Source organism: Rhodococcus sp. IEGM 1318, assembly GCF_033142465.1.
Taxonomy (GTDB): Bacteria; Actinomycetota; Actinomycetes; order Mycobacteriales; family Mycobacteriaceae; genus Rhodococcus_F; species Rhodococcus_F qingshengii_B.
Genome location: NZ_JAWLSC010000009.1, coordinates 1 through 115,343 on the forward strand (window position 1 = coordinate 1; position 115,343 = coordinate 115,343).

Genomic DNA, 115,343 nt, shown 5'->3' on the forward strand with positions numbered 1-115,343 from the left:
GCTTGACCGTGAACGACAAATCGTCCACCGCTTTCGTCGGTCCGTAAACCTTGGTCAATCCCCTCAGTTCAATCATGTGCAGAACTGTGCCCTACCGACACTGACCAGCGCATCGGTCCGGAGGATGACATGAACCCTGAGATGTGGAGACGGCAGTTCAGGGAAAACCCTGTCCTCGACCGGATCTCGGAACAGCCGCTATATGAGGGTAGTGCGCGTCGAAGTCGCCGTCGAACAATCGCCAGTAGAAGTCGTTCATCTCCGCAGCGGCAGGTGCGTGCCGGGTCAAGATCGCAGCCACCCCCGGTGCCACATCACCTGGGATATGACCTGTGGCGCACCAGCGTACGTACTCGTTGCGGGCGACTGGTCCGCCGCTTGTCGGCCTCGGTACCCCGCAGACCTCGGTCACCAACCAGTTGACCAGAAGCATGGCGGCGTAGTCGGCGTCATGAGTGGCATGACGCCGGGCGAAGTCGTGCTCGGCAGTTGACAGGTCGAAGTGTGGCGATGTGGCCAGTCCGAAGTCGCTGAGATAGATCCGCTCCATATCGGTGCGCATATTGCCGAAATGTCCGTCCATGTGGAGCAACTGTCGATCGCGCAAGAACGCCACGATCTCCGAAAACTGTCGTTCGACTTCGGCAGCCTTGCCGGCCGGGTTGTCCTGCAGCCAATCCGATATCGGGTGTGCGATGTACTCGCAGAACAGTACGAGGCTGCTTGGTGCAGCGGCGAGCGCCTCGAGGCGCGTCCGCACAGCCGGGCTGCCGCTCTGAGCGGCAAGCACCGCGTCGATGTCCGCGTGTTCGGATGCAACAGGTGAGCGGCCGGGCAGCACCCGCCAGTGGTAAAGCATTGGGAAGGACTGTGTTTCGCCGGCCAGAACGGCATCGGTGACGACGACGTTCGCGGCCAGCTCTCGCCATGCGTTGAAGCTTGGCCCTCCAATGCCGTACTGGCAGAACATGGGTAGGTCGAAGAGATTGGACGTGGAGCCCACGTCGGCGAGTTCCCGTTCGCTCAGTGGAATTCGTTTGGTGAATACCGGAACGCCGTTGAGCCTGTTTTCGCCGACACTGACGAGTCCTGCGGCGCCGCCCACTCCGACACTCGTGACGCGAGCGGTGTCTACCAGTTGGGTTAGTTCGGCATCGTTCCGGGAAGCGAGGAATGCCGATAGTTTTCGGTACCGGTCAGCCCTGACATCTGTCATTCCACGACTGTGCCACAGGTTCGTCCGGCTTCGATTTCGCGAAGCCGCTTCTCGAAGTCGCCGATTCTGCCTGTGTCCTCGTAATAGTCTTCCTGCTCGATTATCTTCCCCCACTTGGTTCGAACGAGAAGCACTGTCCGATTTTGGTAGATGACGGCGCCGTCCGGGCCAAGGGCTCGGTCGTCGAATCGGGCGAGCAGTGTCATGCGCCAGAGCGGACCACCGAAATACGCCTCGGTGACCGCGCCTTGAAGCCCCGCGTCGACAAATTCCTGGAGAAACGTCTCGATTTGGCCCTGTCCGGCATGCACTCCTGCCCACCGATGATCACCCTCTGCGAATCTGAGCACCGCGTGGTGTTGATAGGAATTCAACAGCGGCCGGTAGTTGCCGGAATTGAGTGCACGGACGTCGCGTCGGAACTTGCTGATGAGTGCTTTGCGCAGAAGTGATCGCGAGACGATCGCTGTTCCAAGGCCGGCCGCGAACCATCGCTTCATCTTCGAAGCTTGTCGTGAAATCGAATGCCCTGTCAACGAAATGCCGGGGTCTGCTGATATCTGACAGAGAATTGGATATTGACAGTGACTGTCACAATAGGCGAGACTCCCATTATCGAGAATGGCCGGATCTCGGCCGAGGTGGGAGGACGTTGCTGATGTCACTACGGGAGAGACAACGGTTGCAGGTGCGAGCAGACATTCAACGTGCGGCATTCGAACTGTTCGCGCGTGACGGTTTCGAAGATGTGACCACCGAGCAGATTGCGTCGGCGGCGGGGGTGTCGGCGAGCACGTACTTCCGGCACGTTCGTAACAAGGAGGATCTGTTGTTGGATCCGGTCAGGCAGGGAGGTGCCGGAATCGTGACACTGCTCGAGGATCGCCCGGCATCCGAGTCGGCTGATCTTGCGATCTCACGGGCAATCCTCGAGCGTTCCAATGCTTTCGAGTCCTCGGAGATCGATCAGTGGCGATCGGCGTTCCGTACCGCGCCGCACCTGATGGATCGAGTCGCGCTGATCGCGCCCGAACATCGTGATCGGCTGGTCGAGTTGGTGGCACAGCGAATGCAACTCGATCCGGAAAATGACAGCCGCCCAGGACTTCTCGTTCATTTGATGTTGGCTGCGGCGGAGTTCGGCTATCGGCAATGGATACGTCACCCCCAAAAACGCGGGGCATCGCTTCCCGTGTGCGTCGAGGGGGCGCTCGACGCCGTTCGGGGATCCCGGTGGCATACGCAGGACGAAGATGACACGAAAGGTCGTGACCAGTGATGTACGAGGACTCTCAGGGCGCCGTGCCGCCCGTAGCGGATGTGCCCGTAGTGGATGTGGTTGTTGTCGGGTCGGGGGCGGCCGGCATGTCCGCAGCCATCACGGCAGCCCACAACGGACTCTCGACGATCCTCGTGGAGAAGTCCGAATACTGGGGCGGTTCGTCGTCCCGGTCCGGGGGCGGCGTGTGGATTCCGGGAAATTCGATACTTCGCCGCGAGGCGCCGGCAGACGATATCGACTCTGCGCGAACCTATCTGAAGAGCATTGTCGGGGAGGACGCGGACACCGACCGCATTGATACGTATATCGATCGAGGCCCCGAAGCCCTCGATTTCCTGATCCGACATTCGGCTCTGGAGCTCGAATGGGTGAAGGGTTACTCCGACTACTTTCCCGAGGCGCCCGGCGGACTTGCAAGCGGGCGATCGTGCGAACCGCGCCCGTTCGACGCCCGAGCACTGGGCGACGATCTCGCGACACTTCATCCGCCGTACATGAAGGTTCCGCTCAACATGGTTGTCCAACAATCTGACTACCGGTGGCTGAGCACGGGGATTCGGCATTGGCGCGGGCCGGTGCGAATGCTTCGGGTGGCAATGAGATCCCTGGCCGCGAAGGCCAGGAAGAAGAAGTTGATCGGGCTCGGACCAGCGCTCATGGCGGAACTGATGCTCGGAGTTCGGAAAGCCGGCGTGCCGGTGAAACTCGGAACGAAACTTGTGGATTTGGTTACCGACAGCGGACGGGTGGTGGGCGTGCGACTCGAGTCCGGGGGAGTACAGACAACGCTGCGCGCGCGATGCGGCGTCATCCTCGCGTGCGGCGGTTTCGACAACAACGACGACATGCGCAGCGAGTATCAGCGTCGACCGAGTAGTGCGCAGTGGACTCTCGGAGCGCCGACCAATACCGGGGACGGTATCCGAGCAGCTCTGGGCGTCGGCGCAGCAATTTCGTACATGGACGACGCGTGGTGGGCGCCGTCGATTCCACTGCCCAAGGGCCCGTGGTTCGCCTTGGCGGAACGTTCGTTGCCGCGCAGTCTGATGGTCAACGCGGGCGGGAATCGGTTCATGAACGAGTCACTTCCCTACGTCGAAGCGGCGCATGCAATGTTCGGCGGAAAACATGGCCGAGGTGACGGCCCTGCCGAGAATATTCCGGCCTGGCTGATTTTCGATCAGACTTACCGTGACCGTTACCTGTTCGCGGGAGTTCCGGCGCGCGGGCCGATACCTCGGTCGTGGATCGAATCGGGTGCGATTGTTCGAGCCGGGTCGATTGCCGAACTCGCTGCCGAGATCGGAGTACCAGGCGATGCGTTGTCTGCGACGATCACGCGATTCAACAGTTATGCGCGCGACGGAGTTGATCGCGACTTCGGCCGGGGGACAAGTAAATACGACCATTACTACGGTGACTGCACCAACAAGCCCAATCCCAGCCTCGGAGAACTCACCAAGGGTCCGTTCTACGCGGCGAAGATGGTTCCCGGCGATCTGGGAACCAAGGGCGGTATCAACACGGACGCTCGCGCGCGGGCGCTGCGCGCGGACGGTTCGGTCATCGACGGGCTCTACGCCGCCGGAAACACCAGTTCGCCGGTGATGGGTCATACCTATGCGGGGCCAGGCGCAACTATCGGTCCCGCAATGGTTTTCGGCTATCTGGCGGCGCTCGACGCGTTCGCACGCGTTTCTGACAACAGTGGGCGCGAGGCCGGCGAGCGAACAAATGGTTTGGCAGATCGACGCCGATAGGGTTCGCTTGAGCCCGTGACCCACCTCAACATCGCCGACGTCAACTACTTCCTCCCTGATGGTCGACAACTGCTCAGCGGTGTCAGCTTTCGAGTCGGAAACGGTGCAAAAACTGCACTGATCGGGCCCAACGGGACTGGTAAGACGACGTTGCTCCGCATTGTCGCCGGAGACGCCGTCGCTGACGAGGGCGCGGTCACTCGATCCGGAACACTCGGCGTGATGCGGCAATTCGTCGGCCAAGTTCGCGACGAGTCCACCGTGCGCGATCTTCTGTTGTCCGTCTCTCCGGCGCCGATCCGCGACGCGGCGCTGGCGCTCGACACAGCGGAGAACGCGATGATCGATCGCGACGAGGAATCAACTCAAATGAAGTATTCGCATGCGTTGGCCGATTGGGCCGACGTGGGCGGCTACGAGACCGAAGACTTCTGGGACAAGGTCACTACCTCGGCGCTCGGTGTTCCCTATGACCGTGCGAAGTGGCGCGCAGCCAACTCCCTCAGCGGTGGCGAGCAGAAACGGTTGGTACTCGAAGCACTGTTCGCTGGGCCCGACGACGCACTCCTGCTGGACGAGCCGGATAACTACCTCGATGTTCCGGGCAAGCGATGGCTGGAAAAGACGATCTCGGAATCGCCGAAAGTGGTCCTGTTCGTAAGCCACGATCGCGAACTGATCGCCAACGCGGCCACCCACATCGTGACTCTCGAACCGGGAATCGGCGGTGCGACGTCGTGGACTCACGGCGCTGGGCTGGCCAGTTACCACCAGGCCCGCGAGGATCGCAACGCTCGATTCGAAGAACTGCGTCGACGCTGGGACGAGGAGCACGTGAAACTACGTGCCCTGGTTCTGCGATTGCGTGAAAAGGCCAAGTTCAACGACGGCGTCGCTGCGCGTTATCACGCCTCGCAAACCAGGTTGGCGAAGTTCGAGGAGGCAGGACCGCCTGAAGCGATTCCACTTCAGCAGAAGGTGACAGTTCGCCTGGCGGGCGGGCGAACCGCCAAGCGCGCCTTGGTATGTCAGGATCTCGAGCTGACGGGATTGATGAAGCCGTTCGACACCGAGATATGGTACGGAGACCGCGTCGCCGTGCTGGGCTCCAACGGATCCGGGAAGTCGCATTTCCTCCGTCTCCTGGCAGGAGGTGGGACCGATCCGGGGACCGAGCATCTGCCCGTCGAGGCGCTCGACATCGCGCCGGTCGAGCACGGGGGTACCGCGACGCTGGGTGCCCGGGTGCGTCCCGGATTGTTTGCGCAGACACACTCCAGGCCCGATCTGACCGGAAATACGCTGCTCGAGATCCTGCACATGGGCGACGAGCACCGCAACGGAATGGGGCGTGAAGCGGCGAGCCGCGCGCTGGACCGTTACGGATTGTCCCAAGCTGCGGAACAGAAGTACGACGACCTGTCCGGTGGTCAGCAGGCACGATTGCAGATCCTGCTCCTCGAGCTCTCCGGCGCCACGATGTTGTTGCTCGACGAACCGACCGACAACCTCGACCTTCACTCGGCTGACGCGCTCGAGCAGGGCATTGCTCAGTTTGCCGGCACGGTCATCTCGGTCACGCACGATCGCTGGTTCGCGCGCGGGTTCGACAGGTTCCTCGTCTTCGGATCGGATGGGAACGTGTACGAGAGCGAGTCGCCGGTGTGGGACGAGGCCAGGGTCGAACGAGCGCGCTGAGATCGAGCAGCCACTCCCTACCTGGGGAGAGGCGGCAGCTCGTTGATCACCGCGCGAAGGAGGCCCGGATCGCTGCGATCCGATCGAGGCGGGGGACAGCGCGAAAGATCGAGTTGTGTCGGGAAGCGCCACACAACGCGACCTGGATCTACCCTGTTCACCGCCGAGTACCAGTGGGTGAGGGGCGCGGCGAGCGCCGCGTGAAGCTCGAAATGCCGTCGTCGGCGGCTGGGGTCTCCTTCGCGCTGAAGGAGAAGCTGCCCCGGTGACGGTATCGAGATGACGGTCAGATCCGCGAAACCCAGTTCGAGGTGCGCGAAAGCTGTCTCGACTGCCGCGAGCTCGTACTCGAATCGCTCCCGAAGTGCTGCGCCCACCGCAGCGAGACACCAGCTGTAGTGCAGTTTCAGCGGGTCGCTGTCGCAGAGCGCGATACCGGTTCTCGATTCGAGATCTTCCGCTTGCGACCATCGCTTCGAATTGACCGTTGTCCAGTAACTTGCCTGCACTTCGAGGTTGGTTCCATCCGGTTCGAACCCGGTGGGCTGATATTCGGCCACGAATTCCTCGACGACCGATTCATTCGTCATCTGGGCTCGGCACCAAGTGGTCTTGCCGGCGGCGCTGGGTCCTTCTACTGCGATGATCACCAGTTGATTCTCCATAACGATTGGGGCGGTTGGTTTTTGCCCGTTGCCAGGAATCTCTTAACATCCGAAGGGGGCTCCTTCGTGGTCCGACACGGCCTTTTTTCGGTGCGGTGGGTCACAAAATCGCAGTGACGGTTGCCACATAACGGACGGATAACGATCGGTATGATTGAACCTCGAATCAACTAGTTGACCTGTGGTTATTTCTTGAATCTCGACTGAATCTGGTACGGCAGTGCCGGAAAACTGCCCCGTGACCAATCCGTGACCATCGCCTACGGTCGTTGACAGCCCGAAACTACCGGGCAAACACCGACCCGCAACTGCGTGCTTCTGCCCCGCGGGTCCGGTACTCCCGAAACCTTCGCGGGGCAGGAGTGAAACAGACGAGTCGATCGACGAGACGTGAAAGCGTCCGGGCCGACCTCGTCCGCGGTAGCGGAGAGGATTTACCCAATGACCAGCATCACCTTCAAGCGCGCCCTCGGCGCAGTTGCAACCGCAGGCGCAGTCGTCGCGATCCCGCTCGCCATGAGCACCGGCACCGCTTCGGCAGCCGGCCATGACTGGTCCGGAGTCGCAAACTGCGAGTCCTCCGGTAACTGGGCCGCCAACACCGGAAACGGCTTCTACGGTGGTCTGCAGTTCACGCAGAGCACCTGGAACGCATTCGGTGGATCGGGCAACGCTGCCAACGCCAGCCAGGCCGAGCAGATCCGTGTCGCCGAGAACGTTCTCGCAGGCCAGGGCGTCGGCGCATGGCCCGTCTGCGGTCAGTACCTGACCACCGGCACCACCGCAGGCAACTACGAGGCCGCAGCCGCCCCCGTCACCGCTGAGGCTTCCGTCGAGTCGGCTCCGGCAGCAAGCACCGGAAGCGGCAACTACGTGGTCAAGGCAGGCGACACCCTGTCGAAGATCGCTGCTGCACACGGCATCTCGCTCGAGAACCTCGCCAGCCAGGTTCCGAACATCAACCTGATCTTCCCGGGACAGTCCCTCTCGGTCTAGTCTCGTGGCCGTTTAGGTCCTCAATGCGTCGAAATTGTCCGGAGCTGATGCAGCCCCGGACAATTTCGGCGTTTCTGCGTTCGCAATGAGCGTTGCCGCTTCCGTATGGATGGGGTCAAGATCCTGGCGCCACCCAAGAATGTGCAGCGCCGACCCGGCGATGACAGTGGCGTCGGGAATCGGGGTGCCTTCGAGCGCGTCGGCTCGCGCGCTGATCACGCTTTCTACCAGGCGAAACGGAAGCTCGGCCAGGTGCGTTGATGATGGATCGTCAATCGCGTCGAGCACATCCTGGGCGAGTGCCCGGTATTGCTCGCGAAGCCGATCGCGATCGGCTCGGAACGACATGAACCTGTCACTTCTCAGTTCCGGTAAGAGATAAAGGACGCCGAGGTTCCACCGTCCGGTGATCAGTTGTGCCGCGTCGATGTACGAAAGTGCGTACAGCTTGACCTCGGGTGCGGTGTCGAGTGGCCTGAGATTCTCCGCGAAGTCGAGCGCCGGCGTCACGGTGTCGGCGAGCAGTGCAACCAGGATGTCGTCCTTGGTGGCGAAATGGTTGTACAGCGACGCCTGACGCATTCCGACTGCTTCGGCGATGTGGCGTGTGGACGTCGCGGCGAAGCCTCGGGTGGTGAACAGTTCAGCGGCTGCATCCAAGATCTCCGCCCGGGCAGTGCCACCCGGGCGTCGGCGAGCGGTCAGGCGGGGTCGTCCGGGGCCGGCGTTGGTCACGCCTTCCATAGTGGCAGGCTGCGGCCTTACCTGCGGGATGGCCGCCGCTGTGAGCATTCGGTCACGTGCTCGAAACGTACTCAACGAGCCTGTTACAGAATCAGGCGAATCGTATACGCGGGCGTCACCTGCGGCGAGTGGATTTCGCGAAAACTATCAATCGACAGTTATTCGCCTCTGAATCGCTTCGCCGAAGGAGTACGCCGTTGAGTGCAACCACCCCGGCTGCGCAGCCCACCACCGCATCCGCACTCGCCTCTTCGCCTCACGACGACGGTGACCTCGCGGAGTTCGGCTACGAGCAGCAGCTGCATCGATCGCTGGGAAAGTTCGCGTCTTTCGCCGCGGGCTTCTCCTTCGTCTCCATCCTGACCACGATCTTCCAATTGTTCGGCCTCGGTTTCGGTTTCGCGGGTCCGGCATTCTTCTGGACGTGGCCGGTCGTCTTCATCGGTCAGTTCATGGTCGCTCTCAACTTCGCGGAACTTGCTGCCAGATATCCGATTTCGGGTGCCATCTACCAGTGGTCGCGGCGGATGGGTGGTGAGATCGTCGGCTGGTTCGCCGGTTGGTTCATGATTCTCGCTCAGATCGTCACTGCATCGGCCGCCGCGATCGCCTTGCAGGTCGTGCTCCCCAATGTGTGGAGCGGGTTCCAGATCATCGGCGAGGACAGCGCACTCACCTCATCGAGTGGTGCCGCCAACGCCGTGCTGCTCGGATCGGTACTTCTGGTTCTGACCACCTTCATCAACTGCATCGGCGTCAATTGGATGTCGCGTATCAACAACATCGGCGTGACCTGCGAAATCGTCGGTGTCATCGCGGTGATCGGGATGTTCTTCACCCACGCTCAGCGCGGACCGGACGTCGTCTTCGACACCGGCAGTGCCGGCGGTCAGCCCGGATATGCCTGGGCGTGGATCATGTCCGGACTGATGGCTGCCTACGTCATGGTCGGCTTCGGTTCGGCAGGCGAACTGGCCGAGGAGACCCGCAACCCCCGACGCGTCGCACCTCGTACGATCCGCCTTGCACTCTCCGCTTCCGCGCTCGGCGGCGGCTTGATGATCCTCGGCGCGTTGATGGCAGCGCCCTCACTGACCGACGGACGCCTGGCCACCGAAGGTTTGCCGTACGTACTGACGTCTATCCTGAGTTCGCCGTGGGGCACTGTGCTGCTGATCGACGTCTCGATCGCAGTGTTCGTATGCACCTTGGCAATTCAGACTGCTGCATCACGGCTTATGTTCTCCATGGCCCGCGACGGGCGTCTGCCCGCCTCGCCGATCTTGGCAAAGGTGAACCCCCGCACCGGAACACCTATCGCACCGTCCATCCTCATCGGCCTGATCTGCATTGCCGTTCTGGCCGTCAACGTGGGCAACTCGGCAATTTTCGCGACCCTGTCCAGCGTGTGCATCATCTTGATCTACTTGGCATATCTCATGGTGACCGTGCCGCTGTTGGCTCAGCGGCTCAAGGGATGGCCGCGCACCGCTGCCGGCCCCAAGTTCGATGCCGAAGGTGAAAAGCTGTTCTCCCTGGGTATCTGGGGAGTCCCGGTCAACATCGCCGCGGTGGTGTACGGCGCACTGATGGTGATCAACCTGTCCTGGCCGCGGGCCGAGATTTTCAATCCCACCGGCGAATATCCCATCCTGCAGTGGGCCGCGCCCATCACGATAGCGCTGGTCGTGGGGCTGGGAGTCGCCTGCTTCCCGCGCGGCCGCGCCACCCCGAATCCCGTCACGATCGGAGCCTGACCATGACTACCCAGACCACCGCCGGAGCCCGCGAGCATGCCCGGTCCCAAGCGGGAACGATCACCGATTCCATGCCCGTCTTGCCTGCAACTCGTTGGCCGAACCCACCCCAGGACGTCGCCTCGAAGCGTCTGACCTGGGCTGAGACCGTACCGGGTGGGCGATACACGACGAAGGTTCTCTCCCGTGGAACGCGATTGCGACTTCGCGACGTCGTTGGCAGCGCCTGCGCAAACGTCTTGCTCTACCGCGCCGACGCTCCCTGGGAGCGACTCAACGTCGCCGATACGGTCAAGGTTCCGTGGCAGGCCTATCTCGGCGTCGGGCACCCATTGCTCTCCGATCAGGGGCGAGTACTCGCGACCGTCGTCGCAGACACCTCGGGTCACCACGACGCGTTCTGTGGAACGACATCGCGCGCCACCAACGAGGCGAAATACGGTCAGGGTTCGTTGCACAGTGCCTCACCCGCCGGACGCGAACTTTTCACCGTGGCTGCCGCGAAGAACGGACTCGGGCCGCAGGACATAGCGCCTCCGTTGTCGTTCTTCCACGGTGTGCGCGTCGAGGCCGACGGCGCTCTCACCAGCACCGGATCCGCCGGAGCAGGTGCAACGGTTGACCTTCTGATCCACCTGCCCGTCATCGTGATGATCGCCAACACCGCACACCCACTCGACCCGGCGTCGGAGTTTCCCACCACGTCCCTCGAAGTCCTCGCGTGGAATGCGGCCGACGAACTCGACAGCCTTGTCGATCGCGGGCCGGAATATCAACGCGCAGTGCTCAATACCGAAGACGCCTGGACAGCTTCGAACCTGGAGGAGATCGCATGACCACCACTTTGGATGTCCCCGCCCTCGTTCCCGGAACGGTGATCCTCGACGAGATCGCTGACGCGTTCGGGCCGTGGTCAGCGCTCGTTCGTGCCGGCGACGTCCTGACCATCGTCGATCTGCACGGAAATCAAGCCGTCGACACACTCGTCTACGCCGGTGACGATCACAGCGTTCGGTATTCGGCAGCAGCGACTGTCGCCGCCCAGCGGAATCTGTTCCTGACCACAGGCTCCGTGCTCCGCAGTGACGACGGAACTCCGCTCATGACACTTGTTGCGGACGAGGTCGGAAACCACGACACAGTCGGCGGCGCGTGCTCTCAGGAATCGAACACGCTGCGATACGGCCACCACACCAAGCATGAGCACGCGTGCGTCGAGAACTTCCTCGTAGAGGGCGCCAAATGGGGGCTCGGTAAACGGGACCTGGTGTCCAACATCAACTTCTTCATGAATGTCCCGGTCGACCCCGACGGCACGCTCGGCATCGTCGACGGACTGTCGGCGCCGGGAAAGCGGCTCGCGTTGCGTGCCGAACGCGACGCGCTTGTCCTCGTGTCCAACTGCCCGCAGATCAACAACCCGTGCAACGGCTTCGATCCGACGGCCGTCCGCATGATCGTCACACGGCCGGGAGCGGACGAATGAACGCAAAGCTGACCATCGTGCGTCCCGGAATGTTGACGACGGTTCAGGACTATCCCGGACGCGTCCGATATTGGCAGATCGGAGTTCCACCATCGGGCCCGATGGACGACTTGTCGTTTCGGTTGGGAAACACCGCACTCGGAAATCCCGAAGGCGCCCCGGGCATCGAATGCGCGATGGCTGGACCTGCGATGACCTTTGACGAAGACACCACGGTGTGCGTCACAGGCGCCCCGGTGTCGGTAACCGTCGACGGCGTCACACGCGGTCAGTGGCGACCGGTTTTCGTCCCCGCTGGAGCGGTGCTCGACGTCGGAACGGTCAGCGGTCCGGGACTGCGCATCTACGTACTGGTACAGGGCGGAATCGAGACCGACGACTATCTCGGCAGCGCCTCGACCTTCACCCTGGGTAGGTTCGGCGGACACGAAGGCCGGACCCTGCGTGCAGGAGACGTTCTCAAACTCGGACAGGCGACCGGCGCAGCGGGAGCTGTTCCCGCCGAGCATGTTCCGGCGATACACACGTGCTGGGAACTCGCGGTGACCGAGGGCCCGCACGGGGCACCGGAGTTCTTCACCCGCTCCGACATCGACACGCTGTACGCGACCGAGTACGAGGTCCACTTCAACTCCGACCGCACCGGAGTCCGGTTGGTCGGGCCGAAACCTGACTGGGCTCGAACCACCGGGGGCGAAGCGGGCCTTCACCCGTCGAACATTCACGACAACGCGTACTCGATCGGTGCCCTCGACTTCACCGGCGACACACCCATCCTCCTCGGACCCGACGGACCGAGCCTCGGCGGCTTCGTCTGCCCGATCACGGTCGTTTCCGCCGATCGATGGAAGCTCGGACAGTTGGCTCCCGGCAACAAGATTCGCTTCGTACCGGTTCGTGCCGAACGGGCGGCCTCGCGCCGTGACCTGGGAGTATCGCGTCGAGCCTCCAGTTCGGTTGTGCATTCCACCGGCGGTGACGGCGACGACGGCGTCATCGCCCGCCGCGACGGCGACACCCCGGTGACATATCGCCGCTCGGGTGACGACAACGTGTTGGTCGAATACGGCGACATGAATCTCGATCTGGCCCTGCGTGCGCGTGCACACGCGCTGCATCAGCGCCTCGAACTCGAGAAACCGGCCGGACTACTCGATCTCACACCGGGAATCCGCAGCCTGCAGGTCCGCGTCGACCCCGACGTCCTGCCCGTCGGCAAACTGATGGGAATGCTCGCCGAGGCGGAGGACACCTTGCCGGCGGCCAACGAACTTGTTGTGCCCAGTCGCACTGTGCGGATGCCACTTTCGTGGGACGACCCGGCAACGCGTGAGGCGATCCAGCGGTACATGCACGGTGTTCGCGCCGACGCGCCGTGGTGCCCGTGGAATATCGAGTTCATCCGCCGGATGAACGGTCTCGAATCCGTGAACGACGTGTTCGACACCGTCTTCGGCGCCGAGTACATGGTGCTCGGCCTCGGCGACGTCTACCTCGGAGCGCCGGTCGCGACACCGCTCGATCCGCGCCATCGCTTGGTCACGACCAAGTACAACCCTGCCCGCACCTGGACCCCGGAAAACGCCGTCGGGATCGGTGGGGCTTACCTCTGCATCTACGGCATGGAAGGCCCAGGTGGGTACCAGTTCGTCGGACGTACGACGCAGGTGTGGAATCACCGCCACCCCGCGAAGTCGGGCCCGTTCGAGGAAGGCACTCCCTGGCTACTGCGATTCTTCGACCGGATCTCCTGGTATCCCGTCGAGCCGGAAGAGTTGATGGATCTGCGTGCGGACACCGCCGCCGGCCGCGGCGGGGGAGTCGAGATCGAGGACGGAAGCTTCTCGCTGGCCGAGCATCAGGAGTTCCTCGCGTCGAACTCGCGTTCGATCGAGGAGTTCCGCGCGACGCAGTCCGTCGCGTTCGGGGCGGAGCGTCAGCGCTGGTCGGATGCGGGGGAGTTCGCGCTGCCCGGTTGATGGTCGAGTGCGCACCCTTTTCTCAGCAGTAAAGGTGTTCAGTCCGCGGTGGTTGTCATCGTTGGTCATTGTGAAGGTCGACGAGGTGAGCGACACTCAGACATGCGACTCGTGACACTGCCCCAAGGAAGCCTGGACGCCGACGAGTACGGCAGCCGGAACATCACCATGATGCAGCTCGCCCGTTCGGTGGACGGTGGAGAATTCAGGAGCCACTTCGCGTGGTGTCGGCCGAACAGCCTGTTGGGGAAGCATTCTGCGAACCTCTGGCAGCTGTTCGTCGTCGTGGACGGCTCGGGCTGGGTAGCCGAAGACGACGGTCGACGGGTCTCGATGGCGTCAGGCGAGGCAGTGGTGTGGAGCCCCGGCGAGATCCACGAGTCCGGTTCGGATGACGGGATGCTTGCGGTGATAGTGCAAAGCGGCACTCCGTTCACCGGGCTCATCAGCGAGTCAGAGCGCGATTGAACAGATCGATGAACGGGCGAGGCGACGGGGTCCCGGTGGGCCGGAAAGGCGCAGAATCCCTCGACGCGGATACCCACTCGGTTCTGCTCACCCGCGACAAGTCGAGCTGATACCGGGTGTCGGCGGCGAGTCGATGCAGGAAGAGGGTTCCGGTTCGCCCGTTTCCTTCCCGAAACGGGTGGGCATGATTGAGCGTCGAGTACACCGACGCGAGCGCGAACGACGCAGCGCCCTGATCGAGCGTGGCCCAGTCGACGGCGGCGATGATCTCTTCCACCTCGGACAGGTAGTTCCGGATCGCGGAAACCGGAGCAAAGGTGGCCGCGCCCTTCCTGATGTCGACGGTTCTGATGTAGCCGGCCCACTGGTACAGGTCTTGGAAAACATGCTGGTGAAGGAGTAGAAGTTCGACAGTGTCGCCCGTGTGCGGTACCAGTTCGCCTCCGAGATGTGCCTCGCCCAGGCGCAGTGCAGTCGCCGCAAATTCCAGCGACTGCAATGCCGCGGGATCTCGTACGTCGAAGTTGTTCTTGAGTACCGACGTACCGCGATAGACGTACGGCGCTGATCGCCGCCAGCGGATCCGCGGGGGAATCGCTGACGAGAGGCCGACGGCCCGCGCCAACTCCTGCTCGAAATACTCACGCCGAGAAAGCATCCCGATCAGGAAGGCTTCGAGTTCCGCGATCTGCTCATCGCTCGGATCCCAGCCTTCGAGCCGTTCCGCGGCCAGAACCTGTTCGAGCGCAGTGCGATTCACGGGTCGATGTCGGGTAGCGCCGACGCGGACGCGGCGTACTCGAGGCGTCGCTGCACACCTGCTACCTCGCGCACCGCGTTGCTCAGCAAGCTGCGTGAGAGCGGTGTGAGCTCGGAAATCACGACCTCATCGGTTGGTGGCCTACCCGCGGAGAACTGATCGGTCTGGTGGCGGACGCGAATCTGCTGCAGCACCTCGAAAGACTCGATCAGCACCTGGGCGTCGTCGTCGAGTAGAAAACCGCTCCCCGCTGCAGCCTTGAGTCGTTCGAGCGTCGAACTCGTGCGGGCGCCCACGGAAATCCCCGCCCATCGAGCGATGTTCACGATGGGTTGGACTGCGCTGGCCTTGAGGTCGACAGTTCCGGTCCGACGCGTCATCACGTCCTTGAATGAATGAAGTTTTGCCTTGTCGCCGACCGCTTCGCGAAGTAGTACACGCATCACGGCCGGATGCAGTCTCAGTTGATCCAACGCTGCAGGGCGAGGATCCAGCGCCGGGTCGCCCGCGACGACGCGGGCATCCGCCAGCATCGACAACATGACGAGCGCTTGGTCCTGGTACGGATTGGAGACCCATTTTCGCAGCGCAGTGCGCCATTGTGGCAGCGTTCGAGCAAACCTGGCCTGGGTGGCGACGGCGTTCTTGGTGTCTCGCGGGAACCCACAGAGATCGAGGATGTCGTGGATGCGCTTCGCCGCGTCGGCACCCTCATGATGGGATTCACCGCCCCACACCAGCGCGCTGTCGATATCCGAAGACGGGAGCGCTTCACGCCGCGCGACGCTGCCGAGCGAAAGCCACGCGAAATCCGGTCGTTCGTCACCGCCAACCACCAACTCTATGGCTCGCCTGACTGTGACGTCGATCAGTACGGCGAGCGTCGCGCCGATGTCGAGCGGTGAGACCCGCGACGCCACCAACTCCGTCACCAGAACCGGTACGGCACGGGCCGTTTCGATGAGGTGCGCGTCGTCTTCCGCCGTGGCGAGTGCTGCTCGCAGTTCGAAACCCTGATTGGTGGCCGAAGTCAGGAGGTCACTGAGTTCGAGCACACCCATCAATGTGCCTGCATCGGTCACCACCGGGAGGTGGCGTAATCCGTACTCGAGCATGTCGGTAACCGCGTCGGCGCCCAGTCGATCAGGGTCGACTGTCACCGCAGACGGCGTCATCACCGTCGAAACCGGCTGATTGCTGTCGACGCCACCGACTGCCACGCGAGCTCGCAAGTCACCTTCAGTGAAGATTCCGAAACCGGTTGTCTCCGTCGGGATCACAACAGCGCGGCGTCCCGCGTCGGTCATCAACTTCGCGGCCTCACGGATGGTGGCCTGTTCGCTGCAGACAATTGCGGGTCCGCGCAACAGGTCTCGTACCCGGCGCATGGCGGGACTCTGCATGCCTTGCCCCGCCGAGTGCCCCGTCATGGGGTCATTGTCTCAGGTGTATCCGTTTCAGGTCGGCAGAGGGTGAGAAGTCACAGACCGCCGAGTCGTGCGAGTACGTCGAGCGCCGAATCCGTGGTGCGCCAGAGTGCGTCGATCTCCTGCTCGGCGCCAGGACGGGTCTGCGGATTCTGGAGGGCGAACCCGTTGGCAAGTGTGATTGTGTTGTATCCGCTGTCGGCTGCGCGGAGCAGCAGTTCCGAGGGCTGCGAGTTTCCGGCCAAGCGGTCGAGTCCTTCGCCGACGAAGTAGAACCGCCAGAGCGGTCCGAGGTCTGCGTCGTATTCGGCCTTGGTGAGGGTCACGATCGAACCACCCTTGACGGCAATGGAATCGACGATCTTGTAGAAATCGGGAACATCCTCCGCAGTGGTTCCGGATGTGGCGACGGCATGAGCGAGGTCGACGGTGAGGTGCGCGTTGTAGCCGGCCATGGCGACCCGCGCGGGACTGGCGCCGCACTGACGCGTCAGAGTGAAATAGTTGCTCCACGCCGGATCGGTGGGGGTACCCGTGAACTCAGCGTGGACGTTCACCAGGTACCTGCGTAGCAATTCATAGCTGACCGAATGGGCCCATTCGTCATTGTCGAAAGCTGCGGGATCTCGCTGCAGCGGCATTACCGCCTCATGCTCGACAGCATCGAGGCCGATAGAGAACAGGCCTCGCCAATCGTGGTGTGAGACGAGGATCGACGTGATTTCCCGATGACGTTCGACAGCGGTCTCGAGGCGAGGTAGTCCGGCACCGTTCAGCGTCGTCACATCGCTGAGTTCGGCAATCCGATCCACCTCGGCATTGCTCAGCGGGCTGCCGCAAGCCGTCGAAAGACTCTCGCCCGGATCTGCGAGTGCAGAACCGGGCGAGAGGAAAGCGGCGGTGATGCCGAGCGCGAGCGTCAACGGATACAGCCGCATCGGTTTCATCGGCTCAGACTAGGCGCCCACTGTCACAAACGTTCGGATTGGTGATCAGCTGATGACCGCGTCGGCCTCGATCTCGATGAGCAGAGCGGGGTCGATCAGCGAGCTGACCTCGAGGATGGTCGTGGCGGGACGAATCTCGCCGAACACTTCACCGTGGGCGAGAGCAGCCTGCTCCCACTGCGTCATGTCACGAAGGTACATGCGAGTGCGGATGACGTCGTCGAGCGAGGCGCCGGCCTCGGCAAGTGCTGCCTTGATCGTTTCGAGCGCTGCGCGTGTCTGATCGGTGAGGGTCTCACCAGGAGCGGTGGTGCCGGATACTGCGATCTGGTTGCCGATGCGCACGGCGCGGGAGTAACCGATCTTGGGTTCCCATTCGGAACCGGACGAAATATTGATTCTGTTCGACATGCACCGAATTCTGCCAACAACTTCCCGGCCGTGGTGAGGCACGGTCGGGTATTTGCTCCATCTTGACATACCTTAGAACAAGTGTTCGACTTGGGGCTATGAGGTGGTCGGGTCAGGCATTGGATGCAGATGACGGAGCGCTACCCGGACTCGAACGGGCCGGGTTGGTTCGCTCCGTGCAGACTCCGGAGTTCGAGGGAATCACGTTTCACGAGGTGCTCTGCAAGAGCGCGCTCAACAAGATGCCCGAAGATTCGACGTTGCCGTTCAGCTTCACCGTCAACGCTTTTCGAGGTTGCTCACATGCCTGCCGATATTGCTTCGCGAGACCGAGTCACGAGTACCTAGACCTCGACGCGGGCGCGGATTTCGACTCCCAGGTGGTCGTGAAGACGAACATCGCCGCGGTGCTCCGCAAGGAGTTGGCGCGAAAGTCCTGGAAACGGGAGGCGGTGGCACTGGGCACCAACACCGATCCCTATCAGCGAGCCGAGGGGCGATACCGCTTGATGCCCGGCATCATTCGCGCGTTGACCGAATCGGGAACTCCCTTCTCGATCCTGACGAAGGGAACTCTGCTGCGACGGGATCTGCCACTGTTGAAGATGGCGGCGGCGCAGGTCGACGTCGGCATCGGAGTGTCGTTGGCGATCAACGACGCCGCACTTCAGAAGCAGATCGAGCCTGGTACCCCGTCGCCGCGGGCGCGCCTCGAGATGATCCGCGCCATCACCGACGCGGGATTCGCGTGCAATGTGATGGTGGCGCCGGTCATTCCGTTCCTCACCGATTCCACCAGTCACCTCAACGGTCTGTTCGAGGCACTGTCCGAAGCCGGTGCGACCAGTGTGACAGTCTTCCCGATGCACCTGCGCGGCAGTACTCGGGGCTGGTTCATGAATTGGCTTGCTCAGGAACATCCGGCACTCATCCGTCGCTACCGCGAGCTCTACGGGCGAGGCGCGTATGTCACTCCCGAATACAAGCGTTGGCTCGCAACCCGCGTCGAGCCACTGGTCGAGCGTCATGGGTTGGGTGGTCGTTCGGAGCATCGAGACGTCAATGCATCTGGCAAGCAATCGCGCGAGGCGCCGCGTGAACTGGTGGGTGCGGGAGCAGCTCTTACCTTGTTCTGACTGCTGCGGGGCGCGTAAATCGGAGGCGCTCCGGACGTCTGCCGGGCTACATTCGCCTGGTGCTACTCACACTGACGTCCACCCCGACCTCGCAGACTCCTGATGCGACTGCGTTGAGTTACCTGCTGCACAAACATCCCGACCGAGTGCAAAGCTTCGACTTGGCGATCGGTACCGCCACGGTTCTGTACTCGGAGGCCTCGGACGAAAAGACCACTGTGGCAGTGATTGTGGACGTCGACCCCATCGAACTTGTGCAGAGTAGGTATCGACGCGGCAAGAGTGGCGACAACTTTTCGCTGGGGGAGTACGTCAACGATCGACCGTATGCGGCGTCGTCCATACTCTCGGTTGCTCTGTCGAAGCTGTTTCGCACCGCGTTGACGGGAACGTGCAAGTCGCACCCGGAACTCGTCGGAGCCGAACTAGCGTTGACCGTCTCGATTCCGGTGGTTCCGTGTGGCGGCGATGCGGAATTGCCTCGTCGGCTGTTCGAGCCGCTGGGCTGGGACGTGACCGCGATACCGGTGCAGCTTGATCCGCACCTACCGACGTGGGGAAACTCCGACTTCGTGTCGCTGACACTGACCGGGGAACACACGGTGCAGAGTGCCCTACGGCACCTCTACGTGCTGTTGCCCGTCCTCGACGATGTGAAGCACTACTGGGTGGGACCTGACGAGGCAGACAAATTGATCCGCGTCGCTGGAGAGTGGTTGGCTTCGCATCCGGATTCCGCGCTGATCATGTCCCGCTACCTGGCTCGTCGACGCGACCTGGTCGAATCGGTGGTCGATCGACTGATTCCCGAACAAGCCGAGGCGCAGATCGAAGCACCGAGACCGGATCCGCCGCTGGCACGCCTTCGCGTCGACGCAGTTTTGACGACGCTTCAGCGACTGCACGTGAGAACAATTGTCGATATCGGTTGCGGCGAAGGTAAATTGCTCGAGGCGCTGATGCCGCACGCTCGATTCGACAAGCTTGTCGGCGTCGATGTGAGCGCGCGCGAATTGACACGGGCGCAACGCAGATTGAAGTTCACCGAAATGTCCGACGTCCAGCGTGAACGTGTGTCTTTGATGCAGTCGTCCGCGACGTACCGCGACGCACGCTTGAAAGGCTTCGACGCAGCCGTGCTGATGGAGGTGGTCGAGCACGTCGACACGGCGCGCCTGCCGGCGCTGGTCAGATCGGTCTTCGTGGACGCAGCACCGCAGTATGTGCTGCTGACTACTCCGAATGCCGACTACAACGTGCTGTATCCGGCATTGGCGGGAGAGTTCAGGCACCCCGATCACAGGTTCGAGTTCTCCCGAACCCAATTCCGCGACTGGGCAACCGAAACGGCCCGAGCCCACGGCTATTCCGTGGAGTTCGAATTTATCGGAGCAATTGATCCGGTCCTCGGCGGGCCGACACAGATGGCAATCTTCACGAAGGAGGCACGAACGTCATGACGGTGTACGAGATTCCAGATCTCGCCCTAGTAGTACTCATCGGCGTCAGTGGCTCGGGAAAGTCGACCTTTGCCGCGCGCCACTTCGGTGAGTACGAAACCCTCTCGAGTGACACATTCAGAGGGTGGGTCAGTGACGATCCGAACTCACAGGAGTCGACGTCCGATGCTTTCGAAGTGCTGGAGTTCGTCGCGGCCAAGCGTTTGCGACGCGGACGCCTCACGGTGGTCGACGCGACCAACGTCCAGCCCGCTGCGCGCAAGCGACTCGTTGCGTTGGCTCGCGAGCACGACATACTGCCGGTGGCAGTCGTGCTCGATGTTCCGGAATCGGTCTGCTCTGCACGAAACGACGCACGCTCTGATCGGACGTTCGGACGCGACGTGATTCGCCGCCAGCACCAACAGTTGACTCGCTCGCTCCGCGGGTTGGGTAAGGAAGGTTTCCGTTCGGTTCACATCCTCAGAGGTGAGGACGCGGTTTCCGAAGCCGAATTCTCGCGTCGCCCGCTGCGCAGCGATCTGCGTGTCGAGCGTGGCCCGTTCGATGTCATCGGCGACATCCACGGATGTCGAAGTGAGCTCGAGAGCCTGCTCGCGAAACTCGGCTACACCGTCGACTACGGGGCCGATGGCGGCGCTGTCGATGCCGTGCCGCCGGAAGGGCGAACTGCCGTCTTCCTCGGCGACTACGTGGATCGAGGTCCGGATTCGGTCGGTGTGCTGCGTCTGGTCATGGGGATGGTCGCGGCGGGACATGCGATAGCGGTTCCGGGTAACCACGAGAACAAACTCGTCAAGGCGCTGCGCGGTAAGAAGGTCACGCCGAGTCACGGACTCGCCGAGACCCTCGAGCAGATGGCCACCGAGTCGGCGGAGTTCCGCGAAAGCGTCGTCGACTTCTGTGACGGTCTCGTCGCACACCTCGTCCTGGACGACGGCAAACTCGTTGTCGCGCACGCCGGTCTCAAGGAGGACTACCACAACAGGGCGTCCGGCCGAGTCCGAAGCTTTGCGCTCTACGGTGAAACCACCGGTGAGACGGACGAATTCGGCTTGCCAGTTCGATATCCGTGGGCGCAGGACTACCGAGGATCAGCCATGGTCCTCTACGGTCACACGCCGGTGCGCGAGGTGGAATGGATCAACAACACCGCGTGCCTCGACACCGGGTGCGTCTTCGGTGGATCCCTCACCGCTCTTCGATACCCGGAACGAGAGATCGTGTCGGTTCCGGCGGAGCAGGTTTGGTACGAGCCGGTGGTGCCGCTGGCTCCGCCGACTCGCGATCCGGACGTGCTCGATCTCGCCGACGTCCTCGAAACGACCGGCGTTGACACCGAACTGCGCGGGCGAGTGTCCGTTCGCACCGACAACGCTGCCGGCGCCTTGGAAGTGATGAGCCGATTCGCGGTCGCGCCGCAATGGCTGCGGTACCTACCGCCGACCATGGCGCCCTGCGCGACGGCCCAATCCGATGATTATCTGGAACACCCGTCGACCGCGTTCGACGCATACCGGGCCGGCGGAATCGGAACAGTGATCTGCGAAGAGAAGCACATGGGTTCGCGGGCAGTGGTGCTCGTGTGCCGTGATCGATCGGTTGCTCAGTCCCGCTTCGACGCACCGGATGCGCTCACCGGGATGGTGCACACCCGCACCGGCCGCCAGTTCTTCGACGACGAGCTGACTCAGAAGTTGGTCGACGACATCGCCGCCGCAGTCACCTCCGCTGGGTTGTGGGAAGAGTTGGGCACCGACTGGCTGCTCCTCGACTGCGAACTGTTGCCGTGGAACGTCAAAGCAGAACGTCTGCTGCGCTCGCAGTACGCGTCGGTCGCGGCGGCGGGACGAACTGACCTCGCCGCCCGCGAGGCAGTGTTGGCGCAGGCCGGTTCGCGGGGTCTGGACGTGGCGGAAATGTTCGAGCAGACATCGGTCCGGGCCGCGAGTATCGAGCGCTTCGGTGAGGCGTACCGGCGGTACGTGTGGCCGACGAACGGACTGGACGGCGTCACCATCGCGCCGTTCCAGATTCTGGCGACCGAGGGCCAGTCGTACGGGGAACGGGATCACGAATGGCACCTCGGTATTTCGGACCGCCTGGCCGCGGCCGACCCGAGTCGATTTACCACCACACGTCGCCTGGTCGTCGATCTCGGTTCCGAAGACTCGGTGTCCGAAGCGACGAAGTGGTGGGAGTCGCTCACCGGTGACGGTGGTGAGGGGATGGTCGTCAAACCGCTGGCGAATCAGATTCACGGACCGCGGGGGTACAACGCGAAGGTTCAGCCGGGGATCAAGGTCCGCGGCCGGGAGTACCTGCGATTGATCTACGGTGCCGACTACCTCGAACCGTCGACGCTTGCGAGATTGCGTAACCGCAACCTCGGACACAAGCAGTCGATGGCGCTGCGCGAGTACGCGCTCGGCATGGAGGCGGTATCCAGGCTCGTCGACCGCGAACCGCTGTGGCGAGCGCACCAGGCCGTGTTCGCGGTGTTGGCTCTCGAATCGGAGCCGGTCGACCCGCGGTTGTGACGGCCGGTGCCCGGGCTCGGATTGATACCGTCGGGTATGGGTGTGATTGCGCGCTTGGACGGTTTCAACCGGCGCCATCCGTGGAGTCACAACGATCACTACGGCCGGTGGGTTCTACGTAATCTGCGCGGGGTCAGGTCCGGTCGCGCTCTCGACGTGGGGAGCGGGACCGGCAATCTGATCGACCTCTTGCGTCGGCGGTTCGACGTGGTGGTCGGTGTGGAACCCGACCTGACAACGTCGGCCGCCGTGCGCGCAAGGTTTGTCGACGACGAGAACGTGATCATCGAAGCACGGCGGATCGAGGACTTTGCATCCGAGGCGAAGTACGACGCGATCACGGTCGTCGCAGCGTTGCACCATCTTCCACTCGAAGAATCGATGAAGCGGCTGAGTGGCCTGCTCGAACCAGGCGGTCGGCTCGTCGTAGTCGGGTGTTATCGATCGACGACAGTGACCGACGGACTCCTGTCGGTGTTGGCGGCCGTCTGTAATCCCGTCGTCGGCGTCGTCAAGCATCGACAGGTTGCGGTGGAGCAACTGAAGCCGATGACGGCTCCCACCGCGGAAGCAGGTGAGTCGATGGCTGACATCCGGCGCGCGGCCACCCGGTATCTGCCAGATAGCCGGATCAAGAGGCGACTGTTCTGGCGCTACACCCTGATCTACGACGCGAGGCTGGCTGCCGCGTCGGTGGGGGAGTGAGTGGACCGCTGCGGTTCGCGGGGAAATGCGCGTCGGCCGAACCCGACAATCACCAACGAACCGATCATCAAAGCGACCCCGATTCCCGCGAGATGCGAGATTCCACCACCGTCGACGACAGCGGCGCCGAGCAACGCCCCCGTCGCAATCGCGATCTGGAACACGACCACGTAGACGGCCGAGGCGCGGTCGGTCCCGATCGGGACGGCACGCAGAACCGAGGACTGTAGGCAGATCGGAACGGTGGTGAACGCCGCGCCCCACAAGATCGTGGCGACAACTGCGAACGCTCCCATCGAGGGCGCCAAGAGCCAGAAAATGGCCAGCGCGCCTGCCACCGTCGCTATCGAGATGAGCGTGAAGAGGCGCGGTCGGCGGTCGTAGTACTTGCCGGCGACCCACACCCCGACGGCGCCGGCGGCGCCGTACACCAGAAGCATCGCGGTACGGACGCCACCGGACGAGCCGAGGCTTTCCTCCACCAGAAGAGTGAAGAACGTGTACGACGCGAACTGCCCCAGGGCGGCAAACAGCGTTGCCGCGCAGATGACGGCGAGTGCCCGTTTCATCGCCGGTGTCGTCTTCGGTTTGTCTCGCTTGTTCCGATGCCGCTGATCGACCGGCATTTCGGGCAACGCACGATGCAGTGAAAAAGCGATGATCACTGCCACCACACCGATTGCCGCCGACGCGGTCCGCCAACCCCAGGACTGGCCGATTGCCGAAGACAGGGGACCTCCGAGAACAAAAGCGAGAGACGTGCCGGCATACACCATCGCGATGGCCTTGCCCTGCTGTCCGCGCGGAACCAGAGTCGCTGCGACCGGCGCAACCACTGCCCAGAACACGCCGTGCGTCGCAGCGCAGAGCAACCGACCGATCACCAGCATCGGATAGTTGACGGCCAACGCCGCGACCAGTTGCGACACCGCGAGGGTGGCCACGGTCAAAACGACGACGCGTCGGCGCGGCCAGGTTTTGACCGCTCCGATCAGCGGAAGCGTCAAGGCCGCGACACCGTATGCGTAGAAGGTCAGCAGTAGGCCGACACGCCCTTCGGTGACGTCGAGGTCTGACGATATTTCGCTGAGCAGTCCGACGGGGAGCATTTCGGCCGTTACGTAGGCGAAGGCTGCTCCGGCCAGTGTCATCAGCCGTAGCGTGGTTGCCTTCGGCAGTCGAGCAGTCATGTTGTGTAACGATACATGTATCGATACACACCTGCGCAATGGGTATTTTGCACTCGCTATGCTGATGCTCATGGCCATACGTGCGCAGCGTTCGAGTCGACCGACGATGGCCGACGTCGCCAAGGCCGCAGGCGTGTCGGTGATGTCGGTGTCGTACTCCTTCGCGCAGCCCGAGCGCGTGTCGGAATCAACGCGGGCCAAGGTGTTCGCCGCTGCCGAAGAGCTCGAGTACGCGGGCCCCAACCGGGCGGCGCAGTCCTTGCGGAGCGGCAAATTCAACAACATCGCGGTCGTCTTCAGCGAGAAGCTGACGTACGCCTTCGAAGACGCAGTAGCCCGGCGATTCCTCTCGGGAGTCGCCGACGCCTGCCTGGACGCGAATGCTGGATTGATGATGCTGCCGAACTCGGGGAAACCCGGAGACGTCGACAGAGTTCGCGACGCGGCAGTAGACGGTTTTGTCGTCTGGACCACCGTCTTCGACGATCCCATCCTCGACGCGATTGTCGGCACCGGCAAACCCGCATGCATCCAGGGTGGGCCGTTACACGAGGGTGTGGATCTCGTCGGGATGGACGATGTTGCCGGCGCCGTTGCGATCGCGGTAGTCGGGTTGTCGGGGGCGCAGCGGCCCGCGGTGATCAGCCTTCCGTGGGATCGTGAGCTTCGGTCCGAGATTCGGATGGACGTGGTTTCAAGTGAAGCGTTCTTTCCGGTATCCCGGCATCGGCTCGAGGGTTACGAGCGCGCCGTCCGCGACGCGGGCCTCGATTGGCCCTCGGTGCGGGTGGGGGTCGTCACCGTCAACGAGCGGAGCGAGGGTGCGCGGATGGCTCGGTCCCTGCTCGACGTTCCCGAGAGCCGAAGGCCCGATGTCATCTTGGCGATGAGTGACGAACTGGCTCTGGGGGTTCTGGACGCGATCCGTGAACTCGGCCTCGCCCTGCCCGACGACGTCGCGGTCGTCGGGTGGGACGACACCGCAGCCGCATCCGAGGCCGGGCTGACCACGGTTCGCCAGTCATTGTTCGATCAGGGACGCAATGCAGCTCGCGTGGTTCTCGGGCTCGACGATGAGGTGGACCCGGTCGAGTGGTCGGTGCGTCGGCGAACCTCGACGCGATGATCAGCCCGGTAGTCGTCGACGGTCTGCGTCTTCGGTGGTTTGTCTCTCCTGAATTGGGGGAGACGGTCCGTTGGGGGCTCGCGTGGAATGCCGACCGCGCGCGGCGGTGGGCGGTTGCCGAGCCGGCGTGGGCGTTGACCGCGGAAGTGCGCGTGAGTTCGAAACCGTTGATGTGGAGACTGCCTCGCGACGGCACCGATGTCCGGGAGCCGGAACAACCGGCGATCGGTCGCGCCGGTGCTCTGCAACTCAAGTTCAATGCCGACCCGCCGGTGCCTTCTCGGATCGACGTCACAGGTGCGTTGCAACTAGTTGCCGGAACGGCTCGTGACGACCCGAACGCGCGTCAGGCGTGGATCGATTTCGGCGAGGATGCCGCCACGACCGGAATAGTTCGGCGCCTGCGGCTCATGTCGTTGGAGTCCGCCATGCTTCCGGACCCGAAGATTCCGCACGGCACAGATTGGGGTTGGGCTACGAGGCAGTTCGTGCCTGGCTCCGAGCGCTTCTACGAGTTGGCCCGTGCACCTCGTGCGTTGCGCTCGTATCAGCTGACCGATCGTGAATGGGGGCGGCGGCGCGAGGACTTCTTGCTGGTCGACCTCGAGACGGCTGCTTGATCGCTGCGACCTGACACCGTTTTCTTTCAGTGCACACAGGCTCCAGCTGACTGGAAACAGTGTCTGCTCGATGAAACCGGTGCCAAGTGCTGCGACTAGCGCGCTCCGCCGGCCACGTTCAGTGCGTACCTGCCGGGTGGCGCCCCGACATGCTTGACGAAGTGCCGCGACAGGTGGGATTGATCGTGGAATCCGACGTCGACGGCCACGTCCGCAAATTCGCGCCCGGCCAGGATTGCGCGTCGTGCCAGATCGATTCGGCGTCCCGTTACGTACTTGTGAGGCGGAAGCCCGAAATGCTTCGCGAAGTTCTTGATCAGATACGTGGGGTTCCGCTGCAGAATGCTCGACGCTTCTCGCATCGTGATTCCCGTTGTGAGTCGCGCATCGAGTAGCTCTCGAAGTTGATCGGCAACGCGGTCGTCGACGGTGGGAGTGTGACGGACTCGATCTGCGTGCGGTGAGAGGATCTCGTTCAATTTTTCACCGAGCAACCCTAGGTGACTTTCGGCCTCGAGTGAGTCGCCGTGCGGACCGAGTGCAGAGTGCAGTTGATCGATACGGTGGCGCAGCAGGGGGTCGCGAATCTCAGGGCTGTCCACCGCCGGGCCTATCAAGTCCTCGCCGAGAACTGACGTTTCGAGGTACAGGATTCGTTGCCGAAATCCGGCCTCGGTGACCGGGACTCCGTCGTGCGCGATGCCGGGCGGCAACAGAGTCACGATCTCAGGGGCCGCTCCGTGTGCTCGGTGGTCGAGGTCGTATGCAATCGTTCCGCGGTCGACGAGCATGAGAGACCACTGATCGTGCGTGTGTTTGGGATAGGCGTGTCCGACGAAATCGGCATGGAAGACCTCGGTGATTCCCTCGAGTTCCGGTGCCCACGCGGTGATGTGTGCGCCGTGTGGATCCATGTCAGAAACGTACAAGACGCACCGTCCTGGGGTGACGAAGAGTGGTGCGGGTTCGTCGTCGCAGTGATGGCGAGCCGGAGGAAGGAACACCATGGACAGTTCGGCAACAGCGATATCGCTCCGCGAGAAGTTCGGTCAGTTCACCGAGCACTGGTCACCCAAGAAGATCGCGTCACTCAATGACTACGAGATCAAGATCGTCAAGATCAAAGGAGAATTCGTCTGGCACACCCACAGCGACACCGACGAAATGTTCCTGGTGACAAAGGGGCAGATTCGAATCCAACTGCGCGACGGAGATGTTCCGCTGGGGCCCGGCGAACTGTTTGTCGTACCTCGCGGAGTCGAACATTGTCCCATCGCCGAAGAGGAAGCGGAGGTGATGTTGATCGAACCCGTGGGCGTGGTGAATACCGGGAATGTCGGAGGATCACGAACCGCGGTGCTCGAGGACTGGACGTAGCTACCGGCTCTTCCAATCCAGGGGATTGGTTCGCAACGGCAGTGCCATGCCCGATCTCCAGAGCGTCGCCGCGCGAGAGAGCGGGCGGAGCTTGACCTCGCGCCGCATCGACTGTGCGAACTCGTCGGTGAACCCTGTTCGTGGGTACTCCGCGATTGCTGCATCAACAGCTGCTCGGGATACTTCGGGCGCACGTCGACCGGCAACGTCGAAATGTGCTGCGGCGTGCAGCAGATAGGCGTCGGCGTCCGCATCGCGATCGACAGTCAGATCCATGTGCAGACGGATCGCGTCGCCGATTCGCTGTACCGACCTCTCCGAAGTTCCCACTCGGGTCGCGAGTTCTTCCGCGTCTGCGGCGCTGATGTAGGTGAAAAACCCGTGCGCGGTCGATCCCTCTGCGCCCAAGCCGACATCGTGAAGCGCGCACGCGGTGAAGAGATCTTCTGGGTCGTACTCGATCGCATCGATCTGCGCGAAGACGTCGGCCCAGATCCAGCAGCGCAAGCTGTGGTTCAAGACCGCGGGGGAGAGGGAGCCTTTGGCGTGATCGAGCGCTTCGGTGCACAGCTTGGTGTCGGGGAGTGGGCGTTTGCGCAGCTCGAGTGTCCGAGTGGGGTAGCGGCCGAGCCGGAGTCGGAGCATCGACGGAGTGCTCATGGCCTGCGCAGCAGCCGCGCGGGCCATGAGTTGCATCTGCTCGAGGGCGGTCAGCTCACCGGGGCGCATCGAGTTCCTGTCTTGAGGTAGGGGGCAGCTGGATACGAATCTAGTTGCCAGATCCAGCCCTTCGCCTAGGAGTAACATCTGTCGACGACGGAAACAACGAATTATCCGAATAATGTCAATCCGTTTGCTCCATCCAACGATCAAACCAATTCAGAAATCTCGCCGCCCACATCGATAAAGTTTCATCACGCAAAGAGGGAAGGTGGGTGGCTCAGAGGACGCCGAACCCGACGATTCCCGGAACTTCCGAGGGCACTATGCGATGAAGCATGACTTTGTTGTTCTCGTTTCCGCCGACTGTTGTCAGAGTGCCGCCGTCGTTGACCAGAACGACGTTGACGTGTTGGCCGAAGGGGCTCGAGTCGCCGTACAGGATCGTGTCGCCGACCTTGGTCTGGTAGTCCTGACCGTAGGGGACAAACGCGTCGACCGACTCGTAATACTCCTGCAGCGTGTACACCCCGGGGATGCGCCACGAGCCGGAGTTGGGGTTCGAAAAGGGTGTCCCGATCTGGTTCATCGACCAGCTCACGAAATCGGCACACCACGATTCTTCGACACCCTCGGCGTATTTGGTGCCAGGACTGCCCGATGCCCATTCCTGTTCGAGGACGGTCAGCAGCGCACTCTGCTGGGCGGTCAGCGTGCTGTGGTCCACCGTGGGGAACGAGTCGAGGTTCTCGCCGGCAAGGGCGTCGTCGCCGCGGGCGAACCACCAAAGCATGCAGGCAACAACGACCACTACAACGCCGAATACGCCCAGAACAGCGAGAGTGCGTCTGGGCGTATTCGGTGCGTGCGACATCACGCCACGATAGTCAACTACTCGAGCGGGGGTGCCGATCGATCGATCGTCGTCGCGAGCGGCTTCTCCTTGACGAAGAGCAACAAGACGACCGCTGCGATGACCAAGGGGACGAGGTAAAGGAAGACCGGCGCGAGTGCATCGTTGTATGCGCCGACGATGATCTCGCGAACCTGGCTCGGCAACTTCCAGAGAATTCCCGGTGTCAAGGAGTTCTCATCCTCACCGACTGCGCCTCCGTTTGCCGGAAGCCTCTCGGACAGCAGATTGGTCAGGCGCGAGGCGAACAGGCTGCCCACGATCGCGCTGCCCAACGAAGCACCGATCTGACGGAAGAAGTTGTTCGACGCAGTGGCAGTTCCCACTTCAGCGGCGGGAAAGGTGTTCTGCACGATCAGGATCAGTATTTGCATGACCAGGCCGAGCCCGATGCCCATGAGAGCGATGTAGCAACCGAAGACCAGCAGCGAAGTCGAGGGCGTCAGACGTGAGAGCAGGACCAGAGCAACTGCGACGATCGACGTTCCGACGATGGGGAAGATCTTGTAGCGGCCAGTCTTGCTGACCAGCTGGCCGGACCCGATGGAGGCGACGAGCAGGCCCGCCATCATGGGAATCATCATCAATCCTGCTTCGGTGGCGTTCTTGCCGGTCACCATCTGGATGTAGGTCGGCAGGTAGGCGAGCGCACCGAACATGGCGATTCCGATGATCAGGCCAGCGGCGGTGGTCAACACGAAGTTGCGCTGAGCGAACAGATGCATCGGAATTACCGGTTCGTCGGCACGCTTTTCGACGAAGACAAAAGCCACTGCCGTCACGACGCAGCCGATGATCAGCCCGATGATGACGGCCGATCCCCAGGCGTAGGTGTTTCCGCCCCAGGTCGTGAACAGGATCAGACACGTCGCTGACGTCGCGACGAGAACCATGCCCAGGTAGTCGATGCGAGGCTTGCCGAGGTTCGGCTTCCGCAGGTGCAGAAATGCCACCGCGCTCGCGATGGCGAGGAGCCCGAGGGGGATGTTGATCCAGAATGCCCAGCGCCAGCCGATGCCCTCGGTGAACCATCCACCGAGAAGGGGGCCGGCAACCGAAGCCAGTGCGAACACGCCGCCCATCGCACCCATGTACCGGCCGCGTTGCCTGGCCGGGACGACGTCGGCGATGATCGCCTGTGACAGCAGGATCAAACCGCCGCCGCCGAGCCCCTGTACTGCGCGACCAGCGATGAGTGTGGTCATGTCGTGGGACAAACCGCCGATCACCGAACCCACGATGAAGATGCTGATGGCGCCGATGAAGAGGCCCTTGCGGCCGATCAGGTCACCGAGTTTTCCGTACACCGGCATCATGACGGTCGAGGCGAGGATGTATGCCGTCGTCACCCAGACCATGTGGTTGACGCCGTTCAATTCGCCCACGATGGTCGGGAGCGCGGTGCTGAAGATCATCTGGTCGAGCGATGCCAGAAGCATCGTGATCATAAGCCCGACAAAAACGAGGATGATCGACCGTTTGTCTGGCGCGGCGTCGGTGTCGGTGTGCGCGCCGTCGGGGTCGACGGTCGCAGCTTCTCGAGTGGACATGAAGTTCCTTAGTTCAGTGACGGCTGGCGAAATCAGTTCGCGGATCGGAGAATTCGAGCCATCAGGAGTAGTGCAGGATCCAGCAGTTCGGTTCTGGGGCCGGCCCGTTCGCTGCCCTGCCATTTTCGGAAGACGTAGCGCATCGCTGCGCCCGCTGTGATGACCGTCGCAGTGGCTTCATCCGCGGCGGTGTCTGCCGGAAGTTGTCGATAGTCGGGGCGCCTGCGCAGCTCGCGCGTCAAGAGTCTGGTGAGTGTGTCTTCCAGGTCGTGGAACGTAGCCAGGTGCTGTTGCAAGAGTGTGGGATGCCGTTCGAACAATTCGCGTCGATGCGCGAGCAGATCGGGTCGCTCGTCGACTATCTGCATCGCCACCTCGAATACCGCGAGGGCGCCGCGCAGCGGATCGTCCGGGTGCTCGCTGATGAGCGTGAGCATGGTCGTCTCGCTCGGCACGACGAGCATGAGCCCACCGATCGCTGCGTCCTTGGTGGGGAAGTAGTTGAAGAACGTGCGGGACGACAGATTGCAGGCCTCGCAGATCTTCTCGACGGTCACTTCGTCGTAGCCCAGTTCGAGGACGAGTTCGACCGCCGTGTGCTCGATCAACTGCCTCGTGGCAATTCGCTTTCGTTCGCGCAATCCGAGTGTTTCGGTTCCCATTTCATCCATAATTGCACAGAGTGCAAAGTTTCATCGAGTGCAATATTTGTCTCAAGAATGGTTCATGAAGTGCAAAAATGGGAATCGCGCGCCTGCTGGATAGAATGACCCGCGTGGAAGACACCCTGCCCCCATGTCCCGAATGCGCCGGCGAATACACCTACGAAATGGGTGCCTTGATGGTGTGCCCGTCCTGCGCGCACGAGTGGGCACCGGCCGATGGTGCAAGTGAGGCTCCGGGAGTGGTGAAGGACTCTGTAGGAAACGTCCTTGCGGACGGAGACACCGTGACGGTCGTCAAGACGCTCAAGGTGAAGGGCAGTCCGACCGGTATCAAGTCGGGTACGAAAGTGCGCAACATCCGCCTTGTCCAGGGCGTCGGCGACCACGACATCGACTGCAAGGTCGACGGCATCGGACCGATGCAATTGAAGTCGAGCGTCGTCAAGAAGGTGTGACCGGACAGCGATAGATGTCGGCTCGAAATCCTGTTCAATTTCGACTGTTCGATGGCCACAATCGAGGAGATTCTCGACCGCTCGAACGAATGGACCGAACTGTGCCGAACTCGATTTGCCTGCACCCCGCACTCGAAGACCCCGAACTCGATGCTGACGAGCAGTGGAACCGCATCGTCGATGCGCTGACGCGCCGGGGCTTCCTCGGCGCCGGGCTCGGCGCGGCGGCAGCGACGCTTCTTGCCGCGTGCAGCAGTGACGAAAACGGCCCGGCGCCAAGTGGTCTCGTTACCGCGCAGGACGAGACGGGCATTGTCGAGATTCCGTCGGATCCGCAGCGAATGGTCATCGCCCACGTCAGCGCCATGGCGACGGTCCTCGACCTCGGTGTGCCGCCGGAGAAGATCGTCGGCGGCTTCTTCGGTCTCGAGGGTGTGAGCGGTGACGCGGTGTTGCGCACGATGCCGGAGGCGGCGAACATCCCGAACCTCGGCACGGCGGGAACATGGAACAAGGAAGCAATCATCGGCGCGTCGCCGGATCTGATCGTCATGCTTCTGACCGCCGGAAATGCTTACGCGGCAAAGTCTTACGACGAACTCTCTACGACAGGCGTGCCGGTGTTTGCCGGCTTCAACGGGTTCCTCACGTGGGACGAGATGAAGAAATTGGTCACCTCGATGGGCGTCGCGGTCCGACGCGAAGACGCCGCAGCCGAATTGAACGCGCGAACGGAAGACCGACTCCTGGCAATCAAGAATCGACTCTCGGCCCTCGGTTCGTTGCCGTCGGTGACCCTCCTCCGTACCGGCGAGAACGGTGTTGTCTACAACCAGGTCGACGCTCTTCTCGACGCTCTCGGATTCCCCGGCGATCGAGCCACATCGGAGGAGTTCACGCGCACACTCACAGCGGAGCAACTCGACCAGGTGACCAGCGACGTGATCATCGTGGGCGCATTCCAGGACCAGCAGGATGCCCGCGCGCAGTTGGCGATGAACCCGCTCTGGGAGCGTCTTCCCGCTGTCCGCTCGGGGAGCGTCCACTACGTCGACGACAGCCTGTGGGGCTCGGGCTATTCTCCTCGCGCGACACAGCTGCGGCTCGACGACATCGAACGGATCTTCAGCTGACACCGTCGTGTCCTCTCGACTTATCGGTGAGTTACCTCGAGAATCATGACCATGGACAAAATCAGGTTCTTCGAGCTGGTCACCGAATGGTTCGAGGTACTCGGTGTTGTCGCCATGGTTCTCGGGTTCATGTTCGCATTCGTGATCGCGGGGCGCGCATGGAGTCGAACGCGGGACGGTAGTTCAGCGTTTCGTACTCTGCGCGAGACGATGGGCGCGGTCATCCTTCTCGGGCTCGAGATCCTTGTCGCCGCTGATCTCGTGAAGACGGTGACGTCGTCACCGTCGCTGACCGACGCCGCAGTTCTGGGCATGATCGTTCTGATTCGGACCGTGCTGAGCCTGTCGATTCAGATCGAGATCGACGGGGTACTTCCGTGGCGCAAGGCGTTGGTGTCAAGTCCGGAACTCCTGGTACGCGCAGCGCGCGGATCAGGAGGCCGCACGACGCCCGACGCGTCGAGTTCGTAGCCATAGCCGTTGCGAGTGAAAGGTCGGGCAGATGACAGCAGTGCGTACCGAGCATCTCACTGTCGACGAGCGGCGGGCCCGCGGCCGTCAGGCGCGTAGAGACACCCCGCTGGCGGCGCTGGCGGATCTCGCCGACAGCGACCGCGACCCGATTTCGCTGCTGGAAGTGCAGGCGCAGTCCCGGGTCCAGGACCTGGTACCCATACGCTATGGGCGGATGTCAGCATCGCGATTCTCGTTTTTTCGGGGCGCTGCGCTAGTGATGGCCGACGATTTGTCACGCAGTCCGGATTCGGGCCTTCGCAGCCACCTCTGCGGTGACGCACATCTGAGCAATTTCGGGATCTACGCAACGCCGGAGCGGAAGTTGGCGTTCGACATCAACGATTTCGACGAAACCTACCCGGGCCCGTTCGAGTGGGACGTCAAGCGACTGGCGGCAAGTTTGGTGATCGCCGCGAAGGACAACGGGTTTTCGGGCAAGGAGCGAAAGAAGATCGTTCGCGGATGCGCGGCCGAGTATCGGGAAACCATGATCGCCCAGGCAGGGTTGGGAAATCTTGCAGTCTGGTACTCGCACATCGCACCCGAGGACGGACTCGAGGCTCTCCAAATCGACCTGAAGAAGCGCATGGTCGCTCGCACACAAGCGACGCTGGACAAGGCTCGCCGCCGCGACAGTGTGCAGGCGGCAGGCAAGTTCACCGAAATCGTCGACGGCCGGCGACGATTCATCAGTGATCCGCCGTTGATCGTGCCCGCAGACGAGTTGTTCGCCGGGACCGATCTCACGCAGATCGAGGACCTGTTGCGCCAACGTGTCCGGTCGTATCGCGACACACTGCAATGGGATCGGCGCGTTCTCCTCGACACCTTCGAGATGACGCACATCGCCAGAAAAGTCGTGGGCGTCGGTAGCGTCGGAACACGCGCGTGGATGATCCTCATGAAAGGCGTCGACGACGACGATCCGTTGATTCTGCAGGTCAAAGAGGCGCAGCCCTCGGTGCTGTCCGGGTACGTCGACGGCCCGACCTTCGAGAACGAAGGGGAACGCGTCGTCAACGGGCAACGATTGATGCAAGCGACGAGTGACATCTTTCTCGGCTGGGAACGAGGGCCGGGACTCGACGAGGGCGAGCACGATTTCTACATTCGCCAACTGCGCGACGGTAAAGGGTCGGCAGTAATCGAAGAAATGGTGCCGGAGGGTTTGGAACTCTACGGGCGCTTGTGCGCCAGGGTCCTCGGCTACGCGCACGCTCGCTCGTCCGATCGGATAGCGATCGCCGAATATCTCGGTGACGGAACCGAATTCGACTTCGCGATCGGGGAGTTCGCCGCTGCCTACGCCAAACGCAACGCTCGCGATCACGCCGCTCTGCTGACCGCGATCGACAATGGTCGCGTGTCAGCAGAGCGGGGAGTGTGACGACTCAGGCGAACACGCCGGCGAGCCAGGCCGGCCACGCTGCCGTCGCTGCGTCACCGTCCGCATCCGCGGCGAAGAGGTGGTGGGCCGCGTCGACGTTGCCGCCGAAGGCATTTCGGCCGTAGAACCGCAGCAAGGCGTTCTCGGCGCGCAAGCCGATGAACCAGTCGTTGATGTAGTCGACAATCGCGTCGACGGTTCCGATTCCGGGGACTTCCACCGACGCGGCGTCACCGACAGCGGTGCCCGAGGTGATTCCGAGGGCGCTGCGAAGCATTCCCATCGCTTGCGGCGAGGAAGAGGATTCCCGGCCTTCGACTGAGGCGTAGGTGATGGGTTTACCGGCGAAGTACCGCACGTATTGGCCGAGACTGTGCAGGTAGAAGTCCGTGTGATTGCTCGCGCCGTCGTACTGGTCGTCCCAATCGTCGGCAAACACTCCGGCGTGGACGTAGCGGACAACGGCGGTGCTCTCGTCGCGTGCTTCGACGACGTATTCGAGGTTGTTGAACCAGCCGTCGGGGCCTTGCACGTGGATGGCGAGTTCGCTGGGCTGCTCCCAGATCGCGATGATCGGGCTGCCCGGGCGGCCGCCGTCGGCGGGGATCTCGAGAGGGGAGGGGAACCTCCAGCCGGCCGTTTCGGCCGAGATGGCGGTCCAGATCTGCTCGGGAGTTCCGGGGACGACCACCTCGCGGCGGATTTCGAATTTCTCGGACATCGCTACTGCTCCGTTTCGGGTGTGGTGAGACTGGGATGCAGGGCGACAACCAAGCGGTGTTTGCGTCCGCCTTCGGAATTGCCGCCGTGGTACTTGGCGACGAGTGAGTTGATCGATTCGCCGAGTTCGCCGGCGAATGCGGCGCGGTCGGATGCCGTCTCAAAGGTGATCTCGCTGTCGATCACAAAGGAAGCCAAAGGCTTTCCGGCCGCGGTTGCTCCGGCGATCAGCTCGCCGACCTCTCGGACGATCCGTGCTGCGAGAGTGACGAGCCAGCGCGCCGAGAGTTGATCAGGGAACCGGCTCGGATCTGGGGCGAGCGCAGACATGGCGGCAGGGGAGATGACGTACGACGCGGCGCTGGCGTGCATGATGCGCTCGGGCATGTTTCCACGCTTGCGTTCCTCGACGAGTTCGACCAGTCCGTGCTCTTCGAGAGTGCGCAGGTGGTAGTTCACCTTCTGGCGTGTCAGTCCCACCCGAGGTGCCAGCGAGGATGCCGATCCCGGCACCGCCAATTCGGCCAGAATCCGTTGCCGTATCGGGTCGAGCGATGCTTCCGCGGCAGCGGGGCGATCGATGACTGCGACTTCTAACATGAGAAAACCATCCCGCGACAATTAAATCTGTCAAGACAGAAAAAAGTGTCGGTGGGATGGTTTCCGGGTTCTCTACCGCTTCAGGTCGGGCGGGTTGTTCAAATCCCTCGCCGAGTAGGTGTCACACGAGGAGACCTGGCCTGTTTGATATCCAGTTTTGAACCACGCCTGACGTTGCGCGGAAGAGCCGTGTGTCCAGCCCTCGGGGTTGACCCGACCGGTCGTGGACTTCTGGATACGGTCGTCTCCGACAGATGAAGCCGCCGACAGAGCGTCGCGAATGTCCTTCTCCGAGAGTGGCTTCAGGAATGGTTGACCAGTCGCATCGTCGGGAATCGTGTCCGCGAAATGTGCCCAGACGCCCGCGTAGCAATCTGCCTGGAGTTCGGTGCGAACCGCACCCGACTGTTCGCCCTGCGGGTCGGCTTGCGCTCGGCCGATGTCGCCGAGCTGATTCTGGATGTGATGTCCGAACTCGTGAGCGACCACGTACTCCTGCGCGAGCGGTCCCGCGCTGGAACCGAAACGGTCGACGAGCAGTTGGAAGAAGCTCGTGTCGAAATAGGCCGTCTGGTCGGCCGGGCAGTAGAACGGACCGACATCACTCGACGCCTGGCCGCACCCTGTGTTGACCGAACCGCTGAACAAGATGACCTCGGGTCGGACGTACGCCGTGCCGGTCTGCTTGACCAATTGCTGTTCCCAGACATCGTCGAGGCTTCCGACGGTCAGAGTTACTCTGCAGTTCACGTCTGCATTTGCCTGAGCGCCGGTGCACTCGTCTACCGAGGACAATCCCGTCGACGAACTCGACGTCTCCGTCGACGTGCCCAGAAGCGAGCCGGGATCGCCACCGAACAGCAGCGCCAGGATCAGGACGATGATGCCGCCCGCGCCGCCGCCGATCGCAATTTTGCCGCCCCGGCCACCGCCGCCCCCGCCGCCTTGAACCTGAACGCGTCCCGCTTCACCGCGAGCCCCCTCGTTGAAGGTCATCTATGTCCGCTTTCTGCTGTCGTGAACCAGTGCTTGCCGTCACTTCTGGGGATAGCTTCGCATGCGATGCGGGTCCGCGTTTCCGCTCTGCGCAGTTCGCTCCGTAGGATCGCAGGCAAAGTAGTCGGTCGTCGGTTATTGGAAGTAGTTCGAAAGGAATCCCGTGCTGCGCACACATCTCGCCGGTTCATTGCGACCCGAGCAGGCAGAGCAGACCGTAACGCTCACCGGTTGGGTAGCCAGGCGTCGTGATCACGGCGGAGTGATCTTCATCGATCTCCGTGATGCATCCGGAGTTGCGCAGGTAGTTTTCCGGGCAGGTGACGTGGCCGAGCAGGCGCACCGTCTGCGCGCGGAATACTGCGTTCGCGTGACCGGAACGGTAGAGGTTCGCCCCGAGGGCAACCAGAACTTCGAGATCCCCACGGGAGCAATCGAGGTCAACGCCACAGAACTCGAGGTTCTCAACGAAAGCGCACCGCTGCCGTTCCAGCTCGACGATCAGGTCGGCGAAGAAGCACGCCTGAAGTATCGTTACCTCGATTTGCGTCGTGAGGGCCCCGGCTCCGCAATTCGCTTGCGCTCCAAGGTAAGTGCTGCAGCCCGCGGCGTTCTCTCACACCACGAGTTCGTCGAGGTCGAAACTCCGACGCTCACGCGTTCGACGCCAGAGGGTGCCCGGGACTTCCTCGTGCCGTCACGCCTTCAGCCCGGCAGCTTCTACGCACTGCCGCAGAGCCCGCAGCTGTTCAAGCAGCTCCTCATGGTCGGCGGCATCGAGCGGTACTACCAGATCGCGCGTTGCTACCGCGACGAGGATTTCCGCGCCGATCGTCAGCCGGAGTTCACCCAACTCGACATCGAGATGGCATTCGTCAGCCAGGACGACATCATCCTGCTTGCCGAGGAAATCCTCACGGCGCTGTGGAAGCTGGTCGGCCACGAGATCAAGACGCCGATCGACCGCATGACCTACAACGAGGCAATGCGTCGTTACGGCAGCGACAAGCCCGACCTCCGTTTCGGTATCGAACTAGTCGAGTGCGCCGAGTTCTTCAAGGACACGACGTTCCGCGTGTTCCAGGCCGAGTACGTCGGCGCCGTCGTGATGCCCGGTGGTGCAAGCCAGCCGCGCAAGCAGCTCGATGCCTGGCAGGAATGGGCGAAGCAGCGCGGCTCCAAGGGTCTGGCATACGTGTTGGTCGGCGAAGACGGCACCCTCGGTGGCCCCGTCGCCAAGAACCTGACCGACGCCGAACGTGAGGGCCTTGCCGCTCATGTCGGAGCTCAGCCGGGGGACTGCATCTTCTTCGGAGCCGGTGCGACCAAGTCGACGCGCGCGCTCCTCGGCGCAGCACGTGGTGAGATCGCGCGCAAGAAGGATCTCATCGATCCCGACGCGTGGGCTTTCGTGTGGATCGTCGACGCTCCTATGTTCGAGCCGACTGCCGACGCCACTGCTTCCGGTGACGTTGCGCTGGGCCACTCCGCCTGGACGGCCGTGCACCACGCGTTCACCTCGCCGAAGCCGGAGTTCTTCGACACGTTCGACACCGATCCGGATTCCGCTCTCGCCTACGCATACGACATCGTCTGCAACGGCAACGAGATCGGCGGCGGCAGTATTCGTATACACCGCAAGGACATTCAGGAACGAGTGTTCAAGGTGATGGGTATCTCCGAGGAAGAGGCGCAGGAGCAGTTCGGCTTCCTCCTCGACGCCTTCGCCTTCGGCGCGCCTCCGCACGGCGGAATTGCATTCGGCTGGGACCGCATCACCGCGCTCCTCGCCGGCATGGATTCAATCCGTGAGGTCATCGCGTTCCCGAAGTCCGGCGGCGGCGTCGACCCGCTTACGGATGCGCCGGCACCGATCTCGGCTCAGCAGCGCAAGGAATCGGGTATCGACGCGAAGCCCGAGAAGAAGTCCGAGGAGAAGACGTCAGAGGACAAGAAGTCCGAAGGCGACACCGGCGAAGCCAAGTAGAGCCGACACCGGATCGCCGTGCTGCATTTGCGGGTGATCTGCCCGACCGAGCGCACCGAGCAAGTTCTCGGTGCGCTCGCGTCGCAGCGGGGTGCGACACACATCGTCGTATTGCGTGATGTCGCAGTTCATCCTGCCGGCGACATGGTGGAGGCCGACGTCGCCCGTGAAGCGGCCAACGACGTCGTCGATGTTCTGACCGCCCTCGGCGTCGCCGAGGACGGCGGAATGACGCTCGTACCGGTCGAGACGGTGTTGTCGGCGGCGGCGCGCAAAGCCGAGCGTGACGTGCCGGGTGATCCAGCGGATTCCGTCGTGTGGGAGGAATTGCTGTCCCGCACTCGGGAAGAATCAACTCTCAACGGATTGTTCGTCGCGTTCCTGACGATCGCGTGCCTCCTTGCTGCAATCGGCGTTGTCACCGACTCACAGATCACGATCGTGGGCGCCATGGTCGTCGGCCCCGAGTTCGGGCCGCTGGCAGCCCTTGCGGTGGCACTGGTGCGGCGGGATCGACGGTTGCGCCGACGCTCGATTCTTGCGCTCGCCGTCGGATTCCCCATCGCGATGGGCGTGACTCTTGCTGCCACGTTCGTGGTGAAGTTCTTCGGATGGATGGACGTCGTCAGTCTCGAATCACTCCACGAGGTCGATTTCGTCTACAAGGTCGGGCCCATTTCGTTTGTCGTCGCGCTTCTTGCCGGTGCGGCAGGGATGCTGGCGCTCGTCTCCTCGAAGTCCGCCGCCCTGGTCGGGGTGTTCATCTCGGTCACCACAGTTCCCGCCGCTGGTTTCGCCGTGGTTGCGGCAGCTAATGGCGAGTGGCGGATCGCCGGATTGTCGTCTCTGCAACTGGCGGTCAACCTGCTCGGGATAGTCATCGCCTGTGTACTCGTTCTCTGGGTCAGAACGCGCGCCGACGAGGAATTCGAAGCAGCGTTGAAAGGTATTTCTCGATTTGTCGACGAGGGCAAAACTCCATGATGTGGCTGGTTCGGAGTTCTGCTCACCGACAGCAGAATTCTCGCGAGAACTGTGCGACGGTGTGGCGATTAGGGACTTTTGTCATCACCGCAGGTAGACGGCAATTTCTGTTGACGTGAGGGCTTGAATTCTCCGCTGTGAGCGGATGAGCTGGGCATGATCGGAGTCACTAACGGGTAAGTTGGTCGGTGATGACCGCATTACTGGCAGACCCCGTTTCCGAAGTCGTCGCAGCTGCTGAGCAGTTGCTGACACGCCGCACAGGGGCACCCGTAACCCTGGTGGATCCAGTCGATCTCGGGGGGAGTGGCCGCACCGTCGTACTGCGCGTGCGTGTCGCCGAAAACCCGTTCTCCCTGCCCCGAACGCTGGTGATCAAGCAGGTCCGTGACAACTTCCAGGGAGCTACCAAGACGGCGATTGCGCTCCCCGCCGCGTCCGAGGGTGACTTCGACGTCGAAACCGCCTTTCTCCGTGAAGCGGTGTCGTATCAGTTCGCCAACGCGCTTGCCAAGGACGCCCGCCCCGGCGCCGAACTGTTGGCATCCGACCTCGACGCTCGTCTCCTGATCCTGAGTGACCTCGGCGACGCCACCGCCATCAGCGTCCGTCTCGAAGACTCCGACCCGGACACCGTCACGCACACGTTGATGGCCATGGCGCAGGCCATGGGCCGCATGCACGCCGCGACAGTAGGCCGTGAAGATGACTTCACCGCGCTGCTGCGTCGCGCCGAGGTCGCCCATTGCTCCGACGAAGTAGCGGATCAAGTGGGACGCGCAGTGGCCGGCGTTCCCAAAATGCTGGTGGAAAGTCTCGGCATCGATGTGAGTTCAGACATTCTCGAGCAGGTGCAGCACGCACAAACGCTGTTCAGTGGCGGTCGGTTCCGTGCATTCAGTCCGTCGGACCTGTGCCCGGACAACATCATCGTCAACGACGACGGCGTGCAGTTCCTGGACTACGAGTGGGGCGGCTACCGCGACGCTCTCCTCGACATCACCTACGCGCTTGTGTCGTTCCCCGGTTGCCTGTGCAACATCGACCTGACCGAAGAGCGGGCGTCGGCGATGGTGGATGCCTGGCGGGCCGAGGTCGTCGGGATGTGGCCCGCCCTGGCCGACGAGGCCGAGTTGGGACGCAGGATCGTCGAAGCCCAACTCATCTGGGTCTGGCTCAGCACCTATCTGTACCTACCCGAAGATCATTCACGTATCGCTGCCGTCCGAGAGCACTATCTCTCGATCCCACGCGCCGACGCCCTGGTCGGCCGTTGGGCCAGGCTCGCACGTTCGGCGCAGCTCGCCGGCAACGGCGCCGTCGAAGCGCACGCCCGCGAGGTCGTGGCGGCGCTGCGTACAGAGTTCAGTTGAGCATCTGGCTGATCACATGAGAAAGGGCGCCCGTGCACGGGCGCCCTTTTTGTCGAGTCCGTTCAGTTGACGGAGGCTCAGCTCTCGGATACGAGGTCGTTCTCGGACAAGTCCGTCGCTGCGAGCGCCGTCTCGAGATCAGGATGCCGGAACGTCGACGTGACCTGATCCGCCACGACTCGGAAAGCCGAGGCCACAGTTGCGGACTTGTCCGGTTCGGCCGCCCACGTTGCGGTCTGTTCGACGACGACTACGCCGTGGTGGACGTACATCTTGCCGGGCACGAGCGTGATGCCGGCGTTGGTGGCCCACTCGCGCAGGGCAGCGAGTCCCTGGCTCGCGCCCTTGGGGCCGCCTACCTCGATGTCGTCACTCGACAACTGCAGCAGTGTGTCGACGTCTTGGGAGTTGAGTGCATCGTGCCACGCGAGGACGGTGGCGATCTCGGAGGTGCTCATGGCGACAACGCTATTACAGCGCCTTCGCCGAGGACGTGAGGGCTGGCTGGAACTGCGGATTGCGTCAGGCGTCGGTGGTCTCTAGTAGCGTCGATTCGTGAGCGATTGGCAAGCGGAAGACAGTGCGGTGGCGGAAGACGGTCTCTTCGAGGCAACACCGGAAGAGCCCGAGATCGTCGACGAACCAGATGTCGTGTCGGTAGCCGAGCGTGCCTTGTCCTCGGTGCCGCCCGGTGCTCCTCTGGCTGTCCGCATGCGCCCGCTCACCCTTGGTGAGGTTGTCGGGCAACAGCACTTGCTCGGGCCCGGTGCGCCACTGCGCAGAATGGTCGAGGGATCCGGCGCCGCATCGGTACTTCTGTACGGACCTCCCGGCACCGGCAAGACCACGCTTGCTTCGTTGATCTCGGGTGCAACGGGCCGCCGGTTCGAGGCCTTGTCTGCCCTGTCCGCGGGTGTGAAGGAAGTCCGCGGTGTCATCGAACTCGCGCGTCGTCGCCTGCTGAACGGCGAACAGACCGTTTTGTTCATCGACGAGGTTCATCGTTTCTCCAAAACCCAGCAGGACGCCTTGCTCGCCGCGGTCGAGAACCGGATCGTTCTCTTGGTCGGCGCGACAACCGAGAACCCGTCGTTCTCGGTCGTCTCCGCGCTGTTGTCGCGCTCGTTGGTCCTGCAACTGCAATCGCTCACCGCTGCCGATGTCCAGGAATTGCTCGAGCGTGCGGTCGCGGACGAGCGAGGGTTCGGGGGAGCGATCACGATCGACGACGACGCGATGGAACATCTCGTCCGTCTGGCTTCCGGTGATGCACGCCGAGCCCTGACGGCACTCGAGGCCGCTGCCGGGGCTGCACTGGACACGGCCGGTGACGTGCCTGGTCCGGTGGTGCTCGACCTCGCGACCGTCGAGGCCAGCGTCGACAAGGCTGCGGTTCGGTACGACCGTGCCGGAGATCAGCACTACGACGTCATCAGTGCCTTCATCAAAAGCATTCGCGGCTCCGACGTCGACGCCGCTCTGCACTACCTCGCACGGATGCTGACCGCGGGCGAAGACCCTCGATTCATTGCACGGCGTCTGGTCGTTCACGCCAGCGAAGACATCGGCATGGCCGATCCGACGGCTCTGCAGACTGCTACCGCCGCCGCGCAGGCAGTGCAGCTGATCGGCATGCCCGAGGCGCGTCTTGCTCTGGCACAAGCCACCATTCATCTGGCGACAGCCCCCAAATCGGGTGCGGTCATCGCCGCTCTCGGCGCTGCCATGGCCGATGTGGCCGCCGGAAGATCCGGGCTCGTGCCGCCGCATCTGCGTGACGGGCACTACAAGGGCGCCGAGCAGTTGGGCAACGCAGTCGGTTACAAGTACCCGCACGACACACGTGATGGTGTTCTGCGGCAACAGTATCCGCCGGACGATCTGGTGGGTGTCGACTACTACCAGCCCACCGCTCACGGCAACGAGCGAGAGATCGCCGATCGGGTGAGCAAACTCCGCCGAATAGTTCGTGGCTGACGCCTGCCAGGTTCCACCGGTCGACGCGTTAGTCTGGACACCCATAGCTCGACGCTCTTGAAGGTAAGGACCGGTTAGTGCAAACCCACGAGATCCGCAGGCGATTCCTCGACCACTTCGTCAAGGCCGGCCACACCGAGGTGCCCAGCGCCTCGCTGATTCTCGACGACCCGAACCTTCTGTTCGTCAACGCGGGCATGGTTCCGTTCGTGCCGTTCTTCCTCGGGCAGCAGACGCCGTCCTACTCGCGCGCGACGTCCGTGCAGAAGTGCGTCCGCACCTTGGACATCGAAGAGGTCGGCATCACTACCCGCCACAACACCTTCTTCCAGATGGCGGGCAACTTCTCCTTCGGTGACTACTTCAAGAAGGAAGCCATCTCCCACGCCTGGCAGTTGCTGACAGGTTCGGTCGAGGACGGCGGATACGGCATCGATCCCACCCGGCTGTGGGCCACCGTCTACCTTGACGACGACGAAGCATTTGCGATCTGGCGCGACGAGGTCGGTCTGCCCGAAGAGCGCATCCAGCGCCGTGGCATGAAGGACAACTACTGGTCCATGGGCATCCCAGGACCCTGTGGCCCCTGCTCGGAGATCTTCTACGATCGCGGCTCCGAGTACGGCGTAGAAGGCGGCCCGGAAGCCGACGAGGACCGCTACATCGAGATCTGGAATCTCGTGTTCATGCAGAACGAGCGCGGCGAGGGCACCAACAAGGGTGACTACCCGATCCTCGGACCGTTGCCGAAGAAGAACATTGACACCGGCATGGGCGTCGAGCGCGTTGCGTTCCTCCTCCAGGGCGTCGAAAACGTCTACGAGACAGACCTTCTCCGCCCCGTCATCGACAAGGCCGCCGAACTGACCGGCAGCGTGTACGGGACCGATCACACTTCAGACGTCCGTTTCCGCGTCATCGCCGACCACGCACGCACCGCCGCGATGTTGATCGCCGACGGTGTGAACCCCGGCAACTACGGCCGCGGCTACGTCCTGCGCCGGTTGCTGCGTCGTATCGTGCGCTCAGCCAAACTGCTCGGCAGCGAGCAGCCCACCATGCGCGAGTTCATGATCGTCGTCCGCGACACGATGGCGCCCTCGTACCCGGTTCTGGAAACCGACTTCACGCGCATCGAGAACGTTGCCGTCGGCGAGGAGACCGCGTTCCTCAAGACGCTGGCTTCGGGTTCGGCACTCTTCGAGAATGCTGCCGAGTCGGTCAAGTCGTCCGGAAAGTCGGTCATCGCCGGCGATCAGGCGTTTGCACTGCACGACACCTACGGCTTCCCGATCGACCTCACGCTCGAAATGGCGTCCGAGGCCGGGCTCACCGTGGACGAAGACGGCTTCCGCACGCTCATGGCCGAGCAGCGCAAGCGCGCCAAGGACGACGCTCAAGCGCGTAAGCACGCGCATGCGGACCTGACGGTCTACAAGGAACTGATCGACCGAGGCGCCACCGAGTTCACCGGTTTCGACGAACTCGTCTCCGAGGCTCACGTCCTCGCGCTGATCGTCGACGGCGTCCGCGTGCCGGTGGCGAAGGCCGGCCAGGACGTCGAGGTCATCCTCGACCGAAGTCCGCTCTACGCAGAGTCCGGTGGACAGATCGCCGACATCGGTTCGCTCACCGCTCCGGGCCTCGAAGCAAAGGTCAACGACGTGCAGAAGATCGCCAAGAAGGTCTGGACGCACAAGGTGACGGTCAAGAAGGGCGAGATAACCGAGGGTGACGTCGTCCTCGCGCACGTCGACGCCGAGTGGCGCAAGGGCGCAACCCAGGGGCACTCCGGTACCCACATGGTGCACGCTGCGCTGCGTCAGGTGCTCGGCCCCAACGCCGTGCAGGCCGGCTCGCTCAACAAGCCGGGTTACCTCCGTTTCGACTTCTCCTGGCAGGGCGCGCTGTCCGAGTCCCAGAAGCAGGACATCGAAGCCCTCACCAACGAAGCCGTGGCGTCGAACTACGCGGTCAACACTTTTGTCACGGACCTCGACAAGGCCAAGTCGATGGGTGCGATGGCACTCTTCGGCGAGAACTACGGCGACGAGGTTCGTGTCGTCGAAATCGGCGGCCCGTTCTCGATGGAACTGTGCGGCGGTACTCACGTCGGAAGCTCCGCTCAGATCGGTCAGGTCACGCTGCTCGGTGAGCAGTCCGTCGGCTCCGGAATCCGACGCGTCGAGGCGTACGTCGGTTTGGATTCCTACCGCTACCTCGCCAAGGAGCGCGCGCTCCTGGCCGGACTGTCCTCCTCACTGAAGGTTCCTTCGGAAGAGGTGCCTGCTCGCGTCGAGGCGCTCGTCGAGCGACTCAAGGTGGCCGAGAAGGAACTCGAGCAGACCAAGGCCAAGGCTGTGCTGGCGTCGGCGGGCGAGTACGTCGCCAAGGCCAAGCGCATCGGCAGCGTCCTCGTCATCGCCGAACCCGCTCCTGCCGGAGTCGGTGGAAACGATCTGCGCAGCCTCGTCACGGACATCAAGGGTCGCCTCGGCTCCGAACCTGCCGTCGTAGCTCTCCTCGGTGACGTCGACGGCAAGGTTCCGTTTGTGGTCGCCTCGAGCAAGGCAGCGCAGGGTCTCGGTGTGAAGGCAGGCGAACTGGTCGCGTCGTTCGGACCCAAGATCGGCGGCCGCGGCGGCGGAAAGCCCGACATGGCCCAGGGCTCGGGTTCGGACTCCGCAGGAATCCCGGCGGCGCTCGATGCGATCCGGGACAGAGTCGGAGAGCTGGCGGGCGGCAGCTGACAGTGGTGGCTACGCAGCAGGGTCCCGATCGCCCCGGCATCGACGACCCTGGTCGCGGGCGGCGCATCGCCATCGACGTCGGCAGTGTTCGCATCGGCGTCGCGTCCAGCGACCCCGACGGCATCCTCGCTACACCGGTGGAAACGGTTCCACGCTCGAAGGAGCGTGGGCCCGACGCGCCGGATATCCGGCGCATTATCGACATCGTGTCCGAATACGAGGCCGTTGAGGTTATCGTCGGACTGCCACAGACGCTGCGCGGTGAGCAAGGTAAAGCCGCCGGTATCGCGACTGCATTCGCCAAACGACTGCAGCGGGCCGTCGAACCGATCCCGGTGAGACTGTCCGACGAACGACTGACGACTGTCACGGCTGCGCGCAATCTCCGCGAAAGCGGAGTGAAGGCACGCGGGCAGCGGCCGATGATCGATCAGGCTGCGGCGGTGGAAATCCTGCAAGGCTGGCTGGACGAGCGGAGTAGAGCTGTGAAACCAGGGGAGTCGTCGAAGGACGCTGCACTGGAGGGCGATCTGTGAACGGGCGGTGGGATGAGGGCGGCGGAAGCCGGCCCACCAGTTCGTTCGACTTCGACAACGACGAGACCATGGTCATGCGTGCGCTGCCGCAGAACATCGATCCGCCGCACATGTCGCGAGCCGAGGCACGCAAGCAACGCGAAGCGCGCAACAAGCGCGCCAAGCGAGGCAAGAAGGTCGGTGTTCTCGCCCTACTGGTGTTGGTGATCGCAGTCCTCGGTGTCGGTGCATACGGCGCTCTCTGGTACATGGATCGCAACAAGGCCGCGGAGGACTTCGCCGGCCCAGGAGGCGCACCCGTGGTCATCCAGATCAACAGTGGAGAAACCGCATCGGAAATCGGTGCGACGCTCGAGGCGAAAAACGTCGTCGCGAGTTCCGCTGCTTTCTACAACGCGGCGATCGCCAATCCGTCGGAGATCCAGAAGGTGCAACCCGGCTTCTACCAGGTGCCGGTGCAGAGTAGCGCCGCGAGCGCACTCGACGCCTTGGTTGCCCCGGACTCCCGCGTCGGCAGTGTTGTCATCGCCGAGGGACGTCAGCTGCACGACAGTTCGGACGCGCAGACGGGCTCGCTCAAGAAGGGCATCTACAACCTCATTTCCGAGGCGAGTTGTGTAGGCCCGGTTTCCGCTCAGAAATGTGTATCGACAGATGAATTGAACACTGCGGGAGCATCTTCCGATCTGGCTTCGCTCGGCGTCCCGGACTGGGCCATGTCTTCGGTCAAGAGCGTTCCGGACAAAGACCGTCAGCTGGAAGGTTTGATCGCGGCCAGCAGTTGGGATTTCGACCCGACTGCGACGCCCACCGAGATCTTGCGTGCGTTGGTCGAGGGCAGTGCCGCCAAGTACGAGGCCACCGGGATTCTGACAGCCGGAAGCGGCGTCGGTATGTCGCCGTACCAGTTGTTGGTGGCAGCGTCGTTGGTCGAGCGTGAGGCATTGCCCGGCGACATGGCCAAGGTTGCGCGAGTGATCGTCAACCGACTCGCAGTCGATCAGCCGTTGCAGTTCGACTCCACGGTCAACTACTCACTCGACACCACCGAGGTCGCCACCACGGATGCCGACCGTGAGCGCGTCACTCCGTGGAACACGTACGCGATGCCCGGCCTGCCCGCGACACCCATCGCTTCGCCGAGCATCGACGCTCTCAAGGCCGTGGAATCTCCGGCAGACGGTGACTGGTTGTACTTCGTCACGATAAACAAGGAAGGCCAGACACTCTTCACCAAGAGCTACGAAGAGCATCTCGCCAACATCGAACTGGCACAGCAAAGTGGGATTCTCGACAGTGGACGGTAGTACCGCGGCAACACTCGAGACGCCGCGCAAAGCAGCTGTTCTCGGAAGTCCGATCGCTCATTCGAAATCGCCGTTGCTGCATCTTGCGGCGTACGAGGCTCTGGGTCTTCGCGATTGGACCTACGAGCGGATCGAGTGCACCGGCGAGCAGTTGCCTGCCCTCGTGGACTCACTCGGCCCCGAATGGGTCGGCCTCTCCGTGACGATGCCCGGCAAGATCGCAGCACTCGAGTACGCCACCGAACGCACACCGCGGGCGGTGACCATCGGCTCGGCCAACACCTTGGTTCGCATCGACGGCGGTTGGCGTGCCGACTGCACGGACGTCGACGGAGTCAGTGGTGCGTTGATCGCCGGCGGTGTCGGCGATCTCAGCGGGACTTCGGCGGTAGTTGTCGGCGCGGGAGGCACCGCGCGGCCGGCACTGGTCGCGTTGGCCGACATGGGAGTTCGGGCAGTCACCGTGGTCGCACGTGATCCGGGACGCGCGTCCGGTGCCATCGAATGCGGTGGTGCTGTCGGGTTGGACATTGATCTGGTTGCGTTCGACGACGCACGGCTCGGTGGAATCTGCGCCGAATCCTCAGTCTTGGTCAGCACCGTTCCCGCAGATGCGGCAACGCCCTTTGCCCAGCAATTGGGGAAGGCGCGATTTGTCCTTGACGCGATTTACAACCCCTGGCCGACGCCACTCGCTTCGGCTGTCGAGGCGGCTGGTGGCACGGTGATCGGTGGCCTCGAGATGTTGCTCAATCAGGCCTTCGGACAGGTAGAGCAGTTCACGGGCAAGCCCGCTCCGCGAGAGGCGATGGCAGCCGCTATCGCCTAGCTTTGTTCACAGTGTTGAGGTAATCCACAAGGCGATTCGTAGTCTGCCGCTGGTGAACGCCGGACTCCAAGCTCGAAACCATGTGGACTTTGGTGGTCTTGGCAGGCGCTGGGGTAATCGCTGGGTTCGGTGCTCGGGCGATCGTCGACAGTTGGTTGCGGCGACACGGTTATCGACCAGCCGTGACTCGCTGTTGTGCGCCGCAGTGCGCTGTCGCACTAGGTTGGGTTGTCGTCGGCGCACTGACTACCACGGTGGCGCAACTGATCTCAGGTCTCGCCGTGGCGTGGTGGTGTGTCGCAATCTCGATTGTCGACCTGGCTGTGCGCCGGCTGCCCAACAGCTTCACGCTGCCGGGCTACGCAGTCGTGATGGTCTACGCGACGATGTCGGGAACGGTGTGGGTGGCCGCGGTGGGATCGGTATTGCTCGCCGGAATCCACCTCCTGGCGCACGTGATGTCGCCTGGTTCCATGGGTATCGGCGATGTGAAGCTCTCTCTTCCTCTGGGTGCTCTGACCGGATTGGTGGGCGCTGACGCCTGGCTGTGGTCGTTGGTGTCTGCGTCGGTGCTCACCGCAGCCCTGGGTATCGTGATCGAACTGCGAAAGCTGGAACGGCGACAGTCGGGACCGGTAGCCCACAATTCGCCCATTGCGCACGGACCCTCGATGTGCCTGGCAGCATGCGGTTCGATTGCGTTTGCCTGGTGGACGTGACGAGCGCAACATCCGCGGAAAGCCTGGCGTTATTGACCATTCAACGACGGACCGTGATCTGCAGGAAAGACGTAACCGTCGGTTTCATACAGGCGGGTATCGCAGGCGCGCAGTCCCAGTAGGCGGCGCGTCGGACTTGCCGAATGTCCACACCCTGACGTTGACTGAGGCTTCGGAAATGGGACAAAACGAATCTCGTTTCGCACTCGATTATCGGGGGAACCTATGCGCACAAGGCTTTTCGTCGCTGCGGCAGCCTGTTTGGCGGCTGTGGCTGCAGGGGCAGGCGTCGCCGGCGCCGCGCCTGCACCATCATCGGTGGCACTGGGCGGGGGCTCAGGAATCCTGCTGCCGGACGTGGATCACTCCGATCCGGAGCAAGTTGCTGCCTGCACACTGACCGCAGTCGGCTATGACAACGCCGGTTCGCTCGTGGCACTCACCGCCGGACACTGCGGAGTTGTCGGGGACCGGGTGTTCGCCGAATACCTACCCGAAGCCGGCCCCATCGGCCGATTCTCCTACTCGAGTCCGGTCTCGGACATTGCGGTGATCGATCTCGACGACTCCAAGGTAGCCCCGCTGCGTACCGTCGGCGGCACGACGATCAACGGTATCGGCGCTCCGCCGGCACCGGGCACGATCGTATGCAAGGAAGGCCGCTCGACCGGCAACACGTGCGGTATCACCTGGGGTTACGACTCCGTCTACGGTGAGATCGTCGAGCACACCTGCTCGATCCCCGGTGACTCCGGTGGACCACTCGTCGTCGGCGATCGCCTGGTGGGCTTGATCAGCAACGGCTTCCCGCCCTACTGCTTCGAGCCGCTTCCGCCGCCGTTCCACGCTCCCGACAACTCGGCGGACATCAACATCGGTTTGGCTGACATCAACGCCAACGGTGGAGGATTCCGCCTTCTCTAGACCCGCAAGTACTGCTGAGATGGCCCACACGCATCGTGCGTATGGGCCATCTGTGTTCACCGGGAGGGCCACTGTGACAACTGAGGTCCGCGACGTGGAAAGATGGTCGGCGTGCTGCGTTGGATAACTGCCGGAGAATCCCATGGTCCCGCCCTCGTCGCGATGCTCGAGGGCATGGTCGCGGGGGTCGAAGTGACCTCTGAGGCCATCTCGTCCGAACTTGCCCGTCGTCGACTCGGTTACGGCCGTGGCGCGCGGATGAAGTTCGAGGCCGACAAGGTCACGATCATCGGCGGTGTCCGCCACGGATTTACGCTCGGTGGCCCCGTGGCCATCGAAATCGGCAACACCGAGTGGCCCAAGTGGGAAACCATCATGTCCGCCGACCCGGTCGACCCGGACCTGCTCGCCGATCAGGCTCGCAATGCCCCGCTGACGCGCCCGCGTCCCGGACACGCCGATTACAGCGGCATGCTCAAGTACGGCTTCAACGACGCGCGTCCCGTCCTCGAGCGCGCCAGCGCTCGCGAGACCGCAGCTCGTGTAGCCGCCGGAACCGTCGCGCGGTCGTTCCTGCGTCAGGTATTCGGTGCCGAGGTTGTCTCACACGTCATTTCCATCGGTGCTTCCGAGCCTTACGTCGGTCCCGTGCCGGAGGGCAAGGATCTGGACGCGATCGACGCGAGCCCGGTTCGCGCGTTCGACAAGGCTGCCGAAGAGTCGATGATCGCCGAAATCGAATCGGCCAAGAAGGACGGCGACACCCTCGGCGGCGTCGTCGAGGTCGTCATCCACGGCCTGCCGGTCGGACTCGGTACTTTCGTCAGTGGCGCCGAGCGTCTCGATTCACGACTTGCCGCTGCCCTCATGGGAATTCAGGCCATCAAGGGTGTCGAGGTCGGTGACGGTTTCGAGACCGCGCGCCGTCGTGGCAGCGAGGCTCACGACGAAATCCGTCCGGGACCGGACGGCGTCGTGCGCTCCACGAACCGCGCAGGCGGAATCGAAGGTGGCATGACCAATGGTGAGGCTCTTAGAGTTCGCGCTGCGATGAAGCCGATCTCGACCGTTCCGCGCGCTCTGGCGACCGTCGACATGGAGAGCGGCGAGGAAGCGGTTGCCATCCACCAGCGCAGCGACGTGTGCGCGGTTCCGGCCGCCGGCGTCGTCGCCGAGTCGATGGTCGCGCTCGTCGTGGCTCAGGCCGCACTCGAAAAGTTCGGTGGTGATTCCATTGCTGAAACCACTGCCAACTACCGTCGTTACGCCGAGGGCATCGCAGCCCGACCGCCTCGATAGGACTCACGTATCGATGAAGCCGAAGGCTGTACTCATCGGTCCGCCCGGTGCCGGCAAATCGACCATCGGTCGACGCCTTGCGCAGGCCCTCGAACTCGAACTGGTCGATACGGACGCCGAGATCGAACGGACCACGGGTAGGACGATCCCGGAGATCTTCACCCACGACGGAGAGCCTCGGTTTCGTGAGATCGAGGAAGCGGTGGTTCGCGACGCGTTGCAGGCCACCGACGGAATCGTCTCGCTCGGCGGTGGTGCGATCCTCTCCGATCGCACCCGCGAGTTGCTTCAGGGACACACGGTCATCTACCTGGAGATCAGTGTCGCCGAAGGGCTTCGCCGCACGGGGGCGAACAATCATCGTCCGCTGCTGGCAGGCGGAGATCCCAAGGTCAAGTACCAGGAGCTGATGAGGCGGCGTCGTCCGCTGTACCGGCGATCGGCCACGATTCGGATTCGGACCGACGGCCGCAGTCCGGCGCGTGTCGTCGGGCAATTGGTGTCGAAACTTCAAGACAAATGAACAACCGGAGCGGAGTAGTGGAGCAGTGACCGAGCCCGTACGTGTAGAGGTGAAGACCGCAAGTCCCTACCCGGTCGTGATCGGCCGCGGCCTGCTCGGCGATCTTGTTGCCGAGTTCGACGGCGCGCGCACTGTCGCGATCTTCCATCAGCCGCCGCTGGCAGAGACCGCGGAGGCTGTACGGGCTGCGTTGGCGGAGAAGGGAATCGACGCTCACCGTATCGAAATTCCCGACGCCGAAGACGGTAAGGATCTTGCCGTCGCCGGCTTCTGCTGGGACGTACTCGGCCGGATCGGTCTGACTCGCAGCGACGCGATCATGAGCTTGGGCGGGGGAGCGGCGACCGACCTCACCGGCTTCGTGGCAGCCACCTGGATGCGCGGCGTCAAGGTTGTTCACGTCCCGACAACGTTGCTCGCGATGGTCGACGCAGCGGTGGGCGGCAAAACCGGAATCAACACCGAAGCGGGCAAGAACCTCGTCGGTTCGTTTCACGAACCCGGAGCGGTGTTCATCGATCTCGCGACACTCGAGACGGTGCCGCACAACGAGATCGTTGCCGGCATGGCCGAGGTCATCAAGACCGGATTCATCGCCGACCCGGTGATATTGGACCTGATCGAAGCCGATCCCAAGGCGGCTCTCGATCCGTCGGGAACTGTTCTGCCCGAGCTGATTCGGCGCTCCGTCGAGGTCAAGGCCAAGGTCGTGGCCGCGGATCTGCGCGAGTCGGATCTGCGCGAAATCCTGAACTACGGCCACACCCTCGGCCACGCGATCGAACGTCGTGAGCGGTACAAGTGGCGTCACGGTGCCGCTGTCTCGGTCGGTCTGGTCTTCGCTGCCGAACTCGGACGGCTCGCCGGTCGACTCGACGACGTCACCGCGGATCGTCACAAGTCGATCCTCGACCTCGTTGGTCTGCCGACGTCGTACGACGGTGACGCTTTCGGTGACCTTCTGAAGGGCATGCAGACCGACAAGAAGAACCGTGCCGGGCTGCTTCGTTTTGTGGTCCTCGACGGACTGGCCAAGCCGGGCCGCCTCGAAGGGCCGGATCCGAGCTTGTTGGTCGCGGCGTACTCCGCGATTGCACGCGATCCGAGACCGGCCGGCGGAACGGTCCTGTTGTGAGGATCAACGTCGTCAACGGACCCAATCTGGGGCGTCTCGGTAAGCGTCAGCCCGAGGTCTACGGGGCGACCACACACGACGATCTGATCGAATTGTGTGTCGCGGCGGGCAAGGATCTCGGCGTCGAGGTGGTCGTTCGTCAGAGCGATCACGAAGGTGATCTTCTCGGCTGGATCCACGACGCAGCAGACGCGGGGGAACCGGTGATTCTCAACGCCGGTGGCTTGACGCACACGTCGGTGGTCCTGCGCGATGCATGTGCCGAGCTGACCGCCGGACTGGTCGAGGTGCATATCTCGAACGTTCATGCGCGAGAAGAGTTTCGGCACCATTCCTACCTGAGTTCGATCGCGACCGGTGTGATCGTCGGACTCGGCGTCGCCGCGTATCCGCTGGCGATCAGGTTCCTCGCCGAGCGGGTCTGAACGAAGCGAAGTCGAAAGTACAGCCACACGAATGCGGCCCCGAGGAAAATTTCCTCGGGGCCGCATTTGGTTGTGTAGAGGGTGGCGTTACTGCTCGCGCTTGCCCAGATCGATCGCTGGGAAGACCGCGGTATCGGCGTCGGATTCCTCGACGGACATGGCGGCTCCGCTGTATGCGTGCTGCTCGGTGGGGGAGTCGTAGCCCTCGCTGACAGGCACTGGTTCGCGATGACGCTCGTGGGTCGGGGTCTGCGGAGCTGTTCCGTTCTTGCGCTGTTCACGGCTGACGAAGAAGCGTCCGACGGTGATGGCGACCATGGCGGGGACGAAGATGAGAAGGATCGTGAACGCCGCACCAGAGGTCACCTCGAAGAACAAGCCCTGCTGGGTCAGTTCGAGGGAGGGGACCAGGCTGAGTGCCCAGCTGGCAGCGCCGGCGACGAATCCGCCGACCAGCGCAGCCTTGAGCCACAGCATGGTCAGATCGGCGCCGTCTTCGGGTTCGGGGAAGTCTCGGCGGTCACGAATGCCGTCGATACCACCCCAGATCGCGGCGAAGACGATGACGATCAACAGGGACAGCCAGCGCAGGGTGGACCCCTGAAGCGGCCACTGTGCGATTGCTGCACCGAGCAACGCACGAAACACAACATGTATCAGGGCCATGCCGAGGCCACGTACCAACCACGCATTCATGGGTACAGCCTAACTAGAACCCATTACACCTTGTGGCCTAACCCACACTTATTGCTGTTACCGTGAGTTTCGAGTTGATCGGCAGGTCTGCGCGGGCGGTAGGTTCGAGGGATGCCGGTCGACTTCAGAACACGCCGTGAATCCCTCAGACGCCTCCTCGCGGAGCGCGAACTCGACGCGATTCTCGTCACAGATCTCCTCAACATCAGATACCTCACCGGATTCACCGGTTCGAATGCGGCGCTCGTCGTCAGTGCGTCCGATTCAGCGTCCGACGAACGCGCGACGGTGATCTGCACCGACGGTCGTTACGTGACGCAGGTGGCGGAGCAGGTGCCGGACCTTCGTGCCGATATCGCCCGTTCGAGTGCTGCGCACTTGATCGAGACGTCCGCGGTGCCCGTTCTCGCGTTCGAATCACATGTAGCGACATTCGCCGAACATCGGGCATGGACCGAGGCAGCGCCGAAGATCAGGTTCGAACCGGTGAGTGGCCTTGTCGAACAGTTGCGCATGGTCAAGGACGAGCACGAGGTGGAGTTGTTGCGCGCCGCCTGCACCGCAGCCGATGTCGCGTTGGCGCAGTTGATCGCTCGCGGTGGCTTGCGACCTGGCCGAACGGAACGAGAGGTCGGCCGCGAGCTGGAAAACCTGATGCTCGACAACGGCGCAGACGGTATTTCCTTCGAGACGATCGTGGCGGCCGGTGCCAACTCGGCAATTCCTCATCACCGGCCGACCGGCGCGATTCTTGCGTCGGGCGACTTCGTCAAACTCGACTTCGGAGCTCAGGTCGGCGGGTATCACTCGGACATGACCCGGACCTACGTGCTCGAGTCCGTTTCCGATTGGCAACGGGAGATTTACGAGCTCGTCGCGCGTTCGCAAGCTGCCGGTTGCGACGCCCTCGCTCCGGGTGTCGAATGTGCGGCCGTGGACGCCGCCGCCCGTGCGGTGATCGACGATGGAGGCTATGGCGAGTTGTTCCTGCACGGCCTCGGCCACGGTGTCGGCCTCGAAATCCACGAAGCACCGGGAATCGGCAAGCTCGGCACCGGTACACTTCTTTCCGGCGCGGCGGTGACCGTCGAGCCGGGCGTGTACTTCTCCGGGCGCGGAGGTGTACGGATCGAGGACACGCTCGTTGTTCGTGAGCAGGGGCCAGAGCTGCTCACACTGACCGCAAAAGACCTTACCGTCGTCTGAGACGGTTTCCCGACCCCTAGGAGACGCGAAGCAAGTGGCTTCCACCAGTGATTTCAAGAATGGTCTGGTTCTGCAGATCGAAGGCCAGCTGTGGACGATCATCGAGTTCCAGCATGTCAAGCCCGGCAAGGGCCCTGCCTTCGTGCGCACCAAGCTCAAGAACGTGCTCTCGGGCAAGGTAGTGGACAAGACGTTCAACGCCGGTGTGAAGGTCGAGACCGCCACGGTCGACCGTCGTGACATGACCTACCTGTACCACGACGGCAGCGACTACATCTTCATGGACGGCGACACCTACGACCAGGTGTCGATCAGCGAATCCACCGTCGGCGACCAGTCGCGTTTCCTGCTCGAGAACATGGCCGTCCAGGTCGCGACCCACGAAGACGTTCCGCTCTTCGTCGAGCTTCCGGTCACGGTCGAGCTCGTCGTCAAGCACACCGATCCGGGCCTGCAGGGCGACCGCTCCACCGGCGGCACCAAGCCTGCCACCCTCGAGACCGGTGCCGAGATCAACGTGCCGCTCTTCATCAACACCGGTGACAAGCTCAAGGTCGATTCCCGTGACGGCAACTACCTCGGGCGTGTGAATTCCTGAGTGTCCGGCACACATAAGAAACTCGGTGCACGCCACAAGGCGCGCAAGCGTGCCGTCGACTTCCTCTTCGAAGCCGAAGCACGTGACCTCGATCCGGTCGCACTCGCATCGGAGCGTTCCGACCTGGCCGTCAAGGACGACGCGGTAGCGCCCGTCGCGGCCTACACCGTCACGTTGGTCTCCGGAGTTGCGGAGAACCTGGATCGCATCGATCAGGTCATCTCCTCGCATCTGCAGGATTGGACGCTCGAGCGTCTGCCCGCCGTGGACCGCGCGATTCTGCGTATCGCCGTGTGGGAGCTCTTCCACGCGACGGATGTTCCGCCGGTTGTCGCCGTGGACGAGGCTGTCGAACTCGCGAAGCAGCTTTCGACGGACGACTCCCCGGGATTCGTCAACGGAATCCTCGGGCAGGTTGTTCTCGTTGCGCCGCAGGTCCGATCGGCTGCAGCTGCGACATCTCAGCGCGCGCAGGAATCGGATTCGGGTACCGAGTAGCAAGTTTTGTTCCACCACCCGCCGTGCGAGTCGCACAGATGTCACTGCGCGAGTTGTGTGCCTGCACACAACCGGTCAGAGTCACTGCTCGCGCGGCGGGATCAGGTCTGTCGGCTGATAGGGTGGGGACCGTCAGACATCCTTTAACGATCCGTCCAGTGAGGCGGAGAAGGAGGTCGCTGTATGAGCGTGCCCGAAGGGTCTCGCCCATCCGATCTTGCAGGTCCAGATAACGCGAAGGCACCCGCCGGTGCCGAGGCAAGTAGCGAGACCCGCGAATTGTTGTCCGCCCAGGATGTGGGCCGGACCATCGCGCGGATCGCTCACGAGATCATCGAGAAAACCGCACTCGACGGACCAGAGGGAACGGCCCCGCGTGTGGTCCTGATCGGTATCCCGACGCGCGGCACCACACTCGCCACTCGACTGCGGGCCAAGATCGAAGAATTCTCCGGTGTGCGTCTTCCCATCGGATCTCTCGACATCACGCTCTACCGGGATGACCTCCGGAACAAACCGCACCGCCCGCTCGAGCGAACGTCCGTCCCCGAAGGCGGCGTCGACAACGCTTTGGTCGTTCTCGTGGACGATGTCCTCTTCTCCGGACGCACCGTGCGCTCCGCCCTCGATGCGTTGCGCGATCTCGGTCGCCCCCGTGCGGTGCAACTCGCGGTGTTGGTCGATCGCGGTCACCGTGAACTGCCGCTGCGCGCCGATTACGTCGGCAAGAACGTCCCGACCGCGAGGTCCGAGGACGTCAAGGTTCTCCTCCAGGAGCACGACGGCAGGGAAGCGGTAGTCATCTCCGGAGGTAAGAGCGCGTGAAGCACCTTCTTTCCATCGCAGACCTCAATCGTGAGTCCGCGGTAGAACTTCTCGACGAGGCAGAACGGTTCGAGCAGGCGCTTCTGGGCCGCGAGGTACGCAAACTCCCGACGCTGCGCGGACGCACGGTCATGACGGTGTTTTTCGAGAACTCGACGCGCACCCGGGTGTCTTTCGAGGTGGCAGGCAAGTGGATGAGCGCCGACGTCATCAACGTCAGCGCGTCCAGTTCCTCGGTGTCCAAGGGCGAATCCCTACGCGATACGGCGATGACCTTGCGCGCGGCCGGTGCCGACGCACTCATCGTGCGCCACCCGGCGTCGGGTGCCGCCCATCAGATCGCCAAGTGGACCGGAGCGGCCGACGACGGTGGCCCTGCAGTCATCAACGCAGGTGACGGCACGCACGAGCATCCCACCCAGGCGCTTCTCGACGCTCTGACCCTCCGCCAGCGCCTCGGCGACATCGAGGGCAAGCGGATCGCCATCGTCGGCGACATTCTGCACAGTCGTGTGGCGCGTTCCAATGCGCTGCTGCTGTCGATGCTCGGCGCCGAGGTTGTTCTTGTTGCCCCGCCGACGCTGCTGCCGGTCGGTGCGCACACGTGGCCGGTCACGGTCTCGCATTCACTCGACGCCGAACTGCCCGGCCTCGACGCGGTGCTGATGCTCCGTGTTCAGGCCGAGCGCATGAACGGCGGCTTCTTCCCGTCGCAGCGCGAGTACTCGATCAACTACGGCCTGTCCGAGAAGCGACTGGCGATGCTGGCCGATCATGCGGTGGTGTTGCACCCCGGTCCGATGCTGCGCGGCATGGAGATCGCATCCGCCGTCGCCGATTCCTCGAAAACTGCTGTACTACAACAGGTTACCAACGGTGTGCACATGCGCATGGCTGTCTTGTTCCGACTTCTCGTCGGTTCAGAGGACGGTGCGCTGTGACGAGAAACGAGAACGGAGAATCACCCGTGAGTGTCCTGCTCCGCGGAGTCCTGATCTACGGAGAAGGGGAGCCCACCGACGTACTCGTCGGCGAGGGCACCATCCTCGAGATCGGCGTGAACCTCGATCCGGCCACGGCGTCCGAGGTGATCGACGCCGGCGGGCAGATCCTGCTTCCCGGCTTCGTGGACCTGCACACACATCTGCGTGAGCCAGGTCGCGAGGATACCGAGACCATCGAAACCGGCAGCTCGGCAGCCGCTCTGGGTGGATACACCGCGGTCTTCGCGATGGCCAACACCAGCCCTGTCGCCGATTCGGTGGTCGTCACCGATCACGTCTGGCGACGTGGGCAGGAAGTCGGCCTCGTCGACGTCCATCCAGTCGGCGCAGTCACAGCGGGCCTGGAAGGCAAGCAACTCGCCGAAATGGCGACAATGGCGGCCGGCGTCGGCAAGGTCAAGATGTTCTCCGACGACGGTCACTGCGTCTACGACCCACTGATCATGCGTCGCGCGCTCGAATACTCCAGCTCACTGGGCGTTCTGATCGCGCAGCACGCCGAAGAGCCGCGCCTGACGGTCGGTGCGGTTGCGCACGAGGGGCCCACCGCTGCACGTCTCGGCCTGGCCGGGTGGCCGCGAGCAGCCGAAGAATCGATCGTGGCCCGCGACGCACTGCTCGCGCGTGACGCCGGTGCCCGCGTTCACATCTGCCACGCATCCACCGCCGGAACCGTCGAGCTCGTGAAGTGGGCTCGCAGCCAAGGGATTTCGATCACCGCCGAGGTCACGCCGCATCACCTGCTCCTCGACGATTCACGTCTCGAGACGTACGACGCGATCAACAAGGTCAACCCTCCCTTGCGTGAGGCCAGCGATGTTGCTGCCCTGCGCAAGGGTCTGGCCGAGGGCATCATCGACTGCGTCGCGACCGACCATGCTCCGCACGCCGAGCAGGACAAGTGCTGCGAATTCGCAGCCGCTCGCCCCGGGATGCTCGGCCTCGAGACAGCGCTCTCGATCATCGTCGAGACGATGGTCCAGCCTGGCCTGTTGGACTGGCGCGGTGTTGCCCGGGTCATGAGCGAGCGCCCCGCGGCAATCGTCGGCCTCGACGATCAGGGCCGCCCCATCGAGGTGGGGGAGCCGGCGAACCTGACATTGGTCGATCCGTCGGCCGAGTGGACGGTCCACGGCCCCGACCTGGCGAGTGTCGCGCATAACACTCCGTACGAGTCGATGACATTGCCCGCTCGGGTCACGACCACACTGTTACGTGGCCGCATCACCGCACACGACGGGAATGTGCGGCTGCGGAGTAGCGAGGAGTAGCGCGTCATGGACAGAGCACTGTGGATCATCGGTCTGGCGATCTTCTGGGTCGCGATGATCGGCCTGATGTACGTCGGCTGGCGTGGACGCGCTCGACGCCAGAAAGACAAGATCGGCGAGTTGCCGACGGTACCGGCAACTCTGGGTGAACTGCTCGTCCTGCCGACCACCGGCCTGTACGTCGGCAGCACGATTGCGCCCAGCTGGCAGGACCGTATCGCCGTCGGCGACCTCGGTTTTCGTGCCACCTGCGAGATCAGCCGCTACAGCGGCGGAATTCTCGTCGAGCGTGACGGTGCGTCGGCGATCTGGATCCCGGAGAAGTCGATCCGCGCGATCCGCACGGAGAGCGGTCTCGCCGGCAAGGTCATGAGCAAGGACGGCGTCCTGGTGATCCGCTGGGAATTGCCGAGTGGAACCGAGATCGACACGGGCGTGCGCGGTGACGACAAGACGGTTTATCCGGACTGGGTCAAGCCGGTAACTGCTTCGAACAAGACTGCTTCGAACAAGACGAATGACAATGAAGACGCAAGCTCTGGCGACATCGAGCAGAACGGAAAGAACGCATGAGCGGCTTTGACAACAGCCCCGCAGTATTGGTCCTCGAAGACGGACGGGTGTTCCGCGGAACCACCTTCGGTGCGGTTGGACAGACCCTGGGCGAAGCGGTGTTCAGCACCGGCATGACCGGCTACCAGGAAACGCTCACTGATCCCAGCTACCACCGCCAGATCGTGGTCTCCACAGCGCCGCAGATCGGCAACACCGGCTGGAACGACGAAGACGACGAGTCGGTCGGACCGACGGGTGAGCGCGCCGGCGCAAAGATCTGGGTTGCCGGCTACGTGGTCCGCGATCCTTCTCGGGTCACCTCGAGTTGGCGTGCAACGGGCTCGCTGCAGGCCAAGCTCGAAGAGCAGGGCATCGTCGGAATCGCCGGTATCGACACCCGCGCCCTGGTTCGCCACCTGCGCACCCGCGGCTCGATGAAGGCCGGTGTCTTCTCGGGTGAGGCAATCGCCGCCGAGGACGAACTGGTCCGACGGGTTCAGGATCAGCCGACCATGCTCGGCGCCGATCTTGCCGGTGAGGTCAGCACCACCAGCGGCTACGTCGTCGAGCCGAAGGGCGGGGAGGCGCTGTACACGGTTGCCGCCATCGACCTCGGTATCAAGACCAACACCCCGCGCATGTTCGCCGAGCGCGGTATCCGCGTCCACGTGTTGCCGTCCAACGCGAGTCTCGAACAGATCCTCGACCTGAAGGCCGACGGAGTGTTCCTCTCCAACGGTCCCGGTGACCCGGCCACCGCCGACGGCGCAGTCCACCTCACGAAAGAGGTCATCGGACAGGGCTTGCCGCTGTTCGGTATCTGCTTCGGTAACCAGATCCTGGGCCGCGCCCTGGGCCTGAGCACCTACAAGATGAAGTTCGGCCACCGCGGCATCAACATCCCGGTGATCGAGCATCAGACCGGTCGCATCGCGATCACCGCTCAGAACCACGGCTTCGCGCTAGAAGGCGAAGCCGGTCAGGAATTCGACACCCCGTTCGGTCGCGCGGTGGTCAGCCACACCTGCGCCAACGACGGCGCCGTCGAAGGTGTTCGCCTGCTGGACGATTCGGCCTTCTCGGTGCAGTACCACCCGGAAGCCGCAGCCGGTCCGCACGACGCTGCGTACCTCTTCGACCGCTTCACCAGCCTGCTCTCCGCACGGAAAGAAACCGGAGTCAAGAACTAATGCCACGCCGTACAGATCTCAAGCACATCCTGGTAATCGGCTCCGGTCCGATCGTCATCGGTCAGGCCTGCGAGTTCGACTACTCGGGCACCCAGGCCTGCCGCGTCCTCCAGGAGGAGGGCCTGCGCGTCAGCCTGGTCAACTCCAACCCCGCCACCATCATGACGGACCCCGAGTTCGCCGACGCCACGTACGTCGAGCCGATCACGGCCGAGTTCCTCGAGAAGGTCATCGCCAAGGAAGCCTTGCAGGGCAACAAGATCGACGCCGTCCTCGCGACGCTCGGCGGTCAGACTGCTCTCAACGCCGCAGTGGCGCTGCACGAGCAGGGAATCCTCGAGAAGTACGACGTCGAACTGATCGGCGCCGATTTCGACGCCATCCAGCGCGGCGAGGATCGCCAGAAGTTCAAGGACATCGTTGCCAAGGTCGGTGGCGAATCCGCGAAGTCCGCAGTTTGCTACACGATGGACGAAGTACACGCCACGGTCGCCGAACTCGGTTACCCGGTTGTCGTGCGTCCGTCCTTCACCATGGGCGGCCTTGGTTCCGGCATGGCGTACGACGTCGACGATCTCAACCGCATCGCCGGAGGCGGTCTGGCCGCGTCGCCGACGGCGAACGTCCTGATCGAGGAATCCATCCTCGGCTGGAAGGAATACGAACTCGAGCTCATGCGCGACAGTCGCGACAACGTCGTGATCGTCTGCTCCATCGAGAACGTCGACCCGGTCGGTGTCCACACCGGAGACTCGGTCACCGTCGCTCCGGCGATGACGCTGACCGACCGCGAGTACCAGGCGATGCGCGACCTTTCCATCGACATTCTGCGTGAGGTAGGCGTCGACACCGGCGGCTGCAACATCCAGTTCGCGATGGACCCGAAGGACGGCCGCCTGGTTGTCATCGAGATGAACCCGCGCGTTTCCCGCTCGTCGGCTCTGGCGTCGAAGGCGACCGGTTACCCAATTGCCAAGATGGCCGCCAAGCTTGCCATCGGCTACACGCTCGACGAGATCGTCAACGACATCACCAAGGAAACCCCGGCTTGCTTCGAGCCGACACTCGACTACGTCGTCGTCAAGGCTCCGCGGTTCGCTTTCGAGAAGTTCCCCGGTGCCGACGGAACCCTGACCACCACGATGAAGTCGGTAGGCGAGGCCATGAGCATCGGCCGCAACTTCACCGAGGCTTTCGGCAAGGTCATGCGTTCACTCGAGACCAAGCGTGCGGGTTACTGGACCGGCGCCGACATCGAGACGGAGAGCCTGGACGCACTGCTCGCCGATCTGAGCGTTCCGCAGGACGGCCGCATGTACGGCATCGAGAAGGCATTCGCCCTCGGCGCAACTGTCGAGCAGCTCTTCGACGCCACCAAGATCGATCCGTGGTTCCTCGACCAGTTCCAGCAGATTCACGAGCTCGGTGAAAAGCTGCGCGCTGCAGAGTCTTTCGACGAGGCTGCCCTGCGTCAGGCCAAGTACCACGGCATCTCGGACCGCCAGATCGCGGCTCTGCGCCCCGAACTCGGTGGTGACACGCACGCAGGTGAGGACGCCGTTCGCGCTCTGCGTGATCAGCTTGGCGTGCGCCCCGTCTACAAGACCGTCGACACCTGCGCCGCAGAGTTCGAGGCCAAGACGCCGTACCACTACTCGACCTACGAGCTTGATCCTGAGGCCGAGTCCGAAGTTGCTCCACAGACCGAGCGACCCAAGGTTCTGATCCTCGGATCCGGCCCCAACCGCATCGGCCAGGGCATCGAGTTCGACTACTCGTGTGTCCACGCGGCGCAGACGCTGTCCGAGGCCGGGTACGAGACCGTCATGGTCAACTGCAACCCCGAGACCGTCTCCACGGACTACGACACCGCTGATCGCCTGTACTTCGAGCCGCTGACATTCGAGGACGTCTTCGAGGTCTACCGCGCGGAGGCGCAGTCGGGCACCGTTGCCGGCGTCATCGTCCAGCTCGGCGGCCAGACCCCGCTTGGATTGGCGAAGCGCCTCGAAGCTGCCGGCGTTCCCATCGTGGGAACCAGCCCCGCAGCCATCGACCTGGCGGAGGACCGCGGCGAATTCGGTCGCGTGCTCACCGAAGCCGGTCTGCCTGCACCGAAGTTCGGTACCGCCACCACGTTCGACGGCGCCCGCGAGATCGCGGCAGGCATCGGCTACCCGGTGCTGGTGCGTCCGTCGTACGTGCTCGGTGGACGCGGCATGGAGATTGTCTACGACGAGGCTTCACTCGCCGACTACATCTCGCGTGCCACGGAGATCTCCGACGATCGTCCGGTCCTGGTCGACCGCTTCCTCGAAGACGCGGTCGAGATCGACGTCGACGCTCTGTGCGACGGCACCGAGGTGTATCTCGGCGGCGTCATGGAGCACATCGAGGAAGCCGGCATTCACTCTGGTGACTCGGCGTGTGCGCTCCCGCCCATCACTCTGGGCCGTGCTGATCTCGAAAACGTCCGCCGCTCCACCGAGGCTCTGGCAAAGGGCATCGGCGTCAAGGGCCTGCTCAACGTCCAGTACGCCCTCAAGGACGACATCCTCTACGTGCTGGAAGCGAACCCCCGCGCCAGCCGCACGGTTCCGTTCGTGTCCAAGGCGACGGCCGTGCAGTTGGCCAAGGCATGCGCCCGCGTCATGCTCGGCGAATCCATCGCCGACCTGCGCGCAAGCGGCATTCTGCCGGCGACCGGCGACGGTGGAAACACCCCGGCCGGTGCACCGATCGCGGTCAAGGAAGCTGTGTTGCCGTTCAACCGCTTCCGCCGCGCCGACGGTACCGGCGTGGATACCTTGCTCAGCCCGGAGATGAAGTCCACCGGTGAGGTCATGGGAATCGACTTCGACTTCGGTACGGCTTTTGCCAAGTCGCAGACCGCTGCCTACGGATCGTTGCCCACCACGGGCGCGGTGTTCGTCTCGGTCGCCAACAAGGACAAGCGTTCGCTGATCTTCCCGGTCAAGCGCCTGGCAGATCTCGGATTCACCATCCTTGCTACCGAGGGAACCGCAGATGTCTTGCGGCGCAACGGCATCGAGTGCAAGCAGGTGTACAAGCAGTCGGGTGAAGATGTTCCGGCCGGCGCCGAGACCATCGTCGACCAGATCCGCAGCGGTGAGGTCGCCATGGTCATCAACACGCCTTACGGCAACAACGGCCCGCGCGTCGACGGTTACGAGATCCGAAGCGCAGCAGTCGCGTCGAACATTCCGTGCATCACGACGGTCCAGGGCGCCTCGGCCGCCGTGCAGGGCATCGAAGCGGCCATCCGCGGCGACATCGGAGTTCACTCCCTGCAGGAACTGCACGCAGGTCTTCGCCAGCCGGCACAGCAGTCGCCGGCACAGCAGTCGCCGGCACAGCAGTCGTGAGTCACAGTTGGGGGCATCGTCTCCGGTCCGCGATCGCGGGCCGGGGGCGGCTGTGCGTCGGTATCGACCCGCATCCCGCGCTTCTCGATGCGTGGGGACTGCCACGTACGGCTGAAGGTCTCGAGACTTTCGCCGAGATCTGCGTCGAGGCGTTCACCGGTGAGGTGGGGCTCGTCAAACCTCAGGTTGCGTTCTTCGAGGCCTACGGTAGCGCCGGCTTCGCCGTGTTGGAGCGGACCATTTCGGTCCTTCGCGATGCGGGAACACTTGTCGTCGCGGACGCCAAGCGTGGTGACATCGGGTCGACCATGGACGCGTACGCGCAAGCCTGGTTGGGTGATTCGCCGTTGACCTCCGACTCGGTCACCGTCTCGCCGTACTTGGGGTTCGGGGCGCTGGCTCCCACACTCGAACTGGCAAGGCAGAACGCACGCGGGATCTTCGTGCTGGCACGAACGTCCAATCCCGAGGGTGGCGTACTTCAACAGTCGTCGGCCGACGGTGTGAGTGTGGCTCAGTCGATCGTCAACGCTGCGGTCGACGCGAACGCCGACGGCCGCGACACCGTCGGACTGGTGGTCGGTGCTACTCGGGACCACGGACTGGACCTGTCCCACTTCAACGGGCCGATTCTCGCTCCGGGGCTCGGCGCGCAGGGCGCAACGGCAGCGGATCTCGCAGACATCTTTGCCGGCTCGACCGAACTCCTGCTGCCGAACACTTCCCGTGGAGTGCTCCAGCATGGTCCTTCGGTATCGGCACTTCGGGAGGCAGCAATGCGTGACCGAGACGAGATCGAAGCCGCATTGGCGAACTGATCCGTGAGTGACCTCGAGGCTCGTTCGAGCGGTGGAACCCGGTGGTACCGTCCGTCGGTGAATCGTTGGTGGCGGATCGGACTTCTCATCGCGGCGTGTGCGCTGCTGGCCACCGGGTTCCAATCCGTCACCGGCGTGCACGGCGACGATCTCGCCGTGTACCGGACGGCGGGTCAAGCCGTCCTCGACGGCTCGAACCTGTACGACGAGTCGTTCAACGCGAGATTGCCGTTCACGTATCCGCCCTTCGCTGCGCTCGTCGCGGTTCCCGTCGCCTTGGGTTCCTGGGGTGCGGTCCAGTGGGGATGGAGTTTTGTCAGCCTTCTGATGCTGGCGGCGATCATCGTGCTCAGCTATCGCGAAGTCCCGTTCACACGTAGGCGGCCAGTAGTCGTCTACGTGGGTTTCCTGGTCCTGTGGACGGCGGCATCGCCAATTTCCGATCACCTCGGGTACGGGCAGGTCGGGTTGTTCCTGACACTCCTGTGCCTGATCGACGTGCTGGCTCGGCCACGGTGGATTCCCGAAGGTGTGCTGGTGGGGATCGCCGGGGCGGTCAAACTGGTGCCACTCGTCTACATCGGCTACTACGTGATCACCGGGCGTTGGAAAGCAGTCGCGGGCGGCCTCGCCGGATTCCTGGGCGCCACGGCGCTCGGCTTTGCCGTTCTCCCACGCCAGACGATCGACTACTTCGGTGACATCGCCTCACTCTCGGGGCGCGTCGCGGTCGGTGACCCGTCCGTGTTCGGCAACCAGTCCGTGCGCGGAATGGCCTTGCGGCTACTTCCCGAGGGCCTGGTGGGTCCCGCATGGCTCTTCGCCTGTGCAGTGTTGGGTGTCCTCGGAATTGTCGCAACGCGGCGTGCTCAGCGCCTGCGGGGTGATCTTGCCGGTTTCACGGTGATGGCCCTGCTGGCGGCGATCGTGACCCCCATTGCCTGGACCCACCACTTCGTGTGGTTGGTGCCTGCGGTGGGCGTGCTCCTCGTGCCGATCAAGTCGGGGGTGGGGGAGGGCACTCGATCAGTGCCCGTGTGGTCCTGGATCGCAATCGCCCTCACCGCTGCCGTCGTGCTGTTTCGGCTTCCTCGCGTCGGCGCGGACATGGATGTCCCGGTCTTCGGCTTCGTTCTGGAGAATTCGTTGCTCTGGGCGAGCCTCGCGGTGGTTCTCGCTCTGGCTGCCCCCGGCGCGAGCCGCACCGAACCCGAGACGGTCGACGCCGACGATCCGAAATCGTCGCTGCAGACCTGAAAACAGGCCGCGACACGCGCATAGGCGCCGAAAATGCTCGAAAATTTTGAATGTGTCGGCGACCACGTTCATTCCCGCAGGTAACGATTTCGCACACATGCACGGGGCGGCCGTGCCGCAATTGTCGAAATACTTTGTGTTACAGTCTATTTCGGTACGGTACGCACGTTCATGTTGCGCCGAATCCGTCTCGATCTCACCGAAAATGGCGACGATCCGTGACATCGATTCGTCGCGCATAACCCACCGCGATCCGCATCGGACCGCGGGGGGTGGGTTAGCAATTCCCGCCAGGCGTGAGTACGGTCGCTATCGCTGCTGGTTATCAGCGGAATAGACAAAATTTGCACACGACGAGACGGAGGAACCGTGGCCCTTCCCCAGTTGACTGATGAGCAGCGCGCTGCTGCTTTGGAGAAGGCAGCTGCTGCCCGCAAGGCCAGGGCTGAGCTCAAGGAGCGCCTGAAGCGTGGCGGCACCGACCTCAAGCAGGTCCTCAAGGACGCCGAAGACAACGAAATCTTGGGCAAGATGAAGGTTTCGGCACTGCTCGAGGCGCTGCCCAAGGTGGGCAAGGTCAAGGCTCAGGAGATCATGACCGAGCTGGAGATTGCACCGACCCGTCGCCTTCGTGGCCTCGGTGATCGGCAGCGCAAGGCTCTGCTCACCAAGTTTGACTTCGAGGCCTGAGCCGACAAGTGATGATTGCTGACGCGGCAGTGTCTGATGATTGCTGACGCAACAGTGTCAGAGAGCAAGACCGCAGTGCGGAGGGGTCGGCTGGTTGTACTGGCCGGCCCTTCGGCTGTCGGTAAGTCCAGCGTCGTTCGCGAGCTGAGAACTCGGTTGCCTGAACTTGTTTTCAGCGTTTCGGCGACCACTCGCGATCCCCGTCCAGGTGAAGTGGACGGCAAGGACTACCGATTCACCTCCCGTGAAGAATTTCAACGGATGATCGACTCCGGTGAACTTCTCGAATGGGCGGAAATCCACGGCGGTCTGCAGCGCTCCGGCACCCCCGCAGCTCCGATCGAAGAAGCGCTCGAAGCTGGAAAGCCCGTACTCGTCGAGGTCGATCTCGCCGGAGCACGAGCTGTCCGCCAGGCGATGCCCGAAGCTCTGTTGGTGTTCATGGCTCCACCGAGCTGGGACGTTCTGGTGCAACGGCTGACCGGACGGGGAACCGAAACGGAAGACGTCGTGGCACGCCGACTCGAGACGGCCCGAGTGGAATTGGCCGCACAGGACGAGTTCGACACGGTTATCGTGAACGAGGATGTAAGCCGTGCTTGCGATGAGTTGGTATCCTTGTTGGTCGGGAACTGATTCCGCACCCTTCGGGAACCGATTTCCACCCCGTTTCTCAGATATCCGGATCGATAAAACTAGTTCTTCAATGAAGATCTAATTCAGGAGACAAAAGAGTGAGCAGCACTTCAGCCGCGTCCGCAGCAGGTCAGGGCGCTCTGCCTGCCTACGACACCCCGCTCGGCATCACCAACCCGCCGATCGACGAGTTGCTCGAACGCACCTCTTCCAAGTACGCCCTGGTCATCTACTCCGCCAAGCGTGCGCGCCAGATCAACGACTACTACAACCAGCTCGGTGACGGCATCCTCGAATACGTCGGACCTCTGGTCGAGCCCGGTCTGCAGGAAAAGCCGCTGTCCATCGCGTTGCGTGAAATCCACGCTGATCTCCTCGAGCACACCGAAGGCGAGTGAGCACCACGTCTGCCGCACCCGAACCTCGTTCGGGTGTCGGGGGAGTGTCCGACGCGCCCACATCGATACGTAAGCGCATTGTCGTCGGTGTCGGTGGGGGTATCGCCGCGTACAAAGCGTGCTCGATCATCCGCAGCTTCACCGAGAGCGGTCATCACGTCCGCGTGATTCCGACCGAATCCGCTCTGGAGTTCGTCGGCCGCGCCACGTTCGAAGCACTCTCCGGCAACCCGGTTCACACCGGCGTCTTCAACGACGTCCCGCAGGTTCCGCATGTCCGCCTCGGACAGGAAGCCGATCTCGTTGTCATCGCGCCGGCAACCGCTGATCTGATGGCGCGAGCTGTCATGGGCCGCGCAGACGACCTCTTGACGGCCACTTTGTTGACCGCTCGCTGTCCGGTCGTCTTCGCCCCCGCAATGCACACCGAGATGTGGGAACACCCCGCAACGGTGTCCAACGTCGCGACACTGCGCTCGCGCGGCGTCCACGTGATCGAACCTGCTTCCGGGCGTTTGACCGGTAAAGACACCGGAGCGGGGCGACTTCCCGAGCCCGACGAGATCGTCGGTTTGGCGTCGTTGCTCCTCGAGCGCTCGGATGCATTGCCGCGAGACCTGGAAGGTCGCCGCATTCTGGTCACCGCCGGCGGTACTCGCGAGCCTCTTGATCCCGTGCGTTTTCTCGGTAATCGCAGCTCGGGCAAACAGGGATACGCACTCGCCCGTCTGGCCGTACAACGCGGCGCACACGTCACGCTGATCGCCGGCTACACGGCAGATCTCGCCGACCCTGCCGCCGTCGACGTCGTGCACATCAAGACGGCCGAAGATCTCCGACTGGCAGTCGAGAAGCACGCACCCGGACACGACGGAGTCGTCATGGCTGCGGCTGTCGCGGACTTCCGCCCCACCACCGTCGAAGGCAGCAAGATCAAGAAGGGCGCAAACGAACCCGACTCGATCAGCCTCACTCGGAATGCCGACATACTCGCCGGCCTCGTCGAAGCGCGTCGTGACGGCGATCTGGATGCTCGAACGGTCATCGTCGGATTCGCCGCAGAGACCGGTGACGCTCACGGTGACGTTCTCAGTTACGCCCGCTCCAAGCTTGCCCGAAAAGGCTGCGACCTCCTCGTCGTCAATGCTGTCGGCGAGGGCAAGGCGTTCGAGGTCGATCACAACGACGGTTGGCTGCTCGGTTCGGACGGTTCGGAGTCCGCTCTCGAGCACGGATCCAAGGCCCTGATGGCCAGCCGAGTGCTCGACGCCCTGGTCAAGCTCTTCCCCGAGTAGCGACTCGCGCCCGGTGGTGAGAGTTACCCCACGATAATCGGGTGAGTGCAAGGGTGTTGCGCAGGCGGTCCAACCGTTATCGTCGGCTCAGCCCCCAGCTAACAAAGCATGACAAAACGGTCACCGAACGGTGATTCGGATACTTCAATAAGCTGTAGTCAAGAACTCAGTCGTCGAGAGGGAGATCTGTGAGCAAGTCCGGCAGTCGGCTATTCACCAGCGAGTCCGTCACCGAGGGGCACCCGGACAAGATCTGTGACGCGATCAGCGACTCGATCCTCGACGCGCTGCTCACCCAGGACCCGCGCGCCCGCGTGGCCGTCGAAACGCTGGTCACCACCGGCCAGGTTCACGTAGCCGGCGAGGTCACCACCACTGCGTACGCGGATATCCCGAAGATCGTGCGCGATACGGTCCTCGAGATCGGCTACGACAGCTCCGCGAAGGGTTTCGACGGAAACTCGTGCGGCGTGAACGTCGCGATCGGCGCCCAGTCACCCGAGATCGCACAGGGTGTCGATCACTCGCACGAGGCTCGCGTCGACGGAATCAGTGACGACGAGATCGACCGTCAGGGTGCCGGCGACCAGGGCCTGATGTTCGGCTACGCCACCACCGACACTCCGGAACTGATGCCGCTGCCCATCGCGCTGGCGCATCGTCTGTCCCGCCGGTTGACCGAGGTCCGCAAGTCCGGCGTGCTGCCGTACTTGCGCCCGGACGGTAAGACCCAGGTCACCATCGAGTACGACGGCGACAAGGCCGTTCGTCTCGACACCGTGGTCATCTCCACCCAGCATGCAGCGGACATCGACCTCGACAACCTGCTGACGCCGGACCTTCGCGAGAAGGTACTCCACTCGGTGCTGACCGACGTGAACCTCACCGACCTGGACACCTCTGACGTTCGTCTTCTGGTCAACCCGACGGGCAAGTTCGTCCTCGGTGGCCCGATGGGTGATGCCGGCTTGACCGGTCGCAAGATCATCGTCGACACGTACGGCGGAATGGCTCGTCACGGTGGCGGCGCATTCTCCGGCAAGGATCCGTCAAAGGTCGACCGCAGCGCTGCCTACGCTATGCGCTGGGTCGCGAAGAATGCGGTTGCCGCAGGTCTGGCCGACCGCATCGAGGTTCAGGTTGCCTACGCCATCGGCAAGGCAGCCCCGGTCGGACTCTTCGTCGAAACCTTCGGCACCGAGAAGACCGATCCGGCACGGATCCAGAAGGCGATCACCGAGATCTTCGACCTGCGTCCGGGAGCGATCATCCGCGACCTCGACCTGCTGCGTCCGATCTACGCGCAGACGGCGGCGTACGGTCACTTCGGTCGCACCGACATCGAGCTCCCGTGGGAGAGCACGGATCGTGCCGACAAGCTGCGTAGCGCAGCTGGTCTCTGATCACTGACGTACAGACGGGGCGCGGGTGGGCGCGGAAAGAGTAGCGGCAGAAGTCGATCCGGTCGCCCGGGTGCTGCCGATGCTCCCGCTCGCTCACCTCGACCGTGAATTCGACTACCTCGTTCCTCGTGAACTCGAAGCGGATGCGCAGCCCGGAGTCCGGGTGCGTATCCGCTTCGCTGGTCGGTTGGTGGACGGCTTCATCGTCTCGCGCGAGGCAACCAGTGACCACCAGGGGAAGTTCGGCTGGCTCGAACGCGTCATCTCGTCCGAACGGGTCCTGACGGCCGAAATCGCGCAGGTCGTCGATCGCGTGGCCGAACGCTACGCCGGAACCCGTGCCGATGTTCTCCGCTTGGCGGTACCGCCGCGCCACGCGAAGGTCGAAGCCGAAGTGTGGGAGCCTGCGGAGCCGCCGTCTGCTCCGGAACTGATCGAACATGGTTGGTATCTCTACAGATTCGGTGACGCATTCCTGACCGCGATTCGCGAATCGAAAAGTCCGCGCGCAGTCTGGCAGGCGTTGCCCGGCGAAAACTGGCCCTTGCGTCTGGCCGAACTCGCCGGCGCAGTAGCGGCAAGCGGGAAATCCGCGATTCTTGTTGTGCCCGACCAACGCGACCTGGACCGCGTACTCGCCGCATGCACCGAACTCTCCGGAGCTGATGCCGTGGTGGGTCTGTCCGCGGGATTGGGACCAGCCATGCGATACCGAAAGTGGCTCGCTGCACTGCGCGGGACCGCCCGGATCGTTGTCGGCACGCGGAGCGCTGTTTTCGCGCCGACACCCGAGACCGGTCTGGTTGTCGTCTGGGACGACGGCGACGACAATCTCTCCGAGCCGCGGTCGCCGTATCCACATGCCCGTGAAGTTGCCGTCCTGCGTGGCTACGTCGCCGGGTGCGCCGTGGTGATCGGTGGGTTCTCACGAACCGCAGAAGCCCAGGTTCTCGTCGATTCGGGATGGGCGCACGATCTGGTCGCCACGCGGGACGTCGTTCGGGCCCACGCACCCAAGATCACGGCGCTGGCCGACAGCGATCAAGCCTTGGCCCGCGATCCGGGAGCAAGAGCGGCTCGGTTGCCCGCCATTGCATTCGCGGCTGCCCGGCGCGCCCTCGGCGAGGGCAACGGAGTCCTGGTGCAGGTGCCGCGCCGGGGGTACGTACCGACCTTGGCCTGCGGAAAGTGCCGTGCCCCGGCACGGTGCCGTCGGTGCAACGGTCCACTGGCGCTTCCCGCTGCGGCTGGTCCGGACGGCGCCGGGACCCCGGCGTGCCGCTGGTGCGGGGTTGCCGATGCCGCCTACCGATGTCATGCGTGTGGCGCGAAAGCGTTGCGGGCGGTCGTGGTCGGTGCCGGCCGAACTGCCGAAGAGCTCGGGCGGGCATTTCCCGGAGTGAAAGTCGTACTGTCCGGGGGCGGTGATGTGGTCAAGGAATTGCCGCACGGGCCCGCATTGGTGGTGTCGACGGTCGGTGCGGAGCCCGTGATGACGGGCGGCTACGGCGCAGCGCTTCTGCTCGACGGATGGGCGTTGCTCGGTCGGCCGGACCTTCGCGCCGCCGAGGAAACACTCAGACGCTGGATGTCGGCTGCTGCCATGGTGATTCCGCTGTCCGAAGGCGGGGAAGTTGTGGTTGTCGCGGACTCGGGTATCCCGACGGTGCAGGCATTGGTCCGGTGGGATCCGGTGGGACACGCACAGTCTCAATTCGAGGAGCGAGACGAGGTCGGCTTTCCTCCGGCCGTGCACATGGCTGCGATCGACGGTGGATCCGCTGCGATCGCGGAGCTGGTGGAGTCGGCTGAACTACCGGCGAGTGCTGTGCTTCTTGGCCCAGTGGAATTGCCTGCGGGGGAGCGGCTTCCGTATTCCGGTGAGGACGAGAGTGGTGTCGCGCCGGAGCGAATGCTGGTCCGCGTCCCACGTAAGGACGGTCGCGGCCTTGCGGATGCTCTGGCACATGCGCGTGCCGCGCGCAGTGCGCGGAAGTCTTCGGGTCCGGTCCGCATTCAGATCGATCCGCGCCGCATCGGCTGAGTGTCGCGTGAGCAGGTGCGTGCTTGCGCGTACCGATAATCTTGCGAACTCCGGTATGACGATATATCGTCGAACTATCAACGATAGTGATGGAGGTTTGACGATGGATGCAAGTTTCCCGAACGAGGGGATGTTCGGCCGTCGAGGCTTTTTCGGCGCTTTCGGACGTGAGCAGCGGCCGCCCTTTGTGATGTGGGTGCCGACGGACGATGGCGCGCCGGATGGCGCTCCCCGCGAGCACGACGGCGGGCGTCGTGGTCGACCGCAAGAGCGTCCGGGCTTCGGCGACATGCCACGCAGAGGCCACCGACGAGGGCGATTCGGTCCCGACGGCGGACCCGGCCCCGGCTTCGGTCCGGGCGCACAGTTCGGTCGCGGGCGAGGACGTGGTGGCCGCGGCCGTCGCGGAGACGTGCGCGCCGCGATTCTGCTCTTGATTGCCGAAGAGCCGATGCACGGCTACGAATTGATTCAACAGATCGTCGAGCGCAGTGGCGGCGTCTGGAAGCCGAGTCCGGGCTCCATCTATCCCGCCCTGTCCCAACTCGAGGACGAAGGTCTGGTGATCATCGAAAAGGTCGCCGGTCGCAAGACTGCCAAGCTGACCGAAGAAGGGGTTGCGTACGTCGAGGAGCATCGCGCCGATCTCGGGGCGCCGTGGGATGACGTTCGTCTCAGCGTGGGGGAGCCTGAGCAGGACCTTCGTGAACTGATCGGCCAGTTGATGGGCGCGGCCGGTCAAGTGGCCGCCGTCGGCACGCCCGCGCAGGTCAAGGCCGCAGCCGACGTGCTGGTCGAGGCACGCAAATCGTTGTACCGAGTGCTCGCCGGTGACGATGCCGGTGAAGGCGGCAATTGAGACGCCAGATACCTACTGTTCGGTAGGGTATGCGCCCCGAACTTTCTGGTGTTACGGTCAGCTCCCTCGTAGGATCAGAGCAGGAGCAGGAACAATGTCTGGCGTCAAACGGTCTGTGGGACTGACATTTTCGGTAGCAGTGGCGCTGCTGATCGGAGCACCGCCCGCGATATCGGCTGCCGCACCGGCGCTCCCGTCCTCGAGTGCCGATGCGATGGACGTTCCCCTCGGCATCGGCCCAGGCCAGGTGTCCCGTTCCGTAGCCACCGCATTCGCGCATGCTCATCCCGGATCTGCCCCTGCCGGGTCGAACGATTTCGGATGTGCGCCCTCCGCAGCGCATCCCCGGCCGGTTGTGCTCGCCCACGGGACCGACACCGAGGCGTACGCGGATTGGGCGGCTCTGTCACCCGCACTCGCCGAGGACGGATACTGCGTATTCGCCCTCAACTACGGCGGTGCGATCAAAGAAGAAGACGGGGACGTCGCACATGAGACGTACGGCGTCGGCGACATAGTCGGTAGTGCCACCGCGTTCGCTTCCTTCGTCGATCAGGTGCTGACCGCGACGGGCGCGGACAAGGTCGACGTCATCGGCTATTCGCAAGGCGCGACGGTGACGCGGTACTACGTCAACAAGATGGGCGGGGACGCCTACGTCGATCATTGGGTCGGTTTGGCTTCGCCGACCTACGGCGGGGTGATGTTCGGGTTGGTTCCGATCGTCCGCGCGATCCCCGGTGGAGAAGACTTCGTCGAAGAAGTCTTCTCCCGAGCTGTCCGCGAGCAGATGCAGGGTTCCGATACGTTGAACGCGCTCAACGACGGCGGTGACACCGTACCCGGTGTGCGCTACACGACAATCGGGTCGACTGTCGACGAGATGATCCAGCCATCTTCGAACATCGCACTGCGGAACGCCGGTACGGAGAACATCGTTCTCCAGGATCTGTGCCCGTCGAACCTGACCGGTCATTTCCGCATGCCGTACGACCCCTACGTGATCGACGTCATCCGGACGGTTCTGGATCCCGACGCCGAGCGGCACGCTTCGTGTAGCGCGGTGCCGCTCGGCACGGATATTCCTCGAGTGGTCATCGACGCCAATTCGTGAGCGCCGAAATCACTTCGGTCAGGATCCTTACTCGGCGAGCTTGGCAGTGGCCTGAGCCCACAGGAAGAACTTGTTGGTTCCCAGATCGCGGACCGTCTTGATGTTGAACGCTGCCTTCAAATGTTCTGCGTCCGAATCGCTTACGCCGTTGAGTGCCGCCACCGGGGCGTCCGCCAATTCTTCGACGGACTTTCCCGCGTAGGCCTTGTCGAACTTACTGTCGATGCCTGCCATCTAAGTTCCTCCGTGTGATCGGTGTTGCCCGTATCAGCCTCCGCCGAGTGGCGACGACAGAAACAGTCAATACCGACGACCGGTGAATCTGCAGGGTTCTGAGCAAAGAAATTCTCGAGAAACTGATGCGGTGTGGCGGGAGGTAGGTCGCAGCTCGTGCAGTCCTTAGACTGACAGTTCCATCCACCGACACATCCGGGAGCATTTTCGTGAGTTGCAGTCCACCGCGTTCGACAGGCCGATCGGCTGATCAGAGTCCGAAGAGCCCACCGAAACGGGAGAGCTGACATGCGCGTCGTGTTCGCCGGGACACCGGAACCGGCTGTTCCCTCCTTGCGTCGGCTCATCGAGTCGGCCAACCACGAAGTGGTCGCTGTCGTCACGCGTCCCGACGCCGTTGCCGGTCGAGGCCGAAATGTCACCCGATCGCCGATCGGATTGCTCGCCGACGAGCACGGTATCCCGGTGCTGACACCGACCAAGGCGTCCGATCCCGACTTCGCGGCCGAACTCGCACGGCTCGAACCGGACTGCGCACCCGTTGTCGCCTACGGAAACTTGTTGCCGCAGAACGTACTCGACATCCCGAAATTCGGTTGGGTCAATCTGCATTTCTCCCTGCTCCCCGCCTGGCGCGGTGCCGCGCCGGTGCAGGCCGCGATCAGTGCCGGTGACGAGGTGACCGGAGCCAGCGCGTTTCGTTTGGAAGCCGGTATGGATACCGGCCCGGTGTACGGAGTGATGACCGAGCGAATTCGTGACACCGATACGGCAGGCGACCTGCTCGGACGTCTCGCGGAAAACGGCGCTGCCCTACTCGAATCAGTACTCGACGGACTCGAGGCCGGAGAGATCAACGCGGTTCCGCAGTCGGCCGACGGCGTCTCGTACGCCCCCAAGGTGACTGTGGAGGCTGCCCGTGTGAAGTGGGAGTTGCCCGCGCGCACGATCGACCGTCACATCCGTGCCGTCACCCCCGCGCCCGGCGCGTGGACGATGATCGGTGACCTACGGGTCAAGGTCGGGCCGGTCACCGTCACGGACGAGACCCTGGCAACCGGTGAGATCTCGGTACGCAAGGATGGTCTGTACATCGGTACCGCGACCACCGCGGTACGACTCGGGCAGGTTCAGCCCCCGGGCAAGAAATTGATGTCGGCAGGGGACTGGGCACGCGGTGCCCGACTCGACGCGGAGGTACGAGCACAGTGACCGAATCACGACGACCGGCACGACGGACACAGGGTCCCGGAGCCAAGAACGCAGCCGGTGGAAAGAACACCAAGCCGAAGCAGGCCAAGCGACCGGATCCGGCCACCGCCGGGCTCGATCAACCGCGACTGGCTGCGCGCGACGTACTTCGCGCGGTCCGTGAACGTGACGCGTACGCCAACCTGGTACTGCCAGGACTGCTTCGCGATCGCAAGCTCGACGCGCGCGACGCTGCGCTGGCAACCGAACTCGCGTACGGTGCCGCACGCGCTCAGGGTCTGTTGGACGCGGTCATCGCGCATGCAGCGGGTCGGCCGATCGAGGAGATCGACGGAACCCTGCTCGACGTTCTCCGTCTGGGCTCGTATCAACTGTTGCGGACCCGCGTTGCCCCGCACGCCGCTGTTGCCACCTCGGTTGACCTCGTTCGCGCCGAAAACGGTCAGGGCCGAGCAGGATTCGTCAACGCAGTCCTGCGTCGTGTCTCCGAACGCACTCAGGACGAGTGGGTCGAGCTGCTGGCCCCGAAGGACCCGATCGGCCGACTCGCCTTCGAGCACGCTCATCCTCTGTGGATCGCGCAGGTGTTTGCGGACTCGCTCGGCGCCGCAGCCGGAGAGCTCGAAGACGTCCTGATCGCCGACGACGCCCGCCCCGCCGTGCACCTCGTCGCCCGCCCAGGTGAGATCTCCGCCGAGGAGCTCGCGCTGGTGACCGGCGGCGAGATCGGGCCGTACTCGCCGTACGCCGTGCATCTCGACGGCGGTGACCCCGGACAGCTCGAGGCGGTTCGCCAAGGCTTGGCGGGCGTGCAGGACGAGGGCAGTCAGCTGGTTGCCCGCGCCCTCAGCATTGCTCCTCTCGAAGGTGAAGACGCCGGCCGCTGGCTCGACCTCTGCGCAGGTCCAGGAGGTAAGGCGGCGCTTCTCGGCGCTCTTGCCGGTATCGAAGGCGGACGGCTCGACGCCGTCGAGCCCGTCGAACACCGTGCCGAGCTGATCCGCAAGACCACTCGAGAGCTTCCCGTGGACGTGCACGTGGCGGACGGCCGTGAATCCGGACTCGAACCCGGCTACGACCGCATCCTCGTCGACGCTCCCTGCACCGGCTTGGGTGCCCTGCGTCGGCGCCCGGAAGCTCGTTGGCGTCGCCAGCCGTCCGATGTCGCGCCGCTCGTGAAGTTGCAGCGCGAATTGCTCGCCGCTGCAATCGAACTGGTACGCCCCGGCGGAGTGGTGCTGTACTCGACATGTTCGCCGCACCTGTCGGAAACGCTGGCAGTCGTCGCCGACGCAGTGCGGCGTCACGGCGTCGTGGAACTCGACACCAAGCAACTGGTGCCCGGTGTTCCGGACGTCGGAGACGGGACTTCGGTTCAGTTGTGGCCACACCGGCACGGCACGGACGCGATGTTCATGGCCGCTTTGCGCAAGCCGCTGGCCTGATCGGATGACTTCTGGGCATCGGTAGTCGTATGGTGCCTACATGGTTACGTGGGAACAGGTTGTAGTGCTGGGTTCGGCTCTTCCCTCCGTGGAGGAGTCGACCTCGTACAACACCCCGGCACTCAAGGTGGCAGGCAAGACTTTTGCGCGACTCCGCACCGAAGCGGAGGGCGCCTTGGTTTTGATGTGCGGTCTGGACGAGAAGGAAGCGCTCCTCGCCAGTGGTGAGGCGCCTTTCTTCACGACAGATCACTATCACGGTCACGGCTCCATCCTCGTGCACCTCGAACTGATCGACGAGGTGCGCTTGGCGGAGATGCTCGAAGATGCGTGGCGGATCAAGGCACCCGCCAAGGTGCGCAAGCTGCGGAGTGTCGTGAAGAACTAACCAGGTTGCACCTGCTCCGTGGTGCATGCACGGTCGGCGATGAAGCACAGTCGATGTGCATGCACGGTCGGCGATGAAGCACAGTCGATGTGCATGCACGGTCGGCAATGAAGCACAGCTAAACTCGGCGTCGTGGCTTCCCCGATGATTGCACCGTCCATTCTGTCCGCAGATTTTGCTCGACTCGCCGATGAAGCGACTGCCGTGTCCGGCTCCGACTGGCTTCACGTCGACGTGATGGACGCGCATTTTGTTCCCAATCTCACGCTCGGTCTGCCCGTCGTCGAGAGTCTGCTGAAGGCGACGGATATTCCGCTCGACTGCCACCTCATGATCGAGAACCCCGAGCGCTGGGCACCGCCGTACGCCGAGGCCGGCGCGTACAACGTCACGTTCCACGCCGAGGCCACCGACGATCCGCGTTCGGTTGCCCGCGACATTCGCGCGGCGGGCGCCAAGGCCGGGCTGAGCGTCAAGCCGGGAACCCCGATCGACGACTACCTCGAAATTCTCAAGGACTTCGACACCCTTCTGATCATGAGCGTCGAACCCGGCTTCGGCGGCCAGTCCTTCATGCCGCAGGTGCTCGACAAGGCACGCGCAATTCGCAAGCTCGTCGATTCGGGTGAGCTGACGCTGCTCGTCGAAATCGACGGCGGCATCAACGCTTCCACGATCGAGCAGGCAGCGGAAGCAGGTATCGACTGCTTCGTCGCCGGTTCGGCGGTGTACGGAGCCAGCGATCCCGGTGAGGCGGTGCGCAAGCTCCGTGCGCAGGCTGCCTCGGCGTCGCCGCACCTGACGCTGTCGGTCTGAGCCGCTCGATGGCAAAGGGTGGACAGGCGTCGACGGCTGATCTCGACGCCGCGATGCAGATCGCGCTGGCCGCAGCTGATTCCGCGCGCGGATTCACCAGCCCCAACCCGCCCGTCGGCGCGGTCATCCTGGCGGCCGACGGCACCATCGCAGGCGTCGGTATGACGCAACCGCCTGGCGGACCGCACGCGGAGGTCGTGGCTCTCGACGAGGCCGGCGATGCAGCGCGTGGTGGTACGGCAGTGGTGACACTGGAACCGTGCAATCACCAGGGACGAACCGGACCCTGCTCACAGGCGTTGATCGACGCCGGAGTCTCGGCAGTTGTGTACGCAGTCGGTGATCCCAATCCGGAAGCCTCAGGCGGCGCAGCGACGCTCATGCGAGCCGGCATCAGCGTCACGGCCGGACTGCGAGCACCCGAGGTGGAAGCTGGTCCACTGCGATCCTGGCTGCACAAACAGCGCACCGGTCGCCCGCACATCACGTGGAAGTACGCAGCCAGCCTGGACGGACGCAGCGCCGCCGAGGACGGAACGAGTCAGTGGATCACCGGTCCGCAGGCGAGAGCGCGCGTGCATGCGCAGCGGGCACAGATCGACGCAATTGTGGTCGGCACCGGCACCGTGTTCGCCGACGATCCGTGGCTGACGGCGCGTCAGCCCACGGGTGAGCTCGCGGGGCACCAGCCCGTGCGCGTCGTCGTCGGAAAGCGTGAAATACCTTCGACTGCAAGCGTTCTCGATGAAACCGCGCCGACTCTGGTGCTCAACACCGATAACATCGACGAAGTGGTCGAGGCGTTGGGGGAGTACACAGACGTACTGCTCGAGGGTGGGCCACGTCTGGCCGGAGCATTCCTCGCCGCCGGATATGTCGACGTCATCGAGGCGTACATCGCGCCGATACTTCTCGGCGCGGGCGCTTCCGCGCTCGTCGATGCCGGAGTGCACACCATTACCGACGCCCACCGATTCCGTTTGGAGTCCGCGGTAACGATCGGCCCCGATATTTTGTTGAGTCTGGTTCCGGAGAGTTCTGCTCCGGGGAACGAGGAGTAGGGCGCGTGTTCACAGGAATTGTGGAAGAACTCGGCGAAATTGTCGCCAAGGAAGAACTGGTCGATGCTGCACGGTTCACAGTGCGCGGGCCACTGGTCACCTCCGACGCCGGTCACGGTGATTCGATCGCGGTCAACGGTGTGTGCTTGACGGTCGTCGACGTGCTCGCAGACGGTTCGTTCACCGCAGACGTCATGCAGGAAACGCTGAACCGCTCGAGCCTGGCGAAGTTGGACGTCGGCTCTCGCGTCAACCTCGAGCGTGCCGCGGCGCTGAACAGCCGACTCGGCGGTCACCTGGTTCAAGGGCACGTCGACGGAACGGGCCATGTCATCTCCCGCTCGCCTTCCGAGAACTGGGAGGTAGTGCGGATCGCACTGCCGGACTCCATTTCCCGTTACGTCGTGGAGAAGGGTTCGATCACCGTCGACGGTGTCTCGCTGACGGTCTCCGCGCTGGGCGGCGACCGTGGGTTCGAGTACTTCGAGATCTCACTGATCCCCACGACGTTGGAGTTGACGACGCTCGGTACCGCGGTGGTCGGCACTCCGGTGAACCTCGAGGTGGACGTGATCGCGAAGTACGTCGAGCGACTTCACTCTGCCGGTCGGTAGGACCAGGCTGATCGGACCCGTCCGATTGGTCGTAGGGTTGTGAGTGCATCCGTCGGATGCACTCGTTGTATTCGATGATGTGAAAAGTCAAGACTTTGGAGTGCGAGCACGTGACCAGGTTCGACAGTATCGAGCGCGCAGTAGCAGATATCGCTGCAGGTAAAGCTGTTGTCGTTGTGGACGACGAGGATCGTGAGAACGAAGGCGATCTCATCTTCGCCGCCGAGAAGGCCACCCCGGAGCTGGTGGCGTTCATGGTTCGCTACACCTCCGGCTACCTGTGCGTGCCGCTCGACGGTGACGATTGCGATCGGTTGGGCCTGCCCCCGATGTACGCCACCAACCAGGACAAGCACGGCACCGCCTACACAGTGACCGTCGACGCCCGTGAGGGAATCGGTACCGGCATCTCGGCATCGGACCGCGCAGCGACGATGCGTCTGCTCGCCAACCCCGAAACCGGCGCCAACGATTTCACTCGTCCCGGCCACGTAGTGCCGCTCCGCGCGAAGGAAGGCGGAGTACTGCGTCGTCCGGGCCACACGGAAGCTGCAGTCGACCTTGCCCGCATGGCAGACCTGCGTCCCGCCGGCGTCATCTGCGAAATCGTCAGCCAGAAGGACGAGGGCGCGATGGCTCAGACCGACGAGTTGCGAGTCTTCGCCGACGAACACAACCTTGCACTGATCTCGATCGCCGACCTCATCGCGTGGCGTCGCAAGCACGAGAAGCACGTGCTGCGTATCGCCGAAGCCCGCATCCCCACCCGTCACGGTGAGTTCACCGCTGTCGGCTACACCAGCATCTACGACGAAGTCGAGCACGTCGCGCTGGTGCGCGGCGACATCGCGGGCCCGGACGGTGACGGTAGCGACGTACTCGTCCGCGTTCACTCCGAGTGCCTCACCGGCGACGTCTTCGGTTCGCTGCGGTGCGACTGCGGCCCGCAACTCGATGCTGCACTGGACATGGTCGCTCAGGAAGGCCGAGGCGTCGTCCTGTACATGCGCGGACACGAGGGTCGTGGCATCGGTCTGATGCACAAGCTGCAGGCTTATCAGCTCCAGGACGCCGGTTCCGACACCGTCGACGCCAATCTCGAACTCGGACTTCCTGCCGACGCCCGCGACTACGGCATCGGTGCGCAGATCCTCGTTGATCTGGGCATCTCGTCGATGCGTCTGCTGACCAACAACCCGGCCAAGCGTGTCGGTCTGGACGGCTACGGCCTGCAGATCACCGACCGCGTTCCGATGCCGCTGCGCGCGAATGCCGAAAACCTCACCTACCTGCGCACCAAACGCGACCGGATGGGCCACGATCTGATCGGACTCGACGAGTACGAGGCGAACCAGGACTCAGCACAGCCCGGAACCGCACTGTGAGCGGCGAAGGTCAGCCGCAACTCGCGATCGCCGAGGCCAAGGATCTGAAGCTGGCGATCGTTGCCGGGCAGTGGCACGCGACCATTTCCGAGGCCCTGATCGCCGGCGCACAGCGCGTCGCCGAGCAGGCACAGATCAAGGACGTGACACTGGTCCGTGTCGCCGGTGCGATCGAACTACCGGTCGTTGCGCAGGCGTTGGCTCGCACCCACGACGCCGTTGTTGCACTCGGCGTCGTCATCCGCGGTGGTACTCCGCACTTCGAGTACGTGTGCGACGCGGTTACCGCCGGCCTCACACGCGTCTCGCTCGACGAAAGTACTCCCGTGGGGAACGGTGTCCTGACCACCGACACCGAGCAGCAGGCTCTTGACCGTTCAGGTCTGCCGGGTAGCGTCGAGGACAAGGGCGCACAGGCCTGCGCCGCCGCACTGGACACCGCAGTGACCCTGCGTCATCTCCGAGCACCATGGACCGAGGATTCGTTTCGATGAGCACACCCGGCGACAACGAGAACTGGGAACTGATCGCCTCACCGCGTAAGTCGACGCGGTACGCGATCGGCGTCGCTGTCCTTCTGGTGATCGTTCACGTCACACTTGCGCTTCTGCTCCGCCAGGGGTCCACCGGCGTGTACTTCCGCGCCGCGGACCAAATTGCGATGGCCGGCATCGGCACCATTCTTGCTCTCGGTGTACTGATGTTGACCCGGCCTCGTGTCAAGGTGGGCAAGCAAGGAATCGCCGTACGAAACATCCTGGGCGAGAAGATCGTCGACTGGGATCTGTTCGAGGGGCTCTCGTTCCCCGACGGCGCCGCCTGGGCACGCATCGAATTGCCCGACGACGAGTACATGGCAGTGATGGCGATCCAGTCCAACGACCGCGAGTACGCCGTCGACACGGTCGGTAAGTTCCGCGAACTCGCCGACCGCTACGCACCGGTCGCGCACAAGAGCAACTGACGTCTTCCGGCCGGTTCGGTGCCCGCATCCTGCGCGTTTCCGAGTCGGTCGGTGGCGGCGACTAACCTGAAACCGTGCCGGATCCCTCGACTTACCGCCCCGCTACCGGAACCATTCCGGCCGCGCCGGGCGTCTACAAATTTCGTGATCCGCATGGTCGGGTCATCTACGTCGGTAAGGCGAAAAGCCTCCGTTCACGTTTGAACTCGTACTTCGCGGACGTCACGACGCTTCATCCCCGTACGCGGCAGATGGTGACCACTGCCGGCAGCGTCGAGTGGACCGTCGTCAGTACCGAAGTCGAAGCGCTTCAGCTCGAGTACAACTGGATCAAGGAATTCGATCCGCGGTTCAACGTGCGGTACCGCGACGACAAGACGTATCCGGTTCTCGCTGTGACGCTCAACGAAGAGTTCCCGCGGTTGTTCGTCTACCGCGGTCCGCGGCGCAAGGGCGTCCGGTACTTCGGTCCCTACTCCCATGCCTGGGCGATCCGCGAAACTCTCGATCTGCTGCTACGAGTCTTTCCCGCACGAACGTGCTCGTCCGGAGTCTTCAAACGGCACAACCAGATCGGCCGTCCGTGTCTGCTCGGCTACATCGACAAGTGCTCGGCGCCCTGCGTCGGCCGCGTCAGTGCCATGGAGCATCGACAGATCGTCGAAGATTTCTGCGACTTCCTCGCCGGCCGCACCGACAAGCTGGTCAAAGACCTCGAAAAGCGCATGCAGCAGGCTTCCGAGGATCTCGACTTCGAGACCGCAGCTCGTCTGCGTGACGACATCGGAGCCTTGCGGAAGGCACTCGAGAAGCAGGCAGTGGTGCTCGGTGACGGCACCGACGCTGATCTCGTCGCCTTTGCCACCGATGATCTCGAGGCCGCGGTCCAGGTGTTCCACGTGCGCGGCGGACGTGTACGCGGTCAGCGTGGATGGGTCGTGGAGAAGGCAGGCGACGCCATCGACTGGGCTGCGCTCGACGCCGAGTCGGACCTGCCGATTCTGGTCGAACAGTTCCTCACGCAGTTCTACGGAGAGCAGGCGGCCCTCGACCCGGGAGCGGGCTCCGGGGCCGGGATCAGCGCCGTACCCAAGGAAGTTCTCGTGCCGGTACTGCCGGCCAATGCGACCGAGATCCAGGCGTGGTTGAGCGAGCTCCGGGGATCGCAAGTGCAACTGCGGGTTCCGCAACGCGGCGACAAGAAGGACCTCGCCGAAACAGTCCAGCGAAATGCGAAAGAGGCTCTGGCGCAGCACAAGCTGAAGCGTGCCGGGGATTTCACTTCACGATCTGCGGCGCTGCAGGGCATCCAGGAAGCGCTGGACCTGGATTCGGCTCCGCTACGAATCGAATGTATCGACATCAGTCACGTCCAGGGTACCGACGTCGTGGCGTCACTGGTCGTGTTCGAGGACGGGCTCCCGCGCAAGTCGGACTACCGGCACTACGCAATCAAGGAAGCTGCCGGCGACGGTCATTCCGACGACGTGGCGAGTATCGCCGAGATCACCCGCCGGCGGTTCCTGCGCCACAACCGCGACCTGGGCGTTCTAGCGGCCTCGGCGGCGACCATGGACGCGGACGGCGGAGATCTCGCTCCCGAAGCGGCGATCGACCCGGCCACCGGTCGGCCTCGGCGCTTCGCCTATCCACCCAATCTGTTCGTCGTGGACGGCGGCGCCCCTCAGGTCACGGCGGCAGCTGCTGTCCTCGACGAGCTGGGTGTCACCGACGTCGCGGTGGTCGGGTTGGCCAAACGCCTCGAAGAGGTATGGGTGCCGGGCGAGGAAGATCCGGTGATCCTTCCCCGAACGAGCGAGTCGCTGTACCTATTGCAGCGCATCCGCGACGAAGCTCACCGCTTCGCGATCACGTTCCATCGCAGCAAGCGCTCGAGGCGCATGACGGCTTCGGCTTTGGACTCGGTCAAGGGGCTCGGTGAAACTCGTCGTACCGCTCTCGTGGCTCACTTCGGTTCCGTGGCGAAGCTGAAAACGGCAACGGTCGAGGAGATCATGCAGGTCCCTGGTATCGGTGAGACCACCGCCACAGCAGTTCTGGCCGCACTGGGAACGGATTCGGCTGCGGCCGATGCGGGTGCTGAAGCTCGCGCGCTGCCCGCCGCGGTAGGGGATGATGAGCTGGACAAGGAATCCGAATCGCCTGTTACGTCTGCTGACGCGCCCAGCGCTGAATCCGGTAGCGGTGACGAGGGCTCCGAGTCGCGAGAATTGTCCATGCCGACGACGGGGCCGAGTGCACAGTGACTACCGACAGCGCCAAAGACAGTCGAACCATGGATTTCCTGCTGGTGACGGGATTGTCCGGAGCAGGTTTGAGTACCGCGGCCAAGGTGCTCGAAGACCTCGGCTGGTATGTCGCGGACAATTTGCCACCTGAGCTGATTTCCCGGATGGTCGGTCTGAGTTTGACCTCCGATCCGCCGGTCGATCGTCTCGCCGTCGTGATCGACGTGCGGAGTCGACTTTTCACCGGAGACCTCGGTTGGGTGCTCACCGAACTCGAGGCGGAACCGATCCACACTCGGGTGCTCTACCTCGAAGCATCGGACGACGTGTTGATCCGGCGGTTCGAACAGGTGCGCCGCAGCCATCCCTTGCAGAACGACGGCATCGACGGCACGTTGTCCGAGGGGATCGCAGCCGAGCGTCGGCAGTTGGCAGTGGTAAAGGCGGCCGCCGATCTGGTCATCGACACGTCGGCGTTGAAGGCTCATCAGCTGCGCCAGAAGATCGAAACGGCGTTCGGGAACGATGCCAACCGCACGATGAAGGTGACGGTTCAGTCGTTCGGATTCAAGTACGGACTGCCGATGGATGCCGATCTTGTCTGTGACGTTCGATTCCTGCCGAATCCCCACTGGATCCCCGAACTTCGTCCGCACACCGGTCAAGATGCCGACGTCCGCGACTACGTGCTGTCCCGAGAGGGTGCCGAGGACTATCTCGACACCTACCGTCATCTGGTGGATTTGACGATCGCCGGATATCGACGAGAAGGAAAGCGCTACATGACAATTGCGGTCGGGTGCACCGGCGGTAAGCACCGCAGCGTGGCCATGTCCGAAGCTCTCGCGAGGCGTTTGGGTTCCGAGGAAGACATCTCGGTCAGCATCGTGCACCGGGATCTGGGGCGCGAATGAGTGAACCGACACAGCACTCGCCGGATGCGCTCGAGGGGCGGGGCATCGTCGCTCTGGGCGGCGGGCACGGATTGTTCGCCACCCTCCAAGCCGTCAGACGCCTGACGGTCGACGTCACCGCGGTGGTCACGGTCGCCGACGACGGTGGTTCGTCGGGCCGGCTGCGCGCCGAGCTCGGCGTCATCCCGCCCGGCGACCTACGGATGGCGCTGGCGGCTCTGGCGTCCGACGAACCCGACATCGTCGACTGGACGCGGACCATCCAGCATCGCTTCGGCGGTGTCGGCGCGCTTGCCGGGCACTCGGTAGGCAATCTCATCCTGGCCGGCCTCACCGAAGTGCTCGGCGATCCAGTGGTCGCGCTCGACGAGATGGCGCGACTGCTGCGAATCCGTGGCCGTGTGCTGCCGATGTCGCCGATCGCGCTCGAGATCGAAGCCGACGTTCAAGGACTCGAAGAGGACCCCCGCGTCAGCCGCTGCATTCGTGGACAGGTTGCCGTCGCGACGACGCCGGGCAAGGTCCGGCGCGTGAGACTGCTCCCGTCCAATCCTCCCGCGTGCCCCGACGCCGTGTCCGCGATCGATCGTGCCGATCTTGTCGTCCTCGGCCCGGGGTCGTGGTTCTCGAGCGTGATCCCGCATGTCCTGGTACCCGAACTCGTCGAATCACTCTCGTCGACGAAGGCTCGAAAAGTGCTGGTGCTCAATCTCGCACCCGAGCCGGGGGAGACCGCCGGATTCTCCGCAGAGCGTCACCTGCACGTACTCTCCCAACACGTGCCCGATTTCCGGGTCGACTACGTGGTGGTCGACTCGGCGTCGGTACCTGCCGGGCGCGAACGTGAACATCTGCAGCGTGCGGCGGATCAATTTTCGGCCGAAGTGAGGTACGCGGATGTCGCGGACACCTCACCGGGCGCAGCGCATGTACATGATCCGGCAAAACTGGCCGACGTTTTGGCCGAACTGTCGAGCAGTGCGGCAGTGGGGGATTCGACACAGCCTTCCCGGCAAGAACAGTATTCCGAAGAACAGAGGGAGAACGCTTCGTGGCAATGACAGCGGAGGTCAAGGACGAACTGAGCCGGTTAGTGGTGACTCAGGTCAGCTGCCGCAAGGCAGAGGTCTCCGCGTTACTGCGCTTTGCCGGTGGACTCCACATAGTCGGTGGCCGGGTGGTCGTCGAAGCGGAGGTGGATCTGGGCTCCACGGCGCGACGACTGCGTCGGGAGATCTTCGACCTGTTCACCTACAGCGCCGACGTTCACGTACTCAGTGCAGGCGGACTTCGTAAGTCCGCTCGCTACATCGTGCGTGTGGCGAAGGAAGGTGAGGCGCTCGCTCGCCAGACGGGACTACTCGATCTTCGCGGACGCCCGGTTCGCGGCTTGCCCGCGCAGGTGGTCGGCGGAAGTGTCGGCGACGCCGAAGCAGCGTGGCGCGGAGCGTTCCTCGCGCACGGTTCCCTGACCGAACCAGGCCGTTCGTCGGCGCTCGAAGTCAGCTGCCCGGGCCCGGAAGCCGCACTGGCATTGGTCGGGGCTGCGCGGCGTCTCGGCATCTCGGCGAAGGCACGTGAGGTGCGCGGAACGGACCGTGTGGTGATCCGCGACGGCGAGGCCATCGGCGATCTCCTGACCCGAATGGGAGCCCAGGACACGCGTCTGGTGTGGGAAGAGCGACGGATGCGACGCGAGGTCCGCGCCACCGCCAATCGTCTCGCCAATTTCGACGACGCCAACCTACGACGCTCTGCTCGCGCTGCCGTCGCCGCTGCTGCACGCGTCGAGCGTGCGTTGGAGATCCTCGGCGAGGACGTGCCCGATCACCTCGCCGCGGCGGGCGCACTGCGCGTCGAGCATCGGCAGGCGTCCCTCGAAGAACTGGGCCAGTTGGCGGACCCGCCGATGACCAAGGACGCCGTTGCCGGACGTATCCGTCGCCTGCTGTCCATGGCTGATCGCAAGGCAAAGGAAACGGGCATACCCGACACCGAATCTGCAGTGAATGCGGAGCTACTCGAAGAGGGGTGACCTGCCCTCCGTCAGGGTGGGCTGCGCACGTTCGGGCCACGCGCATTAGGGTATGAGTCACATCGACCGATGAACCCCACGTCCGCGTCGTGCACACACGGATTCGGAGTATGCGTGGGTCAAGTTGCACACCAGAATCATGGTCAAAGGAGCGAATTGTGACTGTCCGGGTTGGCGTAAACGGTTTCGGCCGTATCGGACGTAACTTCTTCAGGGCGGTGGATGCGCAGAAGGCGCTCGGAACCACCGATATCGAGATCGTGGCAGTCAACGACCTGACTGACAATGCGACGCTCGCTCACCTGCTGAAGTACGACTCCATCCTCGGCCGTTTGCCGTACGACGTGTCGCTCGACGGTGACGACACGATCGTTGTCGGCGATCAGCGCATCAAGGCCCTCGCACACCGCGGCCCGTTGAACGAACTTCCCTGGGGCGAGCTGGGCGTCGACGTCGTCGTCGAGTCCACCGGCATCTTCACCGACGCCGCAAAGGCCAAGGGACACCTCGAAGCCGGCGCCAAGAAGGTCATCATCTCGGCTCCGGCCAAGGGTGAAGACATCACCATCGTCATGGGCGTCAACGACGACAAGTACGACGGCAGCCAGAACATCATCTCCAACGCGTCGTGCACCACCAACTGCCTCGGCCCCATCGCCAAGGTTCTCGACGACGAGTTCGGCATCGTCAAGGGTCTGATGACCACGATCCACGCGTACACCCAGGATCAGAACCTGCAGGACGCTCCGCACGCAGACCTCCGTCGCGCCCGCGCAGCCGCCCTCAACATCGTTCCCACCGGCACCGGTGCAGCCAAGGCAATCGGCCTGGTTCTCCCGCAGCTGCTCGGCAAGCTCGACGGCTACGCACTGCGCGTGCCGATCCCCACGGGCTCTGTCACCGACCTCACCGCGAACCTGAAGAAGTCGGCCACCGCCGACGAGATCAACGCCGCGATGAAGGCTGCTGCCGAAGGACCACTCAAGGGCATCCTGAAGTACACCGACGCACCGATCGTCTCTTCGGACATCGTCACCGACCCGCACTCGTCGATCTTCGACTCGGGTCTGACGAAGGTCATCGACGACCAGGTCAAGATCGTTTCCTGGTACGACAACGAGTGGGGCTACTCCAACCGCCTCGCCGACCTCATCGGCCTCGTCGCCAAGTCTCTCTGAGCGGAGTTTCGATAACAGTGGCAGTTCAGACGCTGAAGGATCTGCTGGACGCTGGGGTCGAGGGGCGCACCGTACTGGTGCGTTCCGACCTCAACGTCCCGTTGGATGGCGGAGAAATCACGGACCCGGGCCGCATCGTCGCGTCCGCTCCCACCCTGCGGGCACTTGCCGAGGGTGGAGCGAAGGTCATCGTGACCGCGCACCTCGGGCGCCCCGACGGTCAGCCCGATCCCAAGTTCTCCCTCGCGCCGGTTGCCGCGAAGTTGGCCGAAATCCTCGGTCGCAACGTGCAACTCGCCGGTGACGTCGTGGGACAGGACGCGCTGGCTCGTTCCGAAGGACTCACCGACGGTGACGTCCTGATGCTCGAGAACATCCGTTTCGACCCTCGCGAGACCAGCAAGGACGAAGCCGAGCGGGTCAAGCTCGCCAAGGCTCTCGTCGAGCTGGTCGGTGACGACGGCGCATTCGTCTCCGACGGATTCGGTGTTGTTCACCGCAAGCAGGCGTCGGTCTTCGACGTCGCGAAGCTGCTCCCGCACTACGCGGGTTACCTGGTCGGCGCCGAGGTCGAGGTGCTCGCCAAGCTCACGCAGGACGCAGCGCGTCCGTACGCGGTGGTACTCGGTGGTTCCAAGGTCTCGGACAAGCTGGCTGTCATCGAGGCACTGGCACCGAAGGTCGACACTCTGGTGATCGGCGGCGGAATGTTCTACACGTTCCTCGCGGCTCAGGGTGTGTCCGTGGGCAATTCGCTGTGCGAAGAGTCCATGATCGGGACCTGCAAGGATCTCCTCGACCGGTACGCCGACGTCATCCACATCCCTCAGGATGTTGTTGTCGCGGACTCCTTCTCGGCTGATGCCGAGTCGAAGATCGTTCCGTTCGACGAGATTCCCGACGGCTGGATGGGTCTGGACATCGGACCGAAGTCGGTCAAGCGCTTTGCCGCGATCCTGACCGGCGCCAAGACCGTGTTCTGGAACGGTCCGATGGGCGTGTTCGAGTTCCCGAAGTTCGAGGCAGGCACCCGTGGTGTCGCCGAGGCCATCGTGGAGGCAACCGAGAAGGGCGCCTTCAGCGTCGTCGGTGGTGGCGACTCCGCAGCAGCCGTGCGTCAGCTCGGTATCCCGGACGAGGGCTTCTCGCATATTTCCACCGGTGGTGGCGCTTCCCTCGAGTACCTCGAGGGCAAAGAGCTGCCCGGCATCGCAGTACTGGAAGGCTGATCCGACATGGCACGTAAGCCGTTGATCGCCGGCAACTGGAAGATGAATCTGAACCACCTCGAGGCAATCGCCCTGGTGCAGAAGATCGCTTTCTCCTTGCCTGCGAAGTACTTCGACAAAGTGGACGTCACGGTTATCCCGCCGTTCACCGACATCCGAAGCGTCCAGACGTTGATCGAGGGCGACAAGCTCCTCCTCACCTACGGCGCGCAGGATGTCTCGGCTCAGGACTCGGGTGCGTTCACGGGTGAGATCAGCGGCTCCATGCTGGCCAAACTCGGATGCACCTTCGTCGTGGTCGGTCACTCGGAGCGTCGCACCCTTCACGGTGAGACCAACGAGACCGTCCTCGCGAAGACCAAGGCCGCTCTCAAGAACGCCCTCACGCCGATCGTGTGCATCGGCGAAGGCCTCGAGATCCGCGAAGCGGGCGATCACGTCGCCTACAACGTCGACCAGCTCAAGGGTTCGTTGGCGGGCCTGAGCGCGGAGGAGATCTCCAAGATCGTCATCGCCTACGAGCCTGTTTGGGCCATCGGCACCGGCCGTGTCGCTTCTGCCGCGGATGCACAGGAAGTGTGCGCTGCGGTGCGAGCAACAGTCGCCGAACTTGCCGACGCCGAGGTCGCAGCAGGCGTTCGCGTCCTGTACGGCGGTAGCGTCAGCTCTAAGAACGTCGGAGAGATCGTCGGCCAGACCGACGTCGACGGTGCTCTTGTCGGCGGCGCGTCACTCAAGGCCGACGAGTTCGCAACACTGTCTGCGATCGCTGCAGGCGGTCCACTCCCGTGATGTGATCGGGTGGTGAGCTGAAACTGCAGGACACTGAAACTGCAGGACACTGAAACTGTATGACACTGAAACTGCGGGCGTGTGACTGAGTAGGTCACGCGCCCGCAGTTTTTTGTTCGCGAGTCAGCTCACGAGTTTGGTTTCCAAAGCTCCGACGAGTTCGGGAGCAAGATCCAACCCGGCGGTCAGATAGTTCTCGACGGTCCCGTAGTGGTGGTCCACCTCTTCGAAGGCGGCGCCCAGGTAACTCGCGTCGACGGAAAGCAGCAATCGGATGACCTCGCCCTTGTCTGCATCTGTGGCAGCGGCGATCTTCGCGACTGTTGCATCGATGTACTCGGCCGAGTACGTGTTCGTGAGCAGGTAGTCCGCCGTGATAGTTTCGCGCGGCACACCGGCGAGGGTCTGCAGTAGCGCTGCCGCCCAACCTGTACGGTCCTTGCCCGCCGTGCAGTGGAAGAGTTGCGGCCCGTCGGTGGTCGCCAGGGCGGCGAACAACTGCGAGAATCCGTTCCGAGTGACGGGGTCCGCGACAAAACTGCGATTGATGTTCTGCATGAAAGCTGTTGCAGCGTCAGCTGTTCGGAGAGCCATGGCTTCGGCGTGGATGTTGCCGGACAGGATGGGAATATGGGCGTACATCGCCGGTACTGGCACGATATCGGGAGTTTCATTCGCTTCGGTTTCGGATCGCACGTCGTAGACGGCGGTCAGTCCCAGCGATTCCACGATTGCGAGATCCTCAGGCGAGGGCGTCAGAACGTTTGCGCGGTAGAAGACTCCGCGGCTCATCGCCTGTCCACTGGTTGTGACGTACCCGGGACCGGCCACATCGCGGAAGTTGTGAATCGAAGCCAGACGTGGCGTGTCGGGTAGGGCAGTGTCGGGCAGGGCAGTGTCGGAAAGCATGGAGCGGGCCTTTCGGAGGTAGAGTCGCGTCAACTGAAAAACTACTGAATCGGTATCTTCGACAGTGTGATCGATGCCACTGACCAAGAGTCGTGCCTGGCCGGGTGCAGAGGTGTGCGCAAGGCGGGTATGTGGTCAGGCTATCTGTGCGCGCCTGTATGGTGTTATCGGTTGTAGTTGTCCCTATTGGATTGGTGGACGTAGACAGACATGAAACTGTTCCTGGATATCCTGCTGGTCGTCACCAGCTTGCTCCTCATCGCCTTGGTGCTCTTGCACCGCGGTAAGGGCGGCGGTTTGTCGAGTCTGTTCGGTGGCGGTGTCCAGTCCAGCCTGTCCGGATCGACTGTTGTCGAGAAGAACCTCGACCGGTTGACGGTCTTCACCGCGTTGATCTGGCTCATCTCGATCGTCGGCATCGGCCTGGAGATCAAGTTCGCTTGATTGTCGGCTCGTACAGTCGGTAGTTCTTCACCCACGAATTTCAGACACGGAACCCCGCCTATCGAGCGGGGTTCTTTGTTTCGGTCGATAATTGTGTGATGACTGAAACCGCGTCGCATCGAGAAACACCGCGAGAGGCCACCGAGCCGCTGCGCGAAGACATCCGGCTTCTCGGCGGAATACTCGGACAAATAGTGCGAGAGCAAGCCGGCGACAATGTTTTCGATCTTGTCGAACGGGCCCGTGTCGAATCGTTCCGAGTCCGTCGGTCGGAGATCGACCGCGCAGAACTGGTGTCACTGTTCGCCGAGATCAGTACCGACGACGCCATTCCCGTCATCCGTGCGTTCAGTCACTTCGCGCTGCTCGCCAACCTGGCCGAGGACATCCACCGCGAGCGTCGACGGGCCATCCATGTCAATGCGGGTGAACCGCCCCGAGACAGCACTCTCGCAGCCACGTACACCAAACTCGATGCGGCCGATATCGACTCGGCCACCGTCGAAGAAGCGTTGCGGGGTGCTCTGGTCTCGCCCGTCATCACCGCTCACCCGACGGAGACTCGTCGCCGCACGGTGTTCGAGACGCAGAGTCGGATCACAGAATTGATGCGATACCGCGAACGCACGGCGCTGAGCGTCGCAGAAACCGCTGACGTCGATCTGCAATTACGCCGTCAGATCCTGACCCTGTGGCAGACGGCTCTGATCCGGCTCAGCCGCCTGCGTATCCAGGACGAAATCGAGGTGGGCCTTCGCTACTACGACGCGGCGTTGTTCGAGGTGATTCCGAAGATCAATGCGGAGGTTCGCAAAGCTCTGCGCGCGCGTTGGCCGGAAGCTGGCCTTCTGCCGGAACCGATCCTGAGGCCGGGTTCGTGGATCGGCGGTGACCGGGACGGCAATCCGTATGTGACCGGCGAAATCGTCCAGCGCGCGACTTCGCGCGCTGCGGCAACTGCTCTCGAGCATCATCTGGGGGAACTCGAACATCTCGAGCGTGAACTGTCGATGTCGGCGCGGTTGGTGTCCGTCACACCCGAACTCGATCTGCTGGCGTCCACTTCCGGCGACGATTCGGCATTCCGGGCTGACGAGCCGTACCGTCGCGCGATTCGCGGTATCCGTGGGCGATTGAGCGCCACCGCACTGTCGGTGCTGGGGGAGTTGCCCGCTCACGGTTCCGATGACGGTCTCGAGGCGTACACCGATCCGGCACAACTACAGCGAGATCTCGGAATCATCGACACCTCGCTGCGTCGTTTCGGCGACGAGACCATTGCCGACGATCGACTCGATCGGCTCCGAGAAGCGGTGGAGGTGTTCGGCTTTCACCTGTCCGGTCTGGACATGCGGCAGAACTCCGAGGTACACGAAAGCGTCGTCGCAGAACTTCTGGCGTGGGCCGGAGTTCACCCGGACTACGCGTCCTTGCCGGAAGCCGAGCGAGTGGAATTGTTGTCGGCCGAGCTGACCACGAGGCGACCGCTGACTTCGCCGGACGCCGAGTTCAGTGAATTGACCACCAAGGAACTGGCCATCATGGCGGCCGGCGCGAAGGCAGTGCGGGTTCTCGGAGCGGGTGCGGTACCCAACTACATCATCAGCATGTGTACCTCGGTCAGTGACATGCTCGAAGCCGCAGTACTGCTCAAAGAGGTCGGGGTGCTCGATCCCGGCGTCGGCAGCGAACCCTCCTGCCCGATCGGCATCGTTCCGTTGTTCGAGACGATCGAGGATCTGCAGGGCGGCGCCGACACACTGCTGGCGACGCTCGACATCCCGATCTACCGCGCGATCGTGCGGTCCCGCGGTGACAGTCAAGAAGTGATGCTCGGGTACTCCGACTCCAACAAGGACGGTGGCTATCTAGCTGCCAACTGGGCGCTGTACCGTGCCGAGCTCGACCTTGTCGATGCCGCGCGTAAGAGCGGAATCAGATTGCGACTCTTCCACGGCCGCGGCGGAACGGTCGGACGTGGCGGCGGACCGAGCTACGAAGCGATTCTGGCTCAGCCTCCCGGTGCAGTCGCTGGTTCTTTGCGAATCACCGAGCAGGGTGAGGTGATTGCCGCCAAGTACGCCGAACCGCGCCTGGCGCATCGCAACCTCGAAACACTGATCGCAGCGACTATCGAGTCGACCTTGCTCGACGTCGAAGGTCTCGGCAGCGATGCTGATGCGGCCTACGCGGTGTTGGACGAGCTTGCTGCCCTCGCCCGCACCGCATACAGCGAACTGGTGCACGACACACCAGGATTCGTGCAGTACTTCGAAGCGTCCACACCGGTCGCCGAGATCGGGGCACTCAACATCGGCTCTCGCCCGGCCTCTCGCAAGCAGACCAAGGCGATCTCCGACCTGCGTGCAATTCCCTGGGTGCTCTCGTGGAGTCAGTCTCGCGTGATGCTTCCGGGTTGGTACGGCACCGGCGCCGCGTTCGAACGATGGATCGACGGAGACGACAGTCGGCTTGCCACGTTGACGGCCCTGTACGAGAAGTGGCCGTTCTTCCGAACCGTGCTCTCGAACATGGCCATGGTGATGTCGAAGTCGGATCTCGGTTTGGCGGCCCGCTACGCGGACCTCGTACCCGACGCCGAATTACGCGATCGAGTCTTCGGAATGATCACCGACGAGCACGAACGCACAATTCGCATGTACAAGGCAATCACGGGAAACGAGAACCTCTTCGCCGACAACTCGGGCCTCGAGCGTTCGGTCCACAACCGGTTCCCGTACCTCGAACCTCTCAACCATCTACAGGTCGAGCTGATCCGTCGATATCGTTCCGGCGACGAGAGCGATCAGGTGCGTCGGGGTATCCAGCTGACGATGAACGGCCTGGCCACTGCGCTTCGTAACAGTGGCTAGGTAACAGCGGCTGGTTCTGCAGGTTTACCAGGGTGTGCGTGCGGCGACTCTAGAGCTGTCGCACGCACACCCAACGCTGCGCACCGGACCGAACGGGGACCGCAGTGGATCTGCAATTGGACGGACGAACTGCCGTGGTTACCGGCGCGGGAAAAGGTATCGGGTTGGCGATCACTCGGGCCTTGGTGGCCGAGGGAGTCCACGTCGTCGCGGGCTCGCGGACGCTCTCGCCGGAACTCGAATCGCTGCAGTCCGGCGGCGCCGTCACCTTTGTCGGCGTCGACCTCGCGAGTGTCGAAGGATCTACCCGACTGCTCGAGGTTGCAGCAGCGAGGGGCGGCGTCGACATCTTGGTCAACAACGTCGGCGCCGTCACTCCGAGAACGAGCGGCTTCGCGGCTATCACGGACGAAGAGTGGGCGTCGTCGTTCAGTCTGACGTTCTTGTCGGCTGTACGCACTGTTCGCGCTGCGCTGCCGGAGTTGATCCGCCGAGGTGGCGGGAGCATCGTGACGATCAGTTCGGTCAACGCATTCTTGCCTGACCCCACGGTGATCGACTACAGCGCCGCCAAAGCGGCGTTGACCAACTTCTCGAAGTCGTTGTCGAAAGAACTGGGCGGGAAGGGGATCCGCGTCAATACCGTCAGCCCTGGTCCGGTGCAGACGGAGTTGTGGCTCGGCAAGCACGGAGTGGCCTCGACGCTGGCGAAGGCGAATGGTTCAGCCGCCGACGATATCGTCGAAAGTGCGGCCGCCGGCGCCGAGACGGGCCGCTTCACCTTTCCCGAAGAGGTGGCGGACCTGGTGTTGTTCCTCGCCAGCGATCGCGCGGGGAACGTGACGGGCGCGGATTTCGTGATCGACGGCGGTCTGATCAAGACCTTGTGATCATTGCTGCCTGAAACCTGATCATGTGCGCGACGGACGACGACATGATGCACAGGATCACTGCGGACGCGATGACCACCCACAGTCCCCACCCGATGGACGGCCCGGCGGTGTGCCCTGCGACCTCAGTACTACGTCGCACAATGGACGCGGCGTTTCCGACGGCAACGATCAAGACGGCGATTCCCACCAGCGGTCCCGTGCAGTGATTCTTCATCTCGGGCGTGACGTCCCGAACCATGAGGGTGATCAGCGCGGTTACCGCGCCCAGAGCGAGGACGAGTGTGATCACTCCGCATTCGTCGATACCACTGTGGTCGAGGGCGGAGGACGACGTCCACGGGCCGAGGCTTCCGGCGACGATCCCGGCGCACGCCCACAGCGATCCGATGAGGCTAGGTCCGAAACGGTCGGGCATGAGGGAGGGAATCGTGCGGGTCGACAGCGGCTGAAACCCGAAGGCGCGTTGGTGATCCGGCTGATTGGGTGTGAACGTCACGCGACGGACCACCTTTCCTCCGCGCCGTCGTGGCGCCCAATCCAATGCTTTTTCGGAGTCTAGGGCCGCCCACTTCACTTTTTGCCGAATCGAGCGAAATTGATCGAACCGGCAGTACCAGTCAGTGCACGAAGTCCAGAGCTTCCTTGATCCACGCATTGAACTCGACGTTCGAACTCGTACCGGTTGGGTCGACGACGATCCATCCCTTGCTCATCGGCTTACCCCGCATCTCGGGCCAACTTGCACCCTTGTGCGTCAGGAGTTCGTCAACTCGATCGGGGTCACACCGAACCATGATGTTGCCGTGTGAGTTCGCACTGGCGGCCAGCTTCCCGTTCACCATGAAGCTCAGCCCACCGAACATCTTTACTTCTTCGACGTCGCTCTCGCCCGAGAGCGCATCGCGGATACGCTCAGCCAGCGCCTTGTCGTATGCCATGGAGGCCTCCTGGGGTGGAGTTCCAGGTTAGATCAGGTGGCGCAGGTACGTCTGCGGGTCGTGAAGGAACCGCTGCCAGTTCGAGACCAGATCGAGGTCCTCCCAGCTCGCGGCTCGGATTCCCCATTCGCCGATCTCGAGCAGATTGGCGTTCGGCAGTGCCGCGATGATCGGCGAGTGCGTCGCGATCACCGCCTGCGCGCCGGATTCCACCAGCTCACCGAGCAGCGCGACCAGCGTCAAGGTCCCTTGGAAGGAGAGTGCGGCATCGGGTTCGTCGATGAGATAGAAGCCGCCGTCGGAGGTCCTCGACGACAAGATCTCGAGCAGCGCCTCACCGTGGGAAAGGTGATGGTAAAGCGGTTCAGGTCGCCTGGGGTTGGGGTTCTCCTCCAAATACGTGTACAACCCGTGCAAGGTTTCGTCTCGGAGGTAGTACGCCCACTTCGACGCGCCGGGGCTCCGCTCGACCACAAGGTCGAGGCCGCTCGGTTCACTCGATCTGGTCTGATATCGCGTATTGGTAGACCCGCCTTCGGCATTGAGACCGAGAACGGCGGCAAGAATTTCGATGACGGTCGACTTACCGGCTCCGTTTTCGCCGACCAAAATCGTGACACCTGGTGGAAGTTCGAGACCGAACTGAACGATCTGCGCGACCGCAGGCACCGTCATCGGCCAGCTGCCTACGTCAGCGCCCGACGATGGCCCGGCCTTGATGCGTCGGATGGGTTGTCTCTGCACGGCCATACGCTCTCACAAGGCTCCGACGGGAACTGAGGTTAGTGGCGCTGCGCGAGCAATTCGACGATTCGAGCCACGAGATCGAGGGGGATCGGTTTGTTCAGCGGGAACTTCACGGTTGATTTCGCAGCCCGGTACGGGTCGACGGACTTCTCGAACTCTGCGTCACCTGCCGGGAGTGGGTACATCGAGATGTGGTGTTTCCAGCCTGCGAAGTGAACCAGGTTCTTCCCATTCACCGTCATGGTCGGCATCCGATAGCTGATGGTCTCATCGAGGCCGGGAACAGTGCTGTGGATCGTCTCGCGGATGCTTTCGAGGGCTGGTTGCACGCTGGTGGGAAACGACGCGATGTATTCGTCGATCGTCGCGAATTCGGCCATGAACAGATCCTAATCGCGCTCCGACTCCCACTGGCGGCGACTTGGGGGACAAATGAGACCATTAGGTATGAAAAATCTGGAACCTTGGGAGTTCGCCGGCATGCTCACGCATCTGCGCGCCTACCTGACCAACGCAAGGCGCTTTCTGCGGGGGTGGTCTTACCGCGAGGTAGACGGCTCGTCGGAAGATCGTTGACTAGTCACGCTCAGCGTTGGTAATGCCAAAAATCGGGGCGGCTCCCGTCGGCGTCGGTGAACCCGTAGTCGGTTCCGAGTTCGCCGGAACTGACAGATCGCTGATTCCATCGCTTCCGGTTCGGATCGGCGGCGAGGGCCGTGATCGCACGTCCGACAAATCTCGGTGACTCGGAGCGTGCGAAATCCGGTGGCGCAGTCGGACCATTACGATTCGGCAACAAAGCGTCACGCCAATTCGATTCACGGACACCAAAATTGTCGAGCATCATCTCCGATCGCAGGAACCCCGGAGTGATGGCGACGGCAGTACATCCGAACGGAGCCAATTCGTGGCCTTGCGAAAAGGCGAGTCGGTTCACGGAAACTTTTGCCAAGTCGTAGAACACCGAGATGCGATAGTTCGACGCGTTGTATTCCGTAGTTCCGTCGGTTATTTCGGCGACCAGTCCACCAGGTCGATCGATCATCAGCGGCAGGATGTGATGCGACGTGGTGATGTGGGTGTCGATCGCCAGGCGCAAGATGTGAAAGCCCCTGTCCAGATCGTGTTCCCATACCGGCGTGTTCCACTCCGCGGGCCCACCCTTGAGCAACTCTGCGCCCCAGATGTCGTTGACCAAGATGTCGATATGTCTGTAGTCGGCGCGCAAGCGTTCGGCAAGATCAGCCACTTGTTTGCTCTTGAGGTGATCGACAGCAATCGGCACTCCGACGCCGCCCAGCGCGGTGACAAGTTCCGCAGTCTCTTCGATGGTCTCGCCGCGCGGGTAGTCCGACTGAAGTATCCCGGCAGATGTGCTCCGACCAGTGCAGATGACAGTTGCACCCGCCTCGCCCAAGGCTGCGGCGATTCCTCGTCCGGCGCCCCTCGTCGCCCCGGCAACAACAGCTACTCGCCCGCGAAGAGCGTCCGGATTCGGGGTCCACGACATTGTTCGATTGTTCTCGCCCGGATTGCTTCGTTCAAGAGCGACGGCGATCTGCGGAACCGAACCTTGATCCGCGGCGTCCAAGGTAATAATTGCTCGGGGGAGCGAAACAGGGGGAGAGATGAATCGTTGTGTCGGGCAGAGTGCCAGTTGGAGGAACGGGATCTCGGGATTGAGTTCCGTTCCGTCAAAAGGAAATTCGCATCTGATCCGGAGTCGGCGGGTAATCGAAACTCGCCCCAGTGAGAAAGTTGTCGACCTTCCACCAGTCCGGGAATCGCCCGAAGACGATTCCCGGCCGGTGTGAAAACCAGATCTGTGAAATCAGATCACGGAAGCTGCGAGGCAGCGTCTGTATCGAGGAACCAACGTGTCGCAACCAAACCGGTGGCTCCGGCGGACGGCCAGTCCTCGGCCGAGGCACCACCAACGGCTTCGGCAACAGCCTCGGCCTTTGCTGCGCCGGAGACGAGCAACCAGACCTCTTTGGCACGCCGAACAGCGGGCAACGTCAGCGTGATGCGAACTGGTGGCGGCTTGGGGGAATCCGTTACCGCGACAACGAACCGCGCTTCTTCTCGAACTGCGTCGGTGTGCGGGAACAACGAGTTGACGTGTCCTTCGCCGCCCATGCCGAGCAGGTGCACGTCGAAGGTCGGAACCTGATTGCCGTGAGCCTGAGCGCCCAGCAGTTGTTCGTACGCCGTCGCCGCACCGTGGGGATCATCGTCGTAGATACCGTCGGACGCGGCCATCGCATGTACCCGGTCGGGATCGACCGATACATGATCGAGGAGCGCCTCACGTGCCTGCACTTCGTTCCGTTCGGGATCGCCGGACGGCAGGAACCGCTCGTCGCCCCAGTACAGATCGATCTGAGACCAGTCGATGTCGCCGGGAGCATTCCGCAACTTCTCGAGAAGTGCAATGCCGGTTCCGCCACCGGTCAGAACGATGGACGCGACTCCTCGAGCCTTCTGAGCCTCGACGATGGTCGTGACCAGGCGTGCGGCAGCAGCATCGACCAGTTGGCCGGCGTCGGAAAACTTCTCTACGACAACATCACTCATAGGTCACCTTCTCCAATCCAGCCAGAGCTTCCTCGTAGATCTCGTCGGGATCGAGTCGACGCAATTCCTCGGCGAGGCAATCGCGTGTCTCTCGGCGACCCAGAGAAACCAGCGCGTCGGGCTGACCGGTACGGATCAACGTCGCAGTCGTACCCTCCTGCGGGCGACTGATGGAAATGCTGCGGGTCTCGAGCTTCAACTCGACCGTCAGCTCACCCGTACGCCGAATGACCGGACCGTCGATCTTGGCCGCCAGCCAACCGGCGAGAATATCCAGTGCCGGTTCGGTTTTGAGACCGGAGACCACTGCGGAGGTGATCTTCTCGTGCGGCGGTTGATCGAGAGCCGACGCAAGCAGCGCGCGCCAGTAGGTGACGCGACTCCAGGCGAGATCGGTATCACCGGCGGTGTACGACGCGAGTCGCCCCTTGATGGTGGCCGTCGGATCGGGGGCACCGGTGGCATCGGTGATGCGCCGTATCGCGAGCCTCCCGACGGGGTCCTTCGCCGGAATCTCGGGTGCCTCGAGGGGCCACCACGCGACTACCGGGGTGTCGGGGAGCAGGAACGGGATGACGACGCTGCTCTCGTGATCCGCCAGCGGACCGTAGAGACGCAGGACCACGACCTCCGAGGCGCCGGCGTCGCCGCCGACACGGATCTGAGCATCGAGCCGAGGCTCACTCTGCTCGTCACCACGCAGAAGCACGATGACGCGGCAAGGGTGCTCGCGGCTGGCTTCGTTGGCGGCCTCGATGGCTTCCTCGGCGTTCCCGGTGTCCCTGGTGCAGACGACGAGCGTCAACACTCGCCCCAAGGTGACAGCGCCGCCGGTCTTACGCACCTCGACCAGTTTCTTGCTGACCTGGACCGTGGTGGTGGACGGCAAATCGAGAATCACTAGGGTCGCCTCCATTCGCGTCCGGTGCGTTGCATCATTTCGTCCGCAGACGGTGGTCCCCACGTTCCGGCCTCGTAGGGTTCCGGCTTACCGCCGGCAGCCCAGTGAGCGAGGACGGGATCGAGTATTTCCCAAGATAATTCAACTTCGGCATTCACCGGGAAGAGAGACGGCTCGCCGAGCAACACGTCGAGAATGAGTCGCTCGTACGCCTCCGGTGATGATTCGGTGAAAGCCTGACCGTACGAGAAGTCCATGTTGACGTCACGGACTTCCATGCTCGATCCGGGAACCTTCGAGCCGAACCGCATGGTGACGCCCTCGTCGGGCTGCACGCGGATGACCAGAGCGTTCTGGCCGAGGTCTTCGGTCATCGTCTTGTCGAACGGCAGGTGCGGTGCACGTTTGAACACCACTGCGATCTCGGTGACGCGACGGCCTAGTCGTTTGCCGGTACGCAGGTAGAACGGCACACCCGCCCAGCGGCGGGTGTCGACCTCGAGGGTGATGGCGGCAAAGGTCTCCGTGATGGAGTCCGCTGCGAAGCCGTCTTCTTCGAGGAGCCCGACCACCGGCAGCCCACCCTGCCAGCCGCCCGCGTACTGGCCGCGGGCGGTGGTCTCGTCGAGGGGTTCTGCGAGGCGAGTGGCGGAGAGGACCTTGATCTTCTCCGCCTGCAGGTTCAATGGCTCGAAGCTGATGGGTTCTTCCATCGCCGTGAACGCGAGCAGTTGCAGCAGGTGATTCTGGATCACGTCGCGGGCCGCGCCGATGCCGTCGTAGTATCCGGCGCGTCCGCCGAGCCCGATGTCCTCGGCCATCGTGATCTGAACGTGGTCGACGTAGTGAGCGTTCCAGATCGGATCGAACAACTGGTTCGCGAAGCGCAGAGCCAGGATGTTCTGGACCGTTTCCTTGCCGAGATAGTGGTCGATACGGAAGACCGTGTCCTCGGGGAACACCTTGTTGACGACTGCGTTCAGTTCGCGGGCGCTCGCGAGGTCGTGACCGAACGGCTTCTCGATGACAACGCGTCGCCACTGACCGTCCTCGGCCTGCGCGAGGCCGGAAGCGGACAGCTGTTCGAGGACCTGAGGGAATGCGTTTGGCGGAATCGCGAGGTAGAAGCCGTGATTGCCGCCGATGCCACGCTCGTTGTCGAGCGTCGCCAACGTGTCGGACAGGTTCTGGAAGGCCTCGGCCTCGTCGAAACTGCCCTCCACGAACCGGATGCCTTCGGCGAGCCGCTCCCACACGTCCTGACGGAACTTGGTGCGAGCACCGTCCTTGACTGCTTCGAGGACGACGTTCGTGAAGTCCTCGTCCGTCCAGTCACGCCGGGCGAACCCGACCAGAGCGAATCCGGGCGGCAACAGTCCACGGTTGGCGAGGTCGTAGATGGCGGGCATGAGCTTGCGCCTGGCAAGGTCGCCGGTAACACCGAAAATCACCAGGGCGCAGGGCCCCGCAATGTGCGGAAGCCGTTTGTCGGTGCTGTCCCGAAGGGGATTCACCCAATCTGATGCCGCCGCGGAATCGCTCACAGGCTCAGCTCTTCTGGGTTGCTGCGCGGAGCTGCTCGGCAGTTGCGTCGAGCAACTCGTTCCAGGACACCTCGAACTTGTCGACGCCTTCGGTCTCGAGGACCTTGAACACGTCCGCAAGATCGATTCCGACTGCAGCGAGCTGATCGAAGACCGCCTGTGACTCCTGGGCGGTGCCCGAGATGGTGTCGCCCGTGATCTCACCGTGGTCGGCGAGAGCGTCGAGCGTCTTCTCCGGCATGGTGTTGACAGTGTTGGGTGCAACCAGTTCGGTGACGTAGAGCGTGTCGGGGTAGTCCGGGTTCTTCACGCCGGTCGACGCCCAGAGCGGACGCTGAGCCTTGGCGCCGTCGGCCAGGAGAGCCTGGAAGCGTGGCTGGACCTCGAAGATCTGCTGGTAGGCGTTGTACGCCAGGCGAGCGTTTGCGAGTGCAGCCTTGCCGCGAAGCTCGAGCGCTTCCGGCGTGCCGATTGCCGTGAGGCGGTTGTCGATCTCGGAATCCACGCGGGAGACGAAGAACGACGCGACCGACTCGATGGACGAGATGTCGCGGCCGGCAGCCTTGGCAGTGTCCAGACCTTCGAGGTATGCGCCCATGACTGCTTCGTAGCGCTCGACCGAGAAGATCAAGGTGACGTTGACGCTGATGCCCTCGCCTATCACCTTGGCGATGGCGGGAATGCCTGCCAGCGTCGCGGGGATCTTGATCAGGACATTCGGGCGATCGACGATCTTGTGCAGCTCGATCGCCTGCGCGACAGTGGCGTCGGTGTCGTGTGCCGGGCGAGGGTCGACCTCGATGGACACGCGGCCGTCGACGCCGTTCGACGCCTCGAACTGCGGAGCCAGGATGTCACACGCAGCGCGCACGTCGTCGGTGGTCACCGCGGTGATGGTGGCGTCGACATCGGCGCCGCGCTGTGCGAGCTCACGGACCTGAGCGTCGTAGGCCGATCCCTTGGAGAGTGCTGCCTGGAAGATCGACGGGTTGGTCGTGACGCCCACGATCGACTTCGTGTCGATCAGGTTCTGCAGGTTGCCGGACTGGATGCGATCTCGCGAGAGGTCGTCGAGCCAGATGGAAACGCCTGCAGCGGAGAGCTTTTCGGTATTCACGTTCTGTGTCATCGAGATCATCCCTTCACAGCTGCGAGGGAGCGCTGCGCGGCTTCTACAGTCGCGTCGGCAGTGATGCCGAACTCCCGGAACAAGGTCTTGTAATCGGCGGAAGCGCCGTAGTGCTCGAGCGAGACGGCCTGACCGGCGTCGCCGAGGATGCGCCACCACGGCATCGCGATGCCGGCTTCGACAGATACGCGCGCGCGGACAGCGGGCGGAATGACTTCGTCGCGGTACGCCTGATCCTGCTCGAGGAACCAGTCGAGGCACGGCACGGAAACAACGCGGGTTGCGACGCCCTGAGCTTCGAGGGTCTCGCGAGCCTCGGTGGCCAGATGCAGTTCGGAACCGGTCGCCAGCAAGATGACCTCCGGCGAACCGTTGGCTGCGTCGACGAGGACGTAAGCGCCGCGCTTGACTCCCTCGGCAGCCTTCTCCTTGGTGCCTTCGAGAACCGGGATGTCCTGGCGGGTGAGTGCCAGAGCCGTCGGGCCCGTCTTGTTCTCGAGTGCTGCCTGCCATGCGAACGAGGTCTCGTTGGCGTCACCCGGGCGAACGACGGCGAGGTTCGGGATCGCACGAAGAGCAGCGAGGTGCTCGACCGGCTGGTGAGTCGGGCCGTCTTCGCCGAGACCGATGGAGTCGTGGGTCCAGACGTAGGTGACGGCCGTCTTCATCAGTGCGGCCAGGCGAACCGCCGGACGCATGTAGTCGGAGAAGACCATGAAGGTTCCGCCGTACGGGCGGGTCGGGCCGTGCAGCGCGATGCCGTTGAGGATCGAGCCCATCGCGTGCTCACGGATACCGAAGTGGAGCGTGCGGCCGTAGGGCTGCGCGTTCCAGTCGTTGGTGGAGATGGAGAAGGGGCCGAACGAATCTGCACCCTTGATGGTGGTGTTGTTGCTGCCTGCGAGGTCGGCGGAGCCGCCCCACAGCTCAGGCAGGATCGGTCCGAGCGCGTTGAGCGCCGAACCGGAGGCCTTACGAGTCGCAACGCCCTTGGCGTCGGCCTCGTAGGTCGGGAGAGCGTCGGCCCAGCCGGCGGGGAATTCGCCGGCGAACAGGCGGTCGAAGAGTTCCTTGCGCTCGGTCTCACGTGCGGCCCACGCGTCGAACTCGACCTGCCATGCCTTGCGTGCGTCGGCGCCGCGGGAGACGACCTCACGGGCGTGAGCCAGAGCGTCGGAGTCGACGTCGAAGGACTTGGCCGGATCGAAGCCGAGGGCTTCCTTGACCGCTGCAACTTCGTCGGCGCCGAGAGCGGAGCCGTGGACGTCGCCGGTGTTCATCTTCTTCGGCGCCGGGAAACCGATGATGGTGCGGAGCAAGATGATGGACGGACGATCGACGACGGCCTTGGCTGCGGCAACCGCGTCGAGGATGCCGGAGACATTCTCGCCACCTTCGACGTGCTGAACGTGCCAGCCGTAGGCCTCGTATCGCTTTCCGACGTCTTCGCCGAGAGCGATGGTGGTGTCGTGCTCGATGGAAATCTTGTTGTCGTCGTAGAAGACGATGAGGTTGCCCAATTCCTGGACACCGGCGAGGGACGAGGCCTCGGACGTGACGCCTTCTTCGATGTCACCGTCGGACGCGATCACGTAGATGTGATGGTCGAAGGGGGAGGAGCCGACCGGGGTCTCCGGATCGAACAGCCCACGCTCACGACGCGCAGCCATCGCCATACCGACTGCGGAGGCGAGGCCCTGGCCCAGCGGACCGGTGGTCATCTCGACGCCGACGGTGTGGCCGACCTCGGGGTGGCCGGGGGTCAGTGCGCCCCACGTGCGGAGAGCTTCGAGGTCTGCAAGCTCGAGACCATAGCCCGACAGGTAGAGCTGGGTGTACAGCGTCAAGGACGAATGACCACAGGAGAGAACGAAGCGGTCACGGCCGACCCATTCTGCATCCGAAGGATCGTGGCGCATGACGCGCTGGAAGAGGGTGTATGCCAACGGCGCCAAGCTCATTGCAGTTCCGGGATGGCCGTTGCCGACCTTCTGAACCGCGTCGGCGGCGAGCACGCGGGCGGTATCGACAGCCTTGGTGTCCAGGTCGGTCCAGTCCGAGGGGTGGACGGGTTGCGTGAGGACGTGGATCTCGTCTGTGATCGACACTGGCAGATGTCTCCTGACATGGTGTACGTGGATTGCGAGGGTGGGGTGTCCCTCCACTGCGTAACCCAGCCTAATGGTCCTGGCTGCCCGGGTCGATTCGGTTCCTCAATGGCTGCGGTCTACCATCGTTCGTAGTAGAGAACAGTGTCAGCAGTGTGTCGTGAAGAGTTAGTGCGGTAACGCGTGGTGCAAGGAGAGAACGTGCGGACAGGGCAACAGCCGAGCGGACATGGCTTCGGCAGCCCAGGTGCCGCCCCGCGGGCGACCAATACCGATACGGTGTGGGGTCGCGCAACGGGCAAGGTTCTGGCTTATATCGCGCTCACGAAGCCGCGAGTAATCGAATTGCTGTTGGTGGCAACCATTCCGGCAATGCTGCTGGCCGATCGCGGAACAGTCGACATCGTTCTGATCCTGAGCACCCTCTTCGGTGGCTGGATGGGCGCGGCGAGTGCGAACTCGCTCAACTGCGTCGTCGACGCCGACATCGACAAGGTCATGAAGCGCACGGCGAAGCGTCCGCTGGCCCGCGAGGCGGTGCCGACGCGTAACGCGCTCGTCTTCGGGCTTCTTCTCGGACTCGCATCGTTCCTGTGGCTGTGGTGGCGAGCCAACCTCCTCGCCGGCATCCTCGTCGTGATCACGATCGCGTTCTACGTCCTCATCTACACGATGGTTCTCAAGCGTCGTACCTGGCAGAACGTCATCTGGGGCGGCGCTGCCGGATGTATGCCCGTGCTCGTCGGCTGGGCAGCTGTCACCGGTTCGCTGAGCTGGCAGCCCGTCGTGCTGTTCCTGATCATCTTCTTCTGGACGCCGCCGCACACCTGGGCACTTGCCATGCGGTACAAAGAAGACTACAAAGCCGCCGGTGTCCCGATGCTTCCGGTGATCGCCACCGAAGAGCACGTCACCAAGCAGATCCTGTTCTACAGCTGGGCAATGGTCGTCACGACGCTTGTCCTCGTGCCCGCCTCGGGCGTCATCTACGCCGCCATCACCATCGTCGCCGGTGCGTGGTTCCTGCTCATGGCCCATCAGCTGTACCGCAGCGTTCGTGGCGGTGCTCAGGTCAAGCCGCTGCGCCTGTTCCTGCAGTCCAACAACTATCTTGCGATCGTTTTCGTCGGCCTCGCTGTCGACTCGGTTCTCGGACTCCAGACGATCAGCGACATGCTCAGCTGAATCAGCTGATTCAGCTGTGCGCCTTTATTAACCGCGGGCGGTTGACAAAGGCGCACAGCACTTCGCTAGGGAATCAGAACGATCGACCCGGTCGTTGCTCGACCTTCCAGATCCCGATGCGCTGTTGCCGCATCGGCGAGGGGATACTCGGCGCCGACGCGAATATCGAGTTTCCCGGCCGCAATGTCATCGAAGACATCGCCGGCACGCCAGGTCAGTTCCTCACGAGTGCGAATGTGATGAGCGAGCGTCGGTCGCGTCAGGAACAGCGAGCCCGACGAATTGAGCCGCTGCGGATCCACCGGCGGAACCGGACCACTGGCTGCACCGAACAATGCGACGGTGCCGCGGATACGCACGGAAGCCAAACTCGAATCAAAAGTTGTTGCGCCGACGCCGTCGTATGCCGCCGCGACGCCTTCGCCGCCGGTGAACTCCCGAACGCGTGCTGCGATGTCCTCGTCGTACCGCAAGACCTCCGAGGCACCGGCGCCACGCGAGAGTTCTTCCTTCGCATCCGATGACACAGTCGTGACGACCTTCGCCCCGAGGCTGACGGCCATCTGGGTCAGGATCAACCCGACGCCGCCCGCGCCCGCGTGCACGAGCACGGTGTCTCCGCTCTGGATCGGATACGTCGACTTCGCGAGGTAGTGCGCCGTCATCCCCTGCAGGAGCGCTGACGCTGCGGCCGATGCCGGGACACCGTCGGGCACTTTCACTGCGACTGCGGCGGGAACAGCCACCTTCTCGGCGTAGCTGCTCGTGGCCGCGGCCCACGCGACACGGTCGCCCACGGCGAATTCGGTGACATCGGAACCGACGGCTTCGACGACACCGCTGCCCTCGTCGCCGGGAATGTAGGGGAGCGGCCGCTTGTACTGGCCCATTCGGAAGTACGTGTCGATGAAATTGATGCCGATCGCTTCGGTACGGACGAGTAGATCGCCTGGGCCCGGTGTCGGTTCGGGTTGATCGGTCAGAGTCAGAACCTCTGGTCCGCCGGTCTCGGTCACGTAGATGGCTCGCATGGTTTCTGTTCTACACCCGCGGCGACCGAGCCTCAGTCCATGCCTGGTGTCGCTTCCGGGCTACCGACCAGTATTGTCGAGTCATGAGCACCGATACAGAGAAGTCGGACGCCACCCCGTCCGCGCCGGAACTGCCGAAGTCCACGGTGAATGCCATCACCAAGTTCGTCGCTGAGCACGGCGGAACCGCCAGCGCCGTCATCCAGCCAGTCGGCGTTGCCGGCGTTCGCATCACTCTCGTGGGTGCCGACGGCATCCTCGGTGACCAGGTCGTCGCGGACCTCGCCACGGCCAATGCCGTCGTCGCATCCTTCGACAACGTCACCGTTGCCGAGTGGGAGCGCGAGCTGACGAGCATCGTCACCCCGCAGGAAGGCCACTTCAAGAAGATGGCCGGTTGGGTTGCCAATCAGACTCGGTTCCCGAAAGCACGCAACGAATCCTGAAATGACGTGTGGGGCGGTAGGAACACATTTCGGTGTTCCTACCGCCCCACACGTGTCTTCAAGCGTCAGACAGCTGGTATCGGCGAGCCGACCGGCGTGAACTGGCGCGTCTTGCCCGCGGCCCAAACTGCTGCCGTCGCAGCCGTGCACAGTCCAGCACCAGCGACATGCATGATCACCAGAACTTCAGGCACATCGGTGAAGTACTGCACGACGCCGATGAGTGACTGCGCGAGAATCAGTCCCAGCAGAACCTTCAAGCGGAGCTTCACGGCCGCTGACGTTCCGACCGCATACAGGCCGAAGGTCAGTCCCACGACCAGCGCGAGGTATCCGACCAGCAGCTGCGAGTGCAGATGAACCAGCGTTACGATCTCGACCTCGAGGCGAGGCACCGTGCGTTCCAGTCCCTTGTCGCCCGCGTGCGGGCCTGCACCTGTCACCAGAGTTCCGGCGACCAGTACGCCGGCGAGCGCCACTCCGGACAGCGCGGTAAGCCAGCGCAGCGGCTTCGGCATCACGATCAGAGTTGTTGCCTCGTCGGGTTCGGCGATCTTCGCGTACATCACCGTGGCAACCCAGACCATCAACATCGACGCCACCAGGTGGATTGCCACCGTCCACCACAGGAGACCTGTGAGGACGGTGATACCGCCGATCACTGCCTGAACGACAGTGCCGAGCGGCATCATCCAGGCGTAGACAAGCACCTCTTTGCGTCGGCGAGCGCGAGTCACCGCGAGCACGATTGCGGCAGCGACGATCACAACCAGGAACGTGAGTAGGCGGTTGCCGAACTCGACGGCTTGATGAATGACCGCGACCTGTCCGTGGCCGACCGGGACAAAGCTACCGGGGAAGCACTGCGGCCACGTCGGGCAACCGAGCCCCGAGTCCGTCACGCGAACCACCGCACCGGTGACAGCGATACCGCCCTGCGTCAGGATCACGATGAACGCGATGATCTTCTGCGTTTTCAGCGAGGGGAGAGGTAGTCGATCCACCAAGCGCAAAAATCCGGCATACACACGATTCACCACGCCAACGATCGTAGTTCCCCATCAACTACACAGTGTCGTTGGGGCCGTGCCGGGTGACTGCTCCGATGTGAGGAGTGGAAGTGTCAACTACAACGATTCTCGACGTTGCCCAGCAGAATCTTGCCAACAAGCAGGTGAAGGCATCAACCGTCTACCACTATCTGAGCACTCTGCGATGCCTCGACCTGTGTGAGGTGCCGATCGAACAGGCAACGGTGGGCTTCCTGCACAACCGTCTGCAAACCGTGCTGAACCAATCCACACGCAACAAGCATGCGATTGCACTGCGTTCGATGCTCGGTGTGCAGCTCAAAGTGTCCAAGGGGCAACCAAGGATCTACGCACTTGCTCCGCTGACGACCATTCACCAGGCAATCGAATCGTCACGATACAAAATGTACGGTTTCTCGATGCTCTACGCAGGGCTTCGTTTGGGCGAGTCTGTTGTGAAGCAACGAATTTCAGGAAACGTCATGCTGGTAGATAGGCAATTGCTACCTAACGGCACACTCAGTTCAGCCAAATCATCGGGTCCGGTCGTAGTTCCTGAGTGGTTCGCAGCGGAGTATGCGCAGTGGAACCCGAAGGTCACCCGAAATACTGTGTACCTGGGTCTGCAACGAGTAGGACGCAACGCAGAAATCGAAGTCACTCCGCATGCACTACGGCATAAGTTCGCAACAGAACTGGTCAACAACGGCTGTTCGCCGGAGATTCTGCGTAGACAGCTTCGGCACCACAGCGTGCAGACTTCGTTGACCTTCTACGTACAAACCACGACCGATGACGTAGAAACGCAGGTCAAACGAGCATTCGGGTAGCTACTGCTGACGGCAGACGGATCTATCCGTCTGCCGTCGCGGCGTAGTCCTGCTTTGGCACGTAATCCTCTCTTCTGGTTAATGAAATTGGCTGTCTGGTCAATCCATACCCGCCAGAAAATCTGATTAATCTGAACAGCTCTCCGGCGACGCACTTCAAAACTGTAACGATTGGTCTGTTACGGCGATATACGGACAAACCTAACGAAACGGGAGAAGCATGGACAAGAAACTTCTCGGCCTACTTGGAGTTCTGGCACTGATCGCAGTCGTGGCGCTCGGCGTTGGTTGGCTGACCAGCAGCAGAGACCAAGCAGAATCCGAAGTTACTTCGCCTCAACAGATCCAAACGTCAGGTTATTACGCTGGACAGACTCAAGAATATCTAGACTGCGTTGATGCGGCAGCAGAACGGCTTGAATCAATCGGAGTTCCGAGCCGTGACGCAATTGACCAGGCCGAGACCAGTCCCCGTTGCCTGCCACTGAGGACTAAGGGGCCAAGTCTGTTCGGCTGACGACCAAGGTTCGCCGACACCAGCGAAGCCTTCCTAAGATAACGGAGGGTTTCTGAATTGCTCAGGCTAAGACGAGTCCTAGACGCTCTCCGCTTAGGTAGTGTGCTGCGTTCTGGCAAAATAAAACGTCGTTCTGGTCTCTCAGTACTGATCTGGGTCTCCGATTAACCAGAGACGCTGAGCTATAGGATTCTAGGTATTCTCCTTTCGTTTCTGTATCGTCAAGCTTGGTCGGTCTGAATCGTCATTCCAGATAGTTTCTTACCGACGTTGCTATCGGGGATTGGTGAATGAAACCATAGAGAAGCGGAGATTGCAAACATTGTGCACCGCCGAATCCTGCAAGCCTCTGACCTGCGACGATGCAAACATTAAATAAAGTTATGTTCGAGTAGTTCATGATCCTATTTAGATTCTTGACGACCGAACGCTAATAGCGGACTGCAAACTGAGATGGTATAATGAAACAGTGGAGTGGAATCCACGAAATGTTGTATAAAGTGATCATACCCAGGAAGCCGCTCAGTTAAGTTATCAAAGCCTCTGAGCGGCTTCTGCCTTGATTTTCAAGAGGCAGACTGTCATACTCAGACAAGCGGTCAGCGTTAGCTAGCAGCTCCAAGATCTTATTTAAGTTCTTGTTAGCCTATTAGACAACCCGGGCACTACCGCGTATAATTAGTACCAGAGATTCATTCAACCAACCGCTAATTGGTAAGGAGCACTCAGAAACTTTCTTTTTGGAATAAGAAAATACGAAGGACACTCGATCAGTAGCGGCTGATCGAGTGTTTTTCTATATTCCAACAAAGAAAGTAGGTGATTTCAGTTTTGAACACAATAGAAGAAACAGAATGGACTTGGGCAATGCCTGGTTCATGCCCTACATGTTTGATGGTCGAATGTACTTGTAATACATCCCTCCAATCTCAGATAACTAGAACTACGTATTTTGATGACGATTCCAACATTGCTGATGATGACGATTCAGGCCAGGACTTGCCTGAATCGCAAGTATCGGTGGCCGCTGTTCACAAGCACACCACAGATATTTTCATTCCCTACAAGCCGAACACTCGCTCGATAGGGCTATTTAAGAGTCTCAAGGAGCAGTTCCCTGGAGAGTCGGATCGAAAGATCGCTGAGCGACGTAAGAATATTCAGCAAAGGTGTCGAGAAATCATGTATGAGCACAACCCTGACCCGCAAGACTACGACTATTTCGCATCAGGATCGAAAACTAAGAGAAAGAAGCCAACATTGACTTATAAGCGTTATAGCCTGGTGACGGTAGTCGAGTCCAGTCTAGAGAAGCACGTTTTGCCAGTTCGGATGAACCGACACGAAAAGTTCATGCGGGAATTGAAGTTGTGGGCGAGTCGGAAGCCTGACGATACAGATGTAGTGCTGTCAATTGCTCTTGAGAAGTACTCAGAAGTTCTGATCAGTCACCCCAACAAACTCAATGCTTGGTATATGACAGCGTGTAAGAACGCCTACACCGACGAGTTGCGAAAGAGGCAAGCTCAGAAGCGTAGTCATGAAACCGGCGCAGTCTCGATTGAGGCCAACGAGGAAATTCAGGTAGGTGTTTATGATCATTACCCGTCAGATACTGAATCCTGGTTTGTTGCACTAAGCAGCAGGCAGCAGTCAGGACTCATTGAAGCAGCTCAATATATCAATGAGAATCATCCTGACGATGATCTATCTATACGTGTACCTGAATCTATCAAAAGAAAGATCAGAGGTATAGATGTTCCTCAATCCTTGACACATAGTACTACGTATTTTGGTAGCAGTTTCAACATCAAGGCTGATCGACAGAAGGAGAAGCAGGTTTTCGAAGACTCATGTAGTGATGTTGAGATATCAGAAATGAATGAGTATGACGTTTTGAAGTTCCAAGGGCGTGAGAGAAGATTGAATCAGTACGAAAACGAAGGAGGTGATGAGTTTGACAGAGAAACGGAAGTATGACTTTGAACAGTCCATGAAGGCTGAGCAAGTGAGCAAGCTGTTCGAACAGATTGAGATTCTGCTGAAAGAGGCAGTTGAGCTAGGAGCTTCAAACCAAAGGCTGAAGCTTGGTTTGCAATTTATGTACAACAAGTACACGAGAGGAAGATGAGCTACCGATCAAAGGTTGAGATTCAGTATTGCGCTGAATCCGAGTACTGGAGTACATTGACTCACGATCTGGCGGTACACGATGATTGCACTTGCGATCATCCTCCCGAATCGCAGAACTGCGATCGACAGAAGGAGTTCGATGAGCGTAGTAATCTACGGCCAGAAGGTTAGACTGATCCCTTTGGCGATTTTGGTGGGACTACTTTTGGTATCCATTGTTGGTGCACTCTACAACGTGTATCAAAACAGGTCTGAACCGGCCGTACGCGGTAGCAATGCAGCCTATCAAGAGTGTGTAGACTCCGCGAGCCGACACCTGATGGAAATGGTTCCAGGTCTCAAACTGAAAGACGCAATAGCGAAGGCAGAAGTGAGTCCACGATGCAGCGCCATTCTCAACGGTAAATGATCTAAGTCGGTAAGAAAAAAGCCAACACGAAATGTGTTGGCCTTTTTCTTTGTCTTCAAGTGCCTCTGCTTAGGTAGTGTGACGGGATTAGACTAGCAACAGCCGGCGGCATGGGTAAATGTGTACCTAGATTAATCCAATCGCTTAGATCCGATATTACAAGAATATTTGGATTAGCGGGATATCGTGCGTATAATGGTAAACAGAGACACTAACGATTGATTCGTTAAATCCAATGTCTCTTGGAGATAGCATGAATGATTACGAAGAAATCGTATGTCTAAGCTGCAATGAACGTGATTGTGAACATGATAATAAGTTGGTGC

At 62.7% G+C, this 115,343-nt stretch carries 111 protein-coding genes; 78 read left to right on the top strand and 33 right to left on the bottom strand.

Annotation, left to right across the window (positions count from 1 at the left end):
- Nucleotides 1-157: 157 nt before the first annotated feature.
- Nucleotides 158-1,216 carry a serine/threonine protein phosphatase gene (locus R4P65_RS20620; protein ID WP_317827927.1) on the bottom strand — a complete coding sequence of 353 codons (1,059 nt, stop codon included), beginning with the start codon at nt 1,214-1,216 and terminating at the stop codon, nt 158-160.
- Nucleotides 1,213-1,716, bottom strand: coding sequence for a hypothetical protein (locus R4P65_RS20625; protein WP_317827928.1), 504 nt, complete (start codon nt 1,714-1,716; stop codon nt 1,213-1,215). Before R4P65_RS20625 ends, R4P65_RS20620 begins: the two co-directional genes overlap by 4 nt.
- 158 nt (nt 1,717-1,874) lie before the next feature.
- Between R4P65_RS20625 and R4P65_RS20630 the strand changes: the two genes are divergently transcribed.
- Genes R4P65_RS20630 through R4P65_RS20640 form a run of 3 tightly spaced genes read left to right on the top strand, consistent with a single transcriptional unit; the run spans nt 1,875 to nt 5,956 of the window.
- Nucleotides 1,875-2,495 (top strand): TetR/AcrR family transcriptional regulator, encoded by a 621-nt coding sequence (locus tag R4P65_RS20630; protein WP_230815488.1) that lies wholly within the window; start codon nt 1,875-1,877, stop codon nt 2,493-2,495.
- Nucleotides 2,495-4,258, top strand: coding sequence for a 3-oxosteroid 1-dehydrogenase (gene kstD, locus R4P65_RS20635; protein WP_317827929.1), 1,764 nt, complete (start codon nt 2,495-2,497; stop codon nt 4,256-4,258). Before R4P65_RS20630 ends, kstD begins: the two co-directional genes overlap by 1 nt.
- A 15-nt stretch (nt 4,259-4,273) precedes the next feature.
- The gene (locus tag R4P65_RS20640) at nt 4,274-5,956 is read left to right on the top strand and encodes an ATP-binding cassette domain-containing protein (protein WP_317827930.1); all 1,683 of its coding nucleotides are present in this window, start codon (nt 4,274-4,276) and stop codon (nt 5,954-5,956) included.
- A gap of 17 nt (nt 5,957-5,973) precedes the next feature.
- On the opposite strand, the gene R4P65_RS20645 is transcribed toward R4P65_RS20640, so the two are convergent.
- Entirely contained in the window at nt 5,974-6,621 is a 648-nt protein-coding gene (locus R4P65_RS20645; protein ID WP_317827931.1) for a hypothetical protein, read from the bottom strand.
- A 441-nt stretch (nt 6,622-7,062) separates the two neighbouring features.
- On the opposite strand from R4P65_RS20645, the gene R4P65_RS20650 reads away from it, so the two are divergent.
- Nucleotides 7,063-7,617, top strand: coding sequence for a transglycosylase family protein (locus tag R4P65_RS20650; protein WP_003944949.1), 555 nt, complete (start codon nt 7,063-7,065; stop codon nt 7,615-7,617).
- 12 nt (nt 7,618-7,629) lie between these two features.
- Here R4P65_RS20650 and R4P65_RS20655 read toward each other — a convergent pair whose 3' ends face one another.
- Nucleotides 7,630-8,361, bottom strand: coding sequence for a TetR/AcrR family transcriptional regulator (locus R4P65_RS20655; RefSeq protein ID WP_317827932.1), 732 nt, complete (start codon nt 8,359-8,361; stop codon nt 7,630-7,632).
- 197 nt (nt 8,362-8,558) lie between these two features.
- On the opposite strand from R4P65_RS20655, the gene R4P65_RS20660 reads away from it, so the two are divergent.
- From R4P65_RS20660 to R4P65_RS20680, 5 genes are all read left to right on the top strand, one after another.
- Entirely contained in the window at nt 8,559-10,118 is a 1,560-nt protein-coding gene (locus tag R4P65_RS20660; RefSeq protein ID WP_317827933.1) for an amino acid permease, read from the top strand.
- A gap of 2 nt (nt 10,119-10,120) precedes the next feature.
- A complete protein-coding gene (locus R4P65_RS20665; RefSeq protein ID WP_317827934.1) occupies nt 10,121-10,954 on the top strand; it encodes an urea amidolyase associated protein UAAP1 in 834 nt (277 codons plus the stop codon).
- Nucleotides 10,951-11,604 carry an urea amidolyase associated protein UAAP2 gene (locus tag R4P65_RS20670; protein ID WP_317827935.1) on the top strand — a complete coding sequence of 218 codons (654 nt, stop codon included), beginning with the start codon at nt 10,951-10,953 and terminating at the stop codon, nt 11,602-11,604. The genes R4P65_RS20665 and R4P65_RS20670 overlap by 4 nt, the downstream gene beginning before the upstream one ends.
- Nucleotides 11,601-13,583, top strand: a complete 1,983-nt coding sequence (locus tag R4P65_RS20675; protein WP_317827936.1) for a 5-oxoprolinase/urea amidolyase family protein — start codon at nt 11,601-11,603, stop codon at nt 13,581-13,583. Before R4P65_RS20670 ends, R4P65_RS20675 begins: the two co-directional genes overlap by 4 nt.
- Before the next feature lie 102 nt (nt 13,584-13,685).
- Complete coding sequence (locus R4P65_RS20680; protein ID WP_317827937.1) at nt 13,686-14,051, top strand: AraC family ligand binding domain-containing protein; 366 nt, start codon at nt 13,686-13,688, stop codon at nt 14,049-14,051.
- On the opposite strand, the gene R4P65_RS20685 is transcribed toward R4P65_RS20680, so the two are convergent.
- The 4 genes from R4P65_RS20685 to R4P65_RS20700 are packed head-to-tail and all read right to left on the bottom strand — an operon-like array spanning nt 14,029 to nt 17,596.
- Nucleotides 14,029-14,811 carry a Fic/DOC family protein gene (locus R4P65_RS20685; RefSeq protein ID WP_317827938.1) on the bottom strand — a complete coding sequence of 261 codons (783 nt, stop codon included), beginning with the start codon at nt 14,809-14,811 and terminating at the stop codon, nt 14,029-14,031. The two genes, R4P65_RS20680 and R4P65_RS20685, sit on opposite strands and share 23 nt — an antisense overlap.
- A complete protein-coding gene (locus R4P65_RS20690; protein ID WP_317827939.1) occupies nt 14,808-16,241 on the bottom strand; it encodes a putative nucleotidyltransferase substrate binding domain-containing protein in 1,434 nt (477 codons plus the stop codon). Before R4P65_RS20690 ends, R4P65_RS20685 begins: the two co-directional genes overlap by 4 nt.
- 50 nt (nt 16,242-16,291) lie before the next feature.
- Complete coding sequence (locus tag R4P65_RS20695) at nt 16,292-17,176, bottom strand: DUF5995 family protein (RefSeq protein WP_317828079.1); 885 nt, start codon at nt 17,174-17,176, stop codon at nt 16,292-16,294.
- A gap of 54 nt (nt 17,177-17,230) precedes the next feature.
- Complete coding sequence (locus tag R4P65_RS20700; RefSeq protein WP_230815501.1) at nt 17,231-17,596, bottom strand: RidA family protein; 366 nt, start codon at nt 17,594-17,596, stop codon at nt 17,231-17,233.
- Between the two features lie 98 nt (nt 17,597-17,694).
- On the opposite strand from R4P65_RS20700, the gene R4P65_RS20705 reads away from it, so the two are divergent.
- From R4P65_RS20705 to R4P65_RS20720, 4 genes are read left to right on the top strand one after another with little or no spacing between them, the layout of a single operon-like run.
- Complete coding sequence (locus R4P65_RS20705; protein ID WP_317827940.1) at nt 17,695-18,732, top strand: Rv2578c family radical SAM protein; 1,038 nt, start codon at nt 17,695-17,697, stop codon at nt 18,730-18,732.
- A gap of 38 nt (nt 18,733-18,770) precedes the next feature.
- Nucleotides 18,771-20,192, top strand: coding sequence for a 3' terminal RNA ribose 2'-O-methyltransferase Hen1 (locus R4P65_RS20710; RefSeq protein ID WP_317828080.1), 1,422 nt, complete (start codon nt 18,771-18,773; stop codon nt 20,190-20,192).
- The gene (locus R4P65_RS20715; protein ID WP_317827941.1) at nt 20,189-22,732 is read left to right on the top strand and encodes a polynucleotide kinase-phosphatase; all 2,544 of its coding nucleotides are present in this window, start codon (nt 20,189-20,191) and stop codon (nt 22,730-22,732) included. The genes R4P65_RS20710 and R4P65_RS20715 overlap by 4 nt, the downstream gene beginning before the upstream one ends.
- A 36-nt stretch (nt 22,733-22,768) precedes the next feature.
- Nucleotides 22,769-23,437, top strand: a complete 669-nt coding sequence (locus R4P65_RS20720) for a class I SAM-dependent methyltransferase (RefSeq protein ID WP_317827942.1) — start codon at nt 22,769-22,771, stop codon at nt 23,435-23,437.
- On the opposite strand, the gene R4P65_RS20725 is transcribed toward R4P65_RS20720, so the two are convergent.
- Nucleotides 23,398-24,627, bottom strand: coding sequence for an MFS transporter (locus R4P65_RS20725; RefSeq protein WP_317827943.1), 1,230 nt, complete (start codon nt 24,625-24,627; stop codon nt 23,398-23,400). The two genes, R4P65_RS20720 and R4P65_RS20725, sit on opposite strands and share 40 nt — an antisense overlap.
- A 70-nt stretch (nt 24,628-24,697) precedes the next feature.
- Here R4P65_RS20725 and R4P65_RS20730 point away from each other — a divergent pair, with 70 nt between their 5' ends.
- Nucleotides 24,698-25,753: a LacI family DNA-binding transcriptional regulator gene (locus R4P65_RS20730; protein ID WP_317827944.1), complete on the top strand. Its 1,056-nt coding sequence runs from the start codon at nt 24,698-24,700 to the stop codon at nt 25,751-25,753.
- Nucleotides 25,750-26,373 carry a hypothetical protein gene (locus R4P65_RS20735; protein WP_317827945.1) on the top strand — a complete coding sequence of 208 codons (624 nt, stop codon included), beginning with the start codon at nt 25,750-25,752 and terminating at the stop codon, nt 26,371-26,373. Before R4P65_RS20730 ends, R4P65_RS20735 begins: the two co-directional genes overlap by 4 nt.
- Nucleotides 26,374-26,468: 95 nt before the next feature.
- Here R4P65_RS20735 and R4P65_RS20740 read toward each other — a convergent pair whose 3' ends face one another.
- Complete coding sequence (locus R4P65_RS20740; protein WP_317827946.1) at nt 26,469-27,287, bottom strand: AraC family transcriptional regulator; 819 nt, start codon at nt 27,285-27,287, stop codon at nt 26,469-26,471.
- Between the two features lie 91 nt (nt 27,288-27,378).
- Between R4P65_RS20740 and R4P65_RS20745 the strand changes: the two genes are divergently transcribed.
- On the top strand, nt 27,379-27,750 hold the full coding sequence (locus tag R4P65_RS20745; protein ID WP_230815509.1) for a cupin domain-containing protein: 372 nt from the start codon (nt 27,379-27,381) through the stop codon (nt 27,748-27,750).
- Here R4P65_RS20745 and R4P65_RS20750 read toward each other — a convergent pair whose 3' ends face one another.
- The 4 genes from R4P65_RS20750 to R4P65_RS20765 form a co-directional block, all read right to left on the bottom strand.
- Nucleotides 27,751-28,479 (bottom strand): HD domain-containing protein, encoded by a 729-nt coding sequence (locus R4P65_RS20750; RefSeq protein ID WP_317827948.1) that lies wholly within the window; start codon nt 28,477-28,479, stop codon nt 27,751-27,753.
- A gap of 211 nt (nt 28,480-28,690) precedes the next feature.
- Nucleotides 28,691-29,287 carry a CHAP domain-containing protein gene (locus R4P65_RS20755; RefSeq protein WP_411742567.1) on the bottom strand — a complete coding sequence of 199 codons (597 nt, stop codon included), beginning with the start codon at nt 29,285-29,287 and terminating at the stop codon, nt 28,691-28,693.
- A 14-nt stretch (nt 29,288-29,301) separates the two neighbouring features.
- Nucleotides 29,302-30,873, bottom strand: a complete 1,572-nt coding sequence (locus R4P65_RS20760) for an MDR family MFS transporter (RefSeq protein WP_317827950.1) — start codon at nt 30,871-30,873, stop codon at nt 29,302-29,304.
- 32 nt (nt 30,874-30,905) lie between these two features.
- On the bottom strand, nt 30,906-31,535 hold the full coding sequence (locus R4P65_RS20765) for a TetR/AcrR family transcriptional regulator (protein WP_317827951.1): 630 nt from the start codon (nt 31,533-31,535) through the stop codon (nt 30,906-30,908).
- Between the two features lie 104 nt (nt 31,536-31,639).
- Here R4P65_RS20765 and R4P65_RS20770 point away from each other — a divergent pair, with 104 nt between their 5' ends.
- The 4 genes from R4P65_RS20770 (at nt 31,640) to R4P65_RS20785 (ending at nt 35,029) form a co-directional block, all read left to right on the top strand.
- On the top strand, nt 31,640-31,993 hold the full coding sequence (locus tag R4P65_RS20770; protein ID WP_411742568.1) for a zinc ribbon domain-containing protein YjdM: 354 nt from the start codon (nt 31,640-31,642) through the stop codon (nt 31,991-31,993).
- Nucleotides 31,994-32,094: 101 nt separating this feature from the next.
- On the top strand, nt 32,095-33,126 hold the full coding sequence (locus tag R4P65_RS20775; protein ID WP_317827953.1) for an ABC transporter substrate-binding protein: 1,032 nt from the start codon (nt 32,095-32,097) through the stop codon (nt 33,124-33,126).
- A gap of 51 nt (nt 33,127-33,177) precedes the next feature.
- A complete protein-coding gene (locus R4P65_RS20780; protein WP_230815516.1) occupies nt 33,178-33,597 on the top strand; it encodes a DUF1622 domain-containing protein in 420 nt (139 codons plus the stop codon).
- 31 nt (nt 33,598-33,628) lie between these two features.
- Nucleotides 33,629-35,029, top strand: a complete 1,401-nt coding sequence (locus tag R4P65_RS20785; RefSeq protein WP_317827954.1) for a DUF2252 domain-containing protein — start codon at nt 33,629-33,631, stop codon at nt 35,027-35,029.
- 4 nt (nt 35,030-35,033) lie between these two features.
- On the opposite strand, the gene R4P65_RS20790 is transcribed toward R4P65_RS20785, so the two are convergent.
- The 3 genes from R4P65_RS20790 to R4P65_RS20800 all read right to left on the bottom strand — a co-directional run bounded on the left by R4P65_RS20790 (nt 35,034) and on the right by R4P65_RS20800 (nt 37,345).
- Nucleotides 35,034-35,750, bottom strand: coding sequence for an SRPBCC domain-containing protein (locus R4P65_RS20790; protein WP_317827955.1), 717 nt, complete (start codon nt 35,748-35,750; stop codon nt 35,034-35,036).
- Between the two features lie 2 nt (nt 35,751-35,752).
- Nucleotides 35,753-36,349: an ArsR/SmtB family transcription factor gene (locus R4P65_RS20795; RefSeq protein ID WP_317827956.1), complete on the bottom strand. Its 597-nt coding sequence runs from the start codon at nt 36,347-36,349 to the stop codon at nt 35,753-35,755.
- A gap of 72 nt (nt 36,350-36,421) precedes the next feature.
- On the bottom strand, nt 36,422-37,345 hold the full coding sequence (locus tag R4P65_RS20800) for a neutral zinc metallopeptidase (protein ID WP_317827957.1): 924 nt from the start codon (nt 37,343-37,345) through the stop codon (nt 36,422-36,424).
- A 163-nt stretch (nt 37,346-37,508) separates the two neighbouring features.
- Here R4P65_RS20800 and aspS point away from each other — a divergent pair, with 163 nt between their 5' ends.
- The 3 genes from aspS to R4P65_RS20815 all read left to right on the top strand — a co-directional run bounded on the left by aspS (nt 37,509) and on the right by R4P65_RS20815 (nt 41,689).
- On the top strand, nt 37,509-39,332 hold the full coding sequence (gene aspS, locus R4P65_RS20805) for an aspartate--tRNA ligase (RefSeq protein ID WP_317827958.1): 1,824 nt from the start codon (nt 37,509-37,511) through the stop codon (nt 39,330-39,332).
- Nucleotides 39,333-39,350: 18 nt separating this feature from the next.
- Nucleotides 39,351-40,316 carry a DUF389 domain-containing protein gene (locus R4P65_RS20810; protein WP_230815522.1) on the top strand — a complete coding sequence of 322 codons (966 nt, stop codon included), beginning with the start codon at nt 39,351-39,353 and terminating at the stop codon, nt 40,314-40,316.
- Between the two features lie 191 nt (nt 40,317-40,507).
- Nucleotides 40,508-41,689, top strand: coding sequence for a kinase (locus R4P65_RS20815; RefSeq protein WP_317827959.1), 1,182 nt, complete (start codon nt 40,508-40,510; stop codon nt 41,687-41,689).
- A 77-nt stretch (nt 41,690-41,766) separates the two neighbouring features.
- On the opposite strand, the gene R4P65_RS20820 is transcribed toward R4P65_RS20815, so the two are convergent.
- Nucleotides 41,767-42,147 carry a nuclear transport factor 2 family protein gene (locus tag R4P65_RS20820; RefSeq protein WP_317827960.1) on the bottom strand — a complete coding sequence of 127 codons (381 nt, stop codon included), beginning with the start codon at nt 42,145-42,147 and terminating at the stop codon, nt 41,767-41,769.
- Nucleotides 42,148-42,244: 97 nt separating this feature from the next.
- Here R4P65_RS20820 and R4P65_RS20825 point away from each other — a divergent pair, with 97 nt between their 5' ends.
- The 11 genes from R4P65_RS20825 to aroQ all read left to right on the top strand — a co-directional run bounded on the left by R4P65_RS20825 (nt 42,245) and on the right by aroQ (nt 54,113).
- Nucleotides 42,245-43,666: a replication-associated recombination protein A gene (locus R4P65_RS20825; protein WP_411742569.1), complete on the top strand. Its 1,422-nt coding sequence runs from the start codon at nt 42,245-42,247 to the stop codon at nt 43,664-43,666.
- A 77-nt stretch (nt 43,667-43,743) separates the two neighbouring features.
- Nucleotides 43,744-46,416: an alanine--tRNA ligase gene (gene alaS / locus R4P65_RS20830; protein ID WP_317827961.1), complete on the top strand. Its 2,673-nt coding sequence runs from the start codon at nt 43,744-43,746 to the stop codon at nt 46,414-46,416.
- Between the two features lie 2 nt (nt 46,417-46,418).
- Nucleotides 46,419-46,952, top strand: coding sequence for a Holliday junction resolvase RuvX (gene ruvX, locus R4P65_RS20835; RefSeq protein ID WP_230815526.1), 534 nt, complete (start codon nt 46,419-46,421; stop codon nt 46,950-46,952).
- Nucleotides 46,949-48,259, top strand: coding sequence for an endolytic transglycosylase MltG (gene mltG, locus R4P65_RS20840; RefSeq protein ID WP_317827962.1), 1,311 nt, complete (start codon nt 46,949-46,951; stop codon nt 48,257-48,259). Before ruvX ends, mltG begins: the two co-directional genes overlap by 4 nt.
- Entirely contained in the window at nt 48,249-49,088 is an 840-nt protein-coding gene (locus R4P65_RS20845) for a shikimate dehydrogenase (RefSeq protein WP_317827963.1), read from the top strand. The genes mltG and R4P65_RS20845 overlap by 11 nt, the downstream gene beginning before the upstream one ends.
- Before the next feature lie 80 nt (nt 49,089-49,168).
- Nucleotides 49,169-49,807 (top strand): A24 family peptidase, encoded by a 639-nt coding sequence (locus R4P65_RS20850; RefSeq protein WP_317827964.1) that lies wholly within the window; start codon nt 49,169-49,171, stop codon nt 49,805-49,807.
- 225 nt (nt 49,808-50,032) lie between these two features.
- Nucleotides 50,033-50,731: a S1 family peptidase gene (locus R4P65_RS20855; protein WP_230815530.1), complete on the top strand. Its 699-nt coding sequence runs from the start codon at nt 50,033-50,035 to the stop codon at nt 50,729-50,731.
- Nucleotides 50,732-50,842: 111 nt separating this feature from the next.
- Nucleotides 50,843-52,030, top strand: a complete 1,188-nt coding sequence (aroC, locus tag R4P65_RS20860; protein WP_214886552.1) for a chorismate synthase — start codon at nt 50,843-50,845, stop codon at nt 52,028-52,030.
- 13 nt (nt 52,031-52,043) lie between these two features.
- Entirely contained in the window at nt 52,044-52,553 is a 510-nt protein-coding gene (locus R4P65_RS20865; protein ID WP_230815531.1) for a shikimate kinase, read from the top strand.
- A 25-nt stretch (nt 52,554-52,578) separates the two neighbouring features.
- A complete protein-coding gene (gene aroB, locus R4P65_RS20870; protein ID WP_230815532.1) occupies nt 52,579-53,688 on the top strand; it encodes a 3-dehydroquinate synthase in 1,110 nt (369 codons plus the stop codon).
- Entirely contained in the window at nt 53,685-54,113 is a 429-nt protein-coding gene (gene aroQ, locus R4P65_RS20875) for a type II 3-dehydroquinate dehydratase (protein ID WP_317827965.1), read from the top strand. Before aroB ends, aroQ begins: the two co-directional genes overlap by 4 nt.
- Nucleotides 54,114-54,200: 87 nt before the next feature.
- Here aroQ and R4P65_RS20880 read toward each other — a convergent pair whose 3' ends face one another.
- The gene (locus tag R4P65_RS20880; RefSeq protein ID WP_230815534.1) at nt 54,201-54,809 is read right to left on the bottom strand and encodes a B-4DMT family transporter; all 609 of its coding nucleotides are present in this window, start codon (nt 54,807-54,809) and stop codon (nt 54,201-54,203) included.
- Between the two features lie 111 nt (nt 54,810-54,920).
- On the opposite strand from R4P65_RS20880, the gene R4P65_RS20885 reads away from it, so the two are divergent.
- The 19 genes from R4P65_RS20885 (at nt 54,921) to R4P65_RS20975 (ending at nt 75,856) form a co-directional block, all read left to right on the top strand.
- On the top strand, nt 54,921-56,015 hold the full coding sequence (locus R4P65_RS20885) for a Xaa-Pro peptidase family protein (protein WP_317827966.1): 1,095 nt from the start codon (nt 54,921-54,923) through the stop codon (nt 56,013-56,015).
- A gap of 34 nt (nt 56,016-56,049) precedes the next feature.
- Nucleotides 56,050-56,613 carry an elongation factor P gene (gene efp, locus R4P65_RS20890; protein ID WP_003944958.1) on the top strand — a complete coding sequence of 188 codons (564 nt, stop codon included), beginning with the start codon at nt 56,050-56,052 and terminating at the stop codon, nt 56,611-56,613.
- Nucleotides 56,614-57,111, top strand: coding sequence for a transcription antitermination factor NusB (gene nusB / locus R4P65_RS20895; RefSeq protein ID WP_214886555.1), 498 nt, complete (start codon nt 56,614-56,616; stop codon nt 57,109-57,111). It abuts the gene before it with no gap.
- A gap of 183 nt (nt 57,112-57,294) precedes the next feature.
- Nucleotides 57,295-57,936 (top strand): bifunctional pyr operon transcriptional regulator/uracil phosphoribosyltransferase PyrR, encoded by a 642-nt coding sequence (gene pyrR / locus R4P65_RS20900; protein WP_230815537.1) that lies wholly within the window; start codon nt 57,295-57,297, stop codon nt 57,934-57,936.
- Entirely contained in the window at nt 57,933-58,877 is a 945-nt protein-coding gene (locus tag R4P65_RS20905; RefSeq protein WP_230815538.1) for an aspartate carbamoyltransferase catalytic subunit, read from the top strand. Before pyrR ends, R4P65_RS20905 begins: the two co-directional genes overlap by 4 nt.
- A 26-nt stretch (nt 58,878-58,903) precedes the next feature.
- Nucleotides 58,904-60,211 (top strand): dihydroorotase, encoded by a 1,308-nt coding sequence (locus R4P65_RS20910; RefSeq protein WP_317827967.1) that lies wholly within the window; start codon nt 58,904-58,906, stop codon nt 60,209-60,211.
- Between the two features lie 6 nt (nt 60,212-60,217).
- The gene (locus tag R4P65_RS20915) at nt 60,218-60,784 is read left to right on the top strand and encodes a transporter (RefSeq protein WP_230815540.1); all 567 of its coding nucleotides are present in this window, start codon (nt 60,218-60,220) and stop codon (nt 60,782-60,784) included.
- A complete protein-coding gene (carA, locus tag R4P65_RS20920; protein WP_230815541.1) occupies nt 60,781-61,956 on the top strand; it encodes a glutamine-hydrolyzing carbamoyl-phosphate synthase small subunit in 1,176 nt (391 codons plus the stop codon). The genes R4P65_RS20915 and carA overlap by 4 nt, the downstream gene beginning before the upstream one ends.
- Entirely contained in the window at nt 61,956-65,342 is a 3,387-nt protein-coding gene (gene carB, locus R4P65_RS20925) for a carbamoyl-phosphate synthase large subunit (RefSeq protein WP_317827968.1), read from the top strand. Before carA ends, carB begins: the two co-directional genes overlap by 1 nt.
- The gene (gene pyrF, locus R4P65_RS20930; RefSeq protein ID WP_317827969.1) at nt 65,339-66,160 is read left to right on the top strand and encodes an orotidine-5'-phosphate decarboxylase; all 822 of its coding nucleotides are present in this window, start codon (nt 65,339-65,341) and stop codon (nt 66,158-66,160) included. Before carB ends, pyrF begins: the two co-directional genes overlap by 4 nt.
- A 57-nt stretch (nt 66,161-66,217) precedes the next feature.
- Nucleotides 66,218-67,417: a glycosyltransferase 87 family protein gene (locus R4P65_RS20935; protein WP_317827970.1), complete on the top strand. Its 1,200-nt coding sequence runs from the start codon at nt 66,218-66,220 to the stop codon at nt 67,415-67,417.
- Nucleotides 67,418-67,786: 369 nt separating this feature from the next.
- On the top strand, nt 67,787-68,107 hold the full coding sequence (mihF, locus tag R4P65_RS20940) for an integration host factor, actinobacterial type (protein ID WP_003944825.1): 321 nt from the start codon (nt 67,787-67,789) through the stop codon (nt 68,105-68,107).
- A 36-nt stretch (nt 68,108-68,143) separates the two neighbouring features.
- On the top strand, nt 68,144-68,743 hold the full coding sequence (gene gmk, locus R4P65_RS20945; RefSeq protein WP_029255329.1) for a guanylate kinase: 600 nt from the start codon (nt 68,144-68,146) through the stop codon (nt 68,741-68,743).
- Nucleotides 68,744-68,841: 98 nt separating this feature from the next.
- Entirely contained in the window at nt 68,842-69,141 is a 300-nt protein-coding gene (rpoZ, locus tag R4P65_RS20950; RefSeq protein WP_003944996.1) for a DNA-directed RNA polymerase subunit omega, read from the top strand.
- Nucleotides 69,138-70,436 carry a bifunctional phosphopantothenoylcysteine decarboxylase/phosphopantothenate--cysteine ligase CoaBC gene (coaBC, locus tag R4P65_RS20955; protein ID WP_374228042.1) on the top strand — a complete coding sequence of 433 codons (1,299 nt, stop codon included), beginning with the start codon at nt 69,138-69,140 and terminating at the stop codon, nt 70,434-70,436. The genes rpoZ and coaBC overlap by 4 nt, the downstream gene beginning before the upstream one ends.
- A 188-nt stretch (nt 70,437-70,624) precedes the next feature.
- Entirely contained in the window at nt 70,625-71,839 is a 1,215-nt protein-coding gene (gene metK / locus R4P65_RS20960) for a methionine adenosyltransferase (RefSeq protein WP_230815546.1), read from the top strand.
- Between the two features lie 25 nt (nt 71,840-71,864).
- A complete protein-coding gene (locus tag R4P65_RS20965; RefSeq protein WP_317827971.1) occupies nt 71,865-73,883 on the top strand; it encodes a primosomal protein N' in 2,019 nt (672 codons plus the stop codon).
- A gap of 190 nt (nt 73,884-74,073) precedes the next feature.
- Complete coding sequence (locus R4P65_RS20970) at nt 74,074-74,742, top strand: PadR family transcriptional regulator (protein WP_317828081.1); 669 nt, start codon at nt 74,074-74,076, stop codon at nt 74,740-74,742.
- Between the two features lie 94 nt (nt 74,743-74,836).
- Nucleotides 74,837-75,856 (top strand): esterase/lipase family protein, encoded by a 1,020-nt coding sequence (locus R4P65_RS20975; RefSeq protein ID WP_317827972.1) that lies wholly within the window; start codon nt 74,837-74,839, stop codon nt 75,854-75,856.
- 27 nt (nt 75,857-75,883) lie between these two features.
- Here the strand turns inward: R4P65_RS20975 and R4P65_RS20980 are convergent, their stop codons facing one another.
- The gene (locus tag R4P65_RS20980; protein ID WP_003944900.1) at nt 75,884-76,090 is read right to left on the bottom strand and encodes a hypothetical protein; all 207 of its coding nucleotides are present in this window, start codon (nt 76,088-76,090) and stop codon (nt 75,884-75,886) included.
- 288 nt (nt 76,091-76,378) lie between these two features.
- On the opposite strand from R4P65_RS20980, the gene fmt reads away from it, so the two are divergent.
- The 16 genes from fmt (at nt 76,379) to tpiA (ending at nt 92,372) form a co-directional block, all read left to right on the top strand.
- Nucleotides 76,379-77,302, top strand: a complete 924-nt coding sequence (fmt, locus tag R4P65_RS20985) for a methionyl-tRNA formyltransferase (RefSeq protein ID WP_317827973.1) — start codon at nt 76,379-76,381, stop codon at nt 77,300-77,302.
- Nucleotides 77,299-78,747 carry an RsmB/NOP family class I SAM-dependent RNA methyltransferase gene (locus R4P65_RS20990; protein WP_230815550.1) on the top strand — a complete coding sequence of 483 codons (1,449 nt, stop codon included), beginning with the start codon at nt 77,299-77,301 and terminating at the stop codon, nt 78,745-78,747. The genes fmt and R4P65_RS20990 overlap by 4 nt, the downstream gene beginning before the upstream one ends.
- A 40-nt stretch (nt 78,748-78,787) precedes the next feature.
- Entirely contained in the window at nt 78,788-79,135 is a 348-nt protein-coding gene (locus R4P65_RS20995) for an MmcQ/YjbR family DNA-binding protein (RefSeq protein ID WP_317827974.1), read from the top strand.
- 132 nt (nt 79,136-79,267) lie between these two features.
- Nucleotides 79,268-79,951, top strand: coding sequence for a ribulose-phosphate 3-epimerase (gene rpe / locus R4P65_RS21000; protein WP_230815552.1), 684 nt, complete (start codon nt 79,268-79,270; stop codon nt 79,949-79,951).
- 8 nt (nt 79,952-79,959) lie between these two features.
- The gene (gene ribD / locus R4P65_RS21005) at nt 79,960-81,012 is read left to right on the top strand and encodes a bifunctional diaminohydroxyphosphoribosylaminopyrimidine deaminase/5-amino-6-(5-phosphoribosylamino)uracil reductase RibD (protein ID WP_230815553.1); all 1,053 of its coding nucleotides are present in this window, start codon (nt 79,960-79,962) and stop codon (nt 81,010-81,012) included.
- Nucleotides 81,013-81,017: 5 nt separating this feature from the next.
- Nucleotides 81,018-81,626 (top strand): riboflavin synthase, encoded by a 609-nt coding sequence (locus R4P65_RS21010; RefSeq protein ID WP_003944892.1) that lies wholly within the window; start codon nt 81,018-81,020, stop codon nt 81,624-81,626.
- Nucleotides 81,627-81,736: 110 nt separating this feature from the next.
- On the top strand, nt 81,737-83,011 hold the full coding sequence (locus R4P65_RS21015; RefSeq protein ID WP_230815554.1) for a bifunctional 3,4-dihydroxy-2-butanone-4-phosphate synthase/GTP cyclohydrolase II: 1,275 nt from the start codon (nt 81,737-81,739) through the stop codon (nt 83,009-83,011).
- The gene (gene ribH, locus R4P65_RS21020) at nt 83,008-83,505 is read left to right on the top strand and encodes a 6,7-dimethyl-8-ribityllumazine synthase (RefSeq protein WP_230815555.1); all 498 of its coding nucleotides are present in this window, start codon (nt 83,008-83,010) and stop codon (nt 83,503-83,505) included. Before R4P65_RS21015 ends, ribH begins: the two co-directional genes overlap by 4 nt.
- Nucleotides 83,502-83,975, top strand: a complete 474-nt coding sequence (locus R4P65_RS21025) for a PH domain-containing protein (RefSeq protein ID WP_003944987.1) — start codon at nt 83,502-83,504, stop codon at nt 83,973-83,975. Before ribH ends, R4P65_RS21025 begins: the two co-directional genes overlap by 4 nt.
- A gap of 74 nt (nt 83,976-84,049) precedes the next feature.
- The gene (gene uvrC / locus R4P65_RS21030; RefSeq protein WP_317827975.1) at nt 84,050-86,242 is read left to right on the top strand and encodes an excinuclease ABC subunit UvrC; all 2,193 of its coding nucleotides are present in this window, start codon (nt 84,050-84,052) and stop codon (nt 86,240-86,242) included.
- Entirely contained in the window at nt 86,239-87,138 is a 900-nt protein-coding gene (gene rapZ, locus R4P65_RS21035) for an RNase adapter RapZ (protein WP_172436543.1), read from the top strand. The genes uvrC and rapZ overlap by 4 nt, the downstream gene beginning before the upstream one ends.
- The gene (locus R4P65_RS21040; RefSeq protein ID WP_317827976.1) at nt 87,135-88,199 is read left to right on the top strand and encodes a uridine diphosphate-N-acetylglucosamine-binding protein YvcK; all 1,065 of its coding nucleotides are present in this window, start codon (nt 87,135-87,137) and stop codon (nt 88,197-88,199) included. The genes rapZ and R4P65_RS21040 overlap by 4 nt, the downstream gene beginning before the upstream one ends.
- Nucleotides 88,190-89,173 carry a DNA-binding protein WhiA gene (whiA, locus tag R4P65_RS21045; RefSeq protein ID WP_230815559.1) on the top strand — a complete coding sequence of 328 codons (984 nt, stop codon included), beginning with the start codon at nt 88,190-88,192 and terminating at the stop codon, nt 89,171-89,173. Before R4P65_RS21040 ends, whiA begins: the two co-directional genes overlap by 10 nt.
- 158 nt (nt 89,174-89,331) lie before the next feature.
- Complete coding sequence (gene gap, locus R4P65_RS21050) at nt 89,332-90,351, top strand: type I glyceraldehyde-3-phosphate dehydrogenase (RefSeq protein ID WP_003944851.1); 1,020 nt, start codon at nt 89,332-89,334, stop codon at nt 90,349-90,351.
- Nucleotides 90,352-90,368: 17 nt separating this feature from the next.
- Entirely contained in the window at nt 90,369-91,580 is a 1,212-nt protein-coding gene (locus R4P65_RS21055) for a phosphoglycerate kinase (RefSeq protein WP_317827977.1), read from the top strand.
- A gap of 6 nt (nt 91,581-91,586) precedes the next feature.
- Complete coding sequence (gene tpiA, locus R4P65_RS21060) at nt 91,587-92,372, top strand: triose-phosphate isomerase (protein ID WP_317827978.1); 786 nt, start codon at nt 91,587-91,589, stop codon at nt 92,370-92,372.
- 123 nt (nt 92,373-92,495) lie between these two features.
- On the opposite strand, the gene R4P65_RS21065 is transcribed toward tpiA, so the two are convergent.
- The gene (locus R4P65_RS21065) at nt 92,496-93,281 is read right to left on the bottom strand and encodes a tyrosine-protein phosphatase (protein ID WP_317827979.1); all 786 of its coding nucleotides are present in this window, start codon (nt 93,279-93,281) and stop codon (nt 92,496-92,498) included.
- Nucleotides 93,282-93,491: 210 nt separating this feature from the next.
- Between R4P65_RS21065 and secG the strand changes: the two genes are divergently transcribed.
- The 3 genes from secG to R4P65_RS21080 all read left to right on the top strand — a co-directional run bounded on the left by secG (nt 93,492) and on the right by R4P65_RS21080 (nt 97,488).
- Nucleotides 93,492-93,725: a preprotein translocase subunit SecG gene (gene secG, locus R4P65_RS21070; RefSeq protein WP_095970190.1), complete on the top strand. Its 234-nt coding sequence runs from the start codon at nt 93,492-93,494 to the stop codon at nt 93,723-93,725.
- A 98-nt stretch (nt 93,726-93,823) separates the two neighbouring features.
- Nucleotides 93,824-96,598 carry a phosphoenolpyruvate carboxylase gene (gene ppc, locus R4P65_RS21075; RefSeq protein ID WP_317827980.1) on the top strand — a complete coding sequence of 925 codons (2,775 nt, stop codon included), beginning with the start codon at nt 93,824-93,826 and terminating at the stop codon, nt 96,596-96,598.
- 104 nt (nt 96,599-96,702) lie between these two features.
- Nucleotides 96,703-97,488, top strand: a complete 786-nt coding sequence (locus R4P65_RS21080) for an oxidoreductase (protein ID WP_060938549.1) — start codon at nt 96,703-96,705, stop codon at nt 97,486-97,488.
- Here R4P65_RS21080 and R4P65_RS21085 read toward each other — a convergent pair.
- From R4P65_RS21085 to R4P65_RS21100, 4 genes are all read right to left on the bottom strand, one after another.
- Nucleotides 97,475-97,987: a hypothetical protein gene (locus R4P65_RS21085; protein WP_317827981.1), complete on the bottom strand. Its 513-nt coding sequence runs from the start codon at nt 97,985-97,987 to the stop codon at nt 97,475-97,477. The genes R4P65_RS21080 and R4P65_RS21085 overlap by 14 nt on opposite strands.
- A gap of 121 nt (nt 97,988-98,108) precedes the next feature.
- Entirely contained in the window at nt 98,109-98,429 is a 321-nt protein-coding gene (locus R4P65_RS21090) for a TfoX/Sxy family protein (protein ID WP_317827982.1), read from the bottom strand.
- 27 nt (nt 98,430-98,456) lie between these two features.
- Nucleotides 98,457-99,179, bottom strand: coding sequence for an AAA family ATPase (locus R4P65_RS21095; protein WP_317827983.1), 723 nt, complete (start codon nt 99,177-99,179; stop codon nt 98,457-98,459).
- Between the two features lie 32 nt (nt 99,180-99,211).
- Complete coding sequence (locus tag R4P65_RS21100; RefSeq protein ID WP_317827984.1) at nt 99,212-99,556, bottom strand: iron chaperone; 345 nt, start codon at nt 99,554-99,556, stop codon at nt 99,212-99,214.
- Nucleotides 99,557-99,623: 67 nt separating this feature from the next.
- On the opposite strand from R4P65_RS21100, the gene R4P65_RS21105 reads away from it, so the two are divergent.
- The gene (locus tag R4P65_RS21105; protein ID WP_003944934.1) at nt 99,624-99,752 is read left to right on the top strand and encodes a hypothetical protein; all 129 of its coding nucleotides are present in this window, start codon (nt 99,624-99,626) and stop codon (nt 99,750-99,752) included.
- Nucleotides 99,753-99,762: 10 nt separating this feature from the next.
- Here the strand turns inward: R4P65_RS21105 and R4P65_RS21110 are convergent, their stop codons facing one another.
- The 6 genes from R4P65_RS21110 to tkt all read right to left on the bottom strand — a co-directional run bounded on the left by R4P65_RS21110 (nt 99,763) and on the right by tkt (nt 107,435).
- Nucleotides 99,763-100,686, bottom strand: a complete 924-nt coding sequence (locus R4P65_RS21110; RefSeq protein ID WP_317827985.1) for an SDR family oxidoreductase — start codon at nt 100,684-100,686, stop codon at nt 99,763-99,765.
- A 326-nt stretch (nt 100,687-101,012) separates the two neighbouring features.
- The gene (gene pgl / locus R4P65_RS21115) at nt 101,013-101,753 is read right to left on the bottom strand and encodes a 6-phosphogluconolactonase (protein WP_317827986.1); all 741 of its coding nucleotides are present in this window, start codon (nt 101,751-101,753) and stop codon (nt 101,013-101,015) included.
- On the bottom strand, nt 101,746-102,654 hold the full coding sequence (gene opcA / locus R4P65_RS21120) for a glucose-6-phosphate dehydrogenase assembly protein OpcA (protein ID WP_095970270.1): 909 nt from the start codon (nt 102,652-102,654) through the stop codon (nt 101,746-101,748). Before opcA ends, pgl begins: the two co-directional genes overlap by 8 nt.
- Entirely contained in the window at nt 102,654-104,198 is a 1,545-nt protein-coding gene (zwf, locus tag R4P65_RS21125; RefSeq protein WP_230815570.1) for a glucose-6-phosphate dehydrogenase, read from the bottom strand. The genes opcA and zwf overlap by 1 nt, the downstream gene beginning before the upstream one ends.
- Nucleotides 104,199-104,202: 4 nt before the next feature.
- Nucleotides 104,203-105,327 carry a transaldolase gene (tal, locus tag R4P65_RS21130; protein WP_317827987.1) on the bottom strand — a complete coding sequence of 375 codons (1,125 nt, stop codon included), beginning with the start codon at nt 105,325-105,327 and terminating at the stop codon, nt 104,203-104,205.
- A 5-nt stretch (nt 105,328-105,332) separates the two neighbouring features.
- The gene (tkt, locus tag R4P65_RS21135; RefSeq protein ID WP_317827988.1) at nt 105,333-107,435 is read right to left on the bottom strand and encodes a transketolase; all 2,103 of its coding nucleotides are present in this window, start codon (nt 107,433-107,435) and stop codon (nt 105,333-105,335) included.
- 201 nt (nt 107,436-107,636) lie between these two features.
- On the opposite strand from tkt, the gene R4P65_RS21140 reads away from it, so the two are divergent.
- On the top strand, nt 107,637-108,620 hold the full coding sequence (locus tag R4P65_RS21140) for a heme o synthase (protein ID WP_003944994.1): 984 nt from the start codon (nt 107,637-107,639) through the stop codon (nt 108,618-108,620).
- Between the two features lie 65 nt (nt 108,621-108,685).
- Here R4P65_RS21140 and R4P65_RS21145 read toward each other — a convergent pair whose 3' ends face one another.
- A complete protein-coding gene (locus tag R4P65_RS21145; protein ID WP_317827989.1) occupies nt 108,686-109,651 on the bottom strand; it encodes a quinone oxidoreductase in 966 nt (321 codons plus the stop codon).
- Between the two features lie 83 nt (nt 109,652-109,734).
- Here R4P65_RS21145 and R4P65_RS21150 point away from each other — a divergent pair, with 83 nt between their 5' ends.
- Nucleotides 109,735-110,097 (top strand): hypothetical protein, encoded by a 363-nt coding sequence (locus R4P65_RS21150; RefSeq protein WP_317827990.1) that lies wholly within the window; start codon nt 109,735-109,737, stop codon nt 110,095-110,097.
- A 65-nt stretch (nt 110,098-110,162) separates the two neighbouring features.
- Here the strand turns inward: R4P65_RS21150 and R4P65_RS21155 are convergent, their stop codons facing one another.
- On the bottom strand, nt 110,163-111,137 hold the full coding sequence (locus tag R4P65_RS21155; protein ID WP_317827991.1) for a heme A synthase: 975 nt from the start codon (nt 111,135-111,137) through the stop codon (nt 110,163-110,165).
- Nucleotides 111,138-111,217: 80 nt separating this feature from the next.
- Between R4P65_RS21155 and R4P65_RS21160 the strand changes: the two genes are divergently transcribed.
- The 3 genes from R4P65_RS21160 to R4P65_RS21170 all read left to right on the top strand — a co-directional run bounded on the left by R4P65_RS21160 (nt 111,218) and on the right by R4P65_RS21170 (nt 115,017).
- On the top strand, nt 111,218-111,958 hold the full coding sequence (locus tag R4P65_RS21160) for a site-specific integrase (RefSeq protein ID WP_317827992.1): 741 nt from the start codon (nt 111,218-111,220) through the stop codon (nt 111,956-111,958).
- Between the two features lie 1,336 nt (nt 111,959-113,294).
- On the top strand, nt 113,295-114,455 hold the full coding sequence (locus R4P65_RS21165; RefSeq protein ID WP_317827993.1) for a hypothetical protein: 1,161 nt from the start codon (nt 113,295-113,297) through the stop codon (nt 114,453-114,455).
- 292 nt (nt 114,456-114,747) lie between these two features.
- Nucleotides 114,748-115,017, top strand: coding sequence for a hypothetical protein (locus tag R4P65_RS21170; protein ID WP_317827994.1), 270 nt, complete (start codon nt 114,748-114,750; stop codon nt 115,015-115,017).
- Nucleotides 115,018-115,343 lie beyond the last annotated feature (326 nt).

Excerpts from the sequence above, each read along its gene's own strand:
- R4P65_RS20620 (WP_317827927.1), bottom strand. The coding sequence starts at position 1,216 with ATGACAGATGTCAGGGCTGACCGGTACCGAAAACTATCGGCATTCCTC.
- R4P65_RS20625 (WP_317827928.1), bottom strand. The coding sequence starts at position 1,716 with ATGAAGCGATGGTTCGCGGCCGGCCTTGGAACAGCGATCGTCTCGCGA.
- R4P65_RS20630 (WP_230815488.1), top strand. The coding sequence starts at position 1,875 with ATGTCACTACGGGAGAGACAACGGTTGCAGGTGCGAGCAGACATTCAA.
- kstD (WP_317827929.1), top strand. The coding sequence starts at position 2,495 with ATGTACGAGGACTCTCAGGGCGCCGTGCCGCCCGTAGCGGATGTGCCC.
- R4P65_RS20645 (WP_317827931.1), bottom strand. The coding sequence starts at position 6,621 with ATGGAGAATCAACTGGTGATCATCGCAGTAGAAGGACCCAGCGCCGCC.
- R4P65_RS20650 (WP_003944949.1), top strand. The coding sequence starts at position 7,063 with ATGACCAGCATCACCTTCAAGCGCGCCCTCGGCGCAGTTGCAACCGCA.
- R4P65_RS20655 (WP_317827932.1), bottom strand. The coding sequence starts at position 8,361 with ATGGAAGGCGTGACCAACGCCGGCCCCGGACGACCCCGCCTGACCGCT.
- R4P65_RS20665 (WP_317827934.1), top strand. The coding sequence starts at position 10,121 with ATGACTACCCAGACCACCGCCGGAGCCCGCGAGCATGCCCGGTCCCAA.
- R4P65_RS20670 (WP_317827935.1), top strand. The coding sequence starts at position 10,951 with ATGACCACCACTTTGGATGTCCCCGCCCTCGTTCCCGGAACGGTGATC.
- R4P65_RS20675 (WP_317827936.1), top strand. The coding sequence starts at position 11,601 with ATGAACGCAAAGCTGACCATCGTGCGTCCCGGAATGTTGACGACGGTT.
- R4P65_RS20680 (WP_317827937.1), top strand. The coding sequence starts at position 13,686 with ATGCGACTCGTGACACTGCCCCAAGGAAGCCTGGACGCCGACGAGTAC.
- R4P65_RS20690 (WP_317827939.1), bottom strand. The coding sequence starts at position 16,241 with ATGACGGGGCACTCGGCGGGGCAAGGCATGCAGAGTCCCGCCATGCGC.
- R4P65_RS20695 (WP_317828079.1), bottom strand. The coding sequence starts at position 17,176 with ATGCGGCTGTATCCGTTGACGCTCGCGCTCGGCATCACCGCCGCTTTC.
- R4P65_RS20700 (WP_230815501.1), bottom strand. The coding sequence starts at position 17,596 with ATGTCGAACAGAATCAATATTTCGTCCGGTTCCGAATGGGAACCCAAG.
- R4P65_RS20705 (WP_317827940.1), top strand. The coding sequence starts at position 17,695 with ATGAGGTGGTCGGGTCAGGCATTGGATGCAGATGACGGAGCGCTACCC.
- R4P65_RS20715 (WP_317827941.1), top strand. The coding sequence starts at position 20,189 with ATGACGGTGTACGAGATTCCAGATCTCGCCCTAGTAGTACTCATCGGC.
- R4P65_RS20720 (WP_317827942.1), top strand. The coding sequence starts at position 22,769 with ATGGGTGTGATTGCGCGCTTGGACGGTTTCAACCGGCGCCATCCGTGG.
- R4P65_RS20725 (WP_317827943.1), bottom strand. The coding sequence starts at position 24,627 with ATGACTGCTCGACTGCCGAAGGCAACCACGCTACGGCTGATGACACTG.
- R4P65_RS20730 (WP_317827944.1), top strand. The coding sequence starts at position 24,698 with ATGGCCATACGTGCGCAGCGTTCGAGTCGACCGACGATGGCCGACGTC.
- R4P65_RS20735 (WP_317827945.1), top strand. The coding sequence starts at position 25,750 with ATGATCAGCCCGGTAGTCGTCGACGGTCTGCGTCTTCGGTGGTTTGTC.
- R4P65_RS20740 (WP_317827946.1), bottom strand. The coding sequence starts at position 27,287 with ATGGATCCACACGGCGCACACATCACCGCGTGGGCACCGGAACTCGAG.
- R4P65_RS20745 (WP_230815509.1), top strand. The coding sequence starts at position 27,379 with ATGGACAGTTCGGCAACAGCGATATCGCTCCGCGAGAAGTTCGGTCAG.
- R4P65_RS20750 (WP_317827948.1), bottom strand. The coding sequence starts at position 28,479 with ATGCGCCCCGGTGAGCTGACCGCCCTCGAGCAGATGCAACTCATGGCC.
- R4P65_RS20760 (WP_317827950.1), bottom strand. The coding sequence starts at position 30,873 with ATGTCCACTCGAGAAGCTGCGACCGTCGACCCCGACGGCGCGCACACC.
- R4P65_RS20765 (WP_317827951.1), bottom strand. The coding sequence starts at position 31,535 with ATGGGAACCGAAACACTCGGATTGCGCGAACGAAAGCGAATTGCCACG.
- R4P65_RS20770 (WP_411742568.1), top strand. The coding sequence starts at position 31,640 with ATGACCCGCGTGGAAGACACCCTGCCCCCATGTCCCGAATGCGCCGGC.
- R4P65_RS20780 (WP_230815516.1), top strand. The coding sequence starts at position 33,178 with ATGGACAAAATCAGGTTCTTCGAGCTGGTCACCGAATGGTTCGAGGTA.
- R4P65_RS20785 (WP_317827954.1), top strand. The coding sequence starts at position 33,629 with ATGACAGCAGTGCGTACCGAGCATCTCACTGTCGACGAGCGGCGGGCC.
- R4P65_RS20790 (WP_317827955.1), bottom strand. The coding sequence starts at position 35,750 with ATGTCCGAGAAATTCGAAATCCGCCGCGAGGTGGTCGTCCCCGGAACT.
- R4P65_RS20795 (WP_317827956.1), bottom strand. The coding sequence starts at position 36,349 with ATGTTAGAAGTCGCAGTCATCGATCGCCCCGCTGCCGCGGAAGCATCG.
- R4P65_RS20800 (WP_317827957.1), bottom strand. The coding sequence starts at position 37,345 with ATGACCTTCAACGAGGGGGCTCGCGGTGAAGCGGGACGCGTTCAGGTT.
- R4P65_RS20815 (WP_317827959.1), top strand. The coding sequence starts at position 40,508 with ATGACCGCATTACTGGCAGACCCCGTTTCCGAAGTCGTCGCAGCTGCT.
- R4P65_RS20820 (WP_317827960.1), bottom strand. The coding sequence starts at position 42,147 with ATGAGCACCTCCGAGATCGCCACCGTCCTCGCGTGGCACGATGCACTC.
- R4P65_RS20850 (WP_317827964.1), top strand. The coding sequence starts at position 49,169 with ATGTGGACTTTGGTGGTCTTGGCAGGCGCTGGGGTAATCGCTGGGTTC.
- R4P65_RS20855 (WP_230815530.1), top strand. The coding sequence starts at position 50,033 with ATGCGCACAAGGCTTTTCGTCGCTGCGGCAGCCTGTTTGGCGGCTGTG.
- R4P65_RS20865 (WP_230815531.1), top strand. The coding sequence starts at position 52,044 with ATGAAGCCGAAGGCTGTACTCATCGGTCCGCCCGGTGCCGGCAAATCG.
- R4P65_RS20880 (WP_230815534.1), bottom strand. The coding sequence starts at position 54,809 with ATGAATGCGTGGTTGGTACGTGGCCTCGGCATGGCCCTGATACATGTT.
- R4P65_RS20885 (WP_317827966.1), top strand. The coding sequence starts at position 54,921 with ATGCCGGTCGACTTCAGAACACGCCGTGAATCCCTCAGACGCCTCCTC.
- pyrR (WP_230815537.1), top strand. The coding sequence starts at position 57,295 with ATGAGCGTGCCCGAAGGGTCTCGCCCATCCGATCTTGCAGGTCCAGAT.
- R4P65_RS20915 (WP_230815540.1), top strand. The coding sequence starts at position 60,218 with ATGGACAGAGCACTGTGGATCATCGGTCTGGCGATCTTCTGGGTCGCG.
- carA (WP_230815541.1), top strand. The coding sequence starts at position 60,781 with ATGAGCGGCTTTGACAACAGCCCCGCAGTATTGGTCCTCGAAGACGGA.
- carB (WP_317827968.1), top strand. The coding sequence starts at position 61,956 with ATGCCACGCCGTACAGATCTCAAGCACATCCTGGTAATCGGCTCCGGT.
- gmk (WP_029255329.1), top strand. The coding sequence starts at position 68,144 with ATGATTGCTGACGCAACAGTGTCAGAGAGCAAGACCGCAGTGCGGAGG.
- R4P65_RS20970 (WP_317828081.1), top strand. The coding sequence starts at position 74,074 with ATGTGGGTGCCGACGGACGATGGCGCGCCGGATGGCGCTCCCCGCGAG.
- R4P65_RS20975 (WP_317827972.1), top strand. The coding sequence starts at position 74,837 with ATGTCTGGCGTCAAACGGTCTGTGGGACTGACATTTTCGGTAGCAGTG.
- R4P65_RS20980 (WP_003944900.1), bottom strand. The coding sequence starts at position 76,090 with ATGGCAGGCATCGACAGTAAGTTCGACAAGGCCTACGCGGGAAAGTCC.
- fmt (WP_317827973.1), top strand. The coding sequence starts at position 76,379 with ATGCGCGTCGTGTTCGCCGGGACACCGGAACCGGCTGTTCCCTCCTTG.
- R4P65_RS20995 (WP_317827974.1), top strand. The coding sequence starts at position 78,788 with ATGGTTACGTGGGAACAGGTTGTAGTGCTGGGTTCGGCTCTTCCCTCC.
- ribD (WP_230815553.1), top strand. The coding sequence starts at position 79,960 with ATGGCAAAGGGTGGACAGGCGTCGACGGCTGATCTCGACGCCGCGATG.
- R4P65_RS21025 (WP_003944987.1), top strand. The coding sequence starts at position 83,502 with ATGAGCACACCCGGCGACAACGAGAACTGGGAACTGATCGCCTCACCG.
- R4P65_RS21040 (WP_317827976.1), top strand. The coding sequence starts at position 87,135 with ATGAGTGAACCGACACAGCACTCGCCGGATGCGCTCGAGGGGCGGGGC.
- tpiA (WP_317827978.1), top strand. The coding sequence starts at position 91,587 with ATGGCACGTAAGCCGTTGATCGCCGGCAACTGGAAGATGAATCTGAAC.
- R4P65_RS21065 (WP_317827979.1), bottom strand. The coding sequence starts at position 93,281 with ATGCTTTCCGACACTGCCCTGCCCGACACTGCCCTACCCGACACGCCA.
- secG (WP_095970190.1), top strand. The coding sequence starts at position 93,492 with ATGAAACTGTTCCTGGATATCCTGCTGGTCGTCACCAGCTTGCTCCTC.
- ppc (WP_317827980.1), top strand. The coding sequence starts at position 93,824 with ATGACTGAAACCGCGTCGCATCGAGAAACACCGCGAGAGGCCACCGAG.
- R4P65_RS21090 (WP_317827982.1), bottom strand. The coding sequence starts at position 98,429 with ATGGCATACGACAAGGCGCTGGCTGAGCGTATCCGCGATGCGCTCTCG.
- R4P65_RS21095 (WP_317827983.1), bottom strand. The coding sequence starts at position 99,179 with ATGGCCGTGCAGAGACAACCCATCCGACGCATCAAGGCCGGGCCATCG.
- R4P65_RS21100 (WP_317827984.1), bottom strand. The coding sequence starts at position 99,556 with ATGGCCGAATTCGCGACGATCGACGAATACATCGCGTCGTTTCCCACC.
- R4P65_RS21105 (WP_003944934.1), top strand. The coding sequence starts at position 99,624 with ATGAAAAATCTGGAACCTTGGGAGTTCGCCGGCATGCTCACGCATCTG.
- R4P65_RS21110 (WP_317827985.1), bottom strand. The coding sequence starts at position 100,686 with ATGTCGTGGACCCCGAATCCGGACGCTCTTCGCGGGCGAGTAGCTGTT.
- pgl (WP_317827986.1), bottom strand. The coding sequence starts at position 101,753 with ATGAGTGATGTTGTCGTAGAGAAGTTTTCCGACGCCGGCCAACTGGTC.
- tal (WP_317827987.1), bottom strand. The coding sequence starts at position 105,327 with ATGACACAGAACGTGAATACCGAAAAGCTCTCCGCTGCAGGCGTTTCC.
- R4P65_RS21145 (WP_317827989.1), bottom strand. The coding sequence starts at position 109,651 with ATGCGAGCCATCTACGTGACCGAGACCGGCGGACCAGAGGTTCTGACT.
- R4P65_RS21150 (WP_317827990.1), top strand. The coding sequence starts at position 109,735 with ATGAGCACCGATACAGAGAAGTCGGACGCCACCCCGTCCGCGCCGGAA.
- R4P65_RS21170 (WP_317827994.1), top strand. The coding sequence starts at position 114,748 with ATGAGCGTAGTAATCTACGGCCAGAAGGTTAGACTGATCCCTTTGGCG.